Annotated in this window: 100 protein-coding genes and 2 pseudogenes (1 of these 102 running past the window's edge); 55 read left to right on the forward strand and 47 right to left on the reverse strand. The window is 65.8% G+C overall.

Annotation, left to right across the window (positions count from 1 at the left end):
• Positions 1 to 73 precede the first annotated feature (73 nt).
• The 3 genes from CGU34_RS03240 to CGU34_RS03250 all read left to right on the forward strand — a co-directional run bounded on the left by CGU34_RS03240 (position 74) and on the right by CGU34_RS03250 (position 2,080).
• Positions 74 to 391 (forward strand): helix-turn-helix domain-containing protein, encoded by a 318-nt coding sequence (locus CGU34_RS03240; RefSeq protein WP_081766164.1) that lies wholly within the window; start codon positions 74 to 76, stop codon positions 389 to 391.
• On the forward strand, positions 388 to 1,338 hold the full coding sequence (locus CGU34_RS03245; RefSeq protein ID WP_036296135.1) for an integrase core domain-containing protein: 951 nt from the start codon (positions 388 to 390) through the stop codon (positions 1,336 to 1,338). The genes CGU34_RS03240 and CGU34_RS03245 overlap by 4 nt, the downstream gene beginning before the upstream one ends.
• Positions 1,339 to 1,633: 295 nt before the next feature.
• Positions 1,634 to 2,080, forward strand: a complete 447-nt coding sequence (locus CGU34_RS03250) for a single-stranded DNA-binding protein (RefSeq protein ID WP_100813235.1) — start codon at positions 1,634 to 1,636, stop codon at positions 2,078 to 2,080.
• A 309-nt stretch (positions 2,081 to 2,389) separates the two neighbouring features.
• Here the strand turns inward: CGU34_RS03250 and lpdA are convergent, their stop codons facing one another.
• From lpdA to CGU34_RS17095, 6 genes are all read right to left on the reverse strand, one after another.
• Positions 2,390 to 3,787, reverse strand: a complete 1,398-nt coding sequence (lpdA, locus tag CGU34_RS03255) for a dihydrolipoyl dehydrogenase (protein ID WP_056216905.1) — start codon at positions 3,785 to 3,787, stop codon at positions 2,390 to 2,392.
• A gap of 64 nt (positions 3,788 to 3,851) precedes the next feature.
• Entirely contained in the window at positions 3,852 to 4,556 is a 705-nt protein-coding gene (locus tag CGU34_RS03260; RefSeq protein WP_036300211.1) for an SDR family NAD(P)-dependent oxidoreductase, read from the reverse strand.
• 69 nt (positions 4,557 to 4,625) lie between these two features.
• Positions 4,626 to 5,489 (reverse strand): NAD(P)-dependent oxidoreductase, encoded by an 864-nt coding sequence (locus CGU34_RS03265; protein ID WP_036300214.1) that lies wholly within the window; start codon positions 5,487 to 5,489, stop codon positions 4,626 to 4,628.
• Positions 5,486 to 6,868: a M24 family metallopeptidase gene (locus CGU34_RS03270; protein WP_036300216.1), complete on the reverse strand. Its 1,383-nt coding sequence runs from the start codon at positions 6,866 to 6,868 to the stop codon at positions 5,486 to 5,488. The genes CGU34_RS03265 and CGU34_RS03270 overlap by 4 nt, the downstream gene beginning before the upstream one ends.
• A complete protein-coding gene (locus CGU34_RS03275) occupies positions 6,868 to 7,254 on the reverse strand; it encodes a RidA family protein (protein ID WP_051513789.1) in 387 nt (128 codons plus the stop codon). The genes CGU34_RS03270 and CGU34_RS03275 overlap by 1 nt, the downstream gene beginning before the upstream one ends.
• Positions 7,255 to 7,379: 125 nt before the next feature.
• On the reverse strand, positions 7,380 to 8,072 hold the full coding sequence (locus CGU34_RS17095) for a helix-turn-helix domain-containing protein (RefSeq protein ID WP_198517665.1): 693 nt from the start codon (positions 8,070 to 8,072) through the stop codon (positions 7,380 to 7,382).
• A gap of 244 nt (positions 8,073 to 8,316) precedes the next feature.
• Between CGU34_RS17095 and CGU34_RS03285 the strand changes: the two genes are divergently transcribed.
• Complete coding sequence (locus tag CGU34_RS03285; RefSeq protein ID WP_069696851.1) at positions 8,317 to 9,000, forward strand: enoyl-CoA hydratase/isomerase family protein; 684 nt, start codon at positions 8,317 to 8,319, stop codon at positions 8,998 to 9,000.
• 73 nt (positions 9,001 to 9,073) lie between these two features.
• Here the strand turns inward: CGU34_RS03285 and CGU34_RS03290 are convergent, their stop codons facing one another.
• A complete protein-coding gene (locus CGU34_RS03290; protein ID WP_100813236.1) occupies positions 9,074 to 9,658 on the reverse strand; it encodes a flavin reductase family protein in 585 nt (194 codons plus the stop codon).
• Between the two features lie 729 nt (positions 9,659 to 10,387).
• Positions 10,388 to 10,594 carry a hypothetical protein gene (locus CGU34_RS16850; protein ID WP_036299415.1) on the reverse strand — a complete coding sequence of 69 codons (207 nt, stop codon included), beginning with the start codon at positions 10,592 to 10,594 and terminating at the stop codon, positions 10,388 to 10,390.
• Between the two features lie 181 nt (positions 10,595 to 10,775).
• On the opposite strand from CGU34_RS16850, the gene CGU34_RS17780 reads away from it, so the two are divergent.
• Positions 10,776 to 11,102, forward strand: coding sequence for a hypothetical protein (locus CGU34_RS17780; RefSeq protein ID WP_036299416.1), 327 nt, complete (start codon positions 10,776 to 10,778; stop codon positions 11,100 to 11,102).
• Between the two features lie 323 nt (positions 11,103 to 11,425).
• Here the strand turns inward: CGU34_RS17780 and CGU34_RS03300 are convergent, their stop codons facing one another.
• Entirely contained in the window at positions 11,426 to 12,625 is a 1,200-nt protein-coding gene (locus CGU34_RS03300) for an acyl-CoA dehydrogenase family protein (protein ID WP_036299419.1), read from the reverse strand.
• Positions 12,626 to 13,353: 728 nt separating this feature from the next.
• Positions 13,354 to 14,625, reverse strand: coding sequence for an acyl-CoA dehydrogenase family protein (locus tag CGU34_RS03305; protein WP_100813237.1), 1,272 nt, complete (start codon positions 14,623 to 14,625; stop codon positions 13,354 to 13,356).
• A 908-nt stretch (positions 14,626 to 15,533) separates the two neighbouring features.
• Between CGU34_RS03305 and CGU34_RS03310 the strand changes: the two genes are divergently transcribed.
• The gene (locus tag CGU34_RS03310) at positions 15,534 to 16,094 is read left to right on the forward strand and encodes a YceI family protein (protein ID WP_036299422.1); all 561 of its coding nucleotides are present in this window, start codon (positions 15,534 to 15,536) and stop codon (positions 16,092 to 16,094) included.
• Positions 16,095 to 16,511: 417 nt separating this feature from the next.
• Here the strand turns inward: CGU34_RS03310 and CGU34_RS03315 are convergent, their stop codons facing one another.
• The 4 genes from CGU34_RS03315 to CGU34_RS03330 form a co-directional block, all read right to left on the reverse strand.
• Positions 16,512 to 19,625 (reverse strand): AAA family ATPase, encoded by a 3,114-nt coding sequence (locus tag CGU34_RS03315; protein ID WP_232711513.1) that lies wholly within the window; start codon positions 19,623 to 19,625, stop codon positions 16,512 to 16,514.
• 422 nt (positions 19,626 to 20,047) lie between these two features.
• Positions 20,048 to 21,043 (reverse strand): hypothetical protein, encoded by a 996-nt coding sequence (locus CGU34_RS03320; protein ID WP_100812328.1) that lies wholly within the window; start codon positions 21,041 to 21,043, stop codon positions 20,048 to 20,050.
• 6 nt (positions 21,044 to 21,049) lie between these two features.
• On the reverse strand, positions 21,050 to 22,906 hold the full coding sequence (locus CGU34_RS03325; RefSeq protein WP_144238005.1) for an ORC-CDC6 family AAA ATPase: 1,857 nt from the start codon (positions 22,904 to 22,906) through the stop codon (positions 21,050 to 21,052).
• Positions 22,903 to 24,192, reverse strand: a complete 1,290-nt coding sequence (locus tag CGU34_RS03330) for a metallophosphoesterase family protein (RefSeq protein WP_036297723.1) — start codon at positions 24,190 to 24,192, stop codon at positions 22,903 to 22,905. Before CGU34_RS03330 ends, CGU34_RS03325 begins: the two co-directional genes overlap by 4 nt.
• A gap of 91 nt (positions 24,193 to 24,283) precedes the next feature.
• Here CGU34_RS03330 and CGU34_RS03335 point away from each other — a divergent pair, with 91 nt between their 5' ends.
• The 3 genes from CGU34_RS03335 (at position 24,284) to CGU34_RS03350 (ending at position 27,419) form a co-directional block, all read left to right on the forward strand.
• Positions 24,284 to 25,462, forward strand: a complete 1,179-nt coding sequence (locus tag CGU34_RS03335; protein WP_157811203.1) for a DNA adenine methylase — start codon at positions 24,284 to 24,286, stop codon at positions 25,460 to 25,462.
• Positions 25,463 to 25,833: 371 nt separating this feature from the next.
• Positions 25,834 to 26,847 (forward strand): zeta toxin family protein, encoded by a 1,014-nt coding sequence (locus tag CGU34_RS03345; RefSeq protein ID WP_036297729.1) that lies wholly within the window; start codon positions 25,834 to 25,836, stop codon positions 26,845 to 26,847.
• 17 nt (positions 26,848 to 26,864) lie between these two features.
• On the forward strand, positions 26,865 to 27,419 hold the full coding sequence (locus CGU34_RS03350) for a recombinase family protein (protein WP_100813238.1): 555 nt from the start codon (positions 26,865 to 26,867) through the stop codon (positions 27,417 to 27,419).
• Here the strand turns inward: CGU34_RS03350 and CGU34_RS03355 are convergent.
• The 5 genes and pseudogenes from CGU34_RS03355 to CGU34_RS03375 all read right to left on the reverse strand — a co-directional run.
• On the reverse strand, positions 27,416 to 27,736 hold the full coding sequence (locus CGU34_RS03355; RefSeq protein ID WP_036297731.1) for a hypothetical protein: 321 nt from the start codon (positions 27,734 to 27,736) through the stop codon (positions 27,416 to 27,418). The two genes, CGU34_RS03350 and CGU34_RS03355, sit on opposite strands and share 4 nt — an antisense overlap.
• 236 nt (positions 27,737 to 27,972) lie before the next feature.
• Positions 27,973 to 28,260 (reverse strand): hypothetical protein, encoded by a 288-nt coding sequence (locus tag CGU34_RS03360; RefSeq protein ID WP_036297733.1) that lies wholly within the window; start codon positions 28,258 to 28,260, stop codon positions 27,973 to 27,975.
• On the reverse strand, positions 28,257 to 29,093 hold the full coding sequence (locus CGU34_RS03365; protein WP_157811204.1) for a hypothetical protein: 837 nt from the start codon (positions 29,091 to 29,093) through the stop codon (positions 28,257 to 28,259). Before CGU34_RS03365 ends, CGU34_RS03360 begins: the two co-directional genes overlap by 4 nt.
• Before the next feature lie 64 nt (positions 29,094 to 29,157).
• Positions 29,158 to 29,688: a hypothetical protein gene (locus tag CGU34_RS17100; RefSeq protein WP_181003461.1), complete on the reverse strand. Its 531-nt coding sequence runs from the start codon at positions 29,686 to 29,688 to the stop codon at positions 29,158 to 29,160.
• A 2-nt stretch (positions 29,689 to 29,690) separates the two neighbouring features.
• Positions 29,691 to 30,347 (reverse strand): annotated as a pseudogene (locus tag CGU34_RS03375) (ParA family protein); the annotation flags it as partial.
• 117 nt (positions 30,348 to 30,464) lie between these two features.
• Between CGU34_RS03375 and CGU34_RS03380 the strand changes: the two are divergent.
• The 8 genes from CGU34_RS03380 (at position 30,465) to panB (ending at position 36,595) form a co-directional block, all read left to right on the forward strand.
• On the forward strand, positions 30,465 to 31,055 hold the full coding sequence (locus CGU34_RS03380; protein ID WP_232711339.1) for a hypothetical protein: 591 nt from the start codon (positions 30,465 to 30,467) through the stop codon (positions 31,053 to 31,055).
• Complete coding sequence (locus tag CGU34_RS03385; protein ID WP_036297738.1) at positions 31,030 to 31,266, forward strand: hypothetical protein; 237 nt, start codon at positions 31,030 to 31,032, stop codon at positions 31,264 to 31,266. The genes CGU34_RS03380 and CGU34_RS03385 overlap by 26 nt, the downstream gene beginning before the upstream one ends.
• A gap of 110 nt (positions 31,267 to 31,376) precedes the next feature.
• On the forward strand, positions 31,377 to 32,621 hold the full coding sequence (gene coaBC / locus CGU34_RS03390) for a bifunctional phosphopantothenoylcysteine decarboxylase/phosphopantothenate--cysteine ligase CoaBC (RefSeq protein WP_036297740.1): 1,245 nt from the start codon (positions 31,377 to 31,379) through the stop codon (positions 32,619 to 32,621).
• 40 nt (positions 32,622 to 32,661) lie between these two features.
• Positions 32,662 to 33,612, forward strand: a complete 951-nt coding sequence (coaA, locus tag CGU34_RS03395; RefSeq protein WP_051513293.1) for a type I pantothenate kinase — start codon at positions 32,662 to 32,664, stop codon at positions 33,610 to 33,612.
• Positions 33,613 to 33,721: 109 nt separating this feature from the next.
• Positions 33,722 to 34,450 carry a DUF2520 domain-containing protein gene (locus CGU34_RS03400; RefSeq protein ID WP_232711340.1) on the forward strand — a complete coding sequence of 243 codons (729 nt, stop codon included), beginning with the start codon at positions 33,722 to 33,724 and terminating at the stop codon, positions 34,448 to 34,450.
• Positions 34,447 to 35,298 (forward strand): pantoate--beta-alanine ligase, encoded by an 852-nt coding sequence (panC, locus tag CGU34_RS03405; protein ID WP_036297741.1) that lies wholly within the window; start codon positions 34,447 to 34,449, stop codon positions 35,296 to 35,298. The genes CGU34_RS03400 and panC overlap by 4 nt, the downstream gene beginning before the upstream one ends.
• 11 nt (positions 35,299 to 35,309) lie before the next feature.
• Positions 35,310 to 35,693: an aspartate 1-decarboxylase gene (gene panD, locus CGU34_RS03410; protein WP_306342095.1), complete on the forward strand. Its 384-nt coding sequence runs from the start codon at positions 35,310 to 35,312 to the stop codon at positions 35,691 to 35,693.
• Positions 35,690 to 36,595 carry a 3-methyl-2-oxobutanoate hydroxymethyltransferase gene (gene panB, locus CGU34_RS03415; protein ID WP_036297745.1) on the forward strand — a complete coding sequence of 302 codons (906 nt, stop codon included), beginning with the start codon at positions 35,690 to 35,692 and terminating at the stop codon, positions 36,593 to 36,595. Before panD ends, panB begins: the two co-directional genes overlap by 4 nt.
• A 137-nt stretch (positions 36,596 to 36,732) precedes the next feature.
• On the opposite strand, the gene CGU34_RS16855 is transcribed toward panB, so the two are convergent.
• Positions 36,733 to 36,861 carry a ParA family protein gene (locus CGU34_RS16855; protein WP_198517666.1) on the reverse strand — a complete coding sequence of 43 codons (129 nt, stop codon included), beginning with the start codon at positions 36,859 to 36,861 and terminating at the stop codon, positions 36,733 to 36,735.
• A 126-nt stretch (positions 36,862 to 36,987) separates the two neighbouring features.
• Here CGU34_RS16855 and CGU34_RS03420 point away from each other — a divergent pair, with 126 nt between their 5' ends.
• The 3 genes from CGU34_RS03420 to CGU34_RS03425 all read left to right on the forward strand — a co-directional run bounded on the left by CGU34_RS03420 (position 36,988) and on the right by CGU34_RS03425 (position 38,803).
• Positions 36,988 to 37,278 (forward strand): hypothetical protein, encoded by a 291-nt coding sequence (locus tag CGU34_RS03420; RefSeq protein WP_232711341.1) that lies wholly within the window; start codon positions 36,988 to 36,990, stop codon positions 37,276 to 37,278.
• A 156-nt stretch (positions 37,279 to 37,434) separates the two neighbouring features.
• Entirely contained in the window at positions 37,435 to 37,668 is a 234-nt protein-coding gene (locus CGU34_RS17105) for a helix-turn-helix transcriptional regulator (protein WP_051513295.1), read from the forward strand.
• Between the two features lie 211 nt (positions 37,669 to 37,879).
• Positions 37,880 to 38,803 carry a tyrosine-type recombinase/integrase gene (locus CGU34_RS03425; RefSeq protein WP_198517667.1) on the forward strand — a complete coding sequence of 308 codons (924 nt, stop codon included), beginning with the start codon at positions 37,880 to 37,882 and terminating at the stop codon, positions 38,801 to 38,803.
• A gap of 956 nt (positions 38,804 to 39,759) precedes the next feature.
• Here the strand turns inward: CGU34_RS03425 and CGU34_RS03430 are convergent.
• The 3 genes from CGU34_RS03430 to CGU34_RS03440 form a co-directional block, all read right to left on the reverse strand.
• On the reverse strand, positions 39,760 to 42,192 hold the full coding sequence (locus CGU34_RS03430) for a S8 family serine peptidase (protein WP_081766254.1): 2,433 nt from the start codon (positions 42,190 to 42,192) through the stop codon (positions 39,760 to 39,762).
• Between the two features lies 1 nt (position 42,193).
• Positions 42,194 to 43,369 carry an AAA family ATPase gene (locus CGU34_RS03435; protein WP_036298077.1) on the reverse strand — a complete coding sequence of 392 codons (1,176 nt, stop codon included), beginning with the start codon at positions 43,367 to 43,369 and terminating at the stop codon, positions 42,194 to 42,196.
• Positions 43,370 to 43,536: 167 nt separating this feature from the next.
• Positions 43,537 to 44,277: a GNAT family N-acetyltransferase gene (locus CGU34_RS03440; RefSeq protein WP_036298075.1), complete on the reverse strand. Its 741-nt coding sequence runs from the start codon at positions 44,275 to 44,277 to the stop codon at positions 43,537 to 43,539.
• A 731-nt stretch (positions 44,278 to 45,008) separates the two neighbouring features.
• On the opposite strand from CGU34_RS03440, the gene CGU34_RS03445 reads away from it, so the two are divergent.
• Positions 45,009 to 45,896: a sugar nucleotide-binding protein gene (locus tag CGU34_RS03445; RefSeq protein WP_157811205.1), complete on the forward strand. Its 888-nt coding sequence runs from the start codon at positions 45,009 to 45,011 to the stop codon at positions 45,894 to 45,896.
• A gap of 55 nt (positions 45,897 to 45,951) precedes the next feature.
• Here the strand turns inward: CGU34_RS03445 and CGU34_RS03450 are convergent, their stop codons facing one another.
• Positions 45,952 to 46,476, reverse strand: coding sequence for a Fur family transcriptional regulator (locus tag CGU34_RS03450; protein ID WP_157811206.1), 525 nt, complete (start codon positions 46,474 to 46,476; stop codon positions 45,952 to 45,954).
• A 182-nt stretch (positions 46,477 to 46,658) separates the two neighbouring features.
• On the opposite strand from CGU34_RS03450, the gene CGU34_RS03455 reads away from it, so the two are divergent.
• Genes CGU34_RS03455 through CGU34_RS03470 form a run of 4 tightly spaced genes read left to right on the forward strand, consistent with a single transcriptional unit; the run spans position 46,659 to position 49,124 of the window.
• Entirely contained in the window at positions 46,659 to 47,354 is a 696-nt protein-coding gene (locus tag CGU34_RS03455; RefSeq protein WP_100813240.1) for an energy-coupling factor ABC transporter permease, read from the forward strand.
• Positions 47,351 to 47,722: a PDGLE domain-containing protein gene (locus tag CGU34_RS03460; RefSeq protein ID WP_100813241.1), complete on the forward strand. Its 372-nt coding sequence runs from the start codon at positions 47,351 to 47,353 to the stop codon at positions 47,720 to 47,722. Before CGU34_RS03455 ends, CGU34_RS03460 begins: the two co-directional genes overlap by 4 nt.
• The gene (cbiQ, locus tag CGU34_RS03465; RefSeq protein WP_198517668.1) at positions 47,719 to 48,375 is read left to right on the forward strand and encodes a cobalt ECF transporter T component CbiQ; all 657 of its coding nucleotides are present in this window, start codon (positions 47,719 to 47,721) and stop codon (positions 48,373 to 48,375) included. Before CGU34_RS03460 ends, cbiQ begins: the two co-directional genes overlap by 4 nt.
• A complete protein-coding gene (locus CGU34_RS03470; RefSeq protein WP_100813242.1) occupies positions 48,372 to 49,124 on the forward strand; it encodes an energy-coupling factor ABC transporter ATP-binding protein in 753 nt (250 codons plus the stop codon). Before cbiQ ends, CGU34_RS03470 begins: the two co-directional genes overlap by 4 nt.
• 6 nt (positions 49,125 to 49,130) lie before the next feature.
• Here CGU34_RS03470 and CGU34_RS03475 read toward each other — a convergent pair whose 3' ends face one another.
• From CGU34_RS03475 to CGU34_RS03500, 6 genes are read right to left on the reverse strand one after another with little or no spacing between them, the layout of a single operon-like run.
• Positions 49,131 to 49,850, reverse strand: coding sequence for an urease accessory protein UreD (locus CGU34_RS03475; protein WP_232711514.1), 720 nt, complete (start codon positions 49,848 to 49,850; stop codon positions 49,131 to 49,133).
• Positions 49,847 to 50,614 carry an urease accessory protein UreG gene (gene ureG / locus CGU34_RS03480; RefSeq protein ID WP_198517669.1) on the reverse strand — a complete coding sequence of 256 codons (768 nt, stop codon included), beginning with the start codon at positions 50,612 to 50,614 and terminating at the stop codon, positions 49,847 to 49,849. Before ureG ends, CGU34_RS03475 begins: the two co-directional genes overlap by 4 nt.
• Positions 50,607 to 51,284 carry an urease accessory protein UreF gene (locus tag CGU34_RS03485; protein ID WP_100813244.1) on the reverse strand — a complete coding sequence of 226 codons (678 nt, stop codon included), beginning with the start codon at positions 51,282 to 51,284 and terminating at the stop codon, positions 50,607 to 50,609. The genes ureG and CGU34_RS03485 overlap by 8 nt, the downstream gene beginning before the upstream one ends.
• An 11-nt stretch (positions 51,285 to 51,295) precedes the next feature.
• Positions 51,296 to 52,993: an urease subunit alpha gene (locus CGU34_RS03490; protein ID WP_100813245.1), complete on the reverse strand. Its 1,698-nt coding sequence runs from the start codon at positions 52,991 to 52,993 to the stop codon at positions 51,296 to 51,298.
• Positions 52,980 to 53,330 carry an urease subunit beta gene (ureB, locus tag CGU34_RS03495; RefSeq protein ID WP_100813246.1) on the reverse strand — a complete coding sequence of 117 codons (351 nt, stop codon included), beginning with the start codon at positions 53,328 to 53,330 and terminating at the stop codon, positions 52,980 to 52,982. Before ureB ends, CGU34_RS03490 begins: the two co-directional genes overlap by 14 nt.
• A 26-nt stretch (positions 53,331 to 53,356) precedes the next feature.
• A complete protein-coding gene (locus tag CGU34_RS03500) occupies positions 53,357 to 53,659 on the reverse strand; it encodes an urease subunit gamma (RefSeq protein WP_100813247.1) in 303 nt (100 codons plus the stop codon).
• A gap of 465 nt (positions 53,660 to 54,124) precedes the next feature.
• On the opposite strand from CGU34_RS03500, the gene urtA reads away from it, so the two are divergent.
• The 8 genes from urtA to CGU34_RS03540 all read left to right on the forward strand — a co-directional run bounded on the left by urtA (position 54,125) and on the right by CGU34_RS03540 (position 61,999).
• Positions 54,125 to 55,429: an urea ABC transporter substrate-binding protein gene (gene urtA, locus CGU34_RS03505; RefSeq protein ID WP_100813248.1), complete on the forward strand. Its 1,305-nt coding sequence runs from the start codon at positions 54,125 to 54,127 to the stop codon at positions 55,427 to 55,429.
• 92 nt (positions 55,430 to 55,521) lie between these two features.
• Positions 55,522 to 56,406 (forward strand): urea ABC transporter permease subunit UrtB, encoded by an 885-nt coding sequence (urtB, locus tag CGU34_RS03510; RefSeq protein WP_100813249.1) that lies wholly within the window; start codon positions 55,522 to 55,524, stop codon positions 56,404 to 56,406.
• Entirely contained in the window at positions 56,403 to 57,512 is a 1,110-nt protein-coding gene (urtC, locus tag CGU34_RS03515) for an urea ABC transporter permease subunit UrtC (protein WP_100813250.1), read from the forward strand. Before urtB ends, urtC begins: the two co-directional genes overlap by 4 nt.
• Positions 57,509 to 58,345, forward strand: coding sequence for an urea ABC transporter ATP-binding protein UrtD (gene urtD / locus CGU34_RS03520; protein ID WP_198517670.1), 837 nt, complete (start codon positions 57,509 to 57,511; stop codon positions 58,343 to 58,345). Before urtC ends, urtD begins: the two co-directional genes overlap by 4 nt.
• A 1-nt stretch (position 58,346) precedes the next feature.
• Entirely contained in the window at positions 58,347 to 59,030 is a 684-nt protein-coding gene (locus CGU34_RS03525) for an ATP-binding cassette domain-containing protein (protein ID WP_100813252.1), read from the forward strand.
• Between the two features lie 76 nt (positions 59,031 to 59,106).
• Positions 59,107 to 60,810, forward strand: coding sequence for a hypothetical protein (locus tag CGU34_RS03530; RefSeq protein ID WP_100813253.1), 1,704 nt, complete (start codon positions 59,107 to 59,109; stop codon positions 60,808 to 60,810).
• The gene (locus CGU34_RS03535) at positions 60,810 to 61,412 is read left to right on the forward strand and encodes a TetR family transcriptional regulator (RefSeq protein WP_100813254.1); all 603 of its coding nucleotides are present in this window, start codon (positions 60,810 to 60,812) and stop codon (positions 61,410 to 61,412) included. Before CGU34_RS03530 ends, CGU34_RS03535 begins: the two co-directional genes overlap by 1 nt.
• Positions 61,409 to 61,999, forward strand: a complete 591-nt coding sequence (locus tag CGU34_RS03540; RefSeq protein ID WP_100813255.1) for a TetR/AcrR family transcriptional regulator — start codon at positions 61,409 to 61,411, stop codon at positions 61,997 to 61,999. The genes CGU34_RS03535 and CGU34_RS03540 overlap by 4 nt, the downstream gene beginning before the upstream one ends.
• Before the next feature lie 11 nt (positions 62,000 to 62,010).
• Here CGU34_RS03540 and CGU34_RS03545 read toward each other — a convergent pair whose 3' ends face one another.
• The 4 genes from CGU34_RS03545 to CGU34_RS03560 all read right to left on the reverse strand — a co-directional run bounded on the left by CGU34_RS03545 (position 62,011) and on the right by CGU34_RS03560 (position 65,716).
• Complete coding sequence (locus CGU34_RS03545; protein ID WP_100813256.1) at positions 62,011 to 62,265, reverse strand: hypothetical protein; 255 nt, start codon at positions 62,263 to 62,265, stop codon at positions 62,011 to 62,013.
• Positions 62,266 to 62,416: 151 nt separating this feature from the next.
• On the reverse strand, positions 62,417 to 62,806 hold the full coding sequence (locus CGU34_RS03550) for a hypothetical protein (protein WP_100813257.1): 390 nt from the start codon (positions 62,804 to 62,806) through the stop codon (positions 62,417 to 62,419).
• A 2-nt stretch (positions 62,807 to 62,808) separates the two neighbouring features.
• Positions 62,809 to 63,969 (reverse strand): class II glutamine amidotransferase, encoded by a 1,161-nt coding sequence (locus CGU34_RS03555; RefSeq protein ID WP_100813258.1) that lies wholly within the window; start codon positions 63,967 to 63,969, stop codon positions 62,809 to 62,811.
• A gap of 16 nt (positions 63,970 to 63,985) precedes the next feature.
• Positions 63,986 to 65,716 (reverse strand): amidohydrolase, encoded by a 1,731-nt coding sequence (locus CGU34_RS03560; RefSeq protein WP_198517671.1) that lies wholly within the window; start codon positions 65,714 to 65,716, stop codon positions 63,986 to 63,988.
• Between the two features lie 326 nt (positions 65,717 to 66,042).
• Here CGU34_RS03560 and CGU34_RS03565 point away from each other — a divergent pair, with 326 nt between their 5' ends.
• The 6 genes from CGU34_RS03565 (at position 66,043) to CGU34_RS03590 (ending at position 75,598) form a co-directional block, all read left to right on the forward strand.
• Complete coding sequence (locus tag CGU34_RS03565) at positions 66,043 to 67,584, forward strand: sugar transferase (protein WP_100813319.1); 1,542 nt, start codon at positions 66,043 to 66,045, stop codon at positions 67,582 to 67,584.
• A 1-nt stretch (position 67,585) separates the two neighbouring features.
• A complete protein-coding gene (locus CGU34_RS03570; protein WP_232711516.1) occupies positions 67,586 to 68,416 on the forward strand; it encodes a WecB/TagA/CpsF family glycosyltransferase in 831 nt (276 codons plus the stop codon).
• A complete protein-coding gene (locus tag CGU34_RS03575) occupies positions 68,413 to 69,942 on the forward strand; it encodes a polysaccharide biosynthesis C-terminal domain-containing protein (RefSeq protein WP_157811207.1) in 1,530 nt (509 codons plus the stop codon). Before CGU34_RS03570 ends, CGU34_RS03575 begins: the two co-directional genes overlap by 4 nt.
• A gap of 219 nt (positions 69,943 to 70,161) precedes the next feature.
• Positions 70,162 to 70,749, forward strand: coding sequence for a hypothetical protein (locus tag CGU34_RS03580; protein ID WP_100813260.1), 588 nt, complete (start codon positions 70,162 to 70,164; stop codon positions 70,747 to 70,749).
• A gap of 58 nt (positions 70,750 to 70,807) precedes the next feature.
• A complete protein-coding gene (locus CGU34_RS16860) occupies positions 70,808 to 74,818 on the forward strand; it encodes a delta-60 repeat domain-containing protein (RefSeq protein ID WP_157811208.1) in 4,011 nt (1,336 codons plus the stop codon).
• A gap of 78 nt (positions 74,819 to 74,896) precedes the next feature.
• Entirely contained in the window at positions 74,897 to 75,598 is a 702-nt protein-coding gene (locus tag CGU34_RS03590) for a CDP-alcohol phosphatidyltransferase family protein (protein ID WP_100813261.1), read from the forward strand.
• 40 nt (positions 75,599 to 75,638) lie between these two features.
• Here CGU34_RS03590 and CGU34_RS03595 read toward each other — a convergent pair whose 3' ends face one another.
• Positions 75,639 to 77,318, reverse strand: a complete 1,680-nt coding sequence (locus CGU34_RS03595; protein WP_157811209.1) for a Wzz/FepE/Etk N-terminal domain-containing protein — start codon at positions 77,316 to 77,318, stop codon at positions 75,639 to 75,641.
• A 207-nt stretch (positions 77,319 to 77,525) separates the two neighbouring features.
• Here CGU34_RS03595 and CGU34_RS03600 point away from each other — a divergent pair, with 207 nt between their 5' ends.
• Genes CGU34_RS03600 through CGU34_RS03610 form a run of 3 tightly spaced genes read left to right on the forward strand, consistent with a single transcriptional unit; the run spans position 77,526 to position 80,612 of the window.
• On the forward strand, positions 77,526 to 78,758 hold the full coding sequence (locus CGU34_RS03600) for an O-antigen ligase family protein (RefSeq protein WP_100813263.1): 1,233 nt from the start codon (positions 77,526 to 77,528) through the stop codon (positions 78,756 to 78,758).
• A gap of 39 nt (positions 78,759 to 78,797) precedes the next feature.
• The gene (locus tag CGU34_RS03605) at positions 78,798 to 79,706 is read left to right on the forward strand and encodes a glycosyltransferase family 2 protein (RefSeq protein WP_232711517.1); all 909 of its coding nucleotides are present in this window, start codon (positions 78,798 to 78,800) and stop codon (positions 79,704 to 79,706) included.
• A 3-nt stretch (positions 79,707 to 79,709) separates the two neighbouring features.
• On the forward strand, positions 79,710 to 80,612 hold the full coding sequence (locus CGU34_RS03610; protein ID WP_100813265.1) for a glycosyltransferase family 2 protein: 903 nt from the start codon (positions 79,710 to 79,712) through the stop codon (positions 80,610 to 80,612).
• A gap of 10 nt (positions 80,613 to 80,622) precedes the next feature.
• Here the strand turns inward: CGU34_RS03610 and CGU34_RS03615 are convergent, their stop codons facing one another.
• Positions 80,623 to 81,066, reverse strand: a complete 444-nt coding sequence (locus CGU34_RS03615) for an adenylyltransferase/cytidyltransferase family protein (RefSeq protein WP_100813266.1) — start codon at positions 81,064 to 81,066, stop codon at positions 80,623 to 80,625.
• A gap of 186 nt (positions 81,067 to 81,252) precedes the next feature.
• Between CGU34_RS03615 and CGU34_RS03620 the strand changes: the two genes are divergently transcribed.
• From CGU34_RS03620 to CGU34_RS03630, 3 genes are read left to right on the forward strand one after another with little or no spacing between them, the layout of a single operon-like run.
• Positions 81,253 to 81,651: a VanZ family protein gene (locus tag CGU34_RS03620; RefSeq protein ID WP_100813267.1), complete on the forward strand. Its 399-nt coding sequence runs from the start codon at positions 81,253 to 81,255 to the stop codon at positions 81,649 to 81,651.
• Positions 81,652 to 81,696: 45 nt separating this feature from the next.
• The gene (locus CGU34_RS03625; RefSeq protein WP_100813268.1) at positions 81,697 to 81,963 is read left to right on the forward strand and encodes a glutaredoxin domain-containing protein; all 267 of its coding nucleotides are present in this window, start codon (positions 81,697 to 81,699) and stop codon (positions 81,961 to 81,963) included.
• A complete protein-coding gene (locus CGU34_RS03630) occupies positions 81,944 to 83,674 on the forward strand; it encodes an aldehyde dehydrogenase family protein (RefSeq protein ID WP_100813269.1) in 1,731 nt (576 codons plus the stop codon). Before CGU34_RS03625 ends, CGU34_RS03630 begins: the two co-directional genes overlap by 20 nt.
• Here the strand turns inward: CGU34_RS03630 and CGU34_RS03635 are convergent, their stop codons facing one another.
• Both CGU34_RS03635 and pip read right to left on the reverse strand, forming a co-directional pair.
• Positions 83,675 to 84,646 (reverse strand): IS481 family transposase, encoded by a 972-nt coding sequence (locus tag CGU34_RS03635; protein WP_100813270.1) that lies wholly within the window; start codon positions 84,644 to 84,646, stop codon positions 83,675 to 83,677. It lies immediately after the preceding gene.
• Between the two features lie 267 nt (positions 84,647 to 84,913).
• Positions 84,914 to 85,927: a prolyl aminopeptidase gene (pip, locus tag CGU34_RS03640; protein ID WP_100813271.1), complete on the reverse strand. Its 1,014-nt coding sequence runs from the start codon at positions 85,925 to 85,927 to the stop codon at positions 84,914 to 84,916.
• A gap of 162 nt (positions 85,928 to 86,089) precedes the next feature.
• Here pip and CGU34_RS03645 point away from each other — a divergent pair, with 162 nt between their 5' ends.
• Positions 86,090 to 87,847, forward strand: a complete 1,758-nt coding sequence (locus CGU34_RS03645) for a cation:proton antiporter (protein WP_198517672.1) — start codon at positions 86,090 to 86,092, stop codon at positions 87,845 to 87,847.
• A gap of 67 nt (positions 87,848 to 87,914) precedes the next feature.
• Complete coding sequence (locus tag CGU34_RS03650; protein WP_232711518.1) at positions 87,915 to 88,415, forward strand: recombinase family protein; 501 nt, start codon at positions 87,915 to 87,917, stop codon at positions 88,413 to 88,415.
• 52 nt (positions 88,416 to 88,467) lie between these two features.
• Here CGU34_RS03650 and CGU34_RS03655 read toward each other — a convergent pair whose 3' ends face one another.
• The 5 genes from CGU34_RS03655 to CGU34_RS03675 form a co-directional block, all read right to left on the reverse strand.
• Entirely contained in the window at positions 88,468 to 90,813 is a 2,346-nt protein-coding gene (locus tag CGU34_RS03655; RefSeq protein ID WP_100813272.1) for an ATP-binding cassette domain-containing protein, read from the reverse strand.
• A gap of 141 nt (positions 90,814 to 90,954) precedes the next feature.
• On the reverse strand, positions 90,955 to 91,215 hold the full coding sequence (locus CGU34_RS03660) for a DUF6458 family protein (protein WP_100813323.1): 261 nt from the start codon (positions 91,213 to 91,215) through the stop codon (positions 90,955 to 90,957).
• A 116-nt stretch (positions 91,216 to 91,331) separates the two neighbouring features.
• Positions 91,332 to 93,446: an acyl-CoA dehydrogenase family protein gene (locus tag CGU34_RS03665; protein WP_100813273.1), complete on the reverse strand. Its 2,115-nt coding sequence runs from the start codon at positions 93,444 to 93,446 to the stop codon at positions 91,332 to 91,334.
• A 160-nt stretch (positions 93,447 to 93,606) separates the two neighbouring features.
• Complete coding sequence (recQ, locus tag CGU34_RS03670; RefSeq protein WP_440344728.1) at positions 93,607 to 95,652, reverse strand: DNA helicase RecQ; 2,046 nt, start codon at positions 95,650 to 95,652, stop codon at positions 93,607 to 93,609.
• A gap of 180 nt (positions 95,653 to 95,832) precedes the next feature.
• Complete coding sequence (locus CGU34_RS03675; protein WP_100813274.1) at positions 95,833 to 98,451, reverse strand: DEAD/DEAH box helicase; 2,619 nt, start codon at positions 98,449 to 98,451, stop codon at positions 95,833 to 95,835.
• 121 nt (positions 98,452 to 98,572) lie between these two features.
• Here CGU34_RS03675 and CGU34_RS03680 point away from each other — a divergent pair, with 121 nt between their 5' ends.
• From CGU34_RS03680 to CGU34_RS03700, 5 genes are all read left to right on the forward strand, one after another.
• Positions 98,573 to 98,944, forward strand: a complete 372-nt coding sequence (locus CGU34_RS03680) for a GNAT family N-acetyltransferase (RefSeq protein ID WP_232711519.1) — start codon at positions 98,573 to 98,575, stop codon at positions 98,942 to 98,944.
• On the forward strand, positions 98,941 to 99,963 hold the full coding sequence (locus CGU34_RS03685) for a pirin family protein (RefSeq protein WP_100813275.1): 1,023 nt from the start codon (positions 98,941 to 98,943) through the stop codon (positions 99,961 to 99,963). Before CGU34_RS03680 ends, CGU34_RS03685 begins: the two co-directional genes overlap by 4 nt.
• A 68-nt stretch (positions 99,964 to 100,031) precedes the next feature.
• Positions 100,032 to 100,583, forward strand: coding sequence for an ECF transporter S component (locus CGU34_RS03690; RefSeq protein ID WP_036298110.1), 552 nt, complete (start codon positions 100,032 to 100,034; stop codon positions 100,581 to 100,583).
• 119 nt (positions 100,584 to 100,702) lie between these two features.
• Entirely contained in the window at positions 100,703 to 102,580 is a 1,878-nt protein-coding gene (locus CGU34_RS03695; RefSeq protein WP_100813276.1) for an ATP-binding cassette domain-containing protein, read from the forward strand.
• Entirely contained in the window at positions 102,577 to 103,401 is an 825-nt protein-coding gene (locus CGU34_RS03700) for an energy-coupling factor transporter transmembrane component T (protein ID WP_100813277.1), read from the forward strand. The genes CGU34_RS03695 and CGU34_RS03700 overlap by 4 nt, the downstream gene beginning before the upstream one ends.
• Before the next feature lie 65 nt (positions 103,402 to 103,466).
• Here the strand turns inward: CGU34_RS03700 and CGU34_RS03705 are convergent, their stop codons facing one another.
• Positions 103,467 to 104,450 carry a M15 family metallopeptidase gene (locus tag CGU34_RS03705; RefSeq protein WP_100813278.1) on the reverse strand — a complete coding sequence of 328 codons (984 nt, stop codon included), beginning with the start codon at positions 104,448 to 104,450 and terminating at the stop codon, positions 103,467 to 103,469.
• Between the two features lie 87 nt (positions 104,451 to 104,537).
• On the opposite strand from CGU34_RS03705, the gene CGU34_RS03710 reads away from it, so the two are divergent.
• Positions 104,538 to 106,703: an intein-containing Rv2578c family radical SAM protein gene (locus CGU34_RS03710; RefSeq protein ID WP_157811210.1), complete on the forward strand. Its 2,166-nt coding sequence runs from the start codon at positions 104,538 to 104,540 to the stop codon at positions 106,701 to 106,703.
• A gap of 168 nt (positions 106,704 to 106,871) precedes the next feature.
• Here CGU34_RS03710 and CGU34_RS03715 read toward each other — a convergent pair whose 3' ends face one another.
• Positions 106,872 to 109,097, reverse strand: coding sequence for a DEAD/DEAH box helicase (locus CGU34_RS03715; RefSeq protein WP_100813280.1), 2,226 nt, complete (start codon positions 109,095 to 109,097; stop codon positions 106,872 to 106,874).
• Between the two features lie 348 nt (positions 109,098 to 109,445).
• Between CGU34_RS03715 and CGU34_RS03720 the strand changes: the two genes are divergently transcribed.
• Together CGU34_RS03720 and CGU34_RS17310 are read left to right on the forward strand one after the other, a co-directional pair.
• Positions 109,446 to 110,387, forward strand: coding sequence for an aldose 1-epimerase family protein (locus tag CGU34_RS03720; protein WP_232711520.1), 942 nt, complete (start codon positions 109,446 to 109,448; stop codon positions 110,385 to 110,387).
• Positions 110,388 to 111,005: 618 nt separating this feature from the next.
• A pseudogene (locus CGU34_RS17310) lies at positions 111,006 to 111,527 on the forward strand (DUF998 domain-containing protein); the annotation flags it as partial.
• Positions 111,528 to 111,672: 145 nt separating this feature from the next.
• On the opposite strand, the gene CGU34_RS03730 reads toward CGU34_RS17310, so the two are convergent.
• Entirely contained in the window at positions 111,673 to 114,921 is a 3,249-nt protein-coding gene (locus tag CGU34_RS03730; protein WP_100813283.1) for an efflux RND transporter permease subunit, read from the reverse strand.
• A 95-nt stretch (positions 114,922 to 115,016) separates the two neighbouring features.
• Positions 115,017 to 115,343, reverse strand: the end of a protein-coding gene (locus tag CGU34_RS03735; protein WP_100813284.1) for a DNA topoisomerase IB. It continues 666 nt past the right edge of the window; 327 of the gene's 993 nt are visible here — the last part of the coding sequence; its start codon lies off the right edge, out of view — the gene reads right to left on this strand; its stop codon occupies positions 115,017 to 115,019.

Raw genomic sequence — 115,343 nt, forward strand, 5'->3', positions numbered from 1 at the left:
TGTCGCGCGTCAGAATGTTTGGCAGGGGTAGTTAGTTGCTGATGTAACGCCCCAGCTGAGAGGTCTGAATGTCATGAGTCGTCCACCGACGATCCCCGTGGAGAAGAAGCTCCGCATCGTGTTGTCCGTGTTGCAGGGCGAGATCACGATCGCTGAAGCGGGCCGCCGTGAGAAGGTCTCGGAGCAGGCCATCGGGAACTGGAAGCGCCAGTTCCTCGAGGGCGGCAGAGCCGGCATCGAGGCGGGTAAGTCCAAGCCCTCGACCCGCGAGCAGCAGCTCGAGGACGAGGTCGCCGAGCTCACCCAGGCGCTGGGTGAGGCCGCGGTCGAGATCCGGGTCTGGAAGAAGAGCGCCGAGGGCCGCCTGGGCCCTTCGAGGACCTCGAGGTGATCCGCACCGAGGCGGGCATGTCGACCGCGAGGTTCTGTCAGCTGATCGACATGCCCGAACGCACCTGGCGGCGCTGGCAGGCCAAGGCGAAGACTGACCGGCCGCCGAAGGGCCCGTGGCCGCAGCCGGCGCGAGACGCGGCCCGGCCGCTGGTGGTCGCGCATGCGTTGAAGAAGCCGGAGTGGGGCCACCGGAAGATCTGGGCGATGACCCGCCATGACGGACACAAGGTGTCCCAGGCGACCGTGCTGCGGCTGCTGCGCGATGACGGGCTGATCCTGCCATCGGAGTACCAGAAGCAGCGTCGAGAACTCGCGAAGAACCGCAAGGCCGCGTTCGCACGAAACCCGACCGGCCCGAACCAGGTATGGCAGTTGGACTTCAGCGAGTTCGAGACCACCCAGGGTGGGATCTGGAGGATCGCCGGCTGCCGGGACTGGTACTCGAAGCTCGAGCACCCGTTTCACACCTCGCCGACCGCGAACCAGCACGACGCGATCGCCGCGATCGAACTCGCCCTCGTCGACTACGTGACCCTGTTCGGCCACCCCCTCGTCGACCAATGTCAGGTCGACGACGAGACCGGCGAGCTGCTGCCGGTCGTCACGATCGTCACAGACAACGGCGGTCCATTCCGATCGATGAACTTCGAGCTGTTCATCATGCGCCACCCCGAACTGCGACACGTCCGCACCAGGGTGAAGTCACCGGGGCAGAACGGATCACGCGAACGCGGCTTCGGGACGCTGAAGTACGAACGGCTGTTCCTCGACGACATCCCCGACGCGCTCACCCTCGTCGAACGCGCCGAGGACTACCGCATCGAGTACAACGAGACCCGCCCTCATGAGGCGATCGCTTGGAACCGGCCGATAGAGGTGCACATGGGCCTGGCCGACCCGACCATCCCCAACTTCGAAATCGAAGAATCCCTGCCAACTACTTGACGCGGGACAGTACCAGCACGGGCATCTCGTCGAGGAACTCTCCGCCCTGCACGCCGCGCACACGGCCGCGTTCGACCGGTCCGATACCGGGTTCGGGCCGATCGGGTTCCACGAACGCCTCAGCCTCGCCATCCCCCGACTATCCCGCGCGTACTTCGGAGGATGCGCACGCGGACACGACCCCGCAAAACCCCGCTCCTGGAACACGAACGAGCAGGAATGGGACGCGTGGACCTGCCAGGCCCACGCCCACTGAGACCCCACCCGGGCGTCTCACCAATGAAAGGAAGCAGAGATGACCACCAAGATCCCGGTCGCCATCGAGGGGAACCTCACCGGCGACCCCGAACACGGCACCGGCGAATCAGGCAACGAGTATGCCCGCTTCACCGTCGCGGTCAACGACCGGCGCCTCAACGAGACCACGAACCGGTGGGAAGACGCCGGCACCGTGTTCCATCGGGTCGTCGCGTTCAACCAACAGTCCCGGCATATCGCCGACTCGCTCCGCAAAGGCGACAGCGTGATCGTCGCCGGGGACCTGCGGTTCGGGACCTACACCGACAAGGAAACCGGGCAGACCCGCGAAACCCGCGACATCGTCGCGGACAACGTCGGCGCGTCCCTCAAGTTCTCCAGCGTCGAGGTGGACCGCACCCCAAAAGCTGAAAGGCCCGCAGCAGACGCTACGGGCCCGACAGCAGTACCGGCCTCGTACGCCGGCACCGGAGTGATCCGCTGACCTGAACCAACAGGAGCGGGGTGAGAGTCACTGTACTCTCGCCCCGCTCCGCTGCATATCCAACGCTCCCAGCCGTACGCGTGATGTAGATGCCACCCCGACTCGGTCTTGAAGACGTCAAAGACAAGACCTCCCCGACGCAGTCGGCTGCCTGGGGGGCCACCCACACAGCCCGTTGCCGTGCCTCAAGCGGCGGACCAGATTGACTCCCGCAAGCGCATCGGAGTGTCCATCACGCGCCACCCCCCGCGCCCGCATAGAACGTGCGCTCAGGGATGTCATGCTTTGGCGATGGCTGCCACTCTTCGGTCACATGTTGATCATGTGGCCGGCGAGGCCGTGGAAGGCTTCCTGCACGGCTTCGGACAGCGTCGGGTGCGTGTGCACGTTGCGGGCCGCTTCGAGGGCCGTGAGGTCCCACTTCTGCGCGAGCGTGAGCTCGGGGAGCAACTCGGAGACGTCGGGGCCGATCAGGTGGCCACCGAGCAGCTCGAGGTGCTCGCCGTCGGCGATGAGCTTGACGAAGCCGATGGGCTCGCCGAGGCCGTTCGCCTTGCCGTTCGCGCTGAACGGGAACTTCGCGACCTTGACGTCGTAGCCGGCGTCGCGCGCCTGCTGCTCGGTGAGTCCGAACGAGGCGACCTGCGGCGAGCAGAACGTCGCGCGGGGCATCATCCGGTAGTCGCCCAGCGTCTGGGTCTCGGCCTTGCCGATGGTCTCGGCGGCCACGACGCCCTGCGCCTCGGCCACGTGGGCGAGCTGCAGCTTGGCCGTGACGTCTCCGATGGCGTAGATGCCGGGGACATTGGTGCGCATGTAGTCGTCGATGTCGATCGCACCGCGGTCGGTGAGCTTCACGCCGGTGTTCTCCAGGCCGAAGCCCTCGACGTTCGCGGCGAAGCCGATCGACATGAGCACCTTGTCGGCCTCGATCGACGCGGGCGCGCCGTCCTTGGGCGTGTAGGTGACGGTGACCTTGTCGCCCGAGTCCACGACGGTCTCGACCTTGGTGGAGGTGAGGATGTCGACGCCGTACTTCTTGTACTGGCGCGCGATCTCCTTGGAGACGTCGACGTCCTCGTTCGGGAGCGCCCGGTCGAGGAACTCGATGATCGTGACCTTGACGCCGTAGTTGACCATGACGAAGGCGAACTCCATGCCGATCGCGCCGGCACCGACGATGACGATCGAGCGCGGCAGCTCGCGCGTGAGGATCTGCTCCTCGTACGTCACGACGTTGTCGCTCAGCGTGACGCCGGGAAGCAGGCGCACCTTGGAGCCGGTCGAGATGATCGCGTTGTCGAAGGTGAGCTGCTCGGTGGAGCCGTCGGCCTTCGCGACGGTGATCGTGTGCGCGTCCACGAACGAACCGCGACCCTCGTACTCGGTCACCTTGTTCTTCTTCATGAGGAAGTGGATGCCCTTGACATGCGTCTCGGCCACCGTGCGGCTGCGGTCCCACGCGGTGCCGAAGTCGAACGTCACGTCACCGGAGATGCCGAACAGCTCGGCCTGGTGGTGGAAGACGTGGGCCAGGTCGGCGTTGCGCAGGAGCGCCTTGGAGGGGATGCACCCGACGTTCAGGCACACACCGCCCCAGTACTTCTCCTCGATGATGGCGACCGAGAGGCCGAGCTGAGCGCTGCGGACGGCTGCGACGTACCCGCCGGGGCCCGCGCCGAGAATGACGACATCGTAATGAGGCATGACCCGTGATTTGCTTCTTTCGACTCTCGAATAGGTTCGTCCTGCCCTGAACAACGGGGGCATGTTAGCCGATGCGCCAGCCACGGTCGACGTTAAGGCTGTGCGCGGAGACACCCCGGTTGAACAGGAGGAACTTCACGGCGTCGATGACGTCGTGAAGTTCTGCGAGCTTCCCACCGGGGGTCCGGCTTTCGTATGCTGCAACCGCTTCAGGTCGCGAAGCCCAGAAGGGGCTGTCGCCGATTATCCCCGGATGGAGAGCGTTGACCCGGATGGGTGCAAGCTCATGCGCCAAGGTGTTCATTAGCCCATCGATGCCGCCATTGACCGTGGACACTGTGGTGGATCCCGGGTACGGTGCGTCCTTGGCGCGGCCCCCAAACAGGACGATACCGGAGTCCACTGACGGCTCGATGCGGTCAACGAGTGTGTGGACGGTTTCGGCGTAGCCAATCAGTTTAAGGGTGATGAGTCTCCTCGCACGAGCGAGGTTGTAGTCACGGATGGTATTCGCATCGCGCTCGATCGCGCTGAGCACGATTCCATTAAGGCGGCCGATGCCGTCCAGTTGCGCAGCGATGCCTTCCGGCTCGGACAGGTCCAGGGCGATTCCGTGCGCCAAGGGGCCGAGCTCGGCCGCGACAGATTCAGCTGTCTGTCTACTTCGGCTGGTCACGATGACACGGTCACCGCTGGCCACGAGGTCCTTTGCTAGTTCCAGCCCAATCCCGCTCGAACTCCCAGCAATGAGCACCGTACGATCAGTCACGATCTCTCCTTTGATTGGACGACTGCTCCCTGACATCCGGGAGCATCCCTCTGCAATTCGGGTAACGCATCACAGTAGGTTTCGTCTCGTGACTTCTGCGATAGCGCCCCAGTCGGATGTCGCGAGCTCAGGATCGGCTAGGGCTCGTTCGAAGACCGAGAACAGGGCGGGCATCGTGGCGGGCTTCACGCCGCCGGCCTCGGCGAGGTCTCGAGCCAGGCCGAGGTCTTTGTACCCGAGCGCCATCGAAAAGGCCGGCGGCGTGTGTCTGTGCGCGGCGATCTCTCGCCCGTACTCTGTGTAGGCCACGCCGGCGAAGAGGCTGCTAGTGAGCAACTCGACGAACACTGAGGGATCGACGCCGCGCCTTTCGACCATCGTGACCGATTCGCCTAGAGCCTGCAACACGTGGATGAGGTTGTAATTGACCGCGACCTTGACCGCATTCGCGTCGGAGGGGACTTGCCCGATCCGCCAGACTCGTTTGCCTATCTGATTCAGATGAGGCAACACCGCGTCGATGTGGTCGCTGGCACCCGCGGCGAGCAGGTGCAGCTGCCCTGCGGCTGCCGCGGACGGGCGACCGAGAACGGGGCTGGACACATATCCCGCGCCGGCCGCGGCGAATCTTCCCGTGAGTTGGTCAGCCGCTGTCGGGCTGATCGAGGCCAGATTCACATGGATGCGGCCCGTTCTTGTCGTTCCATCGTTCAGAACCTCTTCTGCAGCCTGATCGTTGGCGAGCATGCTGAAGGATATATCTGCAGCGAGCGCCTCAGACGGCGTCGCCACCGGCACAGCACCGATGGCCACGAGATCTGCGAGGGGGCCGGGGGATCTGTTCCAGACCAACACACTGTTTCCTGCGGCGATGAGTCGAGCCGCGATCTTTGACCCCATCGCGCCGACTCCGAGAAAACCGAGAGTCGTCACGACTGACCGCGTCCCCATGTCGTGTTCAGGTGCGACTGACTATCACGATTGGTGTTGAGTGGACCATCGATCGTGTAGTACTGACGGCCGGCGACGATGAGCTCCTCCGCAGGGAACTTGGTGATGACTTCGCATCCATCGGCGGTGACGACAAGCTCCTCCTCGATCCGCGCGGCTCCCCACCCATCCGCTGAAGGCCAGTAGGTCTCCAGCGCAAACACCATGCCCTCCTCGATCGTCTCTGGATGATCGAACGAGGTCAACCGTGAGAAGATTGGCTTCTCCCAGATCGACAGCCCTACGCCATGCCCGTACTGCAAGGCGAAGGCTTCCATCTCGTTGGCGAAGCCGAACTCCTGTGCCTCGGGCCACACTGCCACGATGTCGGCCGTCGTCGCCCCTGGCTTCACGAGGGCGATCGCGCGGTCCATATACTCCCGAGCACGTGTGTAGGCGTCGCGCTGCTTGCTTGAGGCGGAGCCCACAGCGAATGTGCGGTAGTAACACGTGCGGTAGCCGTTCCAACTGTGCAGGATGTCGAAGAACGCCGGGTCGCCGGGCCTGATGAGCCTGTCCGAGAAGACGTGCGGATGCGGCGAGCAGCGCTCACCCGAGATTGCGTTGACTCCCTCGACGTACTCCGAGCCAAGGTCATAAAGCGTCTTTGCGACCACCCCGACGGCCTCGTTCTCCCTCACGCCAGGACGTAGGAACCGGTGTAGCTCCTCGTATGCGGCATCGACCATCGATGCAGCCTGGGTGAGCAAGCGAATCTCGTCGGGTGTTTTGATGCGCCGCGCCTCCATGAACACCTGCTGGCCGTCGACGACCTCGATGCCCTCCTTCTGCAGGGCGATCAGCACAGGAAGCTCGATCACGTCGACCCCGAGGGGCGCGTGGGCGAGTCCGAACTTCTCGAGTTCGCGCTTGATCTTCTTTGCCAGATCGGTCGCCATCTCGGCGTCCGGCGGGAAGGCGCCTCGCAGCGTCGAAAGACCCGCTCGTGCGCCTGACTCCAGTCGTGGCCGCTTGGCGCCCTCGTGGGGCGCGTGTGGGTCCGCGTCCATTTCGGATGTCGTTACGTCCAACCAGGGGTTGTACAGTGCGTGGTGCTTGGCCGCCGAACCGAAGTCCCACACGATCGGATCGGTGTTACGGGTGAGTAGGGCGAACCGGATCAACTTGTCCATCGCCCACGTGCCGATATGCGTCGCGCTCATATAGCGGATGTTCGAGAAGTCGAAGGCCAAGACTGCGCCCAAATCGGATCGATTGAGTTGCTCCTTCAGCCTTCTTAAGCGCGCATCCCGTAGTCGCTCGAAGTCAACACGCGCTTCCCAGTCGACCGCATTGGTTCCTGTTGTTCCGGTGTTCTTCATCAGATTGCAGCGATCGCGTCAATCTCGATGGAGGCGCCCTTGAAGAGCGAGTACACCCCGATCACGGTGCTCGCAGACGGCTCGTCGACTCTGACAACCCGGTCGCGCGTGTCCCGCCAGATCCCCAGCTTCTCCTGATCCAGTTCGGTGATGTAGACATTGACGCGGACGAGGTCATCGAATGACGCACCGCCCGCCTTGAGAGCGCGTTCGAGCTCAAGGTAGGTGAGTTCGATCGCGCGCGCGAAGTCCGCGGGCACCGAGCCGTCCTCTTCGAAGCCCACCGCGCCCGATACGAATAGCAAGTCCCCGGCGCTGACCTTGACACTGTCGGCGATACCCGGGATGACGGGCGCTGGATTGTGAGTGATTCGTCCGTTGGCCATGTCCACTCCTCAGAAGGTGAGAGGGAGGACCGTCCGCCGCGTCGACGTACTCGAGAGCTCCCTAGATCTGTTCAGTCAGAACGATCATACATGGATCCAATTGTGAAGTGGTACTCAAATCCCCCTCAGGCCCGCGGTGGGATTATCGTGTCGTCCTGGCGCAGAACCTGACGCACGGATTGCAGTCGATTGATGTGCGCGGGTGCCGGCTGCCCGTCGAACTGTAGAGGACTCTCGCCCAGCGGCCCTGTCACGAACCAGATCCCACGAGCCGCCCGGTCCGTGTCGTTGCGGTACAGGTGCGGACGGTGCGAGTCGAAGCATATTGAGTCACCCACATGCAATGTGAACGAGTCGAAATCGAGGAGGAGCGTCAACTCACCCTCTATCAGATACCCGTACTCGGTCCCAGAATGTCGCATGAGCTTGCCTTCGGCTGAACTGGATGCACCCGGCTCATACGTCATAATCAGCGGATCGACCCCACGGTGCCCGGCATTCGCGAGTCGCTCCCAGGTGACACCGTTTTCCATCTCGATGGTGGGATTCGCCTCTGCGCGTTGTACTCCGAGGCGCTGAATCTCCCGCAGCGCAGCGGTCGGCGCGGCATCCGACGGGACGATCTCCAGCAGCTCGTCCAGGGATACGTTGAGGTGCGACACAAGTGCGTACAGCGTCGTGACGGAAGGATGGATCTTCCCAGTTTCTACTTGCGAGAGCATGCTCGGGGAGACCCCTATCGCTGAGGCAACCGCACGCAGACTCAGCTTCTGCTCTTCACGTGTTGCGCGGAGTCGTCGGCCCAGTTGCTCCTTCATGTCTCCTCCTCCATCTCTGGTCGGTTCGATCACAGGTGCGGAAGACGGAAGGTATTGAGTGTCGCTTCCGGACTTCGGCGGTTCGGGCTGGTTGGCGGTGTCCACACTCCGAGAATAGCGTCCTGCTGTCGTAGAACTGTCCAGGCGTTCAGTGTTCCTTGACGCACCGAACGCCTTCTGCGAGGCTGGACGGGCTACTGGGCGCGTTGCGTGGCCCGGAGGAATCTCATCGAAGGAGAGACTAATGACTGACGATGTTCGCATTGCGACCGTGGAAATCGCGGGCCCCGGGCGGAATCTTCTCAATCCCGAGGTGCTCCAGAGCATCGAGGACCAACTAATCGCTGCGGCAAATGACGCGGCGGTGGCCGGCATCATACTGACCGGAGCCGGCGACGATGCGTTCTGCGGCGGCCTTGATGTGCCGGCGATCAAGGCCGGCGCTGATCCCGTTCCCTTTTACCAGGGCTTGATCCGCGTGCTCAAGCTGCTGCCGACCTTGCCGAAGCCCGTTGCCGCAGCCGTGAACGGAGACGCTCTGGCGGGCGGCGCAGGATTCGTTGCTGCCGTTGACTATGTCGTCTCCGTCCCGGACGCGAAGATCGGCTCTTACGAAGTCAGCGTCGGAGTATGGCCGATCGTCGCTCAAGTCGCCCTCATCAAGAGGCTTGGGGCCCGTGCTGCGATCGAGAACATCGCCAGCGGCGAGCCGTTCACGGCGGAACGCGCGCGGGAGGTCGGGTTGGTCAATGCGCTCGCACCTGCTGACAGGGTCATCCAGGCAACCGAGGACTGGCTTCGATTGGTCGCCCGCGGCGGTGCCACGGTTGCCGGCGGGCGCCCGTCTGTCTATCAGGTCGAAGAGATGGCCTATGGCGATGCACTGGACGCGGCGCTGCACAGCATCACTGCGGCCTACGCCAAGTAGCACACACGTTTCAGGCGGTGGACGAGCTTTCGTCCACCGCCTGAAACGTGGGTGCTACCGGTCAATCCTGATTTCAGATAATTGCTGAGCGCTCTCCGACCTGGTGCCAGCTTCGGTTCATGAAGACGAGTCCTTCGCGCTCCGGTTGCTGATCGAGTTCTGCCGCCGTGTAGTTCGACTCGATCGCCTGTGCGATCACGATGGTCGATCCGCTCGCCTCCAGCCGATTCACCACCCGCGCGCGGATCCACGTGCGAACCGCATCAAACACCACTTCCCCGGTTGGGAGGCGGGACCAGATGGTCGAGTCCGCGAATCGGTCGATTCCGCTCGTCGCGCCAAGTTTGGCGATCTCGATGCTGTCTGGGCCGATGAAGTGGACGACGACAGTATTGGCATCTTTCAGGACGCGCGCACTCGAGGACGACGATGACACGGAGAAGATTAGCAGCGGCGGATCGGCGCTCATAGAGGCGACCGATGTGGCCGTGAGGGCGACTGGGCCGGTTCCTGCGTCTGCCGTTACGACGGTCACGCCAGCAGGATGCCGACGGAAGATCGCCCGGAAATCGTCTGCGGAGAGCGTGTCCAGGACCAGAGCGCCACCCCCACTGCTCGACTCCTGCGCGTGCTTCGGGGTAGGGCTTTCTGACGTCATGACTTCTACCATCCTTGGTGTGTGTCCAGCCGGTTCTCGTATGTGCCATCGCAGCGAACACTTTATTGTGACTTCTCACATCCGGGCCTTGTGTCCAGCCAGCATTTCAAGACCGGCTCGTCGCAGCGACCTGTGTTTATTCTGACTTACTTTTTATCGGAAGTCCAGCCTTGTGCGCGGGGTTGAGTTTGACGAATCACCGAGTCAGGTCGCTGTGAGGGCCGTCCCTCCCGCTAGTCGCCGGACTGTTGATCTGACCGATCAGGATGGTGTCGGCGACGATTACTCGGGGCTTGTCGACGCGAGTCCGGTTGGGGCCGGCTGTCTACGCAGGGGCGGTCCCGTCACGAACCGCGGTGCCCAGATCATCGGCGTCCACACGGGAGAACCTGGGTGTCCCTTAGCGTCGGGCGACGACGTGAAACGGGGCGCCCCATGACTCTCCGCCCGATAGCGAGCGCCTCTGCCCTGCGGGTGACGATGCGTCATAGACACCACGAAGACCTACCAGCCGGGGCCGCTCCCGCGAACAGGACACACTCGATGTCGTCTTGGCTGCGCCCGACCGCCTCGAGGCAGTCAACCCCACACGCGAAGCAATTGCGTTCGCCGCCGCATGGAAGCACCCGAAGCCAGGAGAGTCGGAAGCCGTTTCTGCGCCAGGCCGTCCCCGCGCGCCCGCAAGGCTGGATCAGCTGGAACGATCGCCGACCGCTTGCGCGAAGCGCGTTAGCGCCACTCCCACCACACAGTGGGAAGTGCCTCGAGCGCCGCGACGGCCTCGTACGACCAGGAGCCGGCAAGGTCGAGCGTGGCGCCGGTCGCTTCGTGCTCGCGCAGTTCGAGGAGTTCAGCGTCGAGAATCGAGGGATCTTCACCCCGGCGACGCGCTCGATCCCTCGTCGATCCGCGCGAGCAGGGAGACGGGTGCTGCATCCGTCCGCTATCCGAGCAGGAGGTAGGACATCGTCATCGCACCAGTTCGCTATCCGGTGCCCGGCATCTTGCCAGGCTCGTCCGGGTCGGACGAGAGGTCAATGGCATCTACCTCAAGGTACTCACCGACAAGACTGGTTCGCTCATCGCCGCGGCTGCGCAATCGGGTCTGATTTTCGCGATGGGCCCGGCAGAGCTCGAGCGGCCGGTCGTCGTGTTTGGGGAGAAGGACGGGGTCGCGTTCCAGCTGCTCGACGGCTCGAAAACATGGTCGTGGACGCGAATTCATCGCTCGCCCTGCCGAGCGATGATCTGGTTCGCGCGAGAGAACAGCGAGTCGCCGGTGAGGATCGCGACGTTGTTGGCCCTCGCGCGCGTCGACCGCCTCGTCAAAGAGGTGGGCGTCACCGACCGAATTGCCGACGCCGCGAGCCGCTACCTCTATGAAGCCGTCGGCAAGCGGGTGCGGCCGGCGTTGGCGCTCATCACCGCAGCTGGACGATGTTGAGTATCGATGTCATCGAGGACGCGACAGCACTCGAGATGATGCACCTCGGTTCGCTGTACCACCACGATGTGAAGGATGCCCCTGACAAAATGCCGTGCGGTACCCAGTGCGCACGCAGTTTGGCCCGCCTTCACCAGCGATGCGAGTTCGCTGGATCGCTATGCGGTGAGTGTGCGGACGAAGAGACCCCAGTCCGGCGAGGAGAAGCGATTACTGCTTTGGACGTCTCCCTTCTCGTTCGGCCATATGGATCCAAATGCCGATTGTTGGGGGAGGGGCTGGTTCGGGATCGAAGTGGCTCCCATCCCGAACCAGCCGGGGGCTCAAACCAGAGGCGTAACGGAATCCCCATCTTCGCGGCCGAGAAGGGCCTTCCCGTAAAGCTCGTAACCGAGCGCCGGAAGAACGAACGCGTGCCGTGACGCGACTGCCTGGTCACGCCAAAGGCGCTGCAACGGGTTCACTTCCGCGAAAGCTCCCGACCCGTGCGCGGTGAGCAACATCTCAATGGCGCGAGCGGTGTGCTCGACGATCCAGCCCACGTACGCACGATTTCGAGCTCGGGTCAAGTAGTCCGGATAGACGCCCTGAGCAGCGGGGATGTCGATCTCGTCAGTGGCGCGGTGGGCGAACCCTTCCGCAGCTTCCAGCAGCAGCGCGGCCTTGGCGATGTCGAGTTGGAATGCGATCGAGTCACTCTGTCGCTCGAAGCTTGTGTATGCGATGGCTTTCGAGTCTGCCTTCGAGATCACCCTCTCTAGCACGGCACGGCCCATGCCGAGCTGCGGGCCGACGAGAATGATGTTCAGCACGGGAATCCACCCCGCCCGGTAGACCGCGGGAGTGTCCTCGGTCGTGCCAGGGTAGGTGCCTCGCAAGGCAGGTTCCCCACGCATCACACGGTGATCGGGAACGAAAACGTCAGTCGCGCTGAGCGCGTTGCTTCCGCTCGAACGCATGCCGGCCACATGCCAGATGTCCTTGAAGCCGAGATCCGAGCGCGGGATCAGCAGTTGCGCGGTGTCAACGAAGTCACCATTCTCGTCGACGAGCTCGGCCCCGAGAATCGCCCACTGCGTGTGCCACGATGCCGAGTTGTAGCTCCACTCCCCGCTGACGAGGTACCCACCATCAACGCGCTGGGTCTTACCGTTTGTGGCTAGGACCACGGAGACCTTTGCGTTGCGATCCTCACCCCACACATCATCCTGCGCCTTCTCGGGATAAAGCGCGGTCAGCCAGTTCGCGATGTTGGTGAGCGCGACGACCCAGGCAGTCCCGCCGTCGCCCTTGCCGACGGCTGCGCCCACGTCGACCTGCGCACGAGAATCACCTTCATATCCTCCATACTTGGCTGGCTGCGTCACCCGGAAGGCTCCGATTGCCTCGAGGGCATCGATCGACTCCTGCGACACGCGTCGTTCTGCTTCGCCTTGCGCTGCGTTCTTCTCAATCAGCGGGCGGATCTCATCGATCCTCTCCAGGAGGGCGGAGATGTCAGGGGGCAAACTGCTATCGACCATGGAACGGTCTTCCTTTCGCTCTGAAATGGTTAGTGAAGTCTTCTGTAGCTCACTGCAGTGGAACACCGTTCAGCTCGCACCGGGTTCGGACAGGGTCTCGGTTCGCCCTCCCGCGATCTACTGGATATCCGAGGAGGATCGGGGCAGCGTTGTCGGCGCATCGACGCCTCCTTCCTCAACCCTGAGGTCAGGTTCAGCGCACGGATGCACTTTAGTCCTACCTGACGTTTTCACAGCCTGTGTAGTCACAATAAACGAGTGCAAGTTCCGAAAGCAACACTCGGCTTTACAGCCCGCCCCGTTCATGGGTCAGTCGCCGCCGGTTCAAGGCAGCTCATCTCCGAGCTTCCCGAAGCGAGCGGCCTGGTGGTCCTCGCGCCGATCAACATCGCATAGTGGCCGTTAGTCTGGCGCGATTTCGGCAGCAGTTCACCAGGCCGGATCGCCTCGACTGACACCCCTGTGGAGTCACGCGGGTCGCTCTCTGAACCTGTACAGGAGCTTCGACCGCGAAGCCCTGCTGTTCAATCGGCACAAGTGACTGTCGTGACCATTCGAACAGGATGTGTGCTATGCATCGAGATGGAGTGATGACCAATTGCTGGCCCCTGCAATACCGGACCCTCGGTCTGACGCGTGGCCTACCGCTGAGAAACTCAATGGCTGAGGGCACGACCACCGCGTCGACGACCGAAGCGGCGTCCATGCCCTCAGCGGTTGAGCCTTCGCTAAATCGGCATGACGAACTCGTCGATGCCGAGCAGCGACTTCCCGTACGTTTCCTTCGAAACGCCCACGTTCACCAACGCATGACGGCTTGCCGTTTCCGAGTCCCTCCATATCTGCTGAAGTGGGTTCACCGAGGCAAAGGCGGCCGAACCGATAGCAGTGAGCATTTTATCGATGGACTCTCGACATAGCACCGCTATGGTCGCCGCATCCATCCGAATACGTGCGCGCGTTGCCCAATCGATTTGACCACGATTGGTTACCGCGGCGGCATCGATGTCATAACTAGCTCGCCGCCCAAGCATGCGTGCAGTGTCAATCGCGTTCGCAGCCTCGGCGACCGCAATCTGGTTCGTCGGCGCGTCGCTCCCCTTTGCATACTTTGTGTTTGTGACGCCGCGCGTCGGAAGCTTTTCGAGAGCATAATCCAGAGCTGCCTGAGCAAGTCCGACTTGAGCCCCAACGAGCACTAGATCGTGGTTGGGGACCATAGGCGTGAGATATTCGAGCTCATCGGTGAACTCGGACGCGTAGTTTCCTTCGACTAGATTGTCAAAGCTTTGAGTGCGGTAGTCCGGCGCGAAAACCTCTGTGCCGACGACTGTGTTGCTCCCAGAGCCACGCATTCCTGCGACATACCACGTGTCTTCAAGCGTGACCTCGTCCATCGGAACGAGAGTCATCATCCGTACCGGTGCGCCATCAATCTCGACGACGAACCCGAGCTCCGCCCATTGTGCGTGGAGGGACCCTGACGCGTACGGCCAACGGCCGCTGATTACATAGCCACCGTCAACCTTGCGCGCCGATGCGGTAGGGCCGGCAGCAGGATTCGTTACAGTGGTGATGCGTGCACGCGGATTCGCGCCCCAAATGTCGTCCTGGGCCTCGCGTGAGTAGGTGCCGACGTCCCAGGCGTTTGAGTTGAGCAACGCAAACGCCCAAGCTGTACCCCCATCTCCCCGTGCGATTTCGGCGGTGAGCTCGAACAGCGTTCGAAAATTGCTCTGGAATCCGCCATAGCGACGAGGAGTGCAGACCTGGAAGAGGTCAAGTTCTTCCAGCCCATCGATCACCACTTCGGAGACACGGCGGTCACGATCGCTGTCTGGGGCATGTTCATGGATAAGTGAGTAGAGCGATTGGGCGCGGCCGAGGAGGTCAAGGTTCGGCTGTGAGATTTCTGGAACGAACGAATGCGCACCATCTGACGCCGCAGTAGCCGATTGGACAGATTTCATTTGGATCCCTCTCCTTTGATAGACGACCATGTGTCGGCACCCTCGCCGACATCAGTCCTCATTGATCTCGTTCACTATAAATGAACATCTTCACGTGCGCCAGATGCGAGAAGGATTCCTTCCGACGCGGACTCCGCCGGCGAGACCTCGTGGGCCGTCCGTGTGAATTTAACCATCGACCGCCCCACAATTGCGCGACGAATCCACCACGCGCGGAGGGCGACCGAATCGAATTGCGAGGATCTGCGTATCGATCCCTCGGATGACCCGATTGGCCGATCATGCGGTGGTTTGAGCGCGAAGAGTCCATCGCCGACCTGTGCAAGACTGCCGTTTGTTGTGCGCGTCAGCACTGCTCAAGCCGGCGATTCCCGACGCTGCTCGCTCCTGAGCGATCAGTTCCGTGCGGCCAGGCGCCGGCCGGATCGGCCGTACAAACAGCCGGATCGCGTCTGCCGCGACAAGGCACACTCGTCGAGCGTGATCCGTAGGCATCTATATGGGCGCAGCATCATCGCCGACACCTCGAACCCTCTCCTCAGCACGGACACCGCACACGCCGCGGACTGAAGGGTGGCCGGCCAGTGAACGACGACGTCGACAACTACATGGCCCGAAACACCGTCGAACGAGGATGAACGAAGACGATAGGCGATGGCGCGAACCCGCGGCCGGTTACGACAAGCTCGCCCCCACTTGCCGCTGCGGGCGCTCTTCTCGGGCCCCATCGCTTTCTGGCTGAAGCGGTTAGGAGACGTGTCTCGATGCGGAATAGCTTGCAAGCCGCACCGTTCAGTGGTTCTTGACAACCAACAGAGTGTTCTGCGAACATAAACAAAATTTGGACGCTGACGTGCTTCGTCCCAGTCGAAGTAGTTGCCTCGCCTGCCCGAGCGGCTCATGTGAGCGCCGCCGTCCCTTCATGGAGAGGAAGATCAATGACGCTGACCAACACCGAGGTTCCTGGCTTTCGCGCAGGTAAGTGGGTTCTCGACCCAACTCACAGCGAAGTAGGCTTCCACGTTCGTCACATGATGGTCTCGAAGGTTCGGGGCGCTTTTGGTGTAAAATCAGCCACTCTGATTGCGTCTGACAATCCCTTGGATTTCGTCCTCCACGCTACGGTCGACGCAGCATCCGTAAATACGAACTTGCAGATCCGCGACGACCATCTTCGATCGGTCGACTTTCTCGACGTCGCACGATTCCCGACGATGGAATTTGTATCAAGCGGCGCTCGAGTGAGCGGTGATGAGTTTCTCGTCGATGGCGAATTGACGATCCGCGATGTGACTCGGTCTATTACATTTCAGGTCGAGCTGGGCGGATTTGGCTATGACACGGACAAGGTGTATCGAGCAGGCGCTTCTGCGAAGACAACCATCGATCGAGAGGATTTTGGCCTGACCTGGAGCGCGACGCTCGAGACAGGTGGGCTTGTGGTTGGGAAAGAAGTGACGATTCTCCTGGAGTTGGAAGGTTTTCTCACCGAAGAGTGACTTGAGTGGGATGTGCTCGCACCCTGCGGATTTCATTCCGGCCAGGTTGGCTTCCAGGGTTACGACGACGTGCCCAGCTACGACCTCGATTCATTCGCTCGAGTGGTTTCGGTGTCCCCCAACACAACGATCAGGTGTGATGATCTTGCGGCCTCCGTCGAGCCAGTACGCCTGGTGCTCGTTGGGCACTCGGTGCCCAGCTGGGCTGAGGTCCCAGACATGATCCAGTCGAGCGGGTCGAGATCGAGACGCGCGGAGAACCGCTCGGTTCAATTCATCATCAAGGTCCAGCCCGCTGAAACGAATGCGCGCCAACGAGCTCAGTTGGGTCATCGACATCCATTTCATGCGGCTGAGCACGCTCAGTCACGAATCCGGCCGATCCAAGAAGTGACCGCGGGGGATGCCACGACCATGTCAGCGCGAGAGGTCCGACCCGTCAAATGCTGACCGAACCACGACACGCGCGTCTGCGTCGCCGCGGCGTCGTTCGGTGTCCTTCTGCCGAGCGATCGGGGCGGGTGCTCCGCTGCCATTCATCGCGTCATTTGCGGCGAGAATCGCCTGTTCGTGAACGTGACGGGCCTCGACATACTCACCGACACCCGCCACATACTGTGCCACAAGCTGCTGCCGCGCCGCGACTATCGGCGCGGCAGTCAACACGGCTTCGGGGTGTCCGTGCGTGCCGGCGTCGTCATCCGCAATGCGGCGGTCCAGCTCGATCAGCGCCTGTTTCGTCGCATGGAGCCCCTTATTCAGTTGCTCCAACTGGTATCGCTCGAGTTCGCGACTTGGACTTTGTTGAGCGCTCCACAGGTCGGGCGGGGTATCGGCAACGTTGTGGGGGGTGCGGGCGGCGCGTCCCAGCTCGATGCGGGCAGCGCGGATGGAGTCGTTGATGCTGACTTCACGGAGGCCGCGGAACATACTGTCCGCGATCTGCGCGCGGGCCGCGGCAGCGGTGGGGGCGATCGCGAGCGCTTCGTTGCGAGTGCGGCCTCGAGTCATTCCAACGTAGAGGCCGGCCGCGTCGACACCCGGCCCCACAACGGCGGCATCCGTGGTCTCGCCCTGAATGCCGTGCACCGTCGACGCGTACGCGAGATGCACATGGTCGGCTGCGTACTCACGCGTGACCGTGCGGACGTCGGCGCTGTCGTTGAGGCTGACCAGTTCGATCCCGGTGCAGGTGAGCTTGCGGATGACCCACAGGGCCCTGTTCTCGACGTTGGCGTGGCGGTCGTTGCGGCGGGTTTGAACGATGTCGCCTTCAAGGAGTCGCTGCTCCGCCTGTCCCACCGCGATCCGGCTCAGCGCGAGCTGCCCGTGGTCGATGCGGCGTTGCTGGATGGCTTCATTGATCGCGTCCGCTTCCTCGTTCGTGCTGGTCACCAATGCCATCCGACGCTGGCCCGCCGAGGCGCGGAAGTACGCCTCCACCATCACCTCGCGCGCCTGGGCTTGGTCTGCGACACAGTGGATGAGCCCGCGAGCGTCGAGGTCGGACGCGACCGCGAGCGCCTCATCCTTGGAACCTGGTTCACGCATGCGCAGGGTCAGTTCGGCGTACTCCGGGTCGTGGAATCGATGTACGACGGTGAGTTCGACAACGGCGGTGGCACGGCGGGTCATCGTCGCCATCGCACCGGAGTGTCCGACGGGCCGGGCCTGGAGGTGGTCGCCGACCATCGCGATCCCGGCCCCGGTCTCGGCCGCCACGATCGCGAGGGCGTTCGCGGTGTGTAGGTCGACCATGCCGGCTTCGTCGACCACGACTCGATCCCCCGCCCGGAGTGGGAACCGGCGCGGCCCTGCGTAGCGAAGCCCGGTGGTCGGGTCGATTTCGTCCCGATGGAGTCGGGTCCAGACATCGGCACCCGACTCGTCACGCCCCCAGCGGAACCCGTGATCGCTCAACAATGCGTGCAGGCTTGAGGCAGACGTGCCGATCTCTCGGCCGGCGACCGAGGCGGCCTTCTTCGTTGGTGCGACCACCACCATCCGGTCGCCGCGCTGCGAAAGCGCCTCTTTTGCGGCGCGCAGCATGGTCGTTTTTCCAGCGCCGGCAGGCCCAGTCACCGATACCAACCTGTCGGTCCCGGCGATTGCGGCGGCGGCCTGCACCTGGCGGCTATCCAGTTCGACGTGCTCTCGCAGCACCGCTTCTGCCGCGGCGACGATCAGGGTGGGCTCAACCGCGGCGCCCGCCCGAGTGAGGGCGTCGAAGCGCTCGGCGAGCTCGGTCTTGAGTGCGGCTGTGGTCGATGCCATCAGCCGCTTCACGTGCGCGGGCCGTTCCTCTTCCGCAGCCAGCAGATCCACCGTCAGCGTCAGCGCGCGCTCGATGATCTGCTCGAGCACGGGTTGGAGCGATTCGCGGGGGACGACGATCCCGGTTGCCGCGAGGGCGCGGGTGGCGCCAGCGTGCACGTCGACCAGGCTGAACCGGCCCCCGCAAGACGCGGCCCGCGCGTCTGCATCCACAATCGCCCGCGCCGCCAACAACGCCACATCCAGATCCTCGATTGTCCCGGCCTGCACCGGCACCGGGGCACGACCTCGCAGGATCCCCGGGTCGATCGCGGCCAGTTCGCCTGCGATGAGTTCTTCCCAGGCAGCTTCGTCGAGATCACCAGGCTTGTTTGGTCGGGCTTTCGCCCACGCCAGTCGGTCGATCCGGTGCATCTGATCTGGGCTTGGTTCCTGCCCCGGGTGCGCGGTTCGCCACTCAACCAGCAGTACAGCCCGGTTTGCCTCGATCTGCGTCGACCGGCGCGACAGCGGGCGGACCGCGTGAGCGAGCTCCGCGATCTCGCCCTCGGCGTTCAGCGTGAATCCGTGGCGGGCCAGCGCCGCGACCCATTGCGGGTCGGTGCGGGCGGCGAGTTCGCCTTCGGCGTTGATCAGGGTGTGCAGCCTCATCGCGACCCGGGAGTCCACGTTGGACCACTTCCCGTCCTCGCCCTGCACCTTCACGCTCAGCCACAGATGCCGATGAACGTGCGGGTCCAACGCCCTGGAACGACGATGCTGCAACTCGACAACCTCGACCCGCTGCAAGGGCTCACGGAACCTGCCACCCGCGCCGCGGCGCGCGTTCAGCTCGGCCTGCCAAGTCGTGATGATCCGATCCCGCAACCGATCCTGCAGCGCCTCGAACTCGCGTGCCAGGTCCGGGGCGATCAGTGCGGCGATGCTGAATGATTTCGGTGCGTTGATCGTGCCATCCAGAATGAGGTCCGCATCCGCGGAACTCAGATCGCGCCCACGCCGCTCCCCGGACTCCGGATCGCACCCATCCACCCAACTGCGCAACTGCATCTCGTCAAGCGTGTCCGTCGAAATGACGCCCGCCGTAACGATGAATCGTCGGACGCCGGCTGCCGCATCCCCGTATCCGGCGAGCGCATCCACACCAACGGTCGCGCGCAGGTGCGAGTCACACGAGCCCTTCAACGCATAGCCCAGCGCCTGTCGAACCCCCTGCGATCCGACACCTCTCTTCCAGCGCTCGAGACCTCCTCGCACCCGAACAGCGTACCGCTTTTATGCTGAACTCGAAACGAGTTCCACAAAAAGTGCCTGCGTGCATTGCTATCTTGGGTCGCACTACTACTGTGGTGGTTGCCGTTCGGGTTGACTACGGGTTGGGTCGGTCCATCGATGTCTGCGGTCAGCTCGCTAGCCTGGCAGCCTTCATCGCTGGCTGGGATGGCAACAGGCCGACCTAGGTGATTCAGGAACTCTCGAATGGACTCAAACCTCCCGATTGCCGACGACTCGGACGCTCCGGTCGATGCAAACGGGCACGCAGAGCACAAGAGTCACCAAGCGAGGGGTGCGGCCAGCAGAGCAGAAATGACTCTGACAAATGCACGGTTTCGGATCCCGGGTGCGATCCCTGGACTGCGGACTCGTGCCTGCGGTTCCTGACTAGCTACGCGCCCTGACTACCCACGGGCTCGAATGCCGCCGGCGGGGTCCGCCCCTTCCGGCCCTTGGGACGTCACACACAAGCCAACAATTGAGCCATCAGGAATACGATCGATCGCCTGTCGCCTCGATTCAGAACTGAGCCGCCATAGAGTGATCGACTCAGGGGCTGATAGCGCAACGAGTGAAGCGACCAAGGCGAAGATCTTGGGGCCCAACGGAATGATGACGACCCGGCGGGTTGCGATCTCTCCGCCCAATAGTGCGTCAAGTCGCAGCAGTGCTTCGAGTGGTTGATCAACTCGATACTCGAGTGTCTTGCCCGCCTCGACCACGTGCAAGAGTGAGCTATTCAGCTGGTCCAGTTCGACGTCATGGTTGGGGGAATACCCGCGGGGCAAGAATGCCCAAACATCCTCGGGTTCGATGTCATCGATCACCCCGAGTGCGAGGTCACCCTCGAAACCCGCCCCGACCACACAGGTCACCGGGAGGCTCGGATCTCCCCATCCCTCGTAACCGCTCACAGCACCGTTGGTAACGACAACCTGATCGTCCACACGGGAACCTTCGAAGGTTGCAGGGGCATAAACCCAGTGCGCTTCCACCGCCGCGCCCAACTCGGTATGCAGAATCCGGATCGAGTCGGCAATTCGTTGACGCGTCATGGACGAGATGTCGACCAAGAACCGAGGTCTTTCATCCGGCGTCGCGCCATGAAATGCCGCGATCACGTCAGTCAACGTGTTCCGAAGCCGCTGTGCAAACTGATCCTCGGCTTCGACCTCAACTACAGCTCCGTGCTCGAGCGCCCAGATGCGGTTCTTCTGAAATTGCCCCTCACGCTGAGTAGGGAAAGTGAAGCCCACGAGGTGCGAGCCCTGGCTAGCCGTGCTCGCAATGAACGTTGACCGCGTTTCGTAGCCCACTGAGTAGACGACCGCCACATAGTCGATCAGCGCAATTTCGCTTGACGCAAACGATGCCACCTGGGCATGCAGTGCCGAAGTCATGTTGGCCTACTCTCTGGACGGCGGGAAGTCGAACAATGCCTGACCTCCTCGATCCCGGCGGCTGCGGCCCGAAGGGAAGTACCAAGCCCGCGCGTCACCCCTTGTAACGATTGAGCGCAGGCCCCGATGTTCGCCAAGCCGCAGCGGCAGTCGATAGCGAGGCGCGAGCACGAAAGACAAGCGGAAGAGCTCCCCTTCGAGCGTATCTGGGATCGGCCGATTTGAGTCGTCCGGAAGGTGAACAATGGCCCCAACGTTAAGCGCGATTTGGAGGGCACTGATCACATGCGGAGGTGATCGTCGATCGACTCGAAACGCAGTTACGGGGTTGTCGTCGAAGGGTCCGCTAATGAGTCGACGCCCGAGTTCCTTTCCAATCGCTTCGACGAGGTCTACGACTTGAAACAGGCGTCCGTCGTCCCCCTGTACTGCTGGTTGAGACCTCAACAGCGCGAGGAATCGATCAATGACACTGTCGATGGCCGCGCTTTGGGCCGCGCGGTCGAGCGGAAGCGTGCGCGGTAGGTCCCGTGGCAAGACATGCCCGAGCAGCGCCATCAATAGGCGGGGATTCGCATCAACTAGTGTCGCCAACCCCTCCGCTCCCGTGTAGAGATCGTGCGACTTGCGACCCGTCTGGTGGGGGCGTCGGTAGTGCTCGCGCAATACGACGATGTTTCGGATCTTCCGCACCTTTGCTGCGCGTTCGTTGGGCGTCAAATCCTGCAGTGCGTGCAGGTCTACGCCCTTCTTCGCGAGCCAATCAGCAAAGGTGTCGTCCGACTTCGCCAGGCTGTCATAGCGCTTCCACAGCCAGGACCCAATTGCGTACGGGTCCTCGTCCTCCTCAACCGACGCGAATCGCCCCGCACCGAAGACCCGACGAGATGTGAGGGCCAACTCATTGACGTAGCGTTTTCTGAGTTCGGCTTCGATGATGTCTTCCGCGAACCGTGGTGCCGCCGAGTACTGGGACGACAGACGGATGAGCTCGAAATCCTGCCCGTGAACTCCTGCTAGCGGCATATTCAACCGAGCGAACTCCGGTTGAACGGGCGACAAACTCAATTTATACAGGAGCACAGACTGACTCCCCCGCATGGCGTCCAGCACCGATTCAGTCACCCTTGGTGGGGCGAGCTCCATCTCGTCGAACAGCAGCGCCCATTGATGATCGGACTGCTGCGCGGCGGTATTGAAGAGCCGAATACACGCTTCCGCTGTGCTGAGGGTGTCTCTTATGAGCCAGTCGGGCAGCTGAGTGTCGATCTCACGAGGGCTACGTAGGAGCTCGCCATGTTCCCTGAACCGTGCCACCAAAGCGCTCACAACCGACTCGATTCGAGGGACTTCGACGCGCAGCCTCAAGAGAGACGATAGTTCCCGGACAAGAAGCAACTCGTCGGCGGGAGTGAGTCGGGCCCTCGCATGATGCGGCGTATTTTCGGGAATGCTATGGGCGCGCCAAGCCATCGTCGTGACGAGTTCACGCGCGACCTGCGTCGCGAACGCAGACTCCGCGATCACGTCGCGAATGAGCCGATCAAGTTCGTCCGTGTCCGGCTCGAGCTGCTGTTTCCAGATCCGATCAGTTGCAACGAACACACCGGTGTAGTCGATCGCGCCAACCATCGACTCCGCCTGCGTATGGTGCCATCGCTCGAGCGCCTCCGGCTGGAGCATCTTCAGCAACGTGGTCTTGCCTGAACCTCGCGGACCCGAGAGCACCGAGTGCACCGGATTAACCAGCGTAAAGAATGACTCGGGTGGCACGAACGAAGCGGCGACCTGCTGCGCCGAGTACGTTCGCGCATTAAATGACGTGAGTGATCGGTCTGCGCCAACAAACCCTCGCACGCTCACGCGATCACTCCGCTCACATCAGGGATCTTGGCCCTCAGTTCCACTATCTCGCCACTTGAGTCCCGAGCGACGGCGATCCCGAGATTATCCAGCTGACGCGCAAGGTTCTCGATGTCGCTGGGGGCGAGGAATGGGAGCTCTGGGTGCCGCATCTTCAGGTCCGCAGCCGTAAGCGCCAATCCAGGTCCGAGTCCGGCTGCTTTGATCATCCTGGCGAGAGCGGCGGGATCGATCCGCCATCCGAATCCACCTCGCCCGGGCCAGCCTGCCGCGCCCTCCGCTTCTGCCCACCCGATACTTGGCCGCCATGACCACGAACGGAACTGTGCAGCCAGACCCAGCGTTGGGACGCCCTGATCGGAGGGATCCCACAGCGTGATCAGATGGACCTGATTGCTAGCGATGGAGGATGTCTGGCCCCAGGCGAAAGCAGCCATACTCGCGGCCGAGAACACAGCCGCGCTGCCGGCTCCGCCGCGGGCGTACTGAAAATATGGGCGGTGTTTGTGTCCGTGTACCACCAGCCATGGCCCCGTTCGTTCCAACATGGCCAGAAGGTGCTCCGCCTCTCGAACTTGGCCATGCTCGTCAGTGTCGACGTCAGGCAGCTGTTCGACGTGGTGGTGCAAGAGAAGGATTTGAATCTGTGCTGGCGCGCGACCCTGCAGATCGCTCTCCAGCCTGTTGGTCGTTCGCTTCGAAACCCGTCCGTGGTCCAGCTCTTCCCCCTGCTTGGAGCTGAGACCGTGGAATGCGCTTGAGTTGACGGCGACCACACGCCACGGGATCGGCCCGTCATCGGCAGGGGCTGCCGCGTCAATGATGCAGTAATTTCTGGACCAATAGTCCGCTCGTGACGCATCGGCGTCGTGAGGGAAGAGCGGCGCGAGATCGAACAAGACTCCTCGAGGATCTATCTCGGTGCCACCGCGGGAATCCACGTCGTGATTTCCTGCTGTCGCGATCAGCGTCGACCCACGACTCCCGGCAAGGTCATTGACGTCTCGCCACGCGTCGACGAGCGCGGCTGAGTCGGCCTTGTCGGTGATATCACCAGCGCAGAGAAGCAACGTAGGGAACAACTTTTCGCGTTCAAGCACATGTCGCAAGCCAACGATCGGGTGATTGCGTTCATCCCGCGTCGTAGTTGTCGTGATCCACGATCCAGCCTTGTCGCCGGGGGCGCTACTGCTCGCGTGAAGGTCGGACACGACAAGTATCGAGATGAGCGGCTCGCTATCCCCAGGGACTGTCAAGCCTTCCGGCCCGCCGTCGTTCTCCGGCACGGGCTCATCGTATAGTGCTGAGAGCACAAGGCTGACAAGGCGCCGCTCGGGAGTGTGTCGCAGAATCGGAATCGCATCGATGATCCGCTATATGGGCACCAAGCGCCATATTTCCGGCGCCGTGCGAGAAGCCGTGGAGAGCATCAGTGAGGACGGGCCGATCCTTGATCTCTTTGCTGGGATGGGGAGTGTGGCAGATGAGTTCGTTGGAAAGCGCCCCGTCTACCTGAATGATGCTTCCGAGTTCGTCGGTGCAATGCTCCGAGCACGCTTCGGACCGACGAGTTCCCCCCCTGCCCTCGATCGCGGAGTCTTCGATGCAACGATGCAAGAGTCCCGAGATCGACTGACCCAAGAGTTCTCTGCTCAACTCGAGATCGAGACGGCTGCGTTGAACGGCGACGTCGCCAAGCTGCAAAGCTATGTTCGACGCGCGAAACACGTGGGTACCTCAGCCACCGCTCGCCGGGCCGCCGTCGACGCATCAACCTGCGCTGGCGTCGCTAGATACAAGTTGGCTTCGCTCTATTTTTCCGCGGGATACCTGAGTCTGCATCAGGCGATTGAAGTCGATGCGCTCCGCTTTGCGATCGATTCCTACCCGGATCAGTCTGTGCGCGACGCCCTCATGTCGCAATGGCTAACGTCGATATCGGCCGTCTTGAACTCCCCAGGACATTCCGCGCAATTTCTTAAACCAACCCCTTCCGGCGGCTATGGCCGAGTCGTGCGAGCCTGGAGCAAGAGCGTTACCGAAAAGTTCTGGCAGGTCGGCACCGTCAATCAACCTCACAGCCTCGCCAGTTGGCGAGCGACGACGCGAGTAACGACGGTTGACGCGCTCACCCTTCTCAGATCCGGCGGAGCCACCGATGCGTCAGTCATCTACGCAGACCCGCCGTACACGCGCGATCAATATGGTCGGTTTTATCACCTGTACGAAACCCTCTACAAGTATGATTTTCCGACTTCGCGCGGATCAGGACGGGTCCGAGCAGACACGTTTGTGTCTGGGTTTTCACGGAAGACCGAAGTAGAGACGAGCATCCGCGAATTACTCAGAATCTCGGCTGCCTCAAGCAAACCCATTGTTCTCAGCTACCCCAAGAATGGGCTTCTGAACCAGGCGGGTCGCGATCTCCACGTCCTGGCTCGCGACTACTTCGAGTCCGTCACGGTCGAATCCATCTCTACCAATCACTCCACTCTCGGGGGCTCGTCTGGATCACGTAGCAAGGCCGCGACGGAGCAACTTGTCATCTGCCTCTGAAGAGTCGGTGCCGAGTCGGTTACGCACGCGGGTTCGCGCAACTTCTACTCTGCGGGAACATTCCGAAACTCCCGTCCTACCCTTTACCGCGCCGGGCTTAGCATAGGCGCGGAGGCAATGGTGACTGAGATCTCGTCGTGGCGGGCGAACGATGTCGTGGCGTACGAACTCTTGCGAGAGTCGGCGTCAACGCTCACTGCGCTCCTAACCTATGCCGCGTCTTCCGATGTGTCAGCGCCAGACGGCGCGCGACTGGAACTCACACAGCTCCGCCGCGATCTCCTGACAATCGACGGGTACGATCGCGCACGGGTGAACGCCCTCGCGGCACAGATCGATGCTCGAGTCAGGGAACTCTCGGGAGCATCCAGATGACCGACGGGGACATCACCGAGGACCAGCACCGCGAAATCCTGCGGCGTGACATACTCCCGCTGTTGTTCCCGCAAGACACCATAGGCGGGGCCAGGGCTTTCGTTCTCCTCAGCGGCCAGCCAGGGGCAGGCCGGTCTCGCGCGATTGCGCCCCTCCTCGCTGAGCATGGCGGTGCCCTCGCGGCCGTTAGCGGCGATGAGCTACCCGCATTCCATCCAGCCTTCCGCGAGCTCTCTACTGCGCGTTCGGCCGATGGCGCACGAGTCCTTGCCCGGGCGTCGGCGGGCTGGGTGCGCGACTGTATTCGCTACGCACGAGAGAACCATCGTTCGCTGCTGCTTGAGGGTACATTCCATGATTCCGCCGTTGCCACTGCGATAGCCGATCGCTTCGCCGCGGCGGGTTTTGAGACCCGCTTGGTGGTTGTCGCCTCGCGTCGCGCGGAGAGCCTCTTGACCGTGGTGTCACGCTACCTGCGGGAAGTACAGGCCGATAGTCCGGCGCGATATACGAGCCGCGAGGCACACGACCGCGGATTCGACGCGACACGAACACTTGTCGCAGCTGTCGAGGATGGAGCGTTGGTGAATCGCCTGACGATCCTCGATCGCGACGGCGATATGGTCTTCGACGCGCGCGGCTCAGATCGGGATGATCCGTTCCGAGGCGCAAGCATTGCTCTCGCAGCTGCGCAGTCGGCGCCGATGAGTCGATTCGCGGCGACGCAATGGCTGAGTGAGCTGCATCATGTGACGCAGTTCGCCCGGTCGCGTCGTGATCTACCGCGAGGGGTGACGGAGTTGCTGGTGGACCTACATGAGACGTCGCTGCGGGAGGTGATTCCGGAGTTGCGGATTCCCGCAGACGGGAAGTTCGCTACGGCGATGGAGCAGAAGACGGTGGCGAACCTAGTGGCGCTGCGGCGCTCGATGCAGCCTGCACAGCAGACGGACGCCGCGGCGCCAGTGATCGTGCCCGGCGGTCCCGAGCGTGGGGGCCCGTCTCGGTGACACGTGCCATCGGTTACATGCGTGAGCTACTGCCCGGCACCACCCCGGATACCGACGAGCTGACCCGCGCGGGCGCAGAGCAGATCTTCACGGACGACGGCCCCGCGGAATCTCGCACCCGTCCAGGCTTGGAGGAGTGTCTTCACAGCCTCGATCCCGGGGACACTCTGGTAGTGACGAGCGCGGCGCACCTGTCATCCGCAGTTCCGCACTTCGTTGCGACGGTGGCGGGCTTGAGGAGACGGGGCGTGGGGTTTCGGTCGTTGAGCGAGCCGGCGCTGTGCGCAGGGGTAGGTGCGTCGGTGGATCCGGGCGAAGTGCTGTTGGCGTTGGAGGTGTTGCGGCGGCGGTTGGCGAGCTTGCAGACGCGCGCGGGGATGGCGACGGCTGCAGAGGAGGGGCGGCGGCCGGGGCGTCCGACCGTGATGACGCCGGAGCGGATCGCGATGGCGGTGGAGTTGCGGAATCTCGACCGGCCGATCACGCATATCGCGCGCGTGCTCGGGGTGAGTGCGAACGCGGTGCAGCGTGCGCTCGCCCCGATCCCGCGCACAACTAAATCTCAGCCCTAGCCGTCGAGGTCATCGAGCTCGCTGGGTGCGACCGAAATCGCGAGCCAGCTTCGGGCGGTCGCTGCCTGCTCAGGGTCGTCGTTCCAGTCGGGTTCGGTGAGCACCCAACGATGCATGAGCCGAGCGGCGGCGTCGGCGTGGTGGCCGGCGTAGAGGACCTCAGCGAGGGCTTCGGCCTGGTCGAACTCGAGCATGCAGCTGACTTCTTCGTGGCCCTTGAGGAGCCCGTCGACGACGTCGGCAAGGCGGTCGACGACGTCTTCCAGGTGATCCCTGGCGACGATGGAGTCGGGGTTGCCCGGTGTTGTCGTGTTCATGGCCGTTCCTCGCTTCTTGACTATTCGTAGCGCCTGTCCGGCAAGTGGCTTTAAGAGCGAGCGGAGGGGCGCGCAGTGCCGGGCCCGAGGATTACCGGACTGAGCGTCAGCGAGGGAGGATATGCCGCAGGGCCGGAACGGAGCAGGCCGGAGCGAGCTACGATCGGCCGCCGGGAAGGGCTCGCGGGCCGCGCCGAATCGTTCGACGGCACGGCGCTCCCATCGCCCCTTCCCTGTTAGTCCCCGGCGAGCGTTGCGAGGGTTGCGATGAACTCACGGCGGTCGGCACTCGGGTCGATGATGAGGGCTCGGATCGTGTCCGTCGTGTGGGCGAGTTGGCGTGCGGGGAGGGATCGGAGCGGTGCAATGCACCAGGCGAGGTCCTCGTCGATCGTGTACCCCGGCTCGTCGCTGAGCTTGCCGGGGTAGTACAGGAAGGCGGAGATCGCGACGCGGAACAGGGTCACTTCCGTGTCGCGTTGATCGACCAGGGTTGTTTCATTCATGTGCGGGGTGAGGGTCATCGGTTCATTCCCATCGGATGATTCGGTTGCAGCATGGGGTGCGGTGCGGCGGGGTCCAGGTGGTGCGGGTGCCGGGCGGGTTCGCGATGCCGGAGCCGTTCGTTGACTTCACGTCCGATTGCGTCCAGTCGCGCTTCTTCCACGGCTTGGAGGGTGCGGGTCGGCTTGGGGCCGGGCCGGGCGCGGTCCAGTTCCTTGTGCAGTCGGGCGAGCTCTTCCTTCTGCTCGGCGAGGTGATAGGCGGCGCGGGCTCGAAGACTGTCGCGTTTGAACGCCGCCACAAGCTCGGGTGGGGTCGCGACCGACCGGAGCGCCTCGGATAGCTCCGCCGTGGTCCATTCGCGGGTGAAGAACGCGTCCGCATCCGCCCTGTGAGCTATCCGGTCGTCTCGGGACACCCGGTGGAGCCGGCGCGGGGGCAGGCCGGCGTCGCGGCGCCGTTTCTCCCGGTCCCGCCATGCCCGCTGGGTCGCGAGCTGCCTTTCCTTGTTCCTTGCGTAGTACTCGCGGCGCCGCGCCCGTTGTTCCTCGGCATTGGCGGCGTAGTGCTCACGGCGTCGCTGCCGGTGCTTTTCGGGATCCGTCCGGTATTTCTCGCGCAGCTTCGCGTTGACCTCGTCTTTGTGCTTGTCGCGCCACCGTTGGTCGCGTTGCCGCTTTGCCTGGCGGTACGCCTCTGGATCCTTCTGCCGTATCGCGGCCCGGTGTTGCCGCTGATACTCGAGGTACTCCTCGCGGTGCTGCGCGTAGTACTCACGGGACCACGCGCGGCGGGCGTCGCGGCGTTCCTTCTCCCGGTCATACAGCCGCCGGCGGGCCTGGGCGATCTGCAACCGAAGGTCCTCGGCGTCCGGGGAGATCGGTTCTTCGTCGTTCCAGTAGTCGTCCGACATGGCCTCACCGCGCAACCGTGCCGGGCTGACCGGAGGTGACGGGCATCCACGTCTCGTGTGCGCGGGAATCATGATCATGCTGACCCAGGGAGCTATCGAAGGCGGGGCGTTCGGATGTGGCAGACCTTGGCTGTCGGGATGCTCCGTGGTCGGTCACCGCGGAGGTTTGCGAGTCCCGGACATGGGCACTGCCGGAGTCCGGGACTGCCGGAGTGCGGGAGTTCGGAAGTGCGGTGATCACGGAGCGGCGGAGCTCGTCTTCCGTAGACCCGCGCAATGTGTCCGCGTGAGCCAGGAGTAGATCGATCGCGACGCGGATCAGCGTGTTCTCTGTGATGCGTTCCGTTTTGACGCGTCGGCGCCGCATCACCGTTTTGGTGAGAGTGGAGAGTGCGGCATCCTGGTCGGCCCGCAGGCGCGCGTCCTTACGCACCAGTCGCGCAAACTTCGCCAGTCCGCGTTCCTCGACCGGCAGCTCTGTCTGCATCCGGGCGCGCACGTCACTCAGGCGTTGGCCGAGTTCGATCTTGCCCATGGTCACCACCGCCCGATGCCCGTGAGGGCGACTTGTTCGGACACCTCGAGCCCGACCCGCGTGATGTCGGCGATGGCGCCCGCCGTGTGGCGGTTGTCGCGGACCGTGGTCACCAGGTGCCCGAGCACGGGCGCGTCAGCCTGTGTCTTGTATTGACGTAGGTAGGCGTCCAGGCGCGGAATCCCCCACGTCGTGTCGAGCAGGTCTCGCCACGCCTTCAGCTGCGCAGGGATGCGGGGGTCGATACGGTTCAGCAGCACCGCATGGCGCATCTGGCGCGGCTCGATCAGGCGCGCGATGGTCCGCATCGTGGGCTCAACCGCGAGGGCTTCCGGCGTCAGCGACACGATCGCGTAGTCGGCCGCGTCCAGCACGGTCTCCAACACCGGAGTGTCTTCGAGGCTGCCGGGGGTGTCGACCAGGAGGAAGTCATACTCCGCGTGCAACTCACGCATCCGGGTGAGCACCTTCGGGTTCTGGTTGCCGGCGAAGTCAAACGGCAACCGATCCCTGATGTTCTCCGACCACCACACCGTCGACTGCTGCCGGTCAACGTCCACCACCAACACTCGATGTCGACGCGACAGCGCCGCGCCCAACTGCATCGTGACAGTCGTCTTGCCGACGCCGCCCTTCTGGTTTGCAACAGCGATCACTCGCACGGCGACCTCCTATTTGCGGAACTCGTTACGGTCTTGACAGCAGTACACTCCTAAGTCGTATAGTCAGTCAAGAGCAATCTGCGGAATGCATGTGCGGTACGGCAAACTAAGGGGGTGAAGGTCGACGTGAAGACACTCGACGGCAAGAGCATGTCCGCGCAGCGCGCGACAGAGCCGGTCGGGTCCGCACTGCGTATCGCGCCAGGGTTTGTCGCAACCACTGTCGATGACACGGCCGGCGTAGAGACGACACTCGAGGCGCACTACCTCGCCGAACGAGGCCGCTACGTCATCACCACCATCACCAACCGTGCAATCGCCACCGACTTCAGCGAAGACCGGTTGAAGCACACCGCCCCACAGGCGATCCTGCGCGCGGCCATCCCGCACTGTGTCGCATTGCTGCTCGATGACAGTGCGCAGGCGAAGTGGACGACGGTCGCGGACCTCACGACCACCGATCGGCGGATCGTCCCGCTGTGGATGGCCCAGGCGGTCGTCAAGCGTGGGATGAAGGACGAGCGCTGGCAGGTCATTGAGATCCTGTACGGCATCGCCGCACTCGCAGATCTGCCGCCCGTCAAGCTCATCGCGCTTGAGCTCGATGTCCCGGAGCGCACCGCCTCAGACTGGATCCAGAAAGCACGCGCCGCGGGCTGGCTGGTCGGCATGACGTCCAATGTCGGCCGACCTGCCGGTGGTTGATTCCCTCACACTCCCCACGACCCTCGTCGCAGTCGACGACGCGACGGCCGCCGCGATCCTCGGGCTGAGTCCCTCGCGACTACGCCATCACGTGCGCCTCGGCAACGTCGCTCCCCATTTCTCTGGCACCAAGCCGTTGTATCTGATCTCCGAACTGGAACGCTTCGTGGAGCATCTGCCGACCCATCCCGAACATCTACCCACGGTGTAGCTCAGTCGTCGGGCTGCGCGCTTGTGGCATTCGGCGGTCGAGTAGTCTGCGATTGATCGCAGACCGATGCGCATGAGACGACGCGTGTCCACCCTTGCCATAGAGGAACCATGAGCCAATCATTAAACATCGTCGTAGGTGTGACAGGTGGCATCGCCGCTTACAAGACCGTGCAGGTGGTGCGGGACCTCGTCTTGGCCGGGCATTCCGTACGGGTGATCGCGACCGAGTCCGCGTTGCGGTTTGTCGGCGCGCCGACGTGGGAGGCGATCAGCCGGAACCCGCTCTCCACGTCGATCTTCGACGATGTGGCCGCGGTGCGTCACGTCAGTCTGGGGCAACAAGCGCACGTCATCGTGATCGCTCCGGCGACGGCCAACACCCTCGCAAAGCTCGCCGCCGGCATTGCCGACAACCTTCTGGGAACGACGGTGCTGGCCAGCAACGCACCCTTGGTGGTGGCCCCAGCAATGCACACCGAGATGTGGACACACCCGGCGACCGCCGCGAACATCGCCACTCTACGAGCTCGCGGGGTGATTCTGGTCGGACCGAACTCGGGACGACTCACCGGCAACGACATCGGGCCGGGGCGAATGAGCGAGCCCGACGCCATCGTGTCCGCGACAATCGCTGCCGCATCGACTGTCGTGACGCGCGCGGCATCCGACGATCTCACCGGGCGACGGGTCCTCGTGACCGCGGGCGGCACCCGCGAGCCGATCGATCCGGTGCGGTACCTCGCGAATCGCTCGAGCGGCAAACAAGGCGTCGCGATCGCCCTCGCCGCAGCCGCGCGTGGGGCCGAGGTGACAGTCATTGCCGCGCACATGGATGCGGAACCCGCCGCAGCTCTCAAGAACTCCGGTCTCCACACAGTCGACGTGCACACCGCCGCTGATCTGGCCCGCGAGGTCGGCACCGCGGCGGGCACCGCATCGGTCGTGGTCATGGCCGCAGCCGTCGCCGACTTCACCCCAGCGCAGGTCTCTGACCGCAAAATCAAGAAGAACGCGCACGGGGAGACGCTCGAGCTGGCGCTCGTCCGCACAAAGGACGTACTCGGCGAGCTGGTCTCGCATCCGGTGCCGGGGCGGGTCGTGGTCGGATTCGCGGCCGAAACGGCGGCGGATCGCGACGAGCTCGTGACGCTCGCCCGCGAGAAGCTCTCCCGCAAACCCGCCGACCTCCTGGTGGCCAACCCCGTCGGGCATGACAAGGGGTTCGGCACGGATGACAACGAGGCACTCATCTTCGCAGCATCCGGGGCGGTCGTGGCCGAGGTCTCCGGCAGCAAGCGCGTCGTGGCCGACGCCATCCTCGACCGCGTGGTCGAGCTGCTCGACCGCGAGTGAGTTGAAACCCGAGCACCGGTCCGCTCGAGACCATGGTGCCATGATCAGCTCCGTCGATCCTGCCGCGCCCGCACGGACGCTGTACCGCAAGATCGAACGATCCCAGTGGGCAGATCTGGCACCGGGGATGGAGCAGCCCCTGACCGAGCGGGAGATCTCGCAACTGCGCGGACTCGGCGACCACCTCGACATCGACGAGGTGCGCGACGTCTACCTCCCGCTCAGCAAGCTACTCAGCCTTTACGCACGGTCCACCAGAGCTCTGGACTCCCGGACGAGCGCCTTCGTGGGGGAACCTCCCACCGCCACTCCGTTCGTGATCGGCGTCGCCGGTTCAGTGGCGGTCGGCAAGTCCACCATCGCCAGGCTGCTGCGGGATCTGCTCAGTCGCTGGGCCGACACGCCACGCGTCGAACTCGTCACTACAGACGGCTTCCTCTACCCGAATGCCGAGCTCGCGCGCCGGGGGCTCATGAGGCGGAAGGGATTCCCCGAGTCCTATGACCGCCGCGCGCTCGTTCAGTTCCTCCGACAGGTCAAGAGCGGTGCACCCGAAGTCGAGGCCCCGGTCTACTCCCACCTTCACTACGACATCGTGGATGGCGCACGGGTGACGGTGAGCAGGCCGGATGTCGTCATCGTCGAAGGCCTGAACGTGCTGCAACCTCCCCGGGACACCGACGGCGTATCGATCAGCGAACTCTTCGACTTCTCGATCTACGTGGATGCCGACACCGACGACATCGGCCGTTGGTACATCGACCGATTCATGACCCTCAGACAGGGCGCCTTCAGCAACCCGGACTCTTACTTCACCGTGTACGCCGACCTCACCGACGAAGCGGCGATTCAGACCGCGAAGGGGTTTTGGAACGGCATCAACCTGCCGAACCTCCAGGCGAATGTACTGCCGACGAGACAGCGGGCACGACTCATCCTCCGCAAGGGGTCAGACCACGCGGTGGAGAGAGTACTGCTCAGGAAGCTGTGACCCTGCTTTTGCACTTGGTGCATAAACCATCGATACTGAGCACAGGTCAGCTGTGTCGCTCGGCCATCCACACATGATCCCCCTTCCCTCACACCCACGCACCGCCCCCATGACTGTCACCGTCGTCGGCGGTGGGCGACTCGGGCGTCCGCTCGCGCGCGCACTCCGTGCTGCGGGAGCGGTCGTGCACGGGCCGATGATGAGGGGCGAGACCGTCCCTTCGGCGGACGTCGTCCTGCTGTGCGTGACCGATGGAGAGATCGCTGGCGCGGCCGACATGCTTCACGGCTCGGCGGCTCTCATCGGCTCCGTGTCTGGAGCGAACCCCCTTGCCGAGCTTGACGTGGACTTCGGGTGGCACCCGCTGCAAACCTTCGTCGGCGACGAAGGACCTGACGCGTTCCGCGGGATCGGCTGCGCCATCGCCGGGAAGTCCGTCGATGCCCTCGCGGTCGCCCAGCAGCTGGCGGACCTGCTCGGCGCCCACGCGTTCCCGGTCGCCGACGACCAGCGGGCCGCGTATCACGCCGCCGCGTCGATCGCGTCGAACTTCACCGTCACCCTCCTGGCTGCGGCCGAAAATGTCGCCGCGGGCGCAGGGCTCACCCCGGCGGAGGCGCGTGCGCTCCTCGCCCCATTGGTGCGCCGCACGATCGAAAACTGGGCAGTGCGGGGCCCGGAGGCGGCGCTCACCGGTCCGGTGTCGCGGGGCGACGAACGCACGGTAACCCGGCAGCGCGACGCGATCGCCGGACGATCTCCCGAGGTGCTCCCGCTGTTCGACGTCTTGTGCGAAAGCACGCGGGGGCTCGCTAAGAAGGGCAGGGCCACCGCATGAGAATCATCCGCGACATCGCCGAGGTGCGCGACGCGCTCCGCAACGCTCGCGACGGCGGGAGCAACGTTGGACTGGTTCCCACCATGGGAGCCCTCCACGAAGGCCATCTGTCGCTCGTGCGTCAGGCTCGCGCCGAGACTGATCTCGTCGTCGTGTCGCTCTTCGTCAACCCGACCCAATTCGCCGCGAACGAAGACCTCGGCGCGTACCCGCGCGATGAAGCCCGCGACGCGGAACTCGCCGACGGGGCAGGCGCCGACATCCTGTTCGCTCCCCCAGCAGACCAGATCTACCCGGGCGGATATGCGACGACCGTGCACGTCTCCGGGATCACCGAGGTGCTATGCGGGGCGGCTCGGGGGCCAGAGCACTTCGACGGCGTCGCCACCGTCGTAACCAAGCTGCTGCACATCGTCGCACCCGACTCGGCCTACTTCGGGCAGAAGGACGCGCAGCAGGTGCTCGTGATCCGCCGGGTGGTCCGGGACCTCAACATTCCCGTGCGCATCGTGGCCTGCCCGATCGTGCGCGAGCGCGACGGCCTCGCGATGAGCTCACGCAACGTCTATCTCGATCCCGCCGCGCGTGAGCGCGCCACAGCACTTAATCGGGCGTTGGATGCCGCGGCCAGACTCGTCGCTCAAGGAGAAACGCGAGCGGATACGGTGCTCCAGGCAGCGCGCTCCGTCCTGGCTGCCGCGGACATCGACCCGGAATACCTCGAACTGCGCTCACCCGACGATCTCCGCATCCTCGACAGCGTCGGCGACTCGGCGCTGCTCGCGGTCGCTGCGCAGGTCGGACGAGCACGCCTGATCGACAACCGAATCCTGGAGGCGACCCGCTAATGCGACGCACGATGCTGAAATCGAAGATCCACCGTGCGACCATCACGGACAGCGATCTCAACTACGTCGGTTCGATCACGATCGACCCCCTTCTCCTCGATGCGGCCGACATCCGCGTCCACGAGCAGGTGCAGGTGCTCGACATCGACAACGGCGCCCGCTTCGAGACCTACGCGCTCCCCGGCACGCCCGGGAGCGGTGAGATCCAGATCAACGGCGCGGCAGCGCGCCTCGTCCACCACGGCGACCTCGTGATCGTACTGACCTACGCCGACTACGACGAGGACGAGGTCGACTCGCACGACCCGATCGTGGTGCACGTCGATCACCGCAACGGCATCATCGACGTCGACGACGCGGTCGCCGTCCTGCGAACGCCGGCCGTGCGCTCATGAGCGCTCAGTCGGTCCCCGTGAGTTCGTCGAACGCCCGCGCACGGCGGACTATCGCCAGCCTCGCGGCGCAGAAGACCGCCGGTGAGCCGATCGTGATGGTCACCGCCTACGACTACCCGAGCGCACAGATCGCCGAAGCCGCCGGGGCCGACGTCGTGCTCGTCGGCGACTCGGCCGCGATGACCGTACTCGGATACGACAGCACGGTGCCGGTAACGGTCGAAGAGATGCTCATGCTCACCGCCGCGGTGCGCCGTGGCCTCTCGACCCCACTCCTGGTCGCCGACCTCCCCTTCGGTTCCTACGAGGGTTCCGACGAGCAGGCCATCGCGACCGCGCAACGGTTCATCAAATCGACCGGGTGCGACGCCGTCAAGATCGAACGCGGAGGATCCTCCGTCGACCGCGCCCGCGCCATCATCGGAGCGGGCATCCCCGTCATGGGCCACGTCGGACTCACCCCCCAGACCGCCGCCACGATCGACGGGTACCGATCGCAGGGGCGCACCGCCGAGGAAGGCCTCGCCATCCACGACAGTGCCCGAGAACTCCAGGACGCGGGGTGCTTCGCAATCGTGTTCGAAGCGATCCCCACTGCGGTAACGAACGCGATCACGCCACGTCTCGACATACCCGTCATCGGGATTGGCGCAGGGCCGAACACGGACGGGCAAGTGCTCGTCTTCCATGACATTCTTGGCATCTATGACGGCCACGCAGCCCGCTTCGTAAAGCGCTACGCCGAACTGCGCGGCCCGATGATCGCCGCGGTGACCGCATACGCTGACGACGTGCGCAGCCTCGCATACCCGCAGCCCGAGCACGGGTACAACCTCACCGCGTCGGAGACCACCCGATTGGATCGACTGCTGACCGACCGGAGCCACATTCATCCCGACTAGCCCGAGGGATGCGGAGCATCGCGCCCCACATACGTGGCCTGGCAGAGAGCCTTGAGCTGAGCTGGTTCCCCCGGCCGCGGCTGGCGCCGCGGGGGCGAGTACTCGAGCACGGGGCGCGTACGCCGATGACCAAGGCTCTACACCTGGGCAACTTCGAGGCTGCGGGATCGCCGAGTTGTCCGACGCGAGAGCGCCGCACCCAACTGCATCGTGACGGTCGTCTTGCCGACGCCGTCCTTCTGGTTTGCCACAGCGATCGCTCGCACGACCATCTCGTTGTTGCGGAACTTGTTAGGGCCTTGACAATAGTACACTCCTAAGTCGTATAGTCAGTCAGAAGCAATCTGCGGAATGCATGTGCGGTAAGGCGAACTAAGGGGGTGAAGGTCGACGTGAAGACACTCGACGGCAAGACAATGTCCGCGCAGCGCGCGACGCAGCCGGTCGGGTCCGCACTGCGCATTGCGCCCGGTCCTATCGCAACAGCCGTCGACGACACGGCGGGCGTGGAGACCACACTCGAACCGCACTACCTCGCCGAACGCGGCCGCTACGTCATCACCACCATCGCACTTCAGCTCGACGTCCCGGAGCGCACCGCCTCAGACTGGATCCAGAAAGCACGCGCCGCGGGCTGGCTGATCGGCATGACGTCCAACGTCGGCCGACCCGCCGGTGGCTGATGTAAAGCCTCAACCAGACGTGGGTGTTTCGCGTGTCTTCCGCTGGATTGCGCTGGGGCTTTGCGCGGCCTTCACCGGGCCTGCATTCGCAGGACGATCGCACCACTCGTCGTGGAAAACCGTCTCGCGTTCCACCGAGGACCAAAGGAGGCTGCAATGACGCTGGATGCATCACCGTTCGCCGACGTGGACGTGCGAACGCCCCGCTCCGCATACCTCGATCGGCGCGAAGCGGCAGAGTACTGCCGAGTGCCGATGTCGACGTTCGACTCGCTACGCCGCAGAAACCAAATCCCCCACCCTGATGCGGAAATGGGCAAACACATGCTCTGGAAGCGCGCGACACTCGACGACTTCCTCGAGTCCGGAGGCACCCGTGACCTCCGGTGACGGGCCTGCAAGCCGAATCGACCCCAAGACTCTTCGGACACTTCCTGAAGGGATTCGATACCGTGCCGACCGCGGGGGCAAGTACCAAGTGCGTATCTGGGGTGTCGGCCGCAATGGCGAGTGGAAGGAGCGCGCCACACTCGTCGATTCACTCAAGGAGGCGAAAGCACTTCGCGCAGACGGTGCGGCACGGCAGTTCCCCGAGGGGTCAATGAGACTCGGCGACTGGTATGAGAGATACTGGCCGACGATCCGTGACAGTGTCCGCCCCGCTACAACGCGCGCATACGAGCGCGGCTGGCGGCTGCGGGTCCAACCATGGCTCGGGCACCGCAGACTCGAGACGATCACGGCAGGCGATGTCGAACAAGCGCTCACCGAGTGGACCGGCGGGGCGTCGACCAAGATCGACGCGCTTGCTGTCCTCAGCCGTCTCCTCGACGGCGCAGTACGCGCCAAACTGATCCCGATGAATCAAGCACGCCTCGCACGGCGACCAGTCGCGGACCCACAGCTCAACCTCCGATCGCGTGCACTCACACCGGAGGAGGTCGGCGTGGTGCTGAACGCGATTCCGGCAGGCCCCTATCGCAACTATCTCGCCGGCCTCATCTACACCGGCATGCGCGCCAACGAAGCCGCCGCCCTCCAGGTTGGCGACGTCGATCTCGATGCGCGATCAATCCACGTGCACCGCAGCTTCAGCGCCGATCTCGATGGTCGGATCAAGGAATACACGCCGAAGAGCCACAAGGAGAGAGACGTCCCGATTCCGTCAGTGCTCGTCCCGCACCTTGATGACGCAATGACCGGCAAATCGCGCTCCTCGCTCGTGTTCACCGGCCCAAAAGGTGGCCGGATCAACGGGTCCAACGTCCGCAGGGCCATCAAGTGGGACGCGATCAGAGCGGTCCTAGACCGTGACGATTACCGTCTTCACGACCTTCGCCACACACTCGCTACGCTGCTGTTCGATGGCGGCGCTGCTGCGAACGACGTGCAAGCCATCATGGGGCACTCCACCCTGCAAATGACCGAGCGGTACAGCCGCGCCAGGTCGGACGCAGCGAGACGCGGTGCGGAGAGACTTGATGGCCTGTTCGGAGTGCCGCCTCGAAGCGGGCCATCCCTCTGATCACCCGCGAAGCCCTGGCGACTCGGCGGCGGGCGTCGCGTTAGATTCACCCCGATCAGCCCTGCCTTGTGGCCTTCGTGGGGCGCGCAGATTGGCGCGCGACTGACCTCGGCGAGAGCCGATCGGTCGGATGGGGCCTCGCCGCGGCGGCCTGCGAAATGGAAGAATCGGTAGCATGCAGCGCGCGGCCATCGACGACGGCGTACTCGGTTGGCGGGGACGGAATCACCGCACGATCTGTGCCGGGAATGTGCTGGGAACTCCACCAAAACAATGACGATCAACGAGGCTCAATGAGCACTCGAACCGCGGAATCACGCGGCTGATTAGCATCAACGAGTACCCAAGAAGCCCCCGCAACTAACTGAAAATCGTGAGGTCACGGGATCGACGCCCGTCGGAGCCACTGAAACCCTCTTCTGGCTTCTACAGGAGGGGGTTTCTTTATGCCCGGTCAGAGGCCATTTATCGGAATGCGGGGTAGTGCAAATGGCCGCCCACTGGCAACTGCTACTTCCATACGGGCGTCCACTGCGCCATCTGTGCCGGCAAAGTGCCCGTCACCTCCCGGCACAAATGAGCTGATGCCCCTGCGCCGCTTGATCGCATCGTCCGGGGCGTTGACGAACGAACACAAATGAGCGCCAACTGCGACGAACTGCAATCGCGTGCGAAGTGGCCGATTGGCAGTGACTGCACGATTCCCATCGCCCACTCACACCCGCAATTGCATCACCGGCGGCCCGTTGAGCATCGCCGCGATTCGCTCTTAAGAAGCTGTTGCCACTGGCGCCACACACTCGATGCGGGTCCCTCGGGGCGCAGGTTGCAAGCGGATCGTATCAACTTCCGCTAATCCAAATTATGTCAGATGACTGACATAGGCGAGCAACCTGCATGCGGCCGGTGAGCACATGCGGAGCCGCGGCGCACGATCAGGTCCTTCATGACAGGACTCAAGCGCGAACTCCCACGTTTACAGCTGTGCGCAGGTCGCTCAGGGTGACACCAATCTCGGAGAGGGAGGCACGCATCTCGTCGTACACGGGTGCTGCACCCCGTAGGTCCTCGATTGTAAGGACGGCAGCGAATCGAACACCTTCGGCTGGAAAGGATTCGGCTGCTCTCGTGAGGTATTCGAGATCGAGGCGCCAGTCGGTCGATTTGCCTCGTCCGTTTGGCATGCGTGCCGTGTAGGACTTTACCGGGTACCACTTGCCAAGCACGCTCGCCAACGTGCGTTCGTTCGCATATCGATAGCCAGAGAAGAACTCGTGCGTCGGTTGTGCGCGGCTTTCGAAGACACCGTTCTCGTCAGACTGCTTCACGGCGCCGTCGAGATTTACACGGACCATTTCGACACCGTGGGCATAGTTGATGATGGGCTCGGTCACCAGTGTGAGCTTGAGAAGGCCACGACACTTGCCGTTGGTGTCGGAGAGTGAGTCTGGCCAGCGGAACGGAAACTTCACGTTCCGTCCAGGCTGAATGGTGTCACTGAGGACGATAGTCATCCGGTGCGGCTCACCCTCGAGAGTCTCGGCGACTGTGGGAAGATGGCCGCGACCAACGAACGAGGGCGCGACGACCGCCACTTCTTTCGCGAGGAGGGTTGCGGGGAGTCTGGCGCTATGGGTTGCGAGCGCGATGAGGAGATCGCGCGACACATCGCCGGAGATAGCCGCATCCAAGGTTGCGAGGTATCGGGCCACCAGCGGTGCTGCGTAACTGGTCCCCGCAACGTCGCGGATGGTGCCAAAGGAGCTAATCGCGGTCAGGCCGGTCGCTCGTGCGGGACCTTCGGGTCCCCCGCCTCCATACGCAGCGAAATCGGGCTTGAGCGCTGACGGGGTCTGATCGCTGCGACGTGTGTATCTCGCAGGTACGCCTTCAACGCCCTGCGCGAGTCCGGGTGGATTGGTCGCGCCGACACTGACATTGACCAGACTTTCAGCTGGCGCGAGGAGCCCGTCCGGGCCGGAATGGCGGGCGAGCATCGCGTTGACCTCGGTGCTGTTGGGAGGCCATTCTTCCCGCTGCTCGGTCTCGGTCAGGTTCCCAGCCGAGATCACGAAGAGCACGTCCAGATCGAGCGCGATTCTGTCGAGTCCTTGGGCAGCCAAACTGTAGGGGGCTCCACCCGGTGCCCTCCGAAGGTTGTACGACAAATTGAAAACCCGGACACCTGCTTCTTGCTTCGCGCGCGCGACGCTTGCACGAACCTCATCAAGAAAGTCCTCGAGAGATGCGTAGTAGTTGTCGTAGGCGCTGCCCGCAGGGAGCAGATCGAGATCGTAGACGCGGCAGTCCTCATCGGGATCCAAGATCCCAGAGTTGAAGGCGCTTCCCAACGCGATCAGTGAGGCGATGGTCGTTCCGTGATTCACTCGACTGACGTCACGGTCTCCTGGCGCAAGAAAGTCTGCCCGTCCGGCGACCCACGCTGAGTTGATGAACGGTCCACCGATTCCACCGTCGATGACTCCGACTACTGGTCGCACGCTTGCAGGATCCGGCGTACGTGCGGCCGATTCCTCGCCCGTGCTTGCAGCCGGCGCTTCAGTAGAGGGCGGAACTCGGTCCTCAAGCCTCACGCGCTTTACCGACGAGCTCGCCTCGAACTCCGCCAGCCCCTCCCGGAATGGGACAGTCGCCGGTGGGTGGTGAGCGACGTCAGACGGGCCGGGCGGCGACGCTTCAAGCGCACGTCTCACGCTTGCCTCGATTGCAGGAGGCGGCGCGATAGTGAAGGTGGTCTGCAGTTCGCGTAACCGAGCAGTCAACGCTCCAACCTCGGCAAGCGTTGCCGAGCGAAGGGGCTCGCGCTCGGGAAGATCAAATAGCTCAACCTGCGCCTTCGCGGCGCCATCGATCGTCAACCAAGCATCGGCTTCGTCAAGTGTGTATCCACGTTCTTCCGCAGGTGCCCACTCCCGCACGTCCTGGATCGCACTCACTTCTGTGCGTGGCGGCGACGGACTGTACACCAGTGCGCCGGAAGCGTCCGGCCGCCACCGTTCTTCGACCTCGGCGTCAGCGACCAGATCAATGACCTCTTCGAGCTTCGTCGGCGTTATCGCGAAGACGAGCTCCCCGTAGTCCCCGGTGCCCACATGGGACGCGCGCGATGATCTGAATAGTGTGCCGAACGGCCGGTGGGACTTCGCCAACGCATCCGGTCGCATCCGAACTGCAACGTTGACTCGGTCGCTTGCGAGGTTGTTTCTCAGGATGGAACGCAGCGCACCGACGATGGCTGTTCTGTGCTCAGCAAATCCGCGGTCGTCACCTCGGAAGAAGTCTTTCGCCGCACCGCCACCGCGACGACCGTCGCGATCCCCACGAAACCAATCGGGGTTCATCACAATCTGAACAGGGCCGCCAGCCATTTCACACCTTCACTTCGCTCGGGTTCAGCCAGCGGCTGATCGTTTTTCTATCCCTGCCAAAAATCACTCCAAGCTCGCTCTGGCTCAAAGATGCTGGCGGCTCGTTGAGATGCTTCGCGAGCTGCTGGTCAGTCGAGTCGAGCCCATCCGCGCCCTGTATACCCGTGGCCTGCGCTGCTTCGCGAAGCACGGTTACAGGTGACCGAGCATCCCGAGTCGCAAGCACTGTGGATTTCAGGAATGCCATTGCCAGCGTTCTGACATCAGCGCCTGATCGACCAGAGGTCACACTGGCGACGGCCTTGGCGAGCGGATCCACTTCTTCCAACCGGTCGAGAAGAAGATGGCCGATCTCAACCCGACCCTCGTACGTCGGCATGCCGAGGTGAATTTGATGCTCGAACCGACGCCACACTGCTGAGTCGAGGAGTTTCTCGTGGTTGGTGACAGCAATCGTCAAGCCGAACTCAGTCCGCTTATCGAGGTTCTGCAGCAACGCGTTCACTACACGCTTGATCTCTCCTACCTCGTTCGCATCGTCGCGGATCTTCGCGACAGCATCGAACTCATCGAGGATCAGCACGCAGTCGTAGCGGTTACAGAAATCGAAGAGAGCCCCGAGGTTCCTGGCGGTGTTGCCAAGCAGCGAAGAGATAAGCCCATCGAGACGCGCGATCACTGCTGGACGACCGAGACGCACGGAGATTGCGAGCGCCAGCGTGGTCTTACCTGTCCCGGGAGGCCCATAGATCAGCAGGGTGCGGCTGATGGGGAGCCCCACCTGCGCAAGTTCAGCTTCGTGCTGCCATTCGCGCACCAGCGAGTCGTACGCTGCCTGCGCCTGCACGGGGAGGACCGGTAGCGCGCGGCGACGGTCCGGCGTCACGACTTCACACAGCGGCGCTCCAGACTCACGATCTACGGGGAGCGCCGTCTTCGGCCCTAGTCGTTGAGCCGTCGGAGCAGCCGTTGCGACATCGGAGGGCTGCAAATTGATGGGCTCAACCGCCTGGCGGTTGCGAGCTCGCGTAATCAGCGACCGAAGCTTGCGGGCGTTGCTGTCATCTCCTGATTCGGCGAGCCTCTCGGCAAGGCGGGTTACCTGGTGCTCGATAGCCTCCGGGTTGCCAGCGAGAGCAGTGCGGGCGAGCGCCTGAATGACATCGAAGTTCTCCATGTGGACAACACTAGACGCTGGGTGCGACATTCACTCGCCCCGATGGGGCACTCGGGCCTCGAGATGGGACACGCGACGGTGTTCACTCGAGTGCATCGCGTCGGCCCGCCACCGCGACGGGATCCTGGCAAATGTCTCCTATCCCTACGGTTGTGAAACGCAATGCTTTATGGCGTAGTTTTCGCGGCGAGAGATCGCGCTTCGGCACGACCCATCGTGACGAAGTCGCGGGTGAATTCATCAAATTTTGACGGGTCGAGCTTGCCTGCGTCGACGAGCCGGGCTGCTTCCATCGACGCGTCGAGGGTCGGCTTTCCAGTGACGACCGGGTAGGGGAAAGACTGTAGGACACCGCGCGACCTAAGCACCTTGCTCGCCATCAGCGGGAAGCCGAAGGCAGGATCGCCGGCATCCGCGCGGAGATGGTCTCCATCGGGGAGCCACGCGAGCCCGTGACCCATTGGCTCGACCTTCCACCCCAACCCCTCGTAGAAACCCACCTGGTCTACTGGGATGTGCGCATGAATGAGATTCTGCACAACCTTTTGCGATCGCGTAATGATCTTCTTTACCAGCGCTGCGCCAATACCCTGCCCCCGGTGCTCCGGCTGGACAGCGAGGTACTGGAGGTTCATGGTCTGCGCGTCCGTATCGCCCGACGTCATCATGGAGGGCACCCCGACTGCAAATCCGACTATTTCCCCTTCTACTTCGGCGACGAAGGTGAAGGCGCGCATCGGCGCGGCGAGCCGTTCTGTGAGGGCAATAGCGGCGAGATTCTCGTCGTCGTATAAGTAGCCCGCGTGGCGCACTCCAGACTTTGCCGGAAAGTACTCGTGCTCCAGCAACCTGAGCGCTTCACGGTCGGCGGGGGTGGCGAATCGTATGCGGGGACGCGGTGTGGTCATGGGGAGACAGTATCGACTCCGGTCCGACGGTAGGCGGTTGCTCCGAGGTCGGATCCGCCCCACAGGGCCGATGGGTCGATGGGTCGATGGGTTCACGATCATTGCCGCGCTCGCACAGATGGAGCATGAGATATGGTGCGAACGCGTCACCGACTCCATCAGCAAATGGGCGGCCGCAAAGGCACGGACTATCGTCGTAGTCCAGCACGTGCTGCTGAGCAGGGGCTCCGACATCCACACCTGATGCCCTTACGTGCCGGGAAAGTGCCGGGAGCTCCATGGAATCGACGACGATCAACGAGCACCAATGAGCACTCGACCCGCGGAATCGCGCGACCAACGAGTACCAACTGAGACACGTGGAGTCGACGCGCCTAACTGAAAATCGTGAGGTCACGGGATCGACGCCCGTCGGAGCCACACGGGTGATCATTACGTCACCCCAGAAACCCTCGCGGAGCTTCTATCCGCGGGGGTTTTGCTTTGCCCTGGTGAGAGGCGTTTTCCGCGTCGCCCTGGGCACCGAGCTGGGCCGGCCTGGGGTCGGATATGGGCCCTTTCCAGACCTAGAAGACGACCCACAACGAGGCCACCCACCTGGCCGCCGGGTCTCAGGGCGTGACGCCCACCTCGCGGTCCGGTAGGGACCAAAGTGTCCACGACGGAGCAAAGTTCACCCGTGAGACCATGGACCCCCGACGGTAGTCTCGCCTTCGATCAAGGGATGGCCTGTGACCGAGCCGCACCATCCGCAACCTCGCCCGGAGTCGCTGCGCTCGCACAAGTCCCCTCGCGCCGTCGGCTCGCTTCTGATCGTCGGATGCGGACGCCTCGGCACTGCGCTCGGTCGACTCGTTCTAGCGGACGGTGGGGCCGTGATCGGCATCCGCCGAAATCCCGGTGAACTACCCGACGCGTTCACGACGATCGCGGCCGACGTCACGCAGCCCGTCGACGTCGCCCTGCCACCCGTCGATTCGATCGTCTTCACGCTGCCGCCGGGCTCCCGCGCCACCGGCCCCAACAATGACACCTACCAACGCGCTCTCGCCAACGTCGATTCAGCATTGGCGGCCCGCCCTTGTCGAGTCGTCTTCGTCTCGTCCACACGCGTCTTCGAAGGGGCTGCCGCTTCGCAGACGATCGACGAGAGCAGCGAGCCCGCGCCTCAGAGCGAACGCGCCGAGTCCTTGCTCGCAGGCGAACGACTGGCCGTCGAGCTTTTTGGAGCCCACGTCATCCGTCCTGCCGGGATCTACGGCGACGGACGCAACTCGCTGATCGAGCGGGTACGCGCAGGAGACAAACTCGACGGGAACAGGCTCACGAACCGCATCCACCAGGACGACCTGGCCCGTGGGATCTACACGGTGCTGCGGTCGCCGAACCCTCCCCCTCTCCTCCACGCCACCGATGACCACCCGGCGCCCCTGCGCGACGTCGCGACGTTCATCGCCGCCACCCTCGGAGTCGATCCGCCGCCCTTCGCAGACGCGACCGACGTCTCAGGACGACGGATGTCGGGGGCGCTGTTCCGCGCGACCGTCGGCGGGCTGACCTATCCCGATTACCGGGCCGGGTACGGGGCCATCCTCCGCGATACTGTCGGGCGTCACTGAGAGATCATCGGCCGCGGACCGCCCGAGGCCCCGCGAGCCGCGGTCCAGACCGACGCTAGCGATCCGCCGCGACCGAGCATTCAGCGCAGAGCCCGACGAGCGTCGACTGCGCGGGGTCCAGAACGAAACCCCGATCCGCGGCGACCCGCGCGACCGCGTCGGACAGTACCGCGGGTGGCAGCACGAAGACCTCACCGCAACTGCGGCAGCGGGCGTGCAGGTGCTCGTGCGTCTGTCCGACCGCCGCGAGGTGGTAGACCGCGGCACCACCGGTGACCTGCATGCTCGTCGCAACCCCGATCTCCGCCAAACGCTCAAGCGTCCGGTAGACCGTCGCGCGGTGAACCGGCGTCTGCTCGGATTCGAGGGCAGCCGCTACCTGGTCGGCACTCAGATGCTCGCTCCGACTCGCGAGCACCTCGAGCACGGCACGGCGGGAACCCGTGACTCGCTCCCCCGCCTGACGAAGCACCGCGATCGCGGCTGCCGCCGTCGCATCCGTCGCCTGCCGGTGGAATGCGGCATGATCGCGGGACGCGCCGACCACCGAAGGATGCGTGTGTGCGTGCTGGTCGATCACGCGTTCATCGTCGCACACCGGGTCTAGCTGCGACCTTGTCGCACCAAGCGATCCCGAGGCAATAGAGTGAGCGCACTCGTTCAGCACCACGGCGAGCCCACAATCAGGCTCCACCCCTTCCACGACCAGCTTCGTCGCCCGGCTCGCACCCGCCGCGTCGGCCCTTCGTCCCAGGAGAGCGCGTGCACGTACCCGACGGATTCCTCGACCTGCCGATGTCGATCGCGACCGGCGTCGTGGCGGTCGGGGGAATCGCCCTCGCCCTGAAACGGGCACCCTCCGAGTACGTCGACGATCGCAAGGCACCGATGGTCGGCATCGTCGCGACCGTCGTCTTCGCCGCGCAGATGATCAACTTTCCGGTCGGGGTGGGTACGAGCGGGCACCTGATGGGCGGTGCGCTCGCGGCTGTTCTGGTCGGGCCGGCCACCGCTGTGCTCTGTCTGAGTGTCGTGCTGATCGTCCAGGCGTTCCTCTTCACGGATGGCGGCATCACGGCGCTGGGGACGAACATCACGCTCATCGCTCTGGTGACGGTGATCATCGGATGGCTCGTGTTCCGTGCACTTCTTCTCGCCCTTCCCGCCCGACGGTGGTCCGTCGTGGCCGCGGCCGCGGCGGGGGCGTTCCTGTCGGTTCCCGCGGCATCCGCCGTCTTCGCCCTCCTCTTCGCGATCGGCGGCCAGGCACCAGTCCCGTTCGGAGGGCTGCTGGCCGCGATGATCGGCTGGCACAGCATCATCGGCGTCGGCGAGGCCGTGATCACCGGACTGATCGTGTCTGCCGTGTTGGCGACCCGACCCGACCTCGTCTACGGCGCACGCTTCGTCCGCGGCGGCCGGATCCTCACCGCGACGCCGGCCAAACCCCTCGCATGAGCACCTCCGCGGATGGAACCGCACGACCCGCGGAGGCGGCAGCATCCGCTCCCCGCATCTCGACGCGCGCATTTACGATCGGTGCGCTCATCCTCTGCCTCGTCATCGCGTGTGTCGTGAGCATCGCGGCGTCGAGCAGTCCCGACGGGCTCGAGTACATCGCCGGATCGACGGGGTTTCTCGACACCGCCCAGGACAGCGCGACGGCGAGCAGCCCGCTGGCGGAGTACGCGACGGCGGGAGTCGAGCACTCGTGGCTGTCGGTCGCCATCGCGGGAGCGACCGGATGCGTCGTGACCTTCGGCGCCGCTTGGCTGCTCGGGCGCGCCGCCAAGCGCCGACGGGTCGGAGCGCGGGGCGCCGAGTGACACACACCGAAGGCCGCCAAACGCGGAGCGCCCTACACAGGCTGGATGCCCGCACGAAAATGATCGCGGTCGCGGTGTTCGCGCTCGCCATCGTCGCGACGCCGCGCGAGTGGTTCGGGGTGTACGCCCTCGCCGCGGGTCTGCTCGTCGGCCTCGCGGTGGTCGCGCGCATCCGGCCCGCATGGATCGCCCGGCGGCTCGTGATCGAGCTGCCGCTGCTCGTCTTTGTCCTCGTATTGCCCCTGGTCGCGACCGGGACGCGGATCGAGGTGGCCGGTCTTTCGCTGTCGGTCGCCGGGCTCTGGGGCGCCTGGGCAACACTGGCGAAGGCGACACTGAGCCTGATCGCGACGCTCATCCTGGTCGCCACGACCGAGCCGCGCCGCATCGTGCTCGCGTTCGACGAACTGCGACTTCCCCGGCAGCTCACCGCAATCATGAGCCTGATGGTGCGCTACATCGAGGTCATCGCCGATGAGTTCGAGCGCGCGCGCATCGCCCGTGCATCACGGGGCTTCGAGACGCGGGGACTGCGATCGTGGCGCGTGCTCGCGGCGTCGATCGGAAGGCTCTTCGTGCGCTCGCATGGCCGGGGCGAACGCGTCCATCTCGCGATGCTGGCGCGCGGTTACCAGCAGCCCGGGTCGACGTGAGCCACCCGGCAGCTCTCTCGCTCAGCGGAGTACGCTTCGCCTACCCAGACGGCACCGGGGTGCTGAACGGCGTCGACCTCGACGTCGCCGCCGGCGAAAGAATCGCCATTCTCGGCCCCAACGGCGCGGGCAAGACGACCCTGATGCTCCATCTGAACGGCATCCTCACCGCGCAATCCGGAACCGTCTCGATAGACGGCATGGTTGTCGAATCCTCGACCCTGCGGAAGATTCGGCGCCGGGTCGGGCTGGTTTTCCAAGATCCCGACGATCAGCTGTTCATGCCCACGATCGGTGAGGATGTCGCGTTCGGACCCCAGAACTACGGCCACCGCGGCGCCGATCTCGAACGGCGGGTCACCTATGCGCTCGAGCGCGTGGGGTTGACCTATGCCGCATCCCGGCCGCCTCAGCGGCTCTCGCTCGGTCAGCGCCGACGCGCCGCGATCGCCACCGTGCTGTCGATGGACGTTGATGTGGTCGTTCTCGACGAACCCACCTCGAACCTCGACCCGACCGCGCGGCGAGAGCTGTCGCAGACCCTGGGCGAGCTCGCCGCGACGATCGTCGTGGTGACCCACGACCTGCCCTACGCGCTCGAGTTCTGCCCGCGGTCGGTGATCCTCGACGGCGGACGCATCGTCGCGGATGGCCCGACCCCCGCGCTGCTCGCCGATGCCGACCTGCTCGCACGGCACCGTCTCGAGCTGCCGTGGGGTTTCGACCCGCTCGCCGGGCGCTCGCGCTGACGCGGACTACTTTCCGACCGCGGTCCGCGTCCCCTCACGGAGTAAACCCGCCCACTCGTCCCAGACCCGATCGAGTCGTGATGTGTGCGTCTCGGCGCCGAGGTGCCGGGCGATCGCTCCGGAATGCTCCAGCACCAGGTCGCCCCTCGTCGTCTCAGGCTCGAAGCCGAGGGCGATCACCGAGTCGAGCACACGGTGGGCGCCCAGCACACCGGGCTCCGGAGCGAGTCCATCGAGGTCGAGCTGTTCGACCAGTAGCGGCCCGTCCGCGTCGCCCGCGACGAATGACGAGGCGAGGCGGCCTCCGCTCTCGCCATGGCGCCCGAGCACGAGGGTCTCGCGGATGACGGCGGTCGCCCCGGTGGCGAGGTGCAGCGTCGTCCGGCGTTCGACGTCAGCGCCATCCGTCGCGACGAAAGGCAGCCCGCGCCAGAGCAACGTCGCGCCCTCCGCGACGTGCACCTCCATCGTCCAGCTGGAGCGCCGCCCATCCGCCCGATACGCGATCGTCCCGCCGACGTCTTCGATCTCGAGCAGACATCCGGCGCCCACAGAGACGTCGACGTGCACGTCGTCACCCCCGAGGAGGATCATCCCGGCCGCGGCGAGCGCGATGTGCGCACGCGCGGCATCCCGAGAGATCAGGCGAGGCGCGAGCGCGCCGACGGCCAGGTCTACCCGAGCGCGTGGGTCGCCCTGTATGACGGCGATGCGGGTGGGGATCACTCGTGCGTGTGCGCCCCTGCGCCGGCGTGCTCGTGCTCGGGCTCGTCGTGCGCGTGGACGAACCCGCCCTCGGGGTGATCTTCGTCGGCGTGGAAGTGCGGCGCCATGGGGCCCGGATCCTGCGGCACGTGTGTGCCCGCGCGGTGCTGGGCCAGCATGCTCAGAACCCAGGCACGCAACGACGCGATGGATGCCGGGTCGTGCTTCGACAGCGCGAGCACCGCACGGCCCTCTCGCGCTTCCGAGGCATCCGCAACCATCTGCGGCACGTCGACCCCGACGTAGGGCGCCAGGTCGGTCTTGTTGACGACGAGTAGATCGGCGCGACCGATGCCCGGGCCGCCCTTCCGCGCCACATCGCCGCCGCCGGCCACGTCGAGTACGAAGATCTGCGCGTCCACGAGGGCGGGCGAGAAGGTGGCCGTCAGGTTGTCGCCGCCCGATTCGATGAGCACGACGTCGAGAGGGGCGAAGTCGCGCTCGAGGTCTTCGGTCGCCAGCAGGTTGGTGGTGATGTCGTCGCGGATCGCGGTGTGCGGGCAGGCGCCGGTCTCGACGGCGCGGATACGTTCGGGGTCGAGCACGCCCGCGGACCGCAGAAAGCGGGCATCTTCGTCGGTGTAGATGTCGTTCGTGATGACGCCGAGGCGCAGGTCGTCGGCGAGCGCACGGCAGACGGTCGCGATGAGCGACGACTTGCCGGTGCCGACGGGGCCGGCGACTCCGAGACGGAGCGCACGGGCGGGTACGGGGGTTTCAGGCACGGAACAACCTCCTGTTGCTGGCGGCATGGGCTTCGGTCCATGCCTCGGTCTGGGGTGCGCTCGCCGCGGGGATCGCGTCGGGCAGGGTGAGTGCAGCAAGCTGCGGAATGAAGGGATCGACCGCGGCGCACGCGTCGAGGACGAGGCGGACCCCGTCGATCGGGTCGCCCGGCTCGAGCTTGAGCATCGCGGCCACGGCACACGCCATGTCGTCGTACACGGCGAGGCGCACGAGAGTCTCGGCATCCAGGCCGACGTGGGCGGCGACGGCCCCCAGCACGATCGGGCGCGGAGCAGTGCTCGCCACCGCGCCGATCGACGGTGAATCCGGCCAGAGGTTGCGGGCCAGCCGCAGGAATCCTCGACCGAGCTCGCGCGAGGCGTGGCGGGCGGCGCGACTCGGCGTTCGGGCCGCCCAGGCGCGCACGACGGTCGCGAGCGGCGCTTCGCGTGACGACGCCATGCCAAGCGCAACGTGCCGAGCGACGACGGCGGTCGCTGCATCGACGAGCGTCGTCGTCCGCCCGCGAACACGGAGGAAGGCCGAGACATCGCCGGGCGCGAGTCCGCCCTGCAGGGCAGGTTCCAATCCCGACGAGAAGGCGTGCCCACCGCTCGGCAGGCGCGCGTCGGCCAGCAGCATCGTGATCGTATGGGCGGCGGGTGTCATGGACGTTCCGCTCAGAAGAGGTTGTACAGCTGGGCGAGTGGCAGGGATGCCGCCGGGGCGGGCTCGACACGTTCGCCGTCGATCGCGATCTCGAAGGTGTCGGGCTGGATGCGGATCGACGGCAGCAGGTCGTTGTTCTTCATGTCGGCCTTGCCGATGTTCCGGGTCGGCTCGACGGCCGCGAGCCGGCGACGGAGCCCGAGCGTCTCGGCGAGGCCGGCCTCGAGCGCGGCCTGGGCCACGTACGTCACCGAGAGGTCGGCGCCGATGGTGTCGCCGAACGAGGGCCGCATCATGACCGGCTGCGGGGTCGGGATCGACGCGTTCGGGTCGCCGAGCGCGGCCCACACGATGGCGCCGCCCTTGACGACCACCGCCGGGCGAACCGCGAAGAACTTCGGATCCCACACGGTGAGGTCGGCCATCTTGCCGACCTCGATCGAGCCGACGTCGTACGCGATCCCGTGCGCGATCGCCGGGTTCACGGTGTACTTGGCGACGTAGCGGCGGGCCCGTTCGTTGTCCGCGGGCATGCCCCCGCCCAGCGGCCCCCGACGGTGCTTCATGACGTGCGCGACCTGCCAGGTGCGCGTGATCACCTCGCCGATCCGCCCCATCGCCTGCGCGTCGGACGACGTCACCGAGAGCGCGCCGATGTCGTGCAGGATGTCTTCGGCGGCGATCGTCGTCGCGCGGATCCGGGACTCGGCGAAAGCCAGATCTTCGGGCACCGCGGGGTTCAGATGGTGGCAGACCATGAGCATGTCGAGGTGCTCGGCCACGGTGTTGACCGTGTGCGGCAACGTCGGGTTCGTCGATCCGGGAATGACATTCGGCAGCCCCGCGATCGAGAGGATGTCGGGGGCATGCCCACCCCCCGCTCCCTCGACGTGGAAGGCGTGGATGGATCGCCCAGCCATGGCAGCGATCGTCGACTCGACGAATCCGGCCTCGTTGAGCGAGTCGGAGTGCAGCGCAACCTGCAGACCCCAGTCATCCGCCGCCCGAAGCGAGGCATCGATCGCCGCGGGCGTCGATCCCCAGTCCTCGTGCACCTTGTAGCCGGCGGCACCAGCGAGCGCCTGCTCCTTCAGTGCCGCGGCCGAAACGGTGTTGCCCTTGCCGAGCAGGAGGACGTTCACGGGCAGGGGGTCGAGCGCTCGATGCATCGCGGACAGGTGCCAGGCACCCGGCGTCACGGTTGTCGCCTTAGATCCCTCCGAGGGGCCGGTCCCCCCGCCGACGATCGTCGTGATGCCGGTGGCGAGGGCCTCATGGATCTGCGAGGGAGAGAGCAAGTGCACGTGCGAGTCGATGCCGCCGGCCGTGACGATGCGACCCTCCCCCGCGATCACGTCAGTCGATGGGCCGATGATCATGTCGATGCCGTCGCTGATGTCGGGGTTTCCCGCGTGACCGATGCCGACGATCCGTCCATCTCGGATGCCGATGTCGGCGCGGATGATCCCCCACCAGTCGAGGATGATCGCGTTGGTGATGACCGTGTCCAGCGCGCCGTCGGCCCGACTCGTCGTGGCCTGAGCCATCGACTCGCGGATCGACTTCCCCCCGCCGAACACCGCCTCTTCACCCCCCACCGTCAGATCACGTTCGATCTGAATCCACAGGTCGGTGTCGCCGAGGCGCACCTCGTCGCCGACCGTCGGCCCGTAGATCGCGGCATATCGCTCCCGATCAATCCAGACCATCGAGCACCTCCTCGCCAGCGGCCTTGAGCTGAATCCCGGGCACCCGTCGCAGCCCCCGCAGCGTCACCGCATCCAGCTCGCGCGACGCACCGGGCTCGAACCGCTGCGAGGTACCCGACGGGATGTCGAGCCGAAACCCCCGCGCGCGGACCCGGTCGAACTCCAGCCCGGCGTTCGCATCGGGCAGGTGCAGGTGAGAGCCGATCTGGATCGGCCGATCACCGGTGTTGATGAACACGAGCCGGATGCGCTCGTGTTCGCCGCGATCTGCGTTGAGCTCGATCCTACCCGGGCGGATCCGAAAGGCGCCGGGGCCGTCGGACGAAGCGGATGCCACGATGAACCTTCTTTCTCGCCGGGCAGCTAGTCGATGGGGTGATGGATGGTGACGAGCTTGCGGCCGTCGGGGAAGGTGGCTTCGACCTGGACGTCGACGATCATCTCGGCGACCCCGGGCATGACCTGCTCGCGGGTCAGTACGCGTCGCCCGGCATCCATCAGCTCGGCGACCCCCCGGCCCTCGCGCGCTCCCTCGATGACCCAGCACGAGAGCAGGGCGATGGTCTCGGGATGGTTCAGCGCGATGCCCCGCTCGAGCCGGTCGCGGGCGACCATGGCAGCGACCGAAAGCAGTAGCTTTTCGGTCTCGGCTGGGGTGAAATGCATCGCGTTCCTCCGGCGTCGGATTGATGTCAGAAGTGTGTCACAACGGACCCGTTCGAGCAGGTGCGAAAAGGGAGTCGGATCGTTCGCGGCGCCATAGTTCCCCGTTATTTCAGGGCTATCCGTGCGATCGACCCGTGACGATTAACACGATCGGAACAATCGAGAAATGTCAGAGTAATGTCACGGCTCCATGCTGACAGCACCGCAGCAGTCGGCGATCACCAAGCGACGACCCAAACCGGCACTCGAAGCCCGGCACCATCCGGCCGAGAGACGCACGCACCACCGGTCCACCCCTGCACCACGCCCTGACTCACCGATCAGCCCGATCCGCCGCCTCGGCACACCTCTCTTCGGCGTGCTCGGGAATCGCGTCGGCGCGACGGCATCATTCGGCGTGCCTGCGGGACGGATCACTCATCCCGAGAACGCACGATCCTGCATCACACAGAAACGGAGATCCATATGACAACGACACGGAATCGGCGGGCGCGCAGCCTGCTGGTCGTTCCCGCCATTGCGGCGGTCACAGCCCTCGTACTCGCGGGCTGCGGGGCACGCTCCGGCGACTCCACGGAGTCGACCGAACCGGTTGCCGCTTCGGAGAGCTGCATCGACACATCCGGCGACACGATCAAGCTCGGCTTCCTCAACTCCCTCACGGGAGGCATGGCGATCTCCGAGAAGACCGTCTCGAACGTGCTGCACATGGCCGCGGACGAGATCAACGCCGCCGGCGGCATCCTCGGCAAGCAGATCGAGTACGTCCAGGAAGACGGGGCGACCGACTGGCCGACCTTCGCGGAGAAGACCGAGAAGCTGCTCACCCAGGACTGCGTCGCGGCGATCTTCGGTGGCTGGACCTCGTCCTCCCGCAAGGCCGTCAAGCCGGTCGTCGAAGAGCACAACGGGCTCTTCTTCTACCCGGTGCAGTACGAGGGCCTCGAGGCGTCGCCGAACATCTACTACACGGGCGCAACCACGAACCAGCAGATCCTGCCGGCCATGGACTACCTCGCCTCGCAGGGGGTCGAGACCCTCTTCCTCGCGGGCTCCGACTACGTCTTCCCGCGCACGGCCAACGCAATCATCAAGCTCTACGCGGCCGAGCTCGGCATCGAGATCGTCGGAGAAGAGTACGTACCTCTCGACAAGGATGACTGGACCACCCAGGTGTCGAAGATCGTCGCCGCCGACCCGGACTTCATCTTCAACACCATCAACGGATCGTCCAACGTCGGCTTCGTCAAGGCGTACTACGACGCCGGGCTCACTCCCGAGACCACGCCGATCATCTCGGTGTCGATCGCCGAAGAAGAGGCACCGTCGATGGGGCACGAGGTGACCGGCAACTACGCATCGTGGAACTACTTCCAGTCGATCCAGAGCCCGGCCAACGAGAAGTTCATCGCGGACTGGCAGGCCTACCCGGGCAGCAGCGGAGTGACCTCCGACCCGATGGAAGCCGCGTACATCTCGATGTACCTCTATAAGGCACTCGTCGAGGCGGCCGGCTCGTTCGAGGTCGATGACGTCAACGCCGCAGCAGCGGCTGGCGGCATCAGCTTCGACGCACCGGAGGGCACCGTCACGCTCGACGGCGACAACCACCACATCTCGAAAGAGGGGCACATCGGTCGGATCAACGCCGACAACCAGTTCGACATCGTCTGGTCGTCGGATGGACCCATCGCTCCGGACCCCTTCCTCGAGGGATACGACTGGTTCCCCGCTGACGTCCGCGACGCGCTCGTAGCCGCCGCGGGTTGATCACCCACTGAGGGTGGGGGTCCCGCGCCAGAGCGGCCGGGGCCCCCACTCCAGCACACCCAGAACGTCCCCCACAGAGAGAGCGACACGTCGTGGATGCACTCATACCGCCGCTCCTGAACGGCGCCGCACTCGGTGCGCTGCTGCTGCTCGCAGCGCTCGGCCTCACCCTCACCTTCGGGCAGATGGGGGTGATCAATATGGCGCACGGCGAGTTCATCATGGCCGGCGCCTTCATCGCCTATATGACCCAGCTGGTCGTGACCTCGATCAACCTCTCGATCGTCGTGGCGCTGCCGCTCGCCTTCCTCGGGGCGGGCCTGCTCGGCCTGCTTCTCGAGATCGGCATCATCCAATGGATGTACCGGCGCCCCCTCGACACACTCCTCGTCACCGTCGGTGTGAGCCTGATCCTCCAGCAGATCGCGTTGCAGGTCTTCCCCGCTCAGGGCGTACCCGTCGAGAGTCCCGATTGGCTCGACGGGCAGATCAATGTCTTCGGGTACGGGTGGCCGCTCCGTCAGGTGTTCACGATCCTGCTCGCCGCCCTGTGCCTGGCTGCCCTCGCCGCCTGGCTGAAGTACTCGGCCTTCGGACGCCGAATACGGGCGACGGTGCAGAACCGCGACCTCGCCGAGACCAGCGGCATCCACACCCGGGCAATCGACCGCCTCACCTTCTTCGTCGGATCGGGGCTTGCCGGCGTGGCGGGCGTCGCCGCATCCCTCATCGGCGGCACGAACTCCCAAATGGGAACGCAGTACATCATCCCGGCCTTCCTCGTCGTCGTCGCCGGGGGCATCGGCCAGATCAAGGGCACCGTGATCGCGGCTCTCGCGTTCGGTATCGCCCTGTCCTACTTCGCGGATTGGACCACCGGCAGCATGGCGCAAGTGCTCGCCTTCGTCCTCCTCGTCGTATTCCTGCAATTCCGACCGCAGGGCCTGTTCACGGTCCGCACCCGGGGGCTGACATGACAAAAATCAAACCGTGGCTTCCCCTCATCGGGATCGGGGTGTTCGCCGTCCTGTTGTTGGTCGTCGCACCCGCGGTGCTTTCGATGCACTGGATCAACAACCTCGGAAAGTACTGCTGCTGGGCGATCGCGGCCGTGGGCATCGGCCTGGCGTGGGGCCGGGGCGGAATGCTCGTGCTCGGCCAGGGCGTCTTCTTCGGTCTCGGTGCTTACGCCATGGCCATGCACCTCACCCTCGAGAGCGCGGGCCCCGATAGCCTTCCCGTCTTCATGATCCTGTACGACCCCTCGGCGCCCCTTCCGGCCTTCTGGGAGCCGTTCCGGAGCGACCTGTTCACGCTGCTCGCCATCCTCGTGCTCCCGGTGATCGCAGCCGGAATTCTCGGATACGCCCTGTTCAAGCGGCGCATCAAGGGCGCGTATTTCGCGATCCTCTCGCAGGCGCTGGCCGTCGCCCTGGCGGTGCTGATCAGCTCGACGATCCGCGAGACGGGAGGAGACACGGGACTCAGCGACTTCACGTACTTCTTCGGCTTCGTGCTGAACGACGACGCGAACAAGGTCATGGTGTTCATGATCGCCGCGGCGCTGCTGATCGTGTGCCTGCTCGCGGTGTGGCAGCTGAACCGCAGCCGCTTCGGTGAACTGCTGATCGCCACCCGGGATGCTGAGGAACGGGTCCGATTCCTCGGCTACGACCCCGCCAACATCAAACTCGTCGCCTACGTGGTTGCCGCGGTGATGGCGAGCATCGCCGGCGCGATGTTCGTACCCATCGTCGGCATCATCACCCCGGCAGAGATCGGCGCTTCCGCGTCGATCCTGATGATCGCCGGCGTCGCCCTCGGTGGCCGAGCGTCGCTCTTCGGCCCGGCTCTCGGGGCGATGGCCATCGGCTGGGGGCAGTCCAGCCTCGGCTCGAGTTGGCCGAGCGGATGGATCTACATCCTGGGTCTGGTGTTCATCCTGGTGACGCTCTTCCTTCCGATGGGGCTGTCTTCCCTCGTCGGCAAGGCGAAGAATGCGCTGTGGCGCCCACGCGCAGCGCCCGCAGCGCCCGTCGAGCCCGCCGCCGCGGCACCCGTTCTCGATGAGGTGAAGAAATGACCGGTATGGATGGTTCGCTCGTGGTCACGGATCTGCGTGTCGAGTTCGACGGATTCGTGGCCGTCGGGGGCGTCTCGTTCGATGCCCACCCCGGCGAAGTCCGGTTCCTCATCGGGCCGAACGGTGCGGGCAAGACGACCTGCATCGACGCCATCACGGGTTTATCCAAGGGCACAGGATCGGTCACGCTCGGAGGACAGGAACTCCTCGGTAAGGCCGTGAACAAGATCGTCAAGCTGGGCGTCGGGCGCACCTTCCAGACCGCCAGCGTTTTCGAGCAGCTGACGGTCCTGCAGAATCTCGACATCGCCGCGGGCCTCCACCGCTCGTCGTGGTCGCTCCTTCGCGCACGACGCGGCATCGATCCCGCGATCGAGGTCGCTTTGGCGGAGACGGGACTCAGCGACGAACGCGAAACACCCGCCGGCATCCTGTCTCACGGCCAGAAGCAGTGGCTCGAGATCGGAATGATGCTGGTCCAAGAGCCGCGCGCGCTGCTTCTCGATGAGCCCGTCGCGGGCATGAGCCAGGACGAGCGAACGGCCACCGGCGAACTTCTTCAGCGCATCGCGCAGCGGCGGACCGTGCTCGTCGTCGAACACGACATGGACTTCATGCGCCGCTATGCGTCTCGTGTCACGGTGCTGCACCAGGGCAAGGTGCTGTCGGAGGGCAGTGTCGCGCAGGTGCAGGCAGACCCCAAGGTGCAAGAGGTCTACCTCGGCACGGCCGCGGCTCCGACGACCACCGGCATGATGGCCGTCGCCGATGGGGCGACCCTGACGACAGATTCCACGACCCAGGATTCCACGATCCCGCGAGAGGGTGCCTGACATGCTCGAGATGAACGACATCCAGGCCGGCTACGGCCGGACACTCGTGCTGCACGGCGTGACGCTGCCCAGCGCGAAGACGGTCGCGGTGCTCGGCCACAACGGCGCGGGCAAATCGACGCTGCTGCGCGTCGCGATCGGCCTCATCAAGCCGCGCAGCGGCAAGGTGCTCTTCGATGGTTCCGACATCACGTCACTCGCTCCCAACAAGCGCATCGCGCGCGGGATGGCGTACGTGCCGCAGGGCCAGCAGTCCTTCACGCAGCTGACGACGATGGAGAACCTGCAGCTCGTGGCCGACGGACGCAAGCACGGCAAGGCGCTCATCGACGAGCAGCTCGCTCGTTTTCCCGCTCTGGAGAAGTTCGCCACCCGCAAAGCGGGCCTGCTCTCGGGTGGGCAGCGTCAGCAACTCGCGATTGCCCGTGCGCTCATCACCGAACCGAAGATGCTGATTCTCGACGAACCGACCGAGGGCATCCAGCCGACGATCGTCGCCGAGATCGAGCACACCGTCATGCAGCTCGCCAGCGAGGGCCTGTCCGTTCTGCTGGTCGAGCAGCACATCGGCTTCGCGCTCGAGGCCGCCGACAAATACCTCGTGCTGGCCAGCGGCTTCGCGTCGAGCACGGGCGACGGCGGGGCATCCGCGGCCGAGGGCGTGCGCGCCGCGATGGCCATCTGACAAAGGGGAGGCGCGCACTGGCCCCACGACCGCCGGCGGTGGGCCGCAATACGGCTGTAACACGCGAATCGAGACAATGAGCCCGACGCGCGAGGCGCAGGAGGTTGCGACGGTGACCAGGGCAGACAACGCGCGGGCTGCGGCCGAGGACAGCCTCGAGGACTACGCCTTCCGCTACGTTCCCCGTAGCTTCCGCCGCTGGAGCGCCAGTGCCGTCGGAATAACCGCGCTCGGCTCGATCGCGTTCCTCGCCGACTTCTCCATCGGCGCGAGCATCGGAATCGAGCACGGCACGAACAACGCCGTGCTCGGCATCCTCCTCGCTTCCGTGACGATATTCATCGTCGGCGTCCCGATCGCCTACTACGCCGCACGCTATAACCTCGACCTGGATCTGATCGCCCGCGGATCGGGGTTCGGGTACTACGGCTCGTCGATCACGACCGTCATCTTCGCTGTCTTCACCTGCATCTTCTTCGCGCTCGAGGGCGCGATCATGGCGCAGGGCCTGCAGGTGGCGACGGGGATCCCCCTGCCGATCGGCTATCTCATCTCGACGGTCGTCGTGATCCCGATTGTCATCTACGGGATGCGCGCGCTCGAGCGACTGCAGTTCTGGACGACCCCGCTATGGCTCGCCCTCGCGCTGCTTCCCCTGCTGTGGGTCATCGTGTCGGATCCCGAGGCCGTCAGCGCCTTCGTCTCGTTCAGCGGCAATTCCGACGGCGAGCTGCACTTCGGGGCGATCGTCTCGAGCGCGGCGGTGTGTTTCGCCCTGACCCCGCAGCTCGCCGAGCAGATCGACTACATCCGGGCCATGCCGCCGCGCACGCGCGTCAACTACCGCGCATGGTGGACATCGCTCCTGTTCGCGGGCCCCGGATGGGTGCTCTTCAGCGGGATCAAGCAGGTGGTGGGGGTCTTCCTCGCGGTCTACCTCTTCACGCGCATCGATCCCGACCTGGGCTTCCGTGCGACCGAGCCGGTGCGACAATTCGTCGGTCTCTATGCCTCGATCATGCCCGAGTGGCTCGCGATCGGGCTCGCCCTGATCCTGGTCGTGATCGCACAGGTCAAAATCAACGTCACCAACGCATACTCGGGCTCACTCGCGTGGTCGAACGTCTACACCCGCCTCACCAAGACCTACCCCGGTCGGTCGGTCTTCATGTACTTCAACCTGGCGATCGCGCTGGCGCTGATGTGGATGGATGTCTTCAGCCTGATCTCGTTCGTGCTGAGCCTCTACGCGAACGTCGTCATGGCCTGGCTCGTCACGATCGCCGCCGACATCGTCATCAACAAGCACATCCTGCGCCTGTCGCCGAAGTATCCGGAGTTCCGTCGCGGCATGCTTCACGACTGGAACCCGGTCGGGCTCGTCTCGGTCGGTCTGGCGTCGGTCCTCTCGCTCGCGGCCTTCGGCGGGGCGTTCGGCGGCGACATCCGGCCGTACTCGGTTCTCATCGCGATCGGGGTCGCCGTCATCACGACGCCCGTCATGGCGATCGCGACGCGCGGCCGCTACTACCTGCGCCGTCAGACCGACGGCATCGCGTCCCCCCTCCTCGATGCCGACGGGAACCCATCAGGTGAACGACTTCGCTGCCACGTCACTGGCTACACCTTCGAGCGCCCGGATATGCTGGCCTCGGCGGAACGCGGACCCCATGGGGAGACGCAGTACGTCTCGTCGCTGGCACTGACCTTGGATGGCTCCGACCGCTATGTCCTGCCACCGGAGCCGGCACCGCGTTCTGTCGGGAGAAGAGGGAAGTGATGGCGGAGACGGTGGACACGCCGACCGCGATCCTCGCGAGCGCGGCCGCGTCGCTCCGCGAGCACACTTTCGACGACATCTCGTATCGCTCGCTCGGCGACGCGGTTGGGGTCTCCGAACGCACGATCTATCGCCAGTTCCCAACGCGCTCACACCTTCTCGAGGGCCTGGCTCTGTGGCTCGAAGAGACCGAGTTTCCTCTCCCCGCTTTCGTCACCATCCCGCAGTTCCAGGCAGCGACGCGCCAGCGTTTCATCGACTTCGACGGCTCCCCCGCGTTCGCCTTCGTGTGCGCCCGCGCGGCCTCGATCTCGCCCACGGGCGAAGCCGAACCCACATTCCTCACTCGGACCGTCGAAGCCATGCTGCAGACGAGCTACCCGAGCATCGACGCCCGCGACCTTCGCCGCGTCTCGGCCACGCTCCGGTACTTCTCTTCCGCACAGTTCTGGGCGCGCATGCGAACGGGCTTCGACATGAGCGGGCCCGAGATCTCGGATGTCTTCGACAGAACCGTCGGACAGGCCCTCGGCCGCCTGACATCCGCGTCGAAGACCGCCGACACGATGACGACATCATCCAAGCCGAGCGACGCGGCGTGACCATCGCGAACTCCGCTGACGGCACCGTCTCAGATGCTGACCTAAACCGCACCCAAGAGGCCATCCTGTCCGCGTACGCGGAACTCATCGAGGAGCTCGGCACCGACGACGTCTCGTTCCGCCTCATCGCCCGACGCGCAGGCGTCGGTGAGCGCACCGTCTTCCGCAACTACGCGACCCGGGTAGACCTCTTGCTGGCGACGGCCGCGTGGATCGAACGAAGCATCTTCGCCCGCGAAGAATCACCCTCCGTCTTCGACACCCCGCTCGCGATCCGCGAAGCGATGGAGGCCTACGACCAGCGTCCCGAGCTCGCCCACGTGGTAGCCGAGACGACGATGCGGGGAGTGTCTGGAGCAGCTCCGACGCCGCGCAAGGAGCGCCTGGAAGCACAGTTGCGCGCGGAGGTTCCGGCGGTGGCCGAGACCGACCGTCGCGCGATCGTCGCAGCCCTGTCGCACATCGATTCCGCCGCGACCTGGGTCACCCTCCGCCGCGAACTCGGCATGAATCGTCGCGACATCGCCGACGCCGCCGCATGGGCGGCCGAGGCGGTGCTCGACCCGATCCGCGGGCACGTCGGCTGATCCTGAACTGCTCAGCCCAGCGCGATGAGCAACGACAACACCGCGAGACCGATCACTACGGGCACCATCGTGTACCGCTCGGGCTTGCTCCGAGAGATCGCGTTCAGGATGATTCCCAGCACAACGCTGCCGATGCGCACACCCGTGGGTAGAACGCGGTGCTGGCCGCCCCATGCGAAGTGCCCCCACGGCGCGCCCAGAGCGAGCGCCAGCTGGAAGGCGGCAAGGCCGACGAGCACGACGGAGAGGGCGATCGCGTAGGGCACGACTCACCGCAGCGGGCGAAGCATCCGGAACATCAGCCTTCGCGCGAGGGGAACGTGAGAAGAGGGGTGAAGCGCCGGCCATCCTCGCGGGACTCGCCGGACCGAAACCGGGGTTGAACTCACGCATGGCACATCCGGCGCGACATTGGGCTCACGCGAGCTGTGCAGTCCAGGCCTTGATCATCCGCCGCAGCTCGAGCCGATCCTTGTCTGGCAGCGTTACGCCCGTGAACGTCAGGACGAGCCGGTTGCGGTCGGCCCGGCGCGCGAAGGTCGGCAACGGGTCGAGGAGGATCTCCGGATGCTTCGGCTTCGGCTTCGCGCCCGTGTGCAGGATCAGCTGCACGGCCTCCGGCTTGCGCAGACTCATCGTCGCGAAGTCATCCGCGAGTGCATAATTCGGAGCCTTCCATTTGATGCTCTCGACCACGCCCGGCACGGCGAGCAGCTCGTCCCGGATCGCGTCGATCACCGCGACGTGGCGGTGATCCGTCCCCGCGAGCAGGGCATCGACTTCCGCGGACCGCGTGGGAAGGTCCACAGTCAGGGCGCGGCGACGGGAAAGTCCGGATAGACGCTCCAGCCCGCTTGGCGCTCCAACGCGGCCGCGAGTGAGAGCGCCGAAAACTGCGCGTGGTCGAGCCCGAGGGGCGAACGCACATCGATCGCGAGGGGCGGCGGCTCACCGAACTTCGGGATTTCAACCTCGGCCCACGCTCCACCGTCGAGCTCGATGCGAGGCCGCGCCGAACCCACGGCGAGCACGGGACTGTCTACCGCCAGCGAGATGACCGCGAGAGCGTCGATCTTGTTTACCGCGACCTGCACGACGAGCGTCGCCACGGCGTCGAACGCCGGGTCCACAACCTCGGGGGGAGTCATCGAGACAGAGCGTATCCCGGCACCCGCGATGGCGGGTTCGATCGGAACAGATCGGATCCCCGCCGCATCGATCATCGAGACCGTGTCCGACGGAACGTCATCCCACCCGCCCTGATCGACCCCGGTCGTCGCGATGACGAACGCTCCGGATGCGGCGCGCACGACGCGCAGGGTGTTGTAGTCCGGTCCGTGCCCCGACGGCAGGGTCTCGGGCGTGAAGCCGCGCTCCGCGAACGCCGCAGATGGGGTGGCTGCACGTCCCGCCGAGTGCACCACATAGAGGCCGGACGCGTCGAGCAGGAGGGCGTTGAGGCACGCGTCGGGGTACACGGCCCGCACCTCGTTCACGGCCGCCGCGATCGCGGTCAGGCGTTCCGTCTCGGCGGAGCCGGCGTCGCGGAGGTGCCGGCGGACCACTCCGAAGTAGACCTCGCTGTCGGTCGTCCCCACCAGCTCTGCGACATCGGCGGGCGCCAGCAGATCCAAGGCACGGTCGCGAGGCGCGAGCAACCCGTTGTGCTGGAACGCGAGCCCATCCCGTACGAAGGGTTGTGTGTTCTCGGGCAGGGCGGGCGACCCCTTACTGGCGAACCGCAGGTACAGCATCCGCGCGGCGCTGGCCTCGGCACCGTCGAGATCCGTCGGGACGAAGGCCGCGACGCCATCCTCTCCCTCGATCTCGCCGGAAGCACCGATCCACGCGGTCCCCCACCCGTCCGCGTGCAGTCGCGCGAGGTCCGCGAAGGCCTCGAGGAGTTCCACACCCCACGCCTCCGGCGGGGTGAGCGTGCGATCGGCGATATATGCCAGCATCCGAGACATCCGGCGCTCCTCTTATTCAGACGTTCGCGGCGTGCGGAGTGTGATGACAGCAGGCCGGCGGCCCCATCGCGCGCAGCTTCTCGAACGACGCACGATCGACCTGCCCGGATGCCTCGACGAACTCCTTCACGTCGATCCGCTGCCCACCGAGCCACGTGCCGTGAACGCGAATCTCGCCGATCCGCTCCGGCGCAACGGCGTAGGGGTCGGCCGAGAGTTCGACGAAGTCGGCGAGTTTGCCCGGCTCGATCGATCCGACATCGCCGTCCGTGCCGAGCGCGTACGCGGCGTTGATCGTCTGGGCGCAGAGCGCCTCCCACAACGTCGCGGCTTGATCGGGTCCATGCACGGCGCCCGAACTCGTGCGACGCGTGACCGCGGTCTGCACGTTGAGCAGGGGCGTCGGCGGCGAGACGCTCCCATCGTTGTGGAAGGACGGATGCACCCCTGCATCAAAAGCGTCGCGGAAGCGCTGCCACCCGGCGCCCGTCTCGGTGGCGAACAGCTGCCCGTCGAGCAGATCGCCCCAGTAGTAGTACTGGAACGGACCCATCGACGCGACCACACCGAGGCTCGCCGCGCGCCGGAACTGCTCGCCCCGCGCGCCTCCGACGTGCTCGACGCGCCACCGGTGGTCGGTCCCGAGCAGCTGGTGCTTCTCGAGTGCGCGCCCGAAGGCGTCGAGGACGATGTCGAGGCCGATGTCGCCGTTGACGTGGAAGGCCATCTGCCACCCCTCGGGGGCGTGCTCGTCGAGCAGCGCGTCGAGGCGCTCGCGAGGGTAGTTCATCATCTTCTCGCCCGGGACGCCGGCCGCGATCCCGGCCGCACGGGTCGCCGGGGTGTCGAGGTACGGCTCGGACATTGCAACGTTGCCAACCCAGGGCGAGCCGTCCGCCCACAGCTTGATTCCACGCTTGTGTAGCATCGTCGCCGGGACGTCTGAAACGAAGGGGTCACCACAGTCGGCCTCGGTGGACATGTGGTACAAAGCGACCCGCAACGGCGCGCTCGGCAGGGCGGCCAACGCCTCGTACGCGGGCTTGAGGCTGCTCTGGTAGGTGTGCTCGGACGTCGAGGTGATGCCCGCGCGTGACATGTAGGCGTAGTACTCGACCGCACCCTGCAATGGCTTACCCGGCAGCGCGGCCAGCACGGGATGAGCGATGGTGAGGCAGGCGGGGACCTCGGTGGCCGAGCCATCCAGGCTCCCGTCAGCGAGACGCCCGTAGCTACCGCCGGGCGGATCGGCGGGCGGGCTATCGATCCAGCCGAGCGCGCGCAGCACCGCAGACGACACGTACGCCGTGTGTCCCGAGTTGCCGAAGACGAGCACGAGCCGGTCGCCGAAGATGGCGTCGAGGAATGCTGCGGTCGGCGCCTCGTGGTTCTGCAGGAGTCCGTCGTAACCGAAGAACGACAGGGCCGTTCCCGCGGCGGTCTCGGCGATCGCCTTCTGGAAGATCGTGAGCACCGCATCCCAGGTGGGCGCAACCCACGGGGCGATGTAGTAGCCCGGCGGCATGGTGGCCATGCCGCTGAGAACCGGGTGGGAGTGGGAGTCGATGAAACCGGGCATCAGAACGGCTGCGCCTGAGTCGCGGACCTCGGCATCGGGCAGGGCCGCCCGGCATTCGGCGAGCGAGCCAACCGCGACGATCCGCTCCCCCGAGATGGCGACGGCCTCGGCGCGCGGCTTCTTCGGGTCCATGGTGAGGATTGAGCCTGCGGTGAGCACGTAGTCCATCAGGCGAGTCTCCTCGAGGGCGCAACCGATCCCCGGGGACACATGGGGATGTGCACATCATGGCTCACATGGGCACCAGCGATGCACTTTTGCGCGACACGGGCGACAAAATGGCCGCACTGGTACTCACAGACGGGACCGTCCGCTAGAGTGACGAACAGCACACTCTGCGGCTGGGGCCCGGAGTTACGTCGATCTGGGGTTGACGTGAAGTGCGTAAGGGGAAACGAGTCGGTGCATTTACCGTGCGCGGATTCTATGTCGACTGGGGATGACATGAAAATTGGGGACGCGTGGGGACGCGTGCGGAATTCCGCTGGGGAACGATGACCGCGATCGATGATGTGCGCGTTTTCGCGCCACCGATCCATATTGCGCCCGCGAAAGTCGGTCACCCGACAAGTGGTCGTACCGTCGCGAACGCGGCGCCGCGCATTCAACCGGGGCTGGAACAGCGCCGGCTGTGGGAGCGTCGGTATCTGAGACGACTCCGAGTAACTGACACCGTCATCGTCCTCGCGACGGTGGCAAGCACCGCATTCGGTGCCGTGGCATTCCCGGGTCTGACCGATGCCCATCTACCGAATGTCATCCGCGTCCCGGCGCTGACGGCGCTGACGTGGCTCGTCGTGCTCGCAATCATGAACACGCGCGACGCACGCATCATGGGCGCGGGGCCGAGCGAATACAAGCGAGTCGCCCATGCGACCGGTCTCGCCTTCGGTCTCTTGGCGATCGCGTTCGTCATCTTCCAGTGGCAGGGCGTGCGTTTCCAGCTCATCTTCGCGATGCCGATCGGCCTCGTCGCTTTGCTGATCGGGCGATGGTCGTGGCGCAAGTGGTTGCTTGCGAAGCGTCGGCTTGGGCACTATGCATCACGGGCGATCGTCATCGGCAGCCGAAAGGACGTCCGATACGTCATCAAGCGCCTGGAAAAGGACGGCCAGCTCGGCTACATAGTGGTAGGGACTGCGATCGCCGATGGTCGCACCGACGGCGTAGTCGTCGGGCGCCGCACATACGGTGTCGTGAGCAGCGTCGGTTCAGTCGCCAGTGTCGCGCGCGAAATCAATGCAGACACGATCATCGTGGCGAGCACTCCCCCGGACGACCCGGGATTCATCAAGCGGCTGAGCTGGCAGCTCGAGGGGACTGCCGCGGAGCTGATCCTCTCCAGTCGACTCGCAGATGTCGCCGGTCCTCGGATCTCCCTTCGACCCGTCGAAGGGCTGCCACTCATCCACGTGCGCATCCCCACCTTCGAGGGTGGTCCGCACCTCGTCAAACGCGCGTTCGACGTCGTCGTGTCGCTCATCGCGCTCATATCTATCAGCGTGCTCGCGCCGTTTATAGCCATCGCGATCAAGATCGACTCGCAAGGACCCGTCTTCTTCCGTCAGCTGAGGGTTGGACGTGACGGACGCGGCTTCCGCATGGTCAAGTTCCGGTCGATGACGACCACGGCGGAGCAAGAGCTCGCCGCGCTTCTCGACGCAAACGAGGGCTCAGGCCCGCTGTTCAAGATGAAAGCGGACCCTCGAGTTACCCGGGTCGGTCGAATCCTCCGGAAGTTCTCGCTCGACGAACTGCCTCAGTTCTGGAACGTACTCGTGGGCGACATGAGCATTGTCGGACCCCGTCCGCCACTGCCCAGCGAGGTCACCGCGTACGACGGCCGCGTCTTCCGGCGTTTGTACATCAAGCCCGGAATCACCGGGCTGTGGCAGGTCAGCGGTCGCAGCGACCTCTCATGGGAAGAAAGCGTGAAACTGGACCTTCGCTATGTCGAGAACTGGTCGCTCACACACGACCTGATAATCATGTGGCGGACCGTGAAGGTCATGCTGCAGCCGAGCGGGGCGTACTGAAATGGCCACGGTCATGAACGTCACGCGCGGCGCATTCGCCGTAGCCCCCCGCGCAAGCGCCTACGTAGCGGGAGCGCGCGTTGACTCCGTCGGCATGGATGCCGCGGTAGAAACCGTCATCGGATGGACGCGCGAGAACCAACAGAGGGTCGCCGTCGGTGTGAACGCACACGTCTCCAACCTCGCCCGTCGCGATCCTGAGCTGCGCCACTTTCTCGAAGGCAGCGATCTGAACTACGCCGACGGGCAGTCGGTGGTCTGGGCCGCTCGCGCTCTGGGCGCGAGTGTGTCCGAGAGGGTGGCGACGACCGATCTCGCCCCACCGCTACTGCAACGCGCGGCGCGTGAGAACCTCAACGTGTTCTTCTTCGGCGGACAGCCCGGCGTCGCCGAGAGCGCGGCCGAACAGATGCGGCGGATCGCTCCCGACGTGAAGATTGCCACTCATCACGGATACGTCGATGCCGAAGGTGTGGAAGAAGTGCTGCGGGAAATCCGCGCCCACGGAACGGATCTGCTCTTTGTCGGTCTGGGTGACCCAGTCCAGCAGGCGTGGGTGCGCGACCACGGAACACGGTCCGGCGCTACGGCGATCCTCACCTGCGGCGGGCTGTTCGACTGGCTGAGCGGCGCGAACAAACGCGCGCCGGCGTGGATGATCACCGCGGGTCTCGAATGGGCGTGGCGCTTGATGATCGAGCCGAAGCGCTTGGCACGCCGTTACCTCGTCGGCAATCCCGCTTTCATTCTTGCTCTCGCGATTCAATTTGCAACGCGGAGTACTCGTCGGATTGGACACAGGGGCGAGGGTTCAGCCAGCCTGGACGCATGACGACTGCCGAAGACGAACGCGGTCGTCGCCGCGAACTCGCACGCGGCGGTTCGATCGGGTTGATCGGGTCAGTCTTCAGCGCGGGCATGGGCTTCGTCCTCATCATCGTTCTCGGCTCGCTCGGCGACTACCGCTCGGGTGTCATCCTGCAAGCCATCGGCGTGTACTCGATCGCCCTAGGCGTCGCTCGGCTCGGAATGGATTCGGCCGCCGTGTGGATCATGCCGCGGCTGAAGGCGACGCGCAGCTCCGACACCGCCAGCGCCGCCGCGTTCGTCATCTGCTCGGCGGCGCTCGGCGGCATCGTGTGCGCCGCCTTGATCTATCTCGGACTGCTCGTCCTGACATCCCTATCGATGTGGGAGCCGGACGTCATCGCCGCCCTCACAGCCATCGCGTGGACCCTGCCCATCGCGTCGGCATTCCTCGCCACGCTGGCCACTCTGCGCGGACTGGGCGACATCCTGCCCTACGTCGTAATCGGGAGTATCGCCGTTCCTGCGCTACGTCCTGCTGCGGTCCTGGTGGTTATTGGGCTCGGGAGCGGCGTCGCCGCCGTCGCTCTGGCTTGGGCGTCACCCGTCGTCATCGCGCTCGGCGCGGCACTGATCGTGGTCCGCGCGCAGCTCCGACGGCCTGCAGGCTCACTCAACGTCTCCCCACCAGCCGTCGACGACGACGATTCCCTGGCACGACCCCGCAGGGCAATCAGGCGATACGCCGGACCTCGCGTGCTGTCCTCGTCGCTCGAACAACTACTGCTGTGGCTCGACGTCGTCCTGGTCGGCGCGATCGCGGGGGCGGCCGACGCCGGCGTCTATGGCACAGCCAGTCGCTTCGTCGCTGCCGCACTGATTGTGGACACGGCGATCAGGCTCGTCGTTTCGCCGGAGTTCAGTCGTCTGCTTCACGTCCGCGCGCACAACGAGCTGCGTTCCATTTACTCCACGGCGACGCGGTGGCTGGTGCTCTTCAGCAGCCCCATCATCCTCACGCTCGTGACGTTCGCCCCGCTCGTCCTCTCCCTCGTCGGGGAGGAATTCGTTCGCGGCGCGAGCGCAATCGTGATCCTCGGCATCGGCGCGCTCGTGACCCTTCTCGCTGGCAACATCCACTCCGTCCTCTTAATGAGCGGGAGAAGCGGTTGGGCGGCGTTCAACAAGGCCGTCGTGGTCGCTTTGAACGTTGGGCTCATCTGGTGGTGGGTCCCTCTGTGGGGCATCAACGGTGCCGCTGCCGCTTGGGCAGTCTGCATGATGGTGGATGCGCTTCTAGCGTGGGCGGAGATCCGAATTCTGGTCGGCATCAAAATCGGCCTGGTCGACGGCATGTACCCGCTGTTCATAGCCCTGGTGACCGTGGGGATCCCGGCCATCGCCATCCGCCTCTGGTGGGGACCTACATGGCCGGCTCTGTTCGTGGCCGTTGCGGTCGGCGGTGTCCTCTTCCTCCTGTGGTGCCGCCTTGACCGCGAACGTCTCCACTTCCGCGATCTTCGCGGTTTGGCGGCGCGCCGCGCAGGATAATCCGCCAGCGGGACTATCGCTCCGGAGTCGCCGGTGCTACAGTGACCGGATTGGGGGGTTTGCCGCGACTGGGGTCGCGGTACCGGCTGTTGGATTCGGATGGGACCGAAGACCGACGACCCGGTCCGATGTGATGTCGGGAACGCATAAGAGCTTTGGGGAAGCGACTTGGGGATCGAGAAGACTGACGCGCCGCGGCGCACCACGCAACGTACTCGCGTGTGGATATGGGGGATTGTCGCGGTCGCGACCCTCGGAGCGGCGGCAGTCGTCGCGGCCGTCGCCATCGAACCGGGCAGCATCGGCGGAGTGCCCACGCCATCGGAGACCGAGGCCGGCCCGGCACCTTACGTCAGCGTCGCACCGGTCCCACCAGCGGCGCCCAGCGATCCTGGCGCATTGGACGACGGATCTGCGGAGACGCTCGTCACCACCGTGCTCGATGCCGTCGCGACAACCCCGCCGGGCGCCGATCCGGCCGCTGTGCTCGCTGGCGTAGCCGAGGGAAGCTATCTCAGCGAAATCGCGGCGCAGTATCAGGAGCTGGACACCAACGGCTGGACGATATCGGGTCAGCCCGTCGTCGAGACGGCCGTCGTCACCTCGCTCGACACGCAGGTCGCCCCCGCGACAGCGGTCGTCAGCGCGTGCATCGACTCCAGCGGGGTGACCACCCTGGACTCGGCCGGCGTCGCCTTCGGCGGGCAGACCGCGCCCCGCTCCACACACCTCTTCGGCCTCGCGCAGAGCGCCGACGGCACGTGGAAGATCACCTCGCATTGGTTCCCCGATGACGCTGCCTGCTGAACACATGTCCGCGCCATCGCACTCAACCACTTCTCGAACGACACTCTCGGAGGCCCACGTGACCACGCAAAGACTCGGACGGCGGAGTCGCGCGCTTCTGGCGACCATCGCCTCGGCGACACTCCTCGCGACCATGCTCGTCCTGCCCACTTCCGCAGCCTCGGCAGCCGAACCGGCCATTCCGGCCCCCGACGGGCTCACGGAGCTGACCGCGGCCGCGTCGTGCTGGGAGATCAAGCAGCTCACCCCGTCCGCCCCGAGCGGCGTCTACTGGCTCGCAACCCCGGAGATGGGCGCGGCAGACCGCTTCTACTGCGACCAGACGACCAACGGCGGCGGTTGGGTGCTCGTCGGCCGTGGCCGTGAAGGCTGGTCGGAATCCAATGTCGGTGCCGGCACGACGGCTGATGTCAGCGCCGCCGTCACTGGCACGGAGGCGTTCACCCCCAAGCAGCTGTCCTCCGAAGTCATCGAGGACCTGCTCAACGGCGCGGCCGTTTCCTCGCTGAGCGAGGGGATCCGCCTGCGACGGGCGACGAACACCACAGGCACGGCCTGGCAGGAACTCACCTTCAAGCTCGCCAGTCCTCGCACGACGTGGTCATGGCAGTTCTTCAATGAGCAGCGTGTCGCTTCCTACGTCATCGACGGCACGAGCCGCACGGGCGGTCAGACGCAGGACTTCGGTTCGAACAACACCACCTCACGCGTGCGCACCGTCACGGGCTCGAATGAGGGCTGGATGTACGGCTGGGGCTTCGGCAGCTCCTCGCGGGGGAACCCTTCCGCCTCGAGCTACATCTGGGCGAAGGACACTTCGAGCGGCTACCCGCGCCCCTTCACACAGGTATTCCTGCGCCCGCGCGTGATGAGCGCGACGGTCTACCCGTCGATTCCGGACGCCGGCACCGCGGCGAAGAGCGGCGAGCGTGTCGCCGACTCCTTCGCCGAGCCCACTACCTGGGGCGTCGCCGGCATCGGCGCGGGCCCGATGTCGACCGAGGGCAGCAATGAGGTCTCCGCGTTCGCCGAGGTGGGCAACGTCGTCTACGTGGGAGGGAACTTCACCACCGTCCAGCGATCTTCGGCGGGCGCGAGCCAGGTTTCGCAGGCGTACCTTGCCGCCTTCAACCGCGACACCGGTGAGTGGATCTCGTCCTTCCGACCCACTCTCGACAACCAGGTGAAGTCCCTCGCGGCGCTTCCTGACGGCCGGTTGGCAGTCGGCGGCAACTTCTCCCGCGTGAACGGCGAGGACCGCGCCGGGCTCGCCGTATTGAATGCCAGCACCGGGCAGCTCGACACAGCGTTCACCGGCAGCATCATCAATCGGCTGACGGCGGGCGTTGCTTTCGTGCGCACCATGGACGTGCAGGACGGATGGCTCTACATCGGTGGTGCCTTCACCCACGCGACGGGCGGCACCGCGTCGAGCGAAGCGTACCTGCGCGGTGGGGCGCGGTTCTCGGTCACGGACGGAACTCCCGACCGAACCTGGAACCCCGAACTCAACGGCACCGTCATGTCCCTCGACGCCTCGAAGAACGGCGACCGGACGTACTTCGCCGGCTTCTTCAATGAGGCACATGGCGAGTCGACCGACAAGGCCGCCGCTCTCACAACCGATTCCAGCGTTGCGGTCGTTCCGTGGAACGTACAATTCTCGAACCGCACCAATGGGCGCCTCGGTTATCAGCAGGCGGTCCTCGAGGTGGGTGACCGAGTATGGCTCGGCGGTGCCGAGCACAGCATCGTGAGCTATGGCCGCAGCAATATGCAGGTTCTCAGCTCCAACATCACGAAGGCGGCATCTACGTATCAGGCCGGCGGGGACTTCCAGGCTCTGGCCACCGATGGGACCGCTGTCTACGGCAGCTGCCACTGCTTCTACTCCGTATATGCGGGTGCGAAGGTCTGGCCCGAGGTGGGCACGGCATGGACGTCGGTAGACCCGATCTACTCGACGGGCGCGTGGAGCGCGTCTACCGGGCGGATCATCTCCCACTTCAACCCGCGGCTCGCGACCTCTCGCGGTGCGGGTGGATGGGCTCTGTTCGTCGACTCCACCGGCACTCTCTGGCAGGGTGGCGACTTCACGGCCTCGTGGCGAGGGCCCAACGCGCGCCAATGGTCGGGCGGATTCGTTCGCAACGCCCAGAACGACGTCGCACCGCCGACGACCCCGACGGCCCTCGTGGCCAGCACGGTTGCGAACGGCGTCACGCTCTCGTGGTCCCCTTCGACTGATGACAGCGGGGCTGTCACCTACCAGGTCCTGCGAAACAACCGGGTGGTCGCGACCACCACGTCAACCTCGCTGACCCTCCCGGCGGCACCGGCAGCCACCAAGTACTTCGTACGCGCTGCGGACGCCGCCGGAAACTGGTCAGCTAGCACTGCGGCCGTCGTGGCGGGCAATACGCCCCCGCCCGCTCAGGGCACCGATCTCATCGCCGAGGGCGCTTCGTGGTCGTACTCCTACTCGGTGGACGGTCCGGGTGAGGGCTGGGCGGATCGAACGTTCAACTCCACGTCCTGGTCGACGGGTGCGGCACCGATCGGATACGGTCACTCCAATCTCGGAACGACGCTGACATCGACCGGAACGAAGCCGCTGGCATCGTTCTATCGGAAGAGCGTCACGATCGCGGATGCATCGAAGGTGGCGTCCGTGACCCTCACGGCACGCGCCGACGACGGTGTGATCCTCTACGTCAACGGCGTCGAGGTCGGTCGGAAGAACATGGCAGAGGGTGCGGATGGACCGAACACCTACGCCAATACGGCTGTCGGTGCAGCCGCGGCCGTGGCAACACCGTACGTCCTGACCGTTCCGGGCAACCTGCTCCGGACCGGTGAGAACGTCATCGCGGCATCAGTGCACTCCAACTACCGCAGCACGCCCAGCCACAGCTTCGAGCTCAAGGCCGTCGCCACACTCGGAACACAGCCGGCACCCGAACCCGAACCCGAACCCGAACCGACCGGCACGGACCTGGTCTCCGAGGGCGCTTCGTGGTCGTACTCCTACTCGGTGGACGGTCCGGGTGAGGGCTGGGCGGATCGAACGTTCAACTCCACGTCCTGGTCGACGGGTGCGGCACCGATCGGATACGGTCACTCCAATCTCGGAACGACGCTGACATCGACCGGAACGAAGCCGCTGGCATCGTTCTATCGGAAGAGCGTCACGATCGCGGATGCATCGAAGGTGGCGTCCGTGACCCTCACGGCACGCGCCGACGACGGTGTGATCCTCTACGTCAACGGCGTCGAGGTCGGTCGGAAGAACATGGCAGAGGGTGCGGATGGACCGAACACCTACGCCAATACGGCTGTCGGTGCAGCCGCGGCCGTGGCAACACCGTACGTCCTGACCGTTCCGGGCAACCTGCTCCGGACCGGTGAGAACGTCATCGCGGCATCAGTGCACTCCAACTACCGCAGCACGCCCAGCCACAGCTTCGAGCTCAAGGCCGTCGCCACACTCGGAACACAGCCGGCACCCGAACCCGAACCCGAACCGGAACCCGACCCGGACCCGATTCCCGACCCGGAGCCCGCTTCCGGTGTGGTGGTTGCCGCAGGTTCACCGTGGTCGTACTCGTTCAGCAGCGCGCCGACTCCCGCCGACTGGCTCCAGCCGGCATTCGACTCGACCACCTGGGCGACGGGGGCCACGCCGATCGGGTGGGGTCACGCGGCGCTGGGAACGACGCTGGACATTTCGCAGAGCCCCCGGCCGGTCACGTCGTACTATCGAACCGCGCTCTCGCTGCCGACGCTGGACTTCTCGGCCCTCACGTTCACGACCCGAGCGGATGACGGGATCATCGTTTACGTGAACGGCGTGGAAGTGATGCGTCAGAATATCGACGCGACCGTTGTGACGCAGACGACGTACGCCAACACCGCACCCAATGCGGCGACAGCTGCCTCGACTCCGTTCGTCGCAGACATCCCGGTGTCGGCCTTCACATCGGGCACCAACACCGTGGCGGTCGAGGTTCACTCCAACTACCGCACCACCCCGAGCCACAGCTTCGACATGAGCATCGTGAAGAAGTAGCCTCAGGAGACCGCATGGGGGCGGTGGCACGGCCTCGGCCGTGCCACCGCCCCTGTCATTTGCACGACGGAAGGCCGCATGTCCACCTACTCCGAGAACCTCCAGCGCTTGCGCGCCGCGCAGAAGCCCGGTGGCGGTGTTCCCGCCTACACGCGATGGGTGAATCGACGCCTCGCGCGCTACGTTGCGGCGGCTGCGGCCACCATGGGTGTGAGCGCAAACGGGGTCACGGCGATCAGTGCCCTGCTGTCATTCGCGGCCTTGGGAGTGCTGGTTCTCGCACCCGTGGCCTGGTGGACAGGTCTGACCGTCGCCGTTCTGCTCGCGCTGGGATACGTGCTCGACTCCGCGGACGGCCAGGTGGCGCGTCTCACGGGCACGGGAGGACCCGCGGGCGAGTGGCTCGACCACGTCGTGGACGCGATCCGCACACCGGCTATCCACCTCGCGGTCGTCGTGGCGGTCTGGCGCCATTCCGAGTACCCCACATGGATCGCCGGCATCGCCGTGGCATTTGCACTGATAGCGACAGGGCAGTTCATGAGTCAGATCCTGGCCGAGCAATTGCGCAAGAAGGCCAGCATCGCTCCCGCCGAGGGGCGTGGCATCATCAAGTCCTTCGCCATCCTGCCGAACGACATGGGGACACTCTGCTGGATATTCGCGCTGTGGGGTGTCGTGCCTCTGTTCGCCGGCGCGTATGTGTTGCTCTTCGCCGCGAACGGGGTGCACAGCCTCGTCTCCATGCGGCGAAAGTTCGTGGGGCTGCGCACGGCCTAGGCCTCGTCGACATCGCTTCGGGACCCCGGAGGCAGACCCTCTATTCCTGCGGTGAGCTCGCGCTGGCCGCGTCTACGGCACGGCGCGGGGTCGACCGCCGTCGCGGCGCCTTACGTACGCCCGGAGCGGACACCTCCCCCGACATGACGTCGTCCAGATCGTCGTCGTCACCGTCTTCGGAGATGGTCGTGTACGACTGCTCAGCGGCGGCGAGAGGGGTCTCGGACGCGGCCGGAACGAGCGGTCCGCTCTTGCCTCGAAGCTTGGGAAGGACGATCGAACCGAGAAGGGGCGTCTCAAGGTTCTGCGCCTCTTGAAGGAAATCCCGGACTTCGGTGATGCGCGAAGATCCGGTCCGCAAGAGGATGATGGCGGCATCGGATTCGCGAAGAGCCGCAAGAAGGCTCGCGGGATTCGCCTCGGCCGTCAGCGCGATGAAGCAGATGCTCCCCGCTGTGGCTTCGTGCAGAGCACGCCGGACGTCTCGCCCCACCAAGAGATCGGAGTCCACGACGCCACCGACTGCAGCACCCGCAATGTAGACGGACAGTCCGGGTACGCGTTCCGCGGCGACGATCTTCCCAGAGGTCGCTGCGGTGCCGTCAACGTCGAGCGCTTGGCGCCAGACATCGAGCTGCGCATCTCCGACTTCGGGCGCGATGACGAGCGTTTGCCGCTGCGACTGCGCCGTCACAACACCGAGGTCCATGACGACGGCCGATACTTCGCCACCGTGCGTGGCGTCGAAGACGAGAATGCGGGCGGTACCCGAACGCGTCTCGGCGAGAATCCGCTCGCGCGCCACTCGGAGCGCCTCGGCGTCCACCGCCGATGCCGGGATGGTGGGTGACGCCGAACGCAGACGCGCCAAGATCGGCTTTCCCGTCGCGCGGATGATCTCCTTGCGGTTACGCAGTCGCGTCACGAAGGGATTGATGAGAAAGGCCAGGATGATGCCCAGCACCAGTCCCAGCGCGGCGCCCGTGGCGACCGTCAGCAGTTCGTTCGGAGCGGTTTCGAGGTCGTTCTCCTCGGCGGCGGTCAGGATCGCGCCCCCGGTGGTGTCGACGCTTTGAAGCGCGTTGCGATCGGAAACCAGGTCCTCGAGCTCTATCAGGATCTGCTGGCGCTCGGTAGTCGCCTGGGTCGTCGCGGCGCTGTCATCGGGATTCCCCGCGATCACGCCGTTCACCTCCGAAAGACGTTCGTTGAGCGTGTCGACGCGTCCCGTCAGGTTCGCGACGGTCACACCGATGCGCTCTTGGGCTTGCTGGCTGCGGAACTGGAGGTAGGCGGCGGAGACGGCCTGTGCCCCTTCGACCGCCTCGTCCGGGTCGTTCGCGGTGAACGACACGCGGGCGATCGTCGTCTCCGCCGTCAGCTGCACACTCGCGCCCCGGCGGATCTCCGTCGGAGTCTTCCCCGGCACGGCCTCCGCGGCGATCCGCGCGACAACCTGAGACTGCGCGATATCGGCCTCAGTCGCATCATCGAGCAGGCCCGAGGCCGGTCGCTGCGGGTTGAACGGATCCGTCGTGATCACGTTGAGATTCACGATCGTGGTAGCGGTGTACTCCCGCGGCACCAGCGCAAGGTAAGCGACCGCGCCGAGCACGCCGACGAGCACGGCCGCCACGACGACCCGCCACTGTCTCCGCACGACGAACAGGTAGTGTTCCAAGCCGAGGGAGACCACGGGTTCGGGGGCAGTAGTGCTCACGGTAGAGTCCTTCCGAAGGGCCGATCGTTGCGAGGGATGCATCCGGTGAGGATTTAGGCCGTCGAGCCATCCTATGGGGCCACGAGGAGGGGGATTGTCGTGAGTCTGGATGCGCGCGCCCCGTCTCTGTCCGCCGCAGCGAGAATCGCGCCTCGGACCGTTAAGACGGGCGCATCTCGCGGGCTCCCGCGCTGGCCTTTCGCGGCGATGTTCGTCCTCTTCCCGCTCTGGTGGGCTCTCGGCGTCGCCGAGATGATGTGGATTCCGCTCGCGGCGATCATGGTGCTGTACCTGATCAAGCGCGGCGGAACGCAAGTCCCGCGCGGTTTCGCCATCTGGCTCCTGTTCCTCGTGCTGATGCTGCTCTCGGTGATCGGAATCGACACAACGGGGCGCCTCATCGGATTCGCCTATCGGGCCCTCCTCTACCTGACCGTCACCATCGTGTTCATCTACCTGTACAACGGGCGTGGAACCCTCACGACCCGCTATGTGCTGGGCGTCCTCACCTTCTTCTGGCTCGTGGTGGTAGCCGGTGGATACCTTGGTGTCTTCCTGCCGGAATTCTCGTTCCGCACACCGCTCGGCTACGTTCTGCCGAGCGGGCTGCAAGCCAACGAGCTGGTGCAGGAGATGGTGGTCCGGCGCGCGACGCAGTACAACCCCGAAAGCTTCTACAACTTCGAGCCTCGGCCGGCTGCGCCCTTCCTCTACACGAATGGGTGGGGCAACGCGTACTCACTGCTTCTGCCTCTAGTGATCGCCTACTCCGGGTACGTACGCCGTTCCGCCAAGTTCTGGTGGATCATGGCGGCCATTCCCGTGTCTCTCGTGCCCGCAGTGCTCACGCTCAACCGGGGGATGTTCCTCGGGCTGGGAGTCGCGGTGGTCTACGCCGCCTTCCGCCTCGCTCTTCTCGGAAGGCTCCGCGCCCTCTTCGGTCTCGGCGTCATCGGCGTCATCGGTGTCGCTGCCGCAATCAGCCTGAATCTCGCCGACCGTCTCGGGGACCGGTTGGATGTGAGCTCGACGACCCAGGACCGCGCCAATCTGTACGCAGAGACCTTCGAGCGCACGCTGACGTCGCCCTTGTTCGGCTTCGGCGCCCCACGACCGTCGTTCACCGAGGGTGTCCCCTCCGTGGGCACCCAGGGTCACATCTGGATGGTCATGTTCTCGCACGGCCTACCCGCTCTGGTGCTGTTCCTCCTGACGCTCGCATACTTCTTCTTCTCCACCTGGCACGTCACGTCCACGACGGCGCTGGCCCTCAACGCGATCATTCTGGTCCTCATCGTCGAGGTCTTCTACTACGGTGTGCTTCCGCACGGGCTCGTGCTGGCCTTCATCGCGGCTGCCCTCGCGATGCGAGGCGATCCGCCTTCCGAACAGGTGCCGCTCCCCCTCCGTCGGTCGGTCCGGGCGCTCGGCTATCGCTAGAGTGATGGATGCATCACCGAACTGGAGAGTGGGGGCACCGTGCCAGATGATGTGAGTGTCGTCGTGGCTACCCGCTCGCGTCCTCAGCTCTTGCGGCGAGCTCTCGCCTCGATCAGGGATCAGGATTACCCGGCTGACATCGAGATCCTTGTGGTCTTCGACGGAACCGAGATCGACGATCTCTCCGATCTCACCCTCCCTGCCGGGCGCTCCATCCGCACGATGAAGAATGCGCATGTGCCGGGCCTTGCCGGCGCGCGAAACACGGGGATCGAGGCCGCGAGCCACCCGCTCCTCGGCTTCTGCGATGATGACGACGAGTGGAAGCCCGACAAACTGAATAAGCAGGTGCCGCTGCTCGAGGACCCCGACGTGATCGTCGCGGCGACCGGCGTCGAGATCCACTCGGCCGGTGGAGTCCACCAACGCCTCGCGCCGTCACAAGCGAATCTCGCCGACCTGCTCCGATCGCGCATCACGGAACTGCATCCGTCGTCGTTCGTCCTACGGACGCGCGACCTCCGCGGGCGCCTCGGGCTGGTCGACGAAGACCTTCCCGCTTCTTACGGCGAAGACTACGACCTGCTCCTGCGGGCCACGAAGCTCGGGCGTATCGAAGCGGTACCGGAAGCCCTCACGATCGTGCACTGGGACAGGACGTCCTTCTTCAGCGAGCGCTGGCAGGGGATCGTCGACGGACTGACCTACCTCCTCGAGAAACATCCCGAGTTCGCCGGCAGCAAGGTGGGTAGCGCACGCATCGAAGGTCAGATCGCCTTCGCGTACGGTGCACTGGGAAACCGCCACGAGGCCCGCAGATGGGCCAGGCGCACGCTCGCTCACCACCCGCTCCAGCCTCGTGCGTACATCGCGATGCTGGTGGGTCTGGGATTCGTGAAGGGCGAGACAGTCGTCGGGGCCCTCAACAGGCGCGGGCGAGGGATGTAGCGGATGCCCCGCCTGTCGGTCCACATGCCCGCCTACAACGCCGAGAGCACGATCCGCTTGGCGATCGAGTCGGTCCTGCGGGATATCCCGGCGGATGCCGAGTTGGTCGTCCTCGACGATGTCAGCACCGACGGCACGGCGCAAGTGGTCGCCTCGATCACCGATAGCCGCCTCCGGATGATCAACGGCACGCACGAGGGAGTCGGTCGCGCCTCCCAAGCGCTGCTCGATTCCAGCGACAGCGAATACATCGCCCGGATGGACTCCGACGATGTCTGGTTCCGCGGACGGGCGCGTCGACAGCTGTCCGCTGTCCTGTCCGGCGCCGACGCGGTGTTCGCCAGCGCGGTTCTCTGGCGGGAGCGGCGTCCACTCTCGTTCACGGCTCCCACTCGAATCAGCTCCCGTGCTTTTCCGTTCCATCTCCTGCTGACGAATCCGGTGACGCACTCGACGCTGTTCGCGCGACGCAGCGCGATAGAAGGCGCCGGAGGCTACCGTCCCTTCCGCACCACCGAGGACTACGACCTCTACCTGCGGCTGGCAGCACAGGGCAGCGCATTACGACGACTCGCGCTGCCGGGTGTCGCGTACCGGGTGCACGCAAATCAGATCACGGCGGGGGCGGATTGGCGGCGCGAGTCGTGGCGCAACCCGCAGATCGCCGAGGTCTTCTCGTCTCTCGCTGAGTCCCTCCTGGGAGTCCCGGCACAACGGATATCGAGCTTGGCCGTCGACGACGACAAGTCGGCGGCTGCCAGGCGCGACCAGTTCGCTGACTTCGCGCGTCGCTTCCGCGCGGCGATCTCTACCCAGTCGGCGACGGAGCGCTGGGTGCTGAACCGAAAACTCGCACGCCGAGCAGCGTGGTTCCACTCCCATCTCGAGAACCCGAGCGGGACCTGATCCGGCGGGTTCAGGCTTCCGTACCGTGCACCTGCCACAGCGCCTCGCGCAGCTGAGTACTGGATGTGGTCTTCGTGTAGGGGAAGTAGACGATGTCGACCTCGAGTTCACCGAACTCACGCTCGAGTTCGCGCCACTTGTCCGAGCCTTTCCAATCGTCCCCGACGAACATGCGATGGAAGCCGAGGCTTCGCCACGCGCTCATCTTGTCCATCGAGGTCTGCGGCACGGTGAGATCGACGCAGCGTAGCGCCGAGACCATCTGCCGACGCTCGACGAACGGTACGACGGGCCGCTTCCCCTTCGCGTCCATGCTGAGTTCGTCGGTCGTAACGCCGACGATGAGCTGATCGCACTCCGACTTCGCTCGCTGCAAGAGACGGAGGTGACCGATGTGGAGCATGTCGTACACGCCCGTTGTATAACCAATGAGCACGTGCTCGTCCCCTGTCATTCGCGCGAATCACCATTGTAGGGGAATGCCGTCGATCGCCCGCTGCTCCACTAGCATCGTTGCAGCACGCAGTCGCGACTGGGGTCTGGACGCGTGCCATGACCAGAAGGGGTCAGCATCTTGGTGTCCTCCCCGAGCCATTCCCGTGCTCGACTTCGCTCGGGTCGATCTGCCAGCGCACGAAGCTTGGCGCTCGTCGCCGCACTGCTCGTCGCTGTGGGCACGCTCTTGACGGTAGGACTGTGGCCCTACCGGGTCGACGACTCCCGCTGGGTGACCCTCACCCTGGAGAACCTTCACATGGTCGGCGTCCCCCGCTGGGTCGACTACACGCTGGTCGAACGACTCGCGAACACCGCGATCTACATCCCGCTCGGTGTCGTCCTCGTCATGGCGTTGGGGCGGCGCTATTGGTGGGCGGCTCTGATTCTCGCGGTGGTGACCTCTCTCATCATCGAGGCAGGTCAGACGATGCTGGACGAACGAGTAGCTTCTCCGATCGATGTCGTCATGAACGTTCTCGGCGCACTCGCCGGGATTGCGTGCGCGATGGCTCTGGGCGGGCCACGCGTGCGTCGTCCGTGAGCCGGGAATGACGCCACACCCGCAGGCCGGTTCTAGGCTGGTCAGATGACGACCGAGACTCCCGCCGAAACCATCACCATGTTCGGAGCCGACTGGTGCCGCGACTGCATCCGCACCAAGAAGCAACTCGACGAGCTCGGTGTGCCGTATACGTATGTAGACCTCGTCGCCGACCCGTCGGCCGCGGATGTGGCACGCGACATCTCGGGACGCACCAACATCCCCGTCGTTCTGTATCCCGACGCCTCGTTCCAGGTCGAGCCGTCGAACGCCGACGTCGAGTCGAAGCTCCGTGAGCTCGATCTCGTCTGATCCGGTCACTGTCGCCCTCGACGACGACATAGCCGCGCTGCGCGCCGGGCTCACATCCTGGTCTCACCTCACTCTCGGGCAACGCGCTCGCCTCCTCGAGCGCGTGCGCGTGAGCGTCGTGGCCTGTGCGCAGGAGTGGGCGGAACAGGCCGCGCTCATGAAAGGGCTGGACGATCGGCATCCGCTCCGGGGCGAGGAGTGGCTGAGCGGCCCGTACGCGGTGATCGTCGCGCTGGACGCGTATGCTCGCACCCTCGCGGAACTGAGCGCTGGGCGGAGCCCGCTCGACGCGCTCACCCTCGGCACCGCGCCCGGTGGGCGCGTGACAGTGCCCGCGTTCCCGGCGACTCCCGCCGATGCGCTCCTGCTGTCGGGGTTCACCGCAGAGGTCTGGCTGCGACCCGGCGTGACGGCGCAGGATGCGCGAACGACCGCGGGGCTCGGCCAGCGGCATCCGTCCGATAGCGGGGGCGTCGGTCTGGTGCTGGGAGCCGGCAACGTGACCGCGATCCCCGTGCTCGACGTGCTGTACGAACTCGTCGCCGGCAATCGTGTCGCCATCCTCAAGCTCAACCCGACGATGGATACCCTCGCGCTCACCTTCCGGCGAGCGCTCGCGCCCCTGATCGCGGCGGGGTTCCTGCGCATCGTCACGGGCGACGGCTCGGTCGGCGCCGCCCTGACCAGGCACGCGGGCATCGATCACGTGCACATCACGGGATCCGAGGCGACGTTCGACGCGATCGTCTGGGGCACCGGCGATGATGCGGCGGAGCGGAGGAGGAACGACGACCCCGCGATGCCCAAGCCGATCACCGCCGAGCTTGGCGGGGTCTCGCCCGTCATCGTGGTCCCCGGCGAGTGGACGGCGGCCGACCTACGCTTTCAGGCCGAGCACGTCGTCACGATGCGCCTGCAGAACGCCGGACACAACTGCATCGCGGGTCAGGTTGTCGTGGTCTCACGGGACTGGGCGCAGCGTGGCGCCTTCCTCTCCGAACTCCGCGCCGCGTACCTCCGTGCTCCGCAACGCCCAACCTGGTACCCACACGCGCCCGACCGCGTCGCGCGGACGGCCGCGGATTCTCCGATCGCGGAGACGTACGACGGGGGCGGCGAGCGCGTCCTCATGGTAATCGACGCGGAACAGGATGCCTCGGCGCTCGAGACCACGGAGTACTTCGCGCCGATTCTCGGCGTGATCGACCTGCCGGGTACGGGGCAGCAGTTCCTCGACAACGCCGTCGCCTATGCGAACGAGCGCCTCACCGGCACCCTCGGCGCAAACCTGCTGATCGACCCGGCGACGCGAACCGCCCTGGGGCCGGGCTTCGAGGAAGCGGTCGCCGAGCTGCGCTACGGCGCGATCGCGATCAACGCCTGGACGGGCTTCAACTTCCTGCTCGCGAACGGGACGTGGGGTGCCTACCCCGGCGGAACTTTGGACGACGTCGGCAGCGGAATCGGAGTCGTGCACAACGCTCTGCTGCTCGAGGGTGTCGAACGGACGGTCGTCCACGGACCCTTCCGACCCTTCCCTCGTTCGGTCCGCACGTTCGCCGACCCCGCGGAGCGGACCGTGCTGCCGAAGCCGCCCTGGTTCGTCACCGCGCGTACGGGCGCCGAGGTGAGCGAGGGGTTCACGCGGTACCAGATGACGGGCAATATCGCGGGGCTCGCGCGCACGCTCGCGCTGGCTCTGCGCGCGTAGCTAGTTGTAGCTCTCCGTGACGTTGTGAACGCGTTGGATGGGTGAGAGACCGTCGATGCCGCCGTGGGCTCTGTGGTGATTGTATTCGTGGAGCCAGTCGGCGTACGCAGCAAATCGCTCGGCTTCTGAACGGTAGGGGCGCGCGTAGGCCCATTCGGCGGCCAGAGTGCGGTTGAAGCGTTCGACCTTCCCGTTGGTCTGCGGGCGGTAGGGGCGGGTGAACTTGTGTTTCACGCCGACGCCGAGTGCGTCGTTGAAGGCGTGGGATCGGTAGCAGGAGCCGTTGTCGGTGATCACGCGCAGCACGGTGATGCCGTGCCCGGTGAAGAATGCTTTGGCGCGCTCCCAGAACGCGGCAGCTGTCTCCTTGCGTTCGTCGCCGAGGATCTCCGAGTACGCGAGTCTTGAGTGGTCGTCTATGGCGTGGTGCAAGTACGCGTAACCCGGTCTGCTCGTCTTCCGGTTGCTCTGTCCGCGCTGGCGGCTCATTACGCGGTGACCGCCGCCGTCGGGGATCCGGCCGAGCTTCTTGACGTCGACATGGACGAGATCGCCGGGGTTCGGGTGTTCGTAGCGGACCGGCTTCGGGCGCCGCACCGGCAGTCCGGTCGCCTTGTCCAACTGCGACAGGTGTGGCATCCGGTAACGACGCAGCACGTTCTCCACCGTCGAGCGGGACAGGTGCAGGTGCCAGGCGATCCGATGCGAGCCCCACCGCCTCGCGAACCTCAACGACACGATCCGTCTCTCCGTCCGTCGCGCCGTTCGCGATGGGGACATCAGCGGACGTGAGGACAGATCGCGCATCCCCGCGGTGCCTGCGGCCCGATACCGGTCTGCCCACTTCTTCGCTGTCGCCGGAGAGCAGCTGAACCTTTCCGCTGCTCTCCGCAACGGCCAACGAGAATCGACAACAAGCTTCGCCAGCCGCAGACGACCGGTTTCGGACAAGGGAGCATTAGCGTGAGTCACGAGGACCTCCGGTGGTCGAAATGAGTGTGGTAACCCACTTCGATATCGGAGGTCCTCCCAATTCACCTCACGCCACGCTGATCACAACCTCCGGGAGAGCTACAGCTAGTCACTTCGACAAGCTCAGTGACCGAACCGGGCGGAGCGTAGCGCCGTGCCGTGCCGCCGAAACACCCCTCGCACGACGAAACACCCCTCGCCGGGGGGTTTGTCGTGGCGCAAAGGGTGTTTCGGCCGCTGAATGGCGGGCGGGGTGCAGCGCCGGGGTCAGCGTGAGGCGAAGCGGTCTGTCGCCGCGACGAGCGCGGACTGGATGGCGGGCTCGGTGGCCGAATGCCCGGCGTCGGCGACGAGCACGAAGTGAGCCTCGGGCCACGCCCGACGCAAGTCCCACGCGGTCATGGGCGGCGTGCAGATGTCATAGCGCCCCTGCACGATGACGGCAGGGATGTCTCGAAGGATTCCGACATCCTCGATCAACTGCCCCTCGCGGAACCAGCCGCCATGGACGAAGTAGTGGTTCTCGATCCGCGCGAACGCGGTCGCCACCGCGGGCTCGGTCATCGAGGCGACGAGCGCCGCGTCCGGGCGCAGGGTGAGTGTGGATGCCTCCCAGCGACTCCACGCCACGGCTGCGGGCACATGCACGTTCGGATCGGGGTCGGTCAGGCGGCGGTGGTACGCGTCGATCATCCGTGAGCGCTCCAGCACCGGGATCGGCGCGATGAAGTCCTCCCACAGGTCCGGGAAGATCGCCGAGGCGCCGCCCTCGTAGAACCACTCGAGCTCGTGCCGGCGAAGCGTGAAGACCCCGCGCAGGATGATCTCGGTCACGACCGCCGGATGCGTCTGCGCGTACGCCAGCGCGAGGGCACTGCCCCACGAGCCACCGAACACCTGCCAGCGCGCGATGCCGAGGTTCTTGCGCAGCAACTCGATGTCGGCGACGAGGTGCCACGTCGTGTTGTAGCGCAGGTCGTCGCCGGGGTCGCTGGCGTGCGGGGTGCTGCGTCCGCAACCGCGCTGATCGAACAGCACGATGCGGTACTTCTCGGGGTCGAAGAGCCGCCGGTGCCAGGCGGACGTGCCCGCACCCGGTCCGCCGTGCAGGAAGACGACGGGCTTGCCCTTCGGATTGCCGCTGCACTCCCAATAGATCCGTTGGCCATCCCCCACCAACAGCTCGCCGGACTCGTAGGGCTCGATCGGCGGGTACAGGGGCGACGAGACGGGATGCGACGAGACGTGCGCCGCAGAGCTCTCGTCGGGGGTGGACACCATTCGGCCACGCTATCGCGTCCCCCGCCGATCATCGGGATGCCCTCCCGAGGTCGGCAGACCCCGCCTCTGAAGAACGGACCCCTAGGCTCTACGCATGGCTCGAGTGACGACCGTCACGCTCACCAGCGCGGGTGGACACCCTCGGGGTTCGGAAGGACGGACGTGGATCTGATTCTGCTGGTGGTGATGGGCGTCGTCGCGGTCGCCCTCGTCACCGCCCTCGCGCCGCGCGTCGGCGTTGCGGGCCCCCTCGCGCTGGTTGCTCTCGGCATCGTGGTCAGCTTTCTGCCCTTCGTTCCCGAGTTCGAGGTCGAGCCCGAGTGGATCCTGGCGGGCATCCTTCCGCCGCTGCTGTATTCGGCGGCGGTGGCACTGCCCGCCGTGGAGTTCCGGCGCGATTTCGGCCTGATCGGGGCGCTGTCCGTCGGCCTGGTGCTGATCTCGTCGCTCGTCCTCGGGGGCATCTTCGCCGTGCTGGTGCCCGGTCTCGGCATCGCTCTCGCGATCGGTCTGGGCGCGATCCTGAGCCCGACGGATGCCGTGGCGACATCCATCGTGCGAAAGCTCGGGATCTCGCCCCGCATCGTGACGGTGCTCGAGGGCGAGAGCCTGCTCAATGACGCCACGGCGCTCGTGCTGCTGAGTTCGGCGATCGCGGCGGTGACGGGATCGTTCTCGGTCTTGGACACCATCTGGGACTTCGGCTGGGCCGTGCTGTTGGCAGTCGTCGTCGGCGCGGTGGTCGGCTTCGTCAACCTGCGGGTACGGGCCTGGGTCGCCAGCCCGACGGCCAACACCGCACTCAGCTTCACGATCCCGTTCATCGCCTACGTCCCCACCGAGTACTTCGGCGGTTCGGGCCTCGTCGCCGCCGTGGTTGCCGGGATCGTGACCGGGCAGGGCTCGGCGCGCTGGTTCACGGCGGAACAACGGATGTCGGACGCCCTCAACTGGCGGACGATCGAACTGGTTCTCGAGGGCGGCGTCTTCCTCATCATGGGCCTCGAGCTGTACGGCCTCATCGTCGAGAGCGAAGAGAAGCACGAGGGCGTCTGGCATGCCGCCACGCTCGCCCTCGTCGCGATCCTGATCGTGCTCGCCGTGCGCATTCTTTATGTTGCGCCCCTCGTCTGGGCGCAGAGCCGTCGGGCTCGCAGGATCTCGTCGCTGCGCGACCGCTTCGACGACTGGGACAAGAGGGTCACGGATGCCTCGGCCTCCGATGCTCTGGCGGGCAGGCCGCGCCGCGGGCCCGTCCGAGCTCGCGCGAAAGGCCCGAACCATCCGCGTCGCCTGTTCCATTTCAGCCTGCGGATGACTCGGGCTCGTGCCGATCTGGACTACTACGAAGCATCGCCCCTGGGGTGGCGGCATGGCTCGCTGATCGTCTGGGCCGGCATGCGGGGAGCCGTGACCGTCGCGGCGGCACAGACCCTTCCGCGGGAGACGGAGAGCCGGGCGACGCTGCTGCTCGTGGCATTCTTCGTGGCCGCGGGGACTCTGCTGATCCAGGGAGGGACCCTCGGCTGGGTAGCGCGCCGGCTGGGGCTCGCAGGGTCGGGCGGCGGCGCGTCCCCGGAGGAACGCGACAACCTGCGGGGGGAGTTGCAGACCGCAGCGGCGACCGCCCTGGCTTCTCCGGATCTGCGTCGAGGCGACGGGACATCCTTCGATACGGAGATCGTGGCGCGCGTACGGGCACGCGTGCTGCAGCCCCCCGAAGACGACTCGAACGCGCGAGCGATGGAGATGAGCGAATTGCGCCTGGCGATGATCCACGCCATGCGCGATCGCCTGTTGGAACTGCGCCGCGACGGCACCTACAGCACCGCCGCACTCCGGCACTCGCTCGACGAGCTGGACGCGGACGAGCTCAGCATCCAGATGCGTCTCAGCGATTCCGAGCGGACCGGCGAGTAAGTCACGGCGCGCTCGTGCACCGACTCATGCACAATGGATCGTGCGGGTCTGTGAGCAGGGAGCACCCATGAACGAAACGATCGACGCGGTCGCCGACGGTCATACTCACGCGCCCTCCACGGACCGGCAGGAAGACTGCGCCGCAGACACGACGGCCCCCCTGCATCTGCCCCACCTGGCAGCCGAATGCCCGAAGTGCTTCACCGAGTTGCAGCGCGATCGCGACTGGTGGCTGGCCCGGCCCGCGGGTGCCCGCCTCGTCGGTCTCGTCGTCGCACGCGACGGGATGCCCACGGTCACCGAACAGCGAGATGAGCTGACCCGCTTCGGCGTGCCCATCGCGGGGTTCCGGCACCCCTCACCCGAGATCCTCGAGGGATGGTCCGACCGGCTCGGTCGGTTCTTCGCGACCCTCCAGCATGGGGACGTCCTCGTCGTCGCGAACGTGCACGCCCTGGGGCGGGACATCGACGAAGAGACTCGCGCCGTCGCGGAGCTGCACGCGCGCGGTGTCGTCGTGAAGGTGCTCAGCCACGGCGGGCGGCACCTGTTCGACACCGGACGCTGACCGCACCGGCATTTCGACTCGGCGCTGCGCGCCGTGCTCGATGGCCGGGTCGTCAGGAGCCGACGTACGTCCGAAGGTGCTGGGCGGTCAGAGTTTCTCCCGATGCCACCAACTCGGCCGGAGTGCCCTCGAAGACGATCCGACCGCCATCACGTCCGGCGCCCGGACCCATGTCGATGATCCAGTCGGCGTGAGCCATCACAGCCTGGTGATGCTCGATCACGATGACCGAGTTCCCGGCGTCGACCAGGCGGTCGAGCAGCCCCAGCAGGTTGTCGACGTCGGCCAGGTGCAGTCCCGTCGTCGGTTCGTCGAGCACGTACACCGCGCCTTTCTTGGCCATGCTGATGGCGAGTTTCAGGCGCTGTCGCTCACCCCCCGAGAGCGTATTCAGGCGCTGACCGAGGGTGATGTACGAAAGTCCCACGTCGACCATCCGCGCCAGCGTCGTGTGGGCCGGGCCGGACGGGAAGAACTCGGATGCCTCGGCCGCCGACATCGACATGACCTCGTGGATGTTGGCCCCGTTCAGGCGGTACGCGAGAACCTCGTCCGAGAAGCCCTTGCCCTCGCACACCTCGCAGACCGTCTCGACCGTCGAGGCGAACCCGAGCTCGGTGATGATGATCCCGAGTCCCTTGCAGACGGGGCAGGCGCCGGCCGAGTTCGCGCTGAAGAGGGCGGGTTTGACACCATTCGCCTTCGCGAAGGCGGCGCGGATGCCATCGAGCACACCCGTGTAGGTCGCCGGGTTGCTGCGCCGAGAACCGCGGATCGGTGCCTGGTCGACGACCACGACGTCCTCGAACGACGGCAGGTGCCCGTGGATGAGCGACGACTTGCCCGATCCGGCCACCCCCGTCACGACGGTCAGGATGCCGAGCGGGATGTCGACGTCGACGTTCTGCAGGTTGTGCTGCGTCGCGCCGCGGATCTGCAGGGCGCTCGTGGATGCGCGCACGGAGGGCTTCAGCCGGGCGCGATGATCCAGATGGCGGCCGGTGAGGGTGTCGGAGGCGCGGAGCCCCGCGACATCCCCCGTGAAGGTGATCTCTCCCCCGTTGCGCCCGGCACCCGGACCCAGGTCCACGACGTGGTCGGCGATCGCGATCACCTCGGGTTTGTGCTCGACGACCAGCACGGTGTTGCCCTTGTCGCGCAGGCGTCGGAGGAGATCGTTCATGCGCTCGATGTCGTGCGGGTGGAGTCCCGCGGTCGGCTCGTCGAACACATAGGTGATGTCGGTCAGGCTCGATCCGAGGTGGCGGATCATCTTGGTGCGCTGCGCCTCTCCGCCCGACAGCGTTCCGCTGGAGCGATCGAGCGACAGGTACCCCAGACCGATCTCCACGAACGAGTCGACCAGGTGGCGGAGGCCCGCCAGAAGCGGTGCGACCTCGGGGTCGTCGATCGTCCGGAGCCACGCGGCGAGGTCCGTGATCTGCATGGCCGCCGCATCCGCGATGCTCACGCCCCCGATCGTCGACGATCGCGCCGCCTCGCTCAGGCGCGTCCCGCCGCAGTCGGGACGGGCGGTGAACTTGACCGCGCGATCGACGAAGGCGCGGATGTGGGGCTGCAGCGCATCGCGATCCTTCTGGAGGAAGCTCTTCGTGATCTTCGGAATCAGGCCCTCGTAGGTCATGTTGAAGTCACGCATTTTGACCTTCACGGGCTCCTTGTAGAGGAAGTCCTGGCGCTCCTGCTCGGTGAAGTCGCGGATCTTCTTGTCGGGGTCGAGAAACCCCGACTCGGTGAAGCCGCGCACCATCCACCCGTCGACGTTGTAGCCGGGGATCGTGATGGCGCCCTCGGCGAGCGATTTGCCGCTGTCGAACAGTTCGTCCAGGTCGATGTCACTGGCCTCGCCGAGGCCTTCGCATCGCGGGCACATCCCACCCGTGACAGAGAACGATCGCGCCTCACGCGTGCCGTCATCTTTCTTGATCACGCCCGACCCGCTCACCGACGGGACGTTGAACGAGAAGGCCTGCGGCGATCCGATCTGCGGTGTGCCGAGCCGACTGAACAGCATCCGCAGCATTGCGTGTGCGTCCGTCGCTGTTCCCACCGTTGAGCGTGCGTTCGCGCCCATCCGCTCCTGATCGACGAGGATCGCGGGCGAGAGGTTCTCGAGCGCGTCCACGTCGGGACGGTCGGGGGCCGCCATGAACTGCTGAATGAAGGTCGAGTACGTCTCGTTGATCAGGCGCTGCGATTCGGCGGCGATCGTGCCGAAGACGAGCGACGACTTGCCCGATCCACTCACCCCGGTGAAGACCGTCAGGCGCCGCTTCGGAATCTCGAGCGAAACGTTCTTCAGATTGTTTTCGCGCGCGCCGATGACCCGGATGACTTCGTGCGCGTCCGCGACGTGCCCCGCCTGTCGATCAACCATGGGTGGTCCCCTCTTCGGGGACCAGTGTGCCCCACACCGCGGACGTTGTGTGTCCGGTGTGGGGCGACGGGATGCTCCGCTGTCACAGATCGACGTCGGCGCGGGCGCGGAGGGTCGATCTGTGACAGCGGAGCGGCCGTGTCAGACGCGCGGGTCTTCGGGTGCGCTGGTCTCGCTGCGCGTGACGCGCTCACCCGAGACGGGATCGACGCCGCTGCGGGTCGTCGAGGCGACGCTGCGCCGACGAGCCAGCAGCGCGATCCCGATGATCGTGATGATGACGCCGGCGCCCATCAGGATGTAGCCGACCGTCTTGATGTCGATCCAGCCGAGGTCGACGTTGAGCGCGAAGGCGCAGATCGCGCCGACCGCGAAGAGAAAGATGCCGAATCCGATGCTCATGAGGTGCCTGCTTTCGGTGTTTGCGGCGCGGCCAATCGGCGCGCCGCGGACGACCCTACGCATGCCGAAGGCCGGACGCGACGGGTTGCGCCCGGCCTTCGGCATGCGGTAAGGGCTCATGCTCGGGTCGGAGTCTTCCCCTTCTTCTCGGGGACGGGAGCCGATCCGGATGCCTCGAGCGCGGCGTAGTACGCCCGCGCCTCGTCCTGGCGCGCCTTCTCGGCACCCGTCGCGATCGGTGCGCGCACGTGCTCGGGGGCGAAGCCGAAGGCCTCGACGAGGTCGAGCGAATGCGGCCGCAGTCGCACGCACAGGCGATCGATGTAGCTCGACACAGCCCCTCCGCGCTGGGCGGAGAGGCGCCCGTTGATGAGGTACCAGGCCAGGTGCTTCTCGATCATGCTGAGGCCGAACAGGTCGCGAAGCCACGTCAGCACCTGACGGCTGCCCTCGTCCGTGATGCGCGCGAGGGCGTCCGTGAACGCCTCCCACTGCAGCAGCTCTCCGTGCGCGCGCGCCGCCTCGATCAGCTCGGACTGGTTGGCGTTGAACAACGCGGCAGCCTCGTCGCGTGGCAGTTTCGCGGCGGAACGCAGGCGCCCCGCGATGTCGGCGACCATCTGCTGCACGCGGCCTGCCAGCAGCTCGTGCTGCTGGTCCGCACGCAGACCGCGCTCGACCGACCTCGCGGTCGAACCGAGGTCACCGACCGCCTGTCCGAGCTGACGAAGTCCAGCACCGTGGAAGAACTTGCCCGCGGTCTGCCCGACGGCGAAGGCCGCGAGAGCCCGAGCATCCTTGTCCTTGAACTGCCGGCCGTAGTCGGTCAGCAGACGCTTGCCGACGAGCTGCAGCAGCACGTTGTTGTCGCCCTCGAACGTGGCGAAGATGTCGAGGTCGGCGCGCAGTCCCACGAGGCGATTCTCGAAGAGGAAGCCGTTGCCGCCGCACGCTTCGCGTGACTCCTGCAGGGTGTCGAGGGCGTGCCAGGTCGAGAGCGGCTTGAGCGCCGCCGCCAGGGTCTCGAGGTCTTCGCGGTCGGCGTCGGTGTCGGACTTTCCGCTGAACACGGCGTCGAACTTCTGCAGGAATTCATCGTGCGCGAAGAGTCCGGCATAGGTCGTCGCGAGACGGGGGAACAGGCGGCGCTGGTGGCGGCCGTAGTCCATCAGCACAACCTCGTCGGTGCCGGCCCCGGAGTCGAACTGGCGGCGCTGCGTGGCGTAGGTGATCGCGATGTTGAGCCCGAGAGCCGACGCCCACATGGCGGACCCGTCGAGCGACACGCGACCCTGGACGAGCGTGCCGAGCATCGTGAAGAAGCGGCGGCCGGGGCTCGAGATGTCGCTCGAGTAGGTGCCGTCCGCGGCCACGTCGCCGTACTTGTTGAGCAGGTTGGTGCGGGGGACGCGCACGCCGTCGAAGTGCAGGCGGCCGTTGTCGATGCCGTTCAAGCCACCCTTCAGCCCGTCGTCCTCGCCGCCGATGCCGGGCAGGAAGTCGCCGTTCGCATCACGGAGCGGCACGTAGAAGCAGTGCACGCCGTGATTCACGCCGTTGGTGATGAGCTGCGCGAAGACCGTCGCCGCGATGCCGTGCAGGGCCGCGTTGCCGAGGTAGTCCTTCCACGCACCGCGGAACGGCGTCTGGATAACGAACTCCTCCGTCGCCGGGTCGTAGGTCGCGGTCGTGCCGATGGCCGCGACATCCGACCCGTGACCGGTCTCGGTCATCGCGAAGGCGCCGGGGATCTCGAGGCTCATGATGCCGGGCAGCCACTTGTCGTGGTGCTCCTTCGTGCCGAGCTGCAGAACGGCCGACCCGAACAGGCCCCACTGGACGCCGGCCTTGATCTGCAGGCTGGGATCCGCGGTGACGAGTTCTTCGAAGCCCGCGATGTTCGAGCCGTTGTTCTCCTCGCCGCCGTACGCCTTCGGGAACGCGCGGTGAACGCCGCCCTGTTCGACCAGCAGGTGGAGCTGGCCCAGCACGCGCTCGCGATGCGCGTCCATGCCGAGGGAATCGTCACGCCAGAGGTCGGGGTTCTTCGTCATCTCGCGGGCGACGCGGCGGGTGTCGGCCCAGGTTCCGAGCAGCAGGTCCGTGACCTGCGCGATGTCGATGCGTGGATCGGATGCCTCGGCGGCGCTGTTCGGCGCGTGGGTCGCACCACCCGCGGGGGTGCGCTTGTCACTCGAGGGCTTGCGGGAGCGAACGGCGGTGTCAGCCATGACTGTCCTCTCGACAGCGAAAACTACAGGGGTGACGTCATCGTAGGACTGCCACAACGATGCGTGAACTCACCTGTGCCCATACGCCAAGGGCCAGGCACCCCGTCCGCCGGGTGGATTGTCGCCTCCCCACACACCGGGGAACGGGCGGGACGACCGGCTACGCCCCAGCGATCACCGCGAGCACGGCCTCGCCGTACGCCTCACGCTTTTTCGCGCCGATGCCCGTGATGCCATCCAGCTCGGCCGCCGACGAGGGACGGTGCTCGGACAGCGCACGCAGGGTCGCATCGCCGAACACGATGTACGCCGGCATGCCCAGCTCGCGGGCCGTTTCGGCGCGCCAGGCGCGGAGGGCTTCGAAGAGCGGCTGGTCGGCCGCATCCACGTCCGCCGATGCGGCCGTTCGTCGCGAACGAGATCCACCGCCCCCGCCGCCGGTGCGCCCGAGCACATCGCGCCGCAGCGGCACGGGCGCTTCGCCGCGCAGCACGGAACCGGCCGGTTCGCCGAGAGCCAGGGTGCCGTACTCGCCCTGCGCCACGAGGATGCCGCGCGCGAGCAGCTGGCGGATGACGCTTCGCCAGTCCTGGTCGCTCAACTCGGCACCCAGGCCGTAGGTCGAAAGCTTGTCGTGACCCTGTTGCCGGATGCGGTCGGTGGAAGCCCCGCGCAGGATGTCGACGAGATGCCCCGCACCGAACGCCTGGCCGCGCTCGCGTTGCAGACGCACGATGGTCGAGAGGAGCTTCTGCGCCGGGACGAGTCCGTCCCAGGTCTCGGGCGGAGTGAGACACGTATCGCAGTTGCCACACGGACCGGACGCCTCGCCGAAGTATCCGAGCAGGTTCTGCCGCCGACATCCGACCGTCTCGCAGAGCGCGAGCATCGCGTCGAGGTGCTGACCGAGTCGCGTCTTGTACGAGCGGTCGCCGGGGCTCTGATCGATCATGCGCCGCTGCTGCACCACGTCGCCGAGGCCGTAGACCATCCAGGCGACGGATGGTTCGCCATCGCGACCCGCGCGGCCCGTCTCCTGGTAATAACCCTCGACCGACTTCGGCAGGTCGACATGAGCGACGAAACGAACATCCGGCTTGTCGATCCCCATGCCGAAGGCGATGGTCGCGACCATGACCACACCGTCCTCACGCAGGAACCGGGACTGATGCGTCGAGCGCGTCGAGGCGTCGAGGCCCGCGTGATACGGCAGCGCGTTGATCCCCTGCGTCCGAAGGTAGGCGGCCGTCTGGTCGACGCTCTTGCGGCTGAGCGCGTAGACGATCCCGGCCGATCCCTCGGGCTGTGTGCGGATGAAGGACAGCAGCTGCTTGCGCGGCTCGACCTTCGGCTCGACGCGGTACTGGATGTTCGGGCGATCAAAGCTCGCCACGAAATGCCGGGCCTCGGGCAGCCGCAGCCGCTCGCCGATCTCGGCGTGGGTCGCGGGTGTCGCGGTGGCGGTCAGGGCGAGGCGCGGCACCCCCGGGAACCGCTCGGCCAGGTCGCCGAGTCCTAGGTAGTCGGGCCGGAAGTCGTGCCCCCACTGCGAGACGCAGTGCGCCTCGTCGATCGCGATGACGCTGAGCTTGCCGCCCTCGAGCAGGCGGGCAGTCGACGAGGTGTTCAGACGCTCCGGCGCAACATAGAGCAGGTCGAGCTCGCCACCGAGGTAGGCGCGCTCCACCTGTGCACGCTCGTCCGGCGCCTGAGTGGAGTTGAGGTACGCGGCGCGCACGCCGTTGGCGCGGAGAGCGTCGACCTGGTCGTGCATCAGGGCGATGAGCGGCGAGACGACCAGGCCGGTGCCCTCGCGGACGAGCGCCGGCACCTGGTAGCACACGCTCTTGCCCGCGCCCGTGGGCATCAGGACAATGGCATCGCCGCCCGCGACGACGTGTTCGATGACGTCGGCCTGATCGCCGCGGAACGCGTCGTACCCGTAGACGGTGCGGAGCGCATCGAGTGGGGTGGCGTATCCGGATGCGGCGGCGCGACGCTCTCGCGGAGGAGCGGTCGCTGCGGCCGGGCGACTGGAGCCGGTAGCGAGCGGCGCCGGGGCGGCCCAGTCGGGTGGGGGTGCGCCCGTGTCGGGCGGCGGCACCCAGTCGTCGGGTTCGGGGGCCCAGTCATCCGGTGGCGGTTCGTCCCACGCACCGGCCCACTGCTCGCCCGCGGCGGACGGATCGGAAGGGGCTGGGGGCACCTGTCGAGTGTAACGAGCGCCCCCGACGCTCGGCCCGGGCGGGGGCAGCGCGACGAGCAGCGAACATCGCGGAGGTTCGCTGGGGCTGAAGTGAACACGGGGCTAGTTTTGGGCGACACGAAAGCCAACCACACCTCTCGGATGTTCGCGGCGTCCCGCGTCGACCACGGGGCGTGGACGTTACAGCCGCAGGACCTCGTCGACGTGCAGCACCGCGGCACCCTCCTCGTCGGACGCATCGAGATCGACCGACCCGCGGATCCGCCAGTCGTGGTTGCCATCCGGGTCGTCGATCGTCTGCTCGACCCGCCATATGCCGTTCGCGGCATCCGACTCGTCGATCGCGACGAGCGCGGGAGATCGCGCCGGGCCGCCCGTCATGATCTCGTCGTGCTCGTCGAAGTACGCGTCGAGCGCATCGGGCCATCCGGCGTCGGGATCGAGCTCGACGAGCTCGTCGTCCTGCTGAAGAGCTGCGAGACGGATGCGCCGGAACAGCTCGTTGCGCACCAGCACCATGAACGCCCGCCGGTTCCGCACGAGCGAGGGCGGGGGCGGCGGCACGACCGGTGCGGAGGGGTCGGTGACCGGGTTGATCAGGCTCTCCCACTCGTCGACGAGACTGGAGTCGACCTGCCGGACGAGTTCGCCCAACCAGGCGACGACGTCGAGCAGGTCCTCGGTCTGAGCCTCGATCGGGACGGTCTGCCGAATCGCCCGGTAGGCGTCGCTCAGGTACCTCAGCACCAGACCTTCGCTCCGGCCGAGTTGATAGAGCGAGACGAACTCGCCGAACGAGAGGGCCCGCTCGTACATGTCGCGGACGACCGACTTGGGCGAGAGTTGGAAGTCGCGGATCCACGGCTGGCTCGAGGCGAAGACCTCGTAGGCCTGGGCCAGCAGTTCCGCGAGCGGCTGGGGGTGCGTGACCTCCTCGAGCGCCGCCATCCGCTCGTCGTACTCGATCCCGGCTCGCTTCATCGCCGCGACCGCCTCGCCCCGCGCGCGGAACTGCTGCTGCGACAGCACGGGGCGGGGGTCGTCGAGCGTCGCCTCGATCACGCTGAGCACGTCGAGCGCGTAGTGGCCCGTCCCGACGGTCTGGGAACCGTCCGCAATTCGCAGATTCTCGCGAGGTTCGGAGGAATCGGGCGCGATTCTACGGAGTTCGCGCGATTCTGCGAGGTTGGCCGCGTCGCTGGCGGGCTCGGTGCGATCCAGCAACTCGATCGCGGCGAGCGCGAACGGCGAGAGCGGCTGGTTGAGGGCGAAGTTCGGCTGCAGGTCGACGGTGAGACGGATGGCGCCTCCCGGTCCGACCTCGACGATGCCCGCCTGTCGGAGCGTGCGGAAGATCGCCAGAGCCCGGCGTGCCAGGGCGTAACGGCGGACCAGCGGCTCGTGGTTGTCGAACACGAGAGAGCGGACGTTGGCGAACACGTCGCCTCCGCGCGCGATCACGTTGATCAGCATGGCCGCCGTGAGCTGCATCTGCGGCAGCAGCGGCTCGGGCTCGGCCACCACGAGCTTGTCGAAGGATGCCTCGCCCCACGACACGAACCCCTGCGGAGCTTTCTTGCGGACGATGTTCTTGACCTTCGACGACGGGTTCTGCGCCTGCTTGGCCGTGGCCTTCCGGAGAGCCGCTTCGTTCTCGATCTCATGCTCGGGTGCCATCACGACGACGGTTCCGGCGGTGTCGTAACCCGCTCGCCCGGCGCGCCCGGCGATCTGGTGGAATTCGCGGGCGCTGAGCTGACGCATCCGCTGTCCGTCGTATTTCGACAGCGCCGTGATGAGCACCGTGCGAATCGGGACATTGATGCCGACGCCGAGGGTGTCGGTGCCGCAGATGACCCGCAGGAGGCCGCGCTGGGCCAGGGTCTCGACGAGGCGGCGGTACCTGGGCAGCATGCCCGCGTGATGCACCCCGATGCCCGCACGTACGAGGCGCGAGAGCGTCTTGCCGAAGCCCGTGGTGAAGCGGAAGCCTCCGATCGCCTCGGCGATCTCGTCGCGCTGCTCGCGTGAAACGATCTTCACGCTCGAGAGGGCCTGCGCCCGCTCCATGGCCGCTGCCTGCGAGAAATGGACGACGTAGATCGGCGCCTGTTTCGTCTCGAGCAGCTCTTCAACAGCCTCGTGGATCTGATCCTTCGAGTACGAGAAGTGCAGAGGCACGGGCCGCTCGACGCCCGTCACGAGGGCGACCGGCCTGCCCGTTCGGCGCTCGAGATCCTCCACGATCGGCGTCACATCGCCGAGCGTGGCCGACATGAGCAGGAACTGCGCGCGCGGGAGCAGCAGCAGCGGTACCTGCCACGCCCAGCCGCGGTCGGGATCGCCGTAGTAGTGGAACTCGTCCATCACGACTTGATCGACGGATGCGTCGGAACCCTGACGCAGAGCCAGGTTCGCGAGGATCTCGGCGGTGCAGCAGATGATCGGAGCATCCGGATTGGCCGACGAATCGCCCGTCACCATACCGACGTTCGACGCCCCGAAGATCTCGGCGAGCGCGAAGAACTTCTCGCTCACGAGCGCCTTGATCGGCGCCGTGTAATAGGTGCGACCGCCGCGAGCGAGGCAGGCGGCATGCGCCGCGACGGCGACGAGAGACTTACCGGTGCCCGTCGGCGTCGACAGGATCACGTGCGCCCCCGAGACGAGCTCGATGACGGCCTCGTCCTGCGCCGGATACAGACTCAGGCCCCGCTCGGAAGCCCAATCGACGAAAGCTTCGTAGATCACGTCCGGGCTCGCGTCGGTGCTCGGGGGCATCCGTGCGAGAAGGTCCATTCCTCGAGTCTTCCCCATGCGGCCGGAGAAGAGGACCGAAGCGTGTTTTCCTGACCTGTCCACCCCGTCGCGGAACACGACCGTGCGCGCCTACGTTGGAACAACCGAGGGAAGGAACCCCATGAGCCACGACGGCAGCGCAATGAATGAGGCCCCGGCCGCCCCGACGGTCATCCGCAACGACGAACGCAACCGCTACGAGCTGAAGGACGGCGACGAACTCGCCGGGTTCGCCGTATTCGAACTCAGCGAGGGTGGACGGATCGCGTTCACCCACACCCAGATCGACAAGGCATTCCGCGGTCGCGGCTTCGGCGACATCATCGCCTCCGAGTCACTCGCGGATGCCGCTCGCCGCGGCGAGACGATCGTGCCGCTCTGCCCGTTCATCGCCAGCTACCTCAAGGATCACGAAGTACCCGGCGGCGTCATCGACTGGCCCGACGAATCCGACGCGCAGGAGTCCGCGACGACGGGTGAGTCGGCGGGATGACCCGTCTGGACGCGGCCGGCGACGAGGATGTGCAGCAAGCATCCGATTGCGATGGGCCGCGTTCGTTGCGCCTCGAGGCGCGGGACGTCCCGCTCGGCGGCGTCCGCGCCATGGAGGTGCGCCGCATCCTGCCGCATCGCGAGTTGCCGATGGTGGGCGCGTGGTGCTTCCTCGATCGTTTTGGCCCGCAAGACGCACTGATGCGGGTCGAGCCGCACCCCCATATCGGGCTGCAGACGGTGACGTGGCCGTTCGTCGGCGAGGTGCATCACCGCGACAGCGTGGGGAGCGATGTTGTCGTGACGCGCGGCGAGCTGAATCTGATGACGAGCGGTGCGGGCATCTCGCACTCGGAGTATTCGGTCGGCGAGCATCCGATTCCCCTCGACGCCCTGCAACTGTGGATCGCGCTGCCCGAGAACCGCCGTCACGGCGCACCGTCGTTCGAACGCCACACCGCACTGCCGACGCTCGATCTGCAGGCGCCGGAGGGTGAACCCGCCGGCACCGCGACTGTCGTGATGGGTGAGCTCGCCGGCACGACGTCGCCCGCGAGCGCCTTCACCCCGCTGGTGGGTGCCGAGATCGTCGTGCTGGCCGGATCGACCGCGCGTATCCCGCTCCGGCGCGAGTGGGAGTACGCCCTGGTGGGCGCGTTCGGCGCTGCCGACGTCGCGGCAGGTCTCGGGGCGGATGCCTCGGGCCCGGGCGATGTCGATCCCGCGGCCGCGACCCTCGGGCCCCACGAGCTGCTGTACCTCGGTATCGGTCGCGACCACATCGACGTGACTGCTGCCGAGCCTGCGACGCTCTTCCTCATCGGCGGCGAACCGTTCGAGTCCGACCTGGTGATGTGGTGGAACTTCGTCGGGCGCACCCACGACGAGATCGTCGAGGCGAGGGATGCGTGGGAGGCAGGCTCGATACGCTTCGGCCACGTCGTGGCTCACGGCGACGAGCGCGTTCCCGCACCTCCCCTGCCGGGCGTCCGCCTCACCCCGCGGCGCCGTCGCCCCTGAGCGCGACCGCGGGTTTTGTCCGGCGCACCGGTCGCCGCGGGACCCTGGTGGAGCGATAACCTGACGTGGTGCGCACCCGGAGCCCCCTGACGACGCGCGTGCTGCTGACGTGCGCGGCGATCGGCGTTGCAACGGGACTGGTCGGCGCGGTGGCCGGATGGCTCACGCCCGTTGTGATCATCGGCACCGCTGGCGTGGCCTACGGCCTGGTGCTCGGCTCGCATGTCTTGCCCGGAATCATCGCGCAGGAACTCCTGCGCATGCCCTTCGTAGCGCTGCTCGCCCACCTGATCGCGGCGCTTGTTGCGAGTGCTTTCAACCCGGCGTGGGCTCTGCGTTTTCTCGGCACGGCCCTCCTCTTCGGACTGATTCAGGAGGGTGTCGCCGCACTGACTCGCTATCGAGCGTGGGGGGCGTGGCGCTTCTTCGTCTCGGCGGCGATCATCGGCATCCTCATCGCCGTCGTCGTCGGCTTTGTGGTCGACCTCGCGCGCTTGCCCCTCTGGGCCCAGGCAATCTATATCGCGCTCTCGATCCTCGGCCCCATCGCCTGGACGGCCGTCGGCCTGGCTATCGGCGCCGCGCTGCGTCGCGCCGGCGTCTCGCGCGTTCCCCGCTGACGCCGCCCCGGCCGGCGTCCCGCGCACCCGACCCTTTCATTGCCGAGGAAGGTAAGGCTCAGCTAAATTGGGATGAGAACCAGGGTGCCTGGTTCTCTGGGTTTCCACCCGAGGCTTCTGTGACCGCTTCCCCCGACTTCTCGTCCGCACCTCGCCGCGCGGGCGTTTCGGCGACCGTGACGCACCTTGCCGTGCGGTATCCCGACGCGGCGAGCGCGGCACCGGACGGTGTCTCGTTCTCGGTCGGACCAGGCGAGGTGGTGCTGATCCTCGGGCCGAGCGGCTCGGGCAAGTCGACCCTCGCGCTCAGCTTGAACGGCCTCATCCCCCACGCGATCCCCGCCGACATCGGCGGCAGCGTGCTGATCGACGGCCGTGACACCACCCAAGCGACGGTCGCCGAGCTGAGCCCGAGCGTGGCGATGGTGTTCCAGGACCCGGACGCGCAGATCGTCACGTCCACCGTCTTCGACGAGGTGGCGTTCGGGCCTGAGAATCTCGCACTCCCGGTGCACGAGGTCCTGTCCCGGGCCGAGGCGGCGCTCCGTCGCGTCGGACTGTGGGAGCGACGCGACGACAACCCCGACCGCCTGTCGGGCGGTGGTCGCCAGCGCCTCGCGATCGCGACCGCCCTGGCGATGGGATCGGGCCTGCTGGTGCTGGATGAACCCACGGCCAACCTCGACCCACAGGGCATCGACGACGTCGCGGCCGCCCTCGCCAACGTCGTCGAGTCAGGCGATAGCTCGATCGTGTTGGTCGAGCACAACCTCGACGCGATGGTCGAGCTCGTCAGCCGCGTGATCGTGCTCGACGCGAACGGGCACCTCGTGGCCGATGGCACCACGGACGCGGTGCTCCGGGGGCGCGCCGCCGAGCTCAGCGCGCTCGGGGTGTGGCTGCCGGTGTCGGCGCTCGCCGCGCTCCGACTCCGCGCGGCGGGGTACGCGCTCGACCCGCTCCCCCTCACCGCCGCCGAACTGCGTGCCGCGCTCGAGACAGCGGCTCAACCGGCAGCGGACGGTGCGAACGCGGGGAGGACGGATGCTTCGGCCGCCATGCCACGCGCCTCCAGCCCCGCATCCGGGACCGTCCCCGCACTCGCACGCACCGAGCGGCCCGCCGAGCCGATCATCCGCGTCCGCGATCTGACCGTCCGTCGCGGCCGCACCCCGGTGCTGCACGGCATCGACCTCGACGTCCGCGCGGGCGAGTTCCTCGCCGTCGTGGGCCCGAACGGTGCGGGTAAGACGACGCTCGTTCAAGCGATAGCGGGTGTCGTACCACCGCCGCGTGGCCGGGTCGTCGTCGACGGGATCGACCCGGGCCGCGCGGATGTTGCGGCGCTGACGGCGCGGATCGGCTTCGTCTTCCAGAATCCCGAGCACCAGTTCGTCACGAACAGCGTCTTCGACGAGTTGGCGCAGGGTCTCCGCCTGCGCGGCGCGAACGAGGCAGAGATTCAGACGCGGGTCGCGGACATGCTCGAGCGCTTCGGGCTGACCGGGCGCGAAGCATCCCATCCCTTCCTGCTCTCGGGCGGACAGAAGCGACGCCTGTCTGTGGGCACGGCCTTGATCGCCGGCGCACCGGTGCTGGCGCTCGACGAACCGACGTTCGGCCAGGATCGCGCGCGCGCTGACGAGCTGCTCGGAATCCTCGCCGAGCTCAACGCGCAGGGCACGACCGTCATCGTGGTGACGCACGACATGCAGCTGGTGACCGAGTACGTCACACACACCGCGGTGATCGTCGAGGGGCGTCTGCTTGCGCACGCTCCGACCGCGGACATCTTCGCGGACGCCGAGCTGCTCCGCGCAGCGGGGCTCCGTCGACCGCCGTTGGCATCCGCGCTGGCGGATCTGTCGATGCATCCCGAGATCTCGGGAATCGTCCGACTGGCGGATCTTCCGGGTACTCTCTCGGCCGATTCGGGCCGACTCGGTGGAACGGAGCCGCAGAGAGCGCCCGAATCGACCGAGGGGGCTGCGCGATGATCGATGCGACGCCGAGGCCGACCCTCGAGCACGCCGCGAGCCGCGAAGCCGAACCGCGCTGGCGCTTGCTGTACGCCCTGAATCCGCTCGCCAAGATCGCCGCTCCCGTGCCGGCGATGCTCGCGCTGCTCGCCGTGCGGGACCTGCCGACCCCGGCCGCTTTCCTCGTGCTTGCATACGCCGTCATCCTCCTGGGCGCCCGCCTCTCGGCCAGGACGCTCGTGATACTGCTGCTCGCCGTGCCCGCTTTCCTGCTGCTGATCGGTATCGGCTTTTCTCTGTGGACGGATGCCTCGCGCATCTCGCACGACGTCGTGATCCTGCAGCTCGGCTCCTGGACCCTCTACGGCGAGGCGCTCGAGATCGGTTTCGCGACCGCACTGAGGCTTGGAGCGATTCTGGCGCTTGCGCTGATCGGGGGGCTGACCACGACGGGGCCCGACCTGACCCGCTCGATGATCCAGCAACTGCGAGTTCCGTATCGCGTCGGATACACGGCGCTCGCGGCGTTCCGTTTCGTGCCGCGCTTCGGGCACGAGCTCGAGGTGATCCGTGCCGCACATCGGGTCCGCGGCGCCACGTACGGCCGCGGGCCCATCGCCGCGGTGAGGCGACGGATCGGGTACGTCGTGCCGCTGCTCGCCGGCGCCATTCGGCACGCCGAGCGCGTCGCCCTCTCGATGGACGCGCGCGCGTTCGGCGCCTACCCGCATCGAACCGAGCGGTACCGGATCCCGTTCCGGGCGCGGGACTTCGTGTTCATTGCGCTGTTCTGGATCGCCAGCGCCGCGATCTTCCTCGCCTTCCGCCCGTGGGCCTGACACCGGGCACGGGTGACGCTCGGCGGCGGGATATCTGCGGATCTCCGATGACGATCGACGTCGACTCAGTCGAGATAGCCGGGCGCCGCGGACAGGCCGAAGAACTCCTCGAGCGTGCGGAATCCGCCTGCGTGGTACTCGGCGGCCAGCTCGGGGCCGATGTAGCGCAGGTGCCAAGCCTCGGGGTCGTAGCCCGTGATGGGAGTCAGGCCGTCTTCGTAGCGGATGATCCAGCCGAACTCCCAGCTGTGCTCCACGACCCACTGATAAGTCGTCGTGGTTCCGAACTGCTCCGACGACGAGCATCCGGGGGTACACCCGAAAACGTCCATCGCGATGCCCGACTGGTGCTCGCTGTATCCGGGACGCGCGGCAAGTCGTTCACCGGCCTCCTTGCCGAGTGATGCCACGCGATCGTTGTGGATGCGCTGCTGCACGGAGTAGCCCCGATATCCGTTCTGCATGCCGATCTGCCCCGTGCCGGCTGCGATGGATGCCTCGGACATCGCGGTGACCGTCGGCGCGATGTCCGTCCGCACGGCGGCGAGGTTGCCCAGCGGCACACCCCCGGGCGCAACCCAATCGGACGGCGCGAAATCGATCGGTTCCATCGGCATCGTCTTGTTCACGACGAACCACACATGCGAGGGGTCACGCAGGTCGATGCACGGTGCAATGCCGCGGATGACGGCCTGTCGAAGCCCTTCGCCCCCACCAGCCGCGGCGATCACGGCCGGATCGTCCCCGGCCGCGATCCCCGCCTGAACTTCGGGCCGATCACAGAACGCTCCCTCGGCAACGGGAGCCTCGGAGAGGGTGGGCGCGGGGATGGCAGTCGCGCTCGGCGGGGGTGGCGCGGGTGAGGTCGTCGCCGCTGCGGGGCTCAGATCGGCGCGAGGCGCGGCGAGCGCTCCGCCGATGCCTGCGACTGCCGCGACTGCGAGAGCGACGCCGATCGACGCCGCGGCAAGCCTGCGTACGCCGCGGTGCGGCGGTGCCGCATTCCGTGCCGCACGCCGGGATTCGGGTGACCCGGTCGCGGAGGTCATCCATTCATTCTGTCCGATGACTCTGGGCGCTCGCCTTCCCGCGCCGCGCGGGTTGACGGATACTTCGGTTTTATGTTCGAATATAGGATGCGCTGGCGCGGACAACAGCTCGGAGTTGCGGACGAATCCGCACTACCGGGGCTGGAACGAATGGACGGGCTCGTCCGTTCGGTGACGACGCCTGAATTCGCCGGCATCACCTTTCACGAGGTGCTCGCGAAGTCGGCGCTCAATCATGTGCCCGGGGCGTCGTCGATGCCGTTCAACTGGACGATCAATCCGTACCGAGGATGCAGCCATGCGTGCTCCTATTGCCTCGACCCGGACACCCTGATCGTGCTGGCGGATGGTCGACAGCGCCGACTCGGTGATCTCCGCGTCGGCGATCACATCGTCGGAACCGAGCGCTCGGGAAACTACCGGCGCTACGTTGAGACAACTGTCCGCGCAAAGTGGTCAACGCATAAGCGCGCGTACCGCATCACCCTTGCCGACGGCACGCAGATCATCGCGAGCGGCGACCATCGGTTCCTCAGCGACCGGGGCTGGAAGCACGTCACGGGAACGATGTCGGGATCAGAGCAGCGACCCTTTCTGACGACGAACAACCGACTCCAGGGGTTCGGGCTCGGCGGTGCGATGCACCCCGACCTACTCCTGGATGCAGATTTTCGCCGGGGGTACCTCGCCGGAATGATCCGTGGAGACGGAATGATCTTTCGCGGAACCTACGTCGACGCGAAACGTACGCGCGAAGTCAACCGTTTTCGTCTCGCTCTCGCAGATGCGGAGGCACTCGATCGGACTCGCGCGTTCCTCCTCGCGGAAGGCATCGAGACCCTGCTACGCCCATTCACACCCGCCACAACCACCCGCCGACAGATGACCGCGATTCACACGGCACGACGAGACGCGGTTGCACACGTCGAAGATCTCATCCGCGACCCCGTGGATCCGAGCAGCGGCTGGAGAGCCGGATTCCTGTCTGGCGTCTTCGATGCCGAGGGATCCTGTTCCCGAGGGGTGCTCCGCATCAGCAACAGCGATCCAAACATCATCCGCACAATCATGGAGTCTCTGGCGCACTACGCGCTTAGTGCGGTCGTCGAGCCCGCACGCGCGAATGGCGTTCGCTACGTTCGCCTTCTGGGAGGCCTGCCCGCACGGCAAAGATTCTTCCAGCTGACGCGCCCCGCCATAACGCGCAAACTGGCTATTCTCGGCACCGCGGTGAAGACCGCATCCGATCTGCGCGTGGTCGGTGTCGAGGGTCTCGGCTACGACATCGACATGGTGGACATCACAACAGGCACGGGTGACTTCATCGCCAACGGTGTTATCAGCCACAACTGCTTTGCTCGCGGTACGCACGAGTACCTCGACCTCGACGCGGGCGCGGACTTCGATTCGCAGATCATCGTCAAGACCAACGTCGCTGACGTGTTGCGGCGCGAACTGCGTGCGGGTTCCTGGCAGCACGAGCACGTCGCCCTGGGCACCAACACCGACCCGTACCAGCGCGCCGAGGGACGGTATGCGCTCATGCCCTCGATCATCGAGGCTCTCGCCGAATCGGGCACCCCCCTGTCGATCCTGACGAAGGGCACGCTGATCCGACGCGATCTCGGCGTGCTCGCAGCAGCCCGCGAGCACGTGCCCGTCGATCTCGCGTTCTCGATCGCGGTGTTCGACGATGCCCTGCAGCACTCGATCGAGCCCGGAACACCCACGGCAACCGCTCGTCTCGAGGCCGTGCGCGCCGCCACAGTCGCGGGGTTCGGGGTAACGGTGTTCATGATGCCCGTCATGCCGCACTTGACCGACTCCATTCCCGCGCTCGACGACGCACTCGCGCGCATCAAGGAGGCCGGCGCGGTGCGCGTCGTCTACGGCGCGCTGCACCTGCGCCCGGGCGTGAAGCCCTGGTTCATGCAGTGGCTCGAGCGGGAGCATCCGGAACTCGTTTCGTCGTACCGCGGGCTGTATCCGGGCGCGACGTCCAACGCGCCGAAGGGCTATCGGCAGTGGCTAGCGAAACGCGTGCGACCCCTGATCCGGGCGCACAGGCTCGACGGGCGCGCCGAAGAGGAGCAGACGATGCGGGCGCGCGGTCCTGGCCCGGTGATCACCACGCGCTCCGCCGGCGCGTCCCTTGCGGGCGTGACAGCCACGGGCGGACCGGCATGGGCGCCTCGTCGCGACACCAAGCCCTCGGGTCCGCGCTTCGACGTGTCCCCGCCCACCCTGTTCTGACCCGTGAACGTCGGCGAAACACCCCCTGTGCGGCCAAACACCCCGGGAGACGGGGTGTTTGGCCGCAGAACAGGTGTTTCGCGGCGCGCACGAGCGGCCGGGCGTAGCGGGCGGGCACGCGAAAGGGCGCCCCGGATGTCCCGAGGCGCCCTTTCGGCTCCGTGCTGGTTACGCGGTCAGCTCGGCGGCGGTCAGGCCGCCCGCGAGCTCGTCGATCACGTCGTCGCCGGGCGCAGCATCCTGGAAGGGTGCGACGATCTCGGCGCGCTCGAGCATCTCGGTCATCTTGCGACGACGCTGGCGGGTGATCAGCGTGACCACACGACCCTGCTTGCCGGCGCGGCCGGTACGGCCCGAGCGGTGCAGGTACGTCTTGTACTCGTCGGGCGGGTCGGCCTGAACGATCAGGTCAATATCGTCGACGTGGATGCCACGGGCCGCGACATCCGTCGCCACAAGCACGTTGACCCGGCCGGACGTCAGGCGCTCGAGGTTGCGCGTGCGCTTCTGCTGGTTGAGATCACCGTGCAAGGCGACGGCGGGGATACCGGCGTCGGCGAACTGCTCGGCAAGCATCTCCGCGAACGCGCGGGTACGGGCGAAGACGAGGGTCTTGCCGTCGCGGTCGACCAGGCGGCTGAGGATCTCGGCCTTGTTGCGGTGGTCGATCACGAGCACGCGGTGCTCGATCGTGCTGGAGGCCTGGTCTTCACCGGCGACCTCGTGCACGGCCGGCTCGACGAGGAACTCGTCGACGAGCGCCGAGACCTCGCGGTCAAGCGTTGCCGAGAAGAGGAGCTTCTGCGATCCGTCCGACGTCTCGCGCAGGATCCGCTGGACGGGCTCGAGGAATCCGAGCTCGCACATGTGGTCAGCCTCGTCGATGATCGCCACCTGGACCTCGCTCAGGTCGAGACGACCCTGGTTGATGAGGTCTTCGATGCGACCGGGCGTGCCGATGATGATGTCGACGCCCTTCTTGAGCGCACCGACCTGACGCGCCTGGGGCACGCCGCCGTAGATCTGGGTCGTGAACAGGCCCACGCTGCGGGCGATCGGCTGGATCGTGCGGTCGATCTGCAGGGCGAGCTCGCGCGTCGGGGCGAGGATGAGTGCCTTCGGCTTGCGGCCGAACTCACGACGCTGGCCGGCCTGGCCGCGCAGCACGTTCTCGACCATGGGAGCGCCGAAGGCGATCGTCTTGCCGGAACCGGTGCGGCCACGTGCGAGCATGTCGCGTCCCGCGATGATCTCGGGGATGGTTGCGGCCTGGATGGCGAAGGGCGCCGCGGCGCCGAGGTCGGCGAGGGCACGGACGATGTTGTCGCCCAGGCCCAGGTCACCGAAGCTCACGCCGTCGACATCCGTCGCCTGAATGGCTTCGGCCTGCAGGCGCTCGTGCACGACGTCGACGTGCTGCTCGTGCGACGCGGTGCGCTCGGGTTTCTTCGACCAGTCGGAGCGACCGGCGGGTGCGCCACCGCGGTCGTCGCGGCGGGGACGGTCGCTGTTGTATTCGCGCTTCGGGCGGTCGTCGAACGAACGCTTTGGCCGATCGTCGAACGAACGAGCCGGGCGCTCACCGTATGTGCGGGCCGGACGGTCGTTGTTGTACTCACGACGCGCGGGACGCTCCGCACCATCACGCGACGGGCGGTTGTCGAAAGAACGCGCGGGGCGCTCATCGAATGAACGCGCGGGACGCTCGTCGCGACGCTCATCACGACCGCGCGCGGGACGCTCGTCGAACGAACGCTTGGGCCGGTCGTCGAACGAACGAGCCGGACGCTCGTCGAACGAACGAGCCGGACGCTCGCCAGAGGTGCGAGCCGGACGATCGTTGTTGTACTCACGACGGGCCGGGCGCTCCGCACCATCACGGGCCGGGCGGTTGTCGAACGAACGCGCGGGGCGCTCACCATACGTGCGGGCCGGACGATCGTTGTTGTACTCACGACGGGCCGGACGCTCCGCACCATCACGCGACGGGCGGTTGTCGAACGAACGCGCGGGACGCTCGTCGAAGGAGCGCGCGGGGCGCTCATCGAAGGAGCGCGCGGGGCGCTCATCGCGGCGCTCATCCCGACCCCGGGCCGGACGCTCGTCGAACGAACGTGCCGGACGATCGCCGTGGGCATGGGTACGGATGCCGCGGGCCTCTTCGCGGCCGGCGCGCTGCGCCGAGGTCCAACGGGCCTTGGGTGCACCGGACTCGTCGGTCGAGGCCCCGGCGCGGAACCCGCGGTGACCAGCGCTGCGGCTGCCCGGCTTCTGCGAACGAGCCTCGGTCGCCGTGCCCTGACGCTTGCGGTCCTGGTAGGGGGTCTTCTCACCGCGGCGCGGTTCGAAGTTCTTCGCGGGTCGGCCGCCGGCCGGCTTCTTGTTCTTGGGCATAGTGGTGTCCTTCTGGGTTGTCTCATGTGAGAACAGCACTCCACTGAACGCACCGAAGTACGCCGCTCAGATCTGCGTCTGATCGCGGTAGGAGTTACCCGGACTCTCGTCGGCCGGGGGCCATTCAACGTGATGGTCGCCGGGGCGGATTCGCCCCCACCATCGGCCCCTTGGACTCACAAACCCATCTACGCAAACGCGTAGTGTCCAGAGCCGACCGGCCAACACTACCGCACGGCGGTCACCCACGCTGAGAGAACGCCGGATTCTACGCGAGAAAGCACGCGGCCGCCGTTCAATAACATGAGCACGTTCGGCCGGGTGGCCGGTCGAAGGGGGGACGCATCCGTGACATTCGCTTCACAGGGACACGATGCGCGGCGCGGACCGACGGGTGAGCAGTTCGTCCTGCGCAACGATAACGGCGGAGTCGGCGCGCAGATCACCCAGGTCGGCGCTGCGCTCCGTGCCCTGACCGTCGGGGGCATCGAACTCGTTCCGCCCTACCCGGCAGATGCGCCCTCGCCCGCAGCATCCGGAGTCGTCCTCGTACCGTGGCCGAACCGGGTTCGCGACGGCGCATGGGCGCAGGATGGCAAGACCCGTCGACTCGCGATAACCGAACCCGCCCTCAATAACGCGTCGCACGGCCTGCTGCGCTTTACCGCGTACACCGCGACCGACGTCGCGTCGGATCGGGTCACCCTGGCAGCCGACGTCTATCCGCAGACGGGCTACCCCTTTCATCTGGCCACCCGAGTGATTTATGCCCTGACGGACACGGGTGTCGCCGTCACGCACGAGGTCGAAAACGTGGGGACGGATGTGGCGCCCGTCGCCGTCGGAACGCACCCCTACCTGATGATCGGTGGCGTACCCACCCGCGATCTGGCTCTGCGCTCATCCGGCACGCACCGCTTCGTTGTGGATCAGCAGCTCATCCCGACCGACGAGGTGCCGGTCAGCCCCGGAAACGACCTGCGCGAGGGACGGCGTCTGGGCGACATCACTCTCGACACGGCGTATTCGGGGCTCCGACGTGACGCTGACGGACTCATCCGTCATTCGCTCACCGCCCCCGACGGGCGTTCACTCGTCCTCTGGCAGGGTGCCGGCTTCGATTTCGCGCAGATCTTCACGACCGACCGATACCCGGGCCAGTCGCTCGCGGTCGCGATCGAGCCGATGACCGCACCGGCGGACGCCCTCAACTCGGGTCGAGGTCTGCGCCGGCTCGCGCCGAACGAGAAGTGGACACTCGAATGGGGCGTTGAACTGACAAGTTCATGAGATGTCTCTCATATTGGGATGCTCGGGGCAGAATATGGGCCTTAACGACCTGAGTCGGAAACTATAGCGGGCTATAATCCTCGCAATAGCCACGCTTCCCGACACCCCCCGAAAGGTCTGGACGTGACACCCCCCGGTCTCGTCACACCCTCCGTCAACTTCGCCCCGTCCAATTTGCGCCCCTGGCGCGCCCTCCGCGCATCGATGCTCGCGGTCGGCGCCACGGTGCTTGCTCTCGGTGCGACCCCTGGCGACCCCACCGTACCCCTCTGGGGCCACTGGTCGGTGGGCATGTTGGCCGCGTTCGCGGCGGCGACGACGAGTGGAATCCTTGCATACCGGGCATACACGCGGCGCACCGAATTGTCGGTGGCGAACGGCCACGACGATCGACACTGGAGCCACCGGATCGATGCGGTCTCGACCGGTTTTGCTCAGGCCCTCATCTCGGGTCTTCTGGTCGCGCTGACGTTCATCATCCTGAACGGTCTGACCGGGGGCGCCCACGTCACCGCGTTGCAGGCGACGGTTGCGGCGGGCGTCAGTATCGCCCTCGTATCGCTCATCGCCACGCTGGCGGCGTCACGCAACGAGACCATCCACGCGGTCGGAATGCTGATGTCGCTCACGGTCCTGGGGTCTCTGACGTCGATCCTCACCACACCCGACCCGAACTGGTGGCAGCTGCACTTCAGTCAGCTGGGGACGTTCCACGTGTTCTCGGGATACATGTTCAACGGCACGCTGATCGCAACGGGAACGCTGATCGTCGCGTTCTCGTTCAGGGTCCGCCGTGTGCTGATCAACGCCCGAGGGCAGGGACGCCTGCGAAGCGTCCGCGCACCTCGCATCTTCGCGATCCTCGTGGCCTGCGTCGGCGCGAATATGGCGATGGTCGGATTCATCCCGGTGAATCAGCAGCAGTTCCTGCACGATCGTGCCGCCACGGGTATGACACTGTCGTTCGCCGCGCTCCTGATCCTCACCCCGTGGCTGCTCCGCGGGCTCCCCCCACGCATTTCACGGGCAACCGGCGCGATCGCCGTCGTACTCGTGATCGGCGCCACCGTATTCATCTTCGGCATCATCAACCTCGCCGCCTTCGAGATCGTCGCATTCGGCCTGATGTTCAGCTGGATCGGAGTCTTCGCGACCTGCGTCGACACACGCCATGCGCCGCGGGCAGCGGCTACCCAGGCGGAATCGGCTCCCGAGTCCGCGCGTACTTCAGCACCGGCGCCGCGCCGCGACGTGGCCTCGGGTCGCCCGCGCCGCCCGGTCGTCGTCAGCCGTCGTGCTCGCCGCGGCGCACCCGACGGGTCTGCTGCACGGGCGCTGCCGCCGGATACCCGCCGAGCAACGATGAGCTCGCTTCGGCCTTCTCGAGTGTCGAGCGTCCGTCGTCCGGCTCGCGGGGGTCCGTCCCGCGGGGGCCCGACCCCGACGATGCGGGTCCGCCCCGTCGCGCGACGCGCCGCTCTTTAGCCCCCTCGACCAGGTTGTAGAGGGTCGGCAGGACGAGCAGCGTCAGCACGGTCGACGAGACGAGTCCGCCGATCACCACGATGGCGAGCGGCTGCGAGATGAACCCGCCGTGTCCCGTGATGCCCAGGGCCAGGGGCAGAAGCGCGAAGATCGTCGCGAGCGCGGTCATCAGGATGGGACGGAGGCGACGCGCGGAACCCGCGATGGTCGCCTCGTAGGCGCTCAGCCCCTTCTCGCGATACTGGTTGACCAGGTCGACGAGCACGATGGCGTTGGTCACCACGATCCCGATCAGCATGAGCACACCGATAAGGGACGCTACCCCGAGCGGTACGCCGGTCAGGATCTGCAGCAGGATCGCTCCCGTCGCCGCAAACGGCACGGACACCAGCAGGAGCAGCGGCTGGCGGAGGGACTTGAACGTCGCGACCATGATGATGTAGACGATCAAGATCGCGGCGAGCAGAGCAAGACCCAGCTGCGAGAACGAGTCCTGCTGCTGCGAAATCACCCCGCCCACCTCGGCGTCGGCGCCCACGGGCAGTTCGATGTCGGCCAGGGCTTCGTTGACCGACGCCGACGCGGCGTTCAGGTCATCGGTCGAGGGAGTGACGGTGACCGTCGCGGTGCGCTGCCCGCGCTGCGTCGTGATCGACGTGGGTCCATCCGTCTCGTCGACCGTGGCGATTTCGTCGAGACGCACCGGTCCGGCCGCGGTCGGCACCTCGAGCGCACGCAGCTCATCGAGCGTGGCGGGCGAAGCGGATGCCGCAAGGTACACGGTCAACGCGGTGTCGTTGATTTCGATCGACCCGATCGACTGGGGCTGCATGGCGCCGGATACGAGTGCTCCCACGGCCACTTCAGACAGTCCGCGGGCCGCGGCGGCGTCACGGTCGACCACGACGGCGATGTACGGCAGTGATGCCGAGAGGTTGCTCGTCACCTGACCGATACCATCGCGGCCGTCGACAGCGGTGACGACGTCGGCCGTCGCCTCTTCGAGCGTCGACCGGTCGGGGGCGCTGACGTCGATCTCGACGTCGCTCGACCCGAAGCCTCCGCCCGACCCGGCGACCGCGATGTCTCCCGCACCCTCGAGGTCCGACAGCGTCGACTGGACGCGCTCACGCAGCTCGACCTGATCGACATCCGAATCGGTGGTGATGGAGTACGTGATCCCGGCGCTGCCACCCGAAAAAGCGTCACGAAGCGCGGATCCGCTCGATCCGATCGACACCTGGACGGTCTCGATGCCGTCGATCGCCAGAAGCGCCTCTTCGACCTGCACGGCCGCGGCATCCTCACTGTCGAGGCTCGCTGCCGGGCCCAGGTTCTGCGTGACGGTGAAGGTGTTCTGTCCGGAGTCGCCGAGGAAGTTGGTCTTCATGAACGGAGCCGCGGCGGCCGTGCCGCCGAGGACCACCAGCGCCAGCAGCAGCGTGACCCACGAGTGCTTCAGCGTCCAGGACAGGATCGGCAGGTAGGACTTCTGCAGGCGCGTGTGCGGTGCGGTCGGAGACTCGGGATCGACCGCGACTCCGTCGGCATCGAGCAGCGCTTTACCCGGGCGCAGGAACCAGTACGCCAGGACGGGCACGATTGTCAGGGCGACGAACAGCGAAGCGAGCATCGCGATCGTGACGGTGAGGGCGAACGGGCGGAAGAGCTCGCCCGTGACATCGCCGACGAACACGATCGGCAGGAACACCGCGACGCTCGTCAGGGTCGAGGCCGTGATGGCTGCGGCGACCTCGCGGACCGCCAGCAGGATCGATGCGGTCTTGTCCGCGTCGCCCACATAATGCCGCTTGATGTTCTCGATGACGACGATCGAGTCGTCGACCACACGCCCGATCGCGATCGTCAAAGCACCCAGGGTGAGGATATTCAGCGAATAGCCGAAGGCCTGGATGCCGATGAACGTGATGAGCACGCTCGTCGGAATCGAGATCGCGGTCACGAGCGTCGAGCGCACCGACAGCAGGAACACCAGGATCACCAGGACGGCGAACACCAGCCCCAGCAGGCCCTCCTGCGCGAGAGATTCGATGGATTGCTGAATGTACGGGGCCTGGTCGAACACGACCGTGAAGGTGGGTCCACCCAGGCTCTGCTCGATCTCCGGCAGCAGCGCGAGCACGCCACGCGAGACGTCGACCGTGTTCGCCGCGGGCAGCTTCGTGATCGCGATAGTCAGCGCCGGCTCACCATCGACGCGTGAGATCGAGGTCACCGGATCGGTGTCTTCCGCCACGGTGGCGACATCGCCGATCGCGAGCGTCTCGGAACCGAACTGGTCGGCGCTCGTGGGCACCAATGGCAGCGCGGCGAGTTCGTCGACCGTGGTGATCTTGACGCCGGTTTGAACCGTGAGCGTTTGATCCGCCTCCGTGATCTCACCACCGGGAAACAGCACGCCGTTCTGATCGAGGGCGTCCCGGATGGCCTGCTGTGTGAACCCGGCGGCAGCGAGCGACGCCGTGTCCGGCGTGATGGTAATCCTCTGACCGATTCCCCCGACGATCTGCGCGGCGTTCACGCCGTCGACATCCTCGAGGTCGGGGATCACACTCTGTTCGAGCTGAGCCTGAACCGACAGCGAGTCATCGAAGCCAGTGACCGCCAGTTGGATGACGGGGAAGTCGTCGAAGCTGGCGGCGATGACGTTCGGTTCGATCGATTCCGGAAGTTGCGCATCGATGCGGTTGATCGCCTGGGTGATCTTCTGCTCGGCCGTGGCCAGGTTCGTGCCGTAGGTGAACGATACCGAGATGATCGAGGCATTGGTGGTGCTCGTTGCGACCGTCGACTCGAGCCCTTCGATGCCCTGAATGGCTGTTTCGATCGGCGTCGAGACATCCGTGTTCACAACCTCGGGCGAGGCGCCGGGGTATGCCGTGACGATGGCGAGTTGGGGGAACTCGATCGACGGGATGAGCTCTTGTTTGAGGCTGGTCAACGCCAGGCCACCGAACACCGCGGCCACGATCGTGATGAGGGCGATGAGCGCGCGGTTCTTCAGGCTCAGGATGGCGAGATTCGACACTGTCGGCCTTCGGGGAGAAGTGGCGGACACCGAGCGGGAGTCCGGAGATCGATACGCGAACGTATCGAGATCAGTATCTCATCCGCCGCGGGCACCTAGCCGGTGAGCAGCTCCCGAATGGCCGTCTCTGGTGCCACCTGCAGATCCAGCAGACGACCCTTCTCATACGCGCGGAAAACACGCGGATCGATATAGCTTCCGCGTGCGACCGCGGGGGTGTTGCCCAGCGCCTCCGCCGTCGCCCGAACCGCGAGCTGCTCGGCACGTTTCCGGTCGGTTTTCGTGTCGACCGGACCGATCCGCGCAAGTGCCTCGGCGGCCAGGATCGTTCCGCGGAGCGTGCGGAAATCCTTGGCTGTGAACGATCCCCCGGTCAGGGCACGCACGTGGGCGTTGACGTCGCGCGGGGAGAGCGCGATTCG

It is taken from the genome of Microbacterium lacus, from assembly GCF_002812805.1.
GTDB lineage: Bacteria > Actinomycetota > Actinomycetes > Actinomycetales > Microbacteriaceae > Microbacterium > Microbacterium lacus_A.

Bases quoted from the DNA above. Each gene is read 5' to 3' on its own strand.
- pip (WP_100813271.1), bottom strand. From the start codon at position 85,927: ATGGTGTCCACCCCCGACGAGAGCTCTGCGGCGCACGTCTCGTCGCAT.
- CGU34_RS03575 (WP_157811207.1), top strand. From the start codon at position 68,413: ATGACGACTGCCGAAGACGAACGCGGTCGTCGCCGCGAACTCGCACGC.
- CGU34_RS16850 (WP_036299415.1), bottom strand. From the start codon at position 10,594: ATGCAGCACCCGTCTCCCTGCTCGCGCGGATCGACGAGGGATCGAGCG.
- CGU34_RS03560 (WP_198517671.1), bottom strand. From the start codon at position 65,716: ATGGACTACGTGCTCACCGCAGGCTCAATCCTCACCATGGACCCGAAG.
- CGU34_RS03360 (WP_036297733.1), bottom strand. From the start codon at position 28,260: ATGACCCTCACCCCGCACATGAATGAAACAACCCTGGTCGATCAACGC.
- CGU34_RS17100 (WP_181003461.1), bottom strand. From the start codon at position 29,688: ATGGGCAAGATCGAACTCGGCCAACGCCTGAGTGACGTGCGCGCCCGG.
- CGU34_RS03650 (WP_232711518.1), top strand. From the start codon at position 87,915: ATGAACGAAACGATCGACGCGGTCGCCGACGGTCATACTCACGCGCCC.
- panB (WP_036297745.1), top strand. From the start codon at position 35,690: ATGAGCGCTCAGTCGGTCCCCGTGAGTTCGTCGAACGCCCGCGCACGG.
- coaA (WP_051513293.1), top strand. From the start codon at position 32,662: ATGATCAGCTCCGTCGATCCTGCCGCGCCCGCACGGACGCTGTACCGC.
- CGU34_RS03530 (WP_100813253.1), top strand. From the start codon at position 59,107: ATGAGCCCGACGCGCGAGGCGCAGGAGGTTGCGACGGTGACCAGGGCA.
- CGU34_RS03305 (WP_100813237.1), bottom strand. From the start codon at position 14,625: ATGGTCGTCTATCAAAGGAGAGGGATCCAAATGAAATCTGTCCAATCG.
- CGU34_RS03655 (WP_100813272.1), bottom strand. From the start codon at position 90,813: ATGGTTGATCGACAGGCGGGGCACGTCGCGGACGCGCACGAAGTCATC.
- CGU34_RS03500 (WP_100813247.1), bottom strand. From the start codon at position 53,659: ATGCATTTCACCCCAGCCGAGACCGAAAAGCTACTGCTTTCGGTCGCT.
- CGU34_RS17095 (WP_198517665.1), bottom strand. From the start codon at position 8,072: ATGAAGGAGCAACTGGGCCGACGACTCCGCGCAACACGTGAAGAGCAG.
- CGU34_RS03300 (WP_036299419.1), bottom strand. From the start codon at position 12,625: ATGGTCGATAGCAGTTTGCCCCCTGACATCTCCGCCCTCCTGGAGAGG.
- CGU34_RS03320 (WP_100812328.1), bottom strand. From the start codon at position 21,043: ATGACTTCGGCACTGCATGCCCAGGTGGCATCGTTTGCGTCAAGCGAA.
- CGU34_RS03485 (WP_100813244.1), bottom strand. From the start codon at position 51,284: ATGACACCCGCCGCCCATACGATCACGATGCTGCTGGCCGACGCGCGC.
- CGU34_RS03625 (WP_100813268.1), top strand. From the start codon at position 81,697: ATGACGACCGAGACTCCCGCCGAAACCATCACCATGTTCGGAGCCGAC.
- CGU34_RS03435 (WP_036298077.1), bottom strand. From the start codon at position 43,369: ATGGAGAACTTCGATGTCATTCAGGCGCTCGCCCGCACTGCTCTCGCT.
- urtC (WP_100813250.1), top strand. From the start codon at position 56,403: ATGACAAAAATCAAACCGTGGCTTCCCCTCATCGGGATCGGGGTGTTC.
- CGU34_RS03240 (WP_081766164.1), top strand. From the start codon at position 74: ATGAGTCGTCCACCGACGATCCCCGTGGAGAAGAAGCTCCGCATCGTG.
- CGU34_RS03355 (WP_036297731.1), bottom strand. From the start codon at position 27,736: ATGAACACGACAACACCGGGCAACCCCGACTCCATCGTCGCCAGGGAT.
- CGU34_RS03590 (WP_100813261.1), top strand. From the start codon at position 74,897: ATGTCCACCTACTCCGAGAACCTCCAGCGCTTGCGCGCCGCGCAGAAG.
- CGU34_RS17780 (WP_036299416.1), top strand. From the start codon at position 10,776: ATGGGCCCGGCAGAGCTCGAGCGGCCGGTCGTCGTGTTTGGGGAGAAG.
- urtD (WP_198517670.1), top strand. From the start codon at position 57,509: ATGACCGGTATGGATGGTTCGCTCGTGGTCACGGATCTGCGTGTCGAG.
- CGU34_RS03665 (WP_100813273.1), bottom strand. From the start codon at position 93,446: ATGGCTGACACCGCCGTTCGCTCCCGCAAGCCCTCGAGTGACAAGCGC.
- CGU34_RS03430 (WP_081766254.1), bottom strand. From the start codon at position 42,192: ATGGCTGGCGGCCCTGTTCAGATTGTGATGAACCCCGATTGGTTTCGT.
- CGU34_RS03555 (WP_100813258.1), bottom strand. From the start codon at position 63,969: ATGTCTCGGATGCTGGCATATATCGCCGATCGCACGCTCACCCCGCCG.
- CGU34_RS03275 (WP_051513789.1), bottom strand. From the start codon at position 7,254: ATGGCCAACGGACGAATCACTCACAATCCAGCGCCCGTCATCCCGGGT.
- lpdA (WP_056216905.1), bottom strand. From the start codon at position 3,787: ATGCCTCATTACGATGTCGTCATTCTCGGCGCGGGCCCCGGCGGGTAC.
- panC (WP_036297741.1), top strand. From the start codon at position 34,447: ATGAGAATCATCCGCGACATCGCCGAGGTGCGCGACGCGCTCCGCAAC.
- CGU34_RS03615 (WP_100813266.1), bottom strand. From the start codon at position 81,066: ATGACAGGGGACGAGCACGTGCTCATTGGTTATACAACGGGCGTGTAC.
- CGU34_RS03350 (WP_100813238.1), top strand. From the start codon at position 26,865: ATGCGTGAGCTACTGCCCGGCACCACCCCGGATACCGACGAGCTGACC.
- CGU34_RS03290 (WP_100813236.1), bottom strand. From the start codon at position 9,658: ATGACGTCAGAAAGCCCTACCCCGAAGCACGCGCAGGAGTCGAGCAGT.
- CGU34_RS03700 (WP_100813277.1), top strand. From the start codon at position 102,577: ATGATCGATGCGACGCCGAGGCCGACCCTCGAGCACGCCGCGAGCCGC.
- panD (WP_306342095.1), top strand. From the start codon at position 35,310: ATGCTGAAATCGAAGATCCACCGTGCGACCATCACGGACAGCGATCTC.
- CGU34_RS03685 (WP_100813275.1), top strand. From the start codon at position 98,941: ATGACCCGTCTGGACGCGGCCGGCGACGAGGATGTGCAGCAAGCATCC.
- CGU34_RS03660 (WP_100813323.1), bottom strand. From the start codon at position 91,215: ATGAGCATCGGATTCGGCATCTTTCTCTTCGCGGTCGGCGCGATCTGC.
- CGU34_RS03610 (WP_100813265.1), top strand. From the start codon at position 79,710: ATGCCCCGCCTGTCGGTCCACATGCCCGCCTACAACGCCGAGAGCACG.
- CGU34_RS03680 (WP_232711519.1), top strand. From the start codon at position 98,573: ATGAGCCACGACGGCAGCGCAATGAATGAGGCCCCGGCCGCCCCGACG.
- CGU34_RS03525 (WP_100813252.1), top strand. From the start codon at position 58,347: ATGCTCGAGATGAACGACATCCAGGCCGGCTACGGCCGGACACTCGTG.
- CGU34_RS17105 (WP_051513295.1), top strand. From the start codon at position 37,435: ATGACGCTGGATGCATCACCGTTCGCCGACGTGGACGTGCGAACGCCC.
- CGU34_RS03705 (WP_100813278.1), bottom strand. From the start codon at position 104,450: ATGACCTCCGCGACCGGGTCACCCGAATCCCGGCGTGCGGCACGGAAT.
- CGU34_RS03250 (WP_100813235.1), top strand. From the start codon at position 1,634: ATGACCACCAAGATCCCGGTCGCCATCGAGGGGAACCTCACCGGCGAC.
- CGU34_RS03385 (WP_036297738.1), top strand. From the start codon at position 31,030: ATGTCGGCCGACCTGCCGGTGGTTGATTCCCTCACACTCCCCACGACC.
- CGU34_RS03490 (WP_100813245.1), bottom strand. From the start codon at position 52,993: ATGGTCTGGATTGATCGGGAGCGATATGCCGCGATCTACGGGCCGACG.
- CGU34_RS03715 (WP_100813280.1), bottom strand. From the start codon at position 109,097: ATGCCCAAGAACAAGAAGCCGGCCGGCGGCCGACCCGCGAAGAACTTC.
- CGU34_RS03310 (WP_036299422.1), top strand. From the start codon at position 15,534: ATGACGCTGACCAACACCGAGGTTCCTGGCTTTCGCGCAGGTAAGTGG.
- CGU34_RS03600 (WP_100813263.1), top strand. From the start codon at position 77,526: ATGTTCGTCCTCTTCCCGCTCTGGTGGGCTCTCGGCGTCGCCGAGATG.
- CGU34_RS03675 (WP_100813274.1), bottom strand. From the start codon at position 98,451: ATGGACCTTCTCGCACGGATGCCCCCGAGCACCGACGCGAGCCCGGAC.
- CGU34_RS03335 (WP_157811203.1), top strand. From the start codon at position 24,284: ATGGGCACCAAGCGCCATATTTCCGGCGCCGTGCGAGAAGCCGTGGAG.
- coaBC (WP_036297740.1), top strand. From the start codon at position 31,377: ATGAGCCAATCATTAAACATCGTCGTAGGTGTGACAGGTGGCATCGCC.
- CGU34_RS03565 (WP_100813319.1), top strand. From the start codon at position 66,043: ATGACCGCGATCGATGATGTGCGCGTTTTCGCGCCACCGATCCATATT.
- CGU34_RS03710 (WP_157811210.1), top strand. From the start codon at position 104,538: ATGCGCTGGCGCGGACAACAGCTCGGAGTTGCGGACGAATCCGCACTA.
- CGU34_RS03460 (WP_100813241.1), top strand. From the start codon at position 47,351: ATGAGCACCTCCGCGGATGGAACCGCACGACCCGCGGAGGCGGCAGCA.
- CGU34_RS03570 (WP_232711516.1), top strand. From the start codon at position 67,586: ATGGCCACGGTCATGAACGTCACGCGCGGCGCATTCGCCGTAGCCCCC.
- CGU34_RS03535 (WP_100813254.1), top strand. From the start codon at position 60,810: ATGGCGGAGACGGTGGACACGCCGACCGCGATCCTCGCGAGCGCGGCC.
- CGU34_RS03345 (WP_036297729.1), top strand. From the start codon at position 25,834: ATGACCGACGGGGACATCACCGAGGACCAGCACCGCGAAATCCTGCGG.
- CGU34_RS03400 (WP_232711340.1), top strand. From the start codon at position 33,722: ATGACTGTCACCGTCGTCGGCGGTGGGCGACTCGGGCGTCCGCTCGCG.
- CGU34_RS03270 (WP_036300216.1), bottom strand. From the start codon at position 6,868: ATGAAGAACACCGGAACAACAGGAACCAATGCGGTCGACTGGGAAGCG.
- urtA (WP_100813248.1), top strand. From the start codon at position 54,125: ATGACAACGACACGGAATCGGCGGGCGCGCAGCCTGCTGGTCGTTCCC.
- CGU34_RS03425 (WP_198517667.1), top strand. From the start codon at position 37,880: ATGAGACTCGGCGACTGGTATGAGAGATACTGGCCGACGATCCGTGAC.
- CGU34_RS03285 (WP_069696851.1), top strand. From the start codon at position 8,317: ATGACTGACGATGTTCGCATTGCGACCGTGGAAATCGCGGGCCCCGGG.
- CGU34_RS03440 (WP_036298075.1), bottom strand. From the start codon at position 44,277: ATGACCACACCGCGTCCCCGCATACGATTCGCCACCCCCGCCGACCGT.